At 49.2% G+C, this 105,990-nt stretch carries 79 protein-coding genes and 1 tRNA gene; 45 read left to right on the forward strand and 35 right to left on the reverse strand.

Annotated features, from left to right (window positions below; translation table 11 throughout):
• From AAC022_RS21100 to AAC022_RS21140, 9 genes are all read left to right on the forward strand, one after another.
• Positions 1-1,280, forward strand: a 1,280-nt coding sequence (locus tag AAC022_RS21100) for a prepilin-type N-terminal cleavage/methylation domain-containing protein (RefSeq protein WP_339734145.1), incomplete at its 5' end; no start/stop codon positions are given.
• Positions 1,277-2,608, forward strand: coding sequence for a hypothetical protein (locus tag AAC022_RS21105; RefSeq protein ID WP_339734147.1), 1,332 nt, complete (start codon positions 1,277-1,279; stop codon positions 2,606-2,608). The genes AAC022_RS21100 and AAC022_RS21105, both read left to right, overlap by 4 nt.
• A gap of 59 nt (positions 2,609-2,667) precedes the next feature.
• Positions 2,668-4,128, forward strand: coding sequence for a prepilin-type N-terminal cleavage/methylation domain-containing protein (locus AAC022_RS21110; protein ID WP_339734149.1), 1,461 nt, complete (start codon positions 2,668-2,670; stop codon positions 4,126-4,128).
• Positions 4,129-4,210: 82 nt separating this feature from the next.
• Complete coding sequence (locus AAC022_RS21115) at positions 4,211-8,929, forward strand: hypothetical protein (protein ID WP_339734151.1); 4,719 nt, start codon at positions 4,211-4,213, stop codon at positions 8,927-8,929.
• Positions 8,930-9,224: 295 nt separating this feature from the next.
• Positions 9,225-10,298 (forward strand): DUF1559 domain-containing protein, encoded by a 1,074-nt coding sequence (locus tag AAC022_RS21120; protein ID WP_339734153.1) that lies wholly within the window; start codon positions 9,225-9,227, stop codon positions 10,296-10,298.
• A gap of 228 nt (positions 10,299-10,526) precedes the next feature.
• Positions 10,527-11,582 (forward strand): DUF1559 domain-containing protein, encoded by a 1,056-nt coding sequence (locus AAC022_RS21125; RefSeq protein ID WP_339734155.1) that lies wholly within the window; start codon positions 10,527-10,529, stop codon positions 11,580-11,582.
• Between the two features lie 479 nt (positions 11,583-12,061).
• Positions 12,062-12,706 (forward strand): ATP-dependent Clp protease proteolytic subunit, encoded by a 645-nt coding sequence (locus tag AAC022_RS21130; protein ID WP_339734157.1) that lies wholly within the window; start codon positions 12,062-12,064, stop codon positions 12,704-12,706.
• Positions 12,707-12,780: 74 nt separating this feature from the next.
• Entirely contained in the window at positions 12,781-13,392 is a 612-nt protein-coding gene (gene clpP / locus AAC022_RS21135) for an ATP-dependent Clp endopeptidase proteolytic subunit ClpP (protein ID WP_339734159.1), read from the forward strand.
• Positions 13,393-13,443: 51 nt separating this feature from the next.
• Complete coding sequence (locus tag AAC022_RS21140) at positions 13,444-14,268, forward strand: hypothetical protein (protein WP_339734161.1); 825 nt, start codon at positions 13,444-13,446, stop codon at positions 14,266-14,268.
• Between the two features lie 227 nt (positions 14,269-14,495).
• On the opposite strand, the gene AAC022_RS21145 is transcribed toward AAC022_RS21140, so the two are convergent.
• Positions 14,496-14,804, reverse strand: coding sequence for a hypothetical protein (locus AAC022_RS21145; protein ID WP_339734163.1), 309 nt, complete (start codon positions 14,802-14,804; stop codon positions 14,496-14,498).
• A gap of 281 nt (positions 14,805-15,085) precedes the next feature.
• Between AAC022_RS21145 and AAC022_RS21150 the strand changes: the two genes are divergently transcribed.
• Together AAC022_RS21150 and AAC022_RS21155 are read left to right on the forward strand one after the other, a co-directional pair.
• Positions 15,086-16,915, forward strand: a complete 1,830-nt coding sequence (locus AAC022_RS21150; RefSeq protein WP_339734165.1) for a glycosyltransferase family 39 protein — start codon at positions 15,086-15,088, stop codon at positions 16,913-16,915.
• A gap of 259 nt (positions 16,916-17,174) precedes the next feature.
• Positions 17,175-18,158 carry a ParB/RepB/Spo0J family partition protein gene (locus AAC022_RS21155; RefSeq protein WP_339734167.1) on the forward strand — a complete coding sequence of 328 codons (984 nt, stop codon included), beginning with the start codon at positions 17,175-17,177 and terminating at the stop codon, positions 18,156-18,158.
• Positions 18,159-18,206: 48 nt separating this feature from the next.
• Here the strand turns inward: AAC022_RS21155 and AAC022_RS21160 are convergent, their stop codons facing one another.
• From AAC022_RS21160 to AAC022_RS21180, 5 genes are all read right to left on the reverse strand, one after another.
• Complete coding sequence (locus AAC022_RS21160) at positions 18,207-20,393, reverse strand: tetratricopeptide repeat protein (RefSeq protein WP_339734169.1); 2,187 nt, start codon at positions 20,391-20,393, stop codon at positions 18,207-18,209.
• A 226-nt stretch (positions 20,394-20,619) separates the two neighbouring features.
• Complete coding sequence (gene hflX / locus AAC022_RS21165) at positions 20,620-21,972, reverse strand: GTPase HflX (RefSeq protein WP_339734171.1); 1,353 nt, start codon at positions 21,970-21,972, stop codon at positions 20,620-20,622.
• A 214-nt stretch (positions 21,973-22,186) separates the two neighbouring features.
• Complete coding sequence (locus AAC022_RS21170; RefSeq protein ID WP_339734173.1) at positions 22,187-24,094, reverse strand: DUF3857 domain-containing protein; 1,908 nt, start codon at positions 24,092-24,094, stop codon at positions 22,187-22,189.
• 241 nt (positions 24,095-24,335) lie between these two features.
• A complete protein-coding gene (locus AAC022_RS21175; protein WP_339734299.1) occupies positions 24,336-24,593 on the reverse strand; it encodes a hypothetical protein in 258 nt (85 codons plus the stop codon).
• 556 nt (positions 24,594-25,149) lie between these two features.
• On the reverse strand, positions 25,150-25,971 hold the full coding sequence (locus AAC022_RS21180) for a sugar phosphate isomerase/epimerase family protein (RefSeq protein WP_339734174.1): 822 nt from the start codon (positions 25,969-25,971) through the stop codon (positions 25,150-25,152).
• A gap of 434 nt (positions 25,972-26,405) precedes the next feature.
• On the opposite strand from AAC022_RS21180, the gene AAC022_RS21185 reads away from it, so the two are divergent.
• Entirely contained in the window at positions 26,406-27,728 is a 1,323-nt protein-coding gene (locus AAC022_RS21185) for a hypothetical protein (protein ID WP_339734297.1), read from the forward strand.
• Between the two features lie 525 nt (positions 27,729-28,253).
• On the opposite strand, the gene AAC022_RS21190 is transcribed toward AAC022_RS21185, so the two are convergent.
• From AAC022_RS21190 to AAC022_RS21200, 3 genes are all read right to left on the reverse strand, one after another.
• Positions 28,254-29,291: a DUF1559 domain-containing protein gene (locus AAC022_RS21190; protein ID WP_339734176.1), complete on the reverse strand. Its 1,038-nt coding sequence runs from the start codon at positions 29,289-29,291 to the stop codon at positions 28,254-28,256.
• Positions 29,292-29,415: 124 nt separating this feature from the next.
• Entirely contained in the window at positions 29,416-30,783 is a 1,368-nt protein-coding gene (locus AAC022_RS21195) for a FecR family protein (RefSeq protein WP_339734178.1), read from the reverse strand.
• Positions 30,783-31,310 (reverse strand): sigma-70 family RNA polymerase sigma factor, encoded by a 528-nt coding sequence (locus tag AAC022_RS21200; RefSeq protein ID WP_339734180.1) that lies wholly within the window; start codon positions 31,308-31,310, stop codon positions 30,783-30,785. Before AAC022_RS21200 ends, AAC022_RS21195 begins: the two co-directional genes overlap by 1 nt.
• Before the next feature lie 452 nt (positions 31,311-31,762).
• Between AAC022_RS21200 and AAC022_RS21205 the strand changes: the two genes are divergently transcribed.
• On the forward strand, positions 31,763-32,578 hold the full coding sequence (locus tag AAC022_RS21205) for a methyltransferase domain-containing protein (protein WP_339734182.1): 816 nt from the start codon (positions 31,763-31,765) through the stop codon (positions 32,576-32,578).
• 25 nt (positions 32,579-32,603) lie between these two features.
• Here AAC022_RS21205 and AAC022_RS21210 read toward each other — a convergent pair whose 3' ends face one another.
• The 4 genes from AAC022_RS21210 to AAC022_RS21225 all read right to left on the reverse strand — a co-directional run bounded on the left by AAC022_RS21210 (position 32,604) and on the right by AAC022_RS21225 (position 37,110).
• Positions 32,604-33,665 carry a hypothetical protein gene (locus AAC022_RS21210; protein ID WP_339734184.1) on the reverse strand — a complete coding sequence of 354 codons (1,062 nt, stop codon included), beginning with the start codon at positions 33,663-33,665 and terminating at the stop codon, positions 32,604-32,606.
• A gap of 231 nt (positions 33,666-33,896) precedes the next feature.
• Positions 33,897-35,387 carry a hypothetical protein gene (locus AAC022_RS21215; protein WP_339734186.1) on the reverse strand — a complete coding sequence of 497 codons (1,491 nt, stop codon included), beginning with the start codon at positions 35,385-35,387 and terminating at the stop codon, positions 33,897-33,899.
• Between the two features lie 449 nt (positions 35,388-35,836).
• The gene (locus tag AAC022_RS21220; RefSeq protein WP_339734188.1) at positions 35,837-36,391 is read right to left on the reverse strand and encodes a PspA/IM30 family protein; all 555 of its coding nucleotides are present in this window, start codon (positions 36,389-36,391) and stop codon (positions 35,837-35,839) included.
• Positions 36,392-36,522: 131 nt separating this feature from the next.
• Entirely contained in the window at positions 36,523-37,110 is a 588-nt protein-coding gene (locus AAC022_RS21225) for a sigma-70 family RNA polymerase sigma factor (protein WP_339734190.1), read from the reverse strand.
• A 293-nt stretch (positions 37,111-37,403) separates the two neighbouring features.
• Here AAC022_RS21225 and AAC022_RS21230 point away from each other — a divergent pair, with 293 nt between their 5' ends.
• Positions 37,404-38,645 carry a lactate racemase domain-containing protein gene (locus tag AAC022_RS21230; RefSeq protein ID WP_339734192.1) on the forward strand — a complete coding sequence of 414 codons (1,242 nt, stop codon included), beginning with the start codon at positions 37,404-37,406 and terminating at the stop codon, positions 38,643-38,645.
• Positions 38,646-38,669: 24 nt separating this feature from the next.
• On the opposite strand, the gene AAC022_RS21235 is transcribed toward AAC022_RS21230, so the two are convergent.
• Together AAC022_RS21235 and AAC022_RS21240 are read right to left on the reverse strand one after the other, a co-directional pair.
• Positions 38,670-39,653 (reverse strand): Gfo/Idh/MocA family oxidoreductase, encoded by a 984-nt coding sequence (locus AAC022_RS21235; RefSeq protein WP_339734194.1) that lies wholly within the window; start codon positions 39,651-39,653, stop codon positions 38,670-38,672.
• 30 nt (positions 39,654-39,683) lie between these two features.
• On the reverse strand, positions 39,684-41,147 hold the full coding sequence (locus AAC022_RS21240) for a neutral/alkaline non-lysosomal ceramidase N-terminal domain-containing protein (RefSeq protein ID WP_339734196.1): 1,464 nt from the start codon (positions 41,145-41,147) through the stop codon (positions 39,684-39,686).
• Positions 41,148-41,262: 115 nt separating this feature from the next.
• Here AAC022_RS21240 and AAC022_RS21245 point away from each other — a divergent pair, with 115 nt between their 5' ends.
• Genes AAC022_RS21245 through AAC022_RS21255 form a run of 3 tightly spaced genes read left to right on the forward strand, consistent with a single transcriptional unit; the run spans position 41,263 to position 44,932 of the window.
• Entirely contained in the window at positions 41,263-42,666 is a 1,404-nt protein-coding gene (locus tag AAC022_RS21245) for a sulfatase (RefSeq protein WP_339734198.1), read from the forward strand.
• 21 nt (positions 42,667-42,687) lie between these two features.
• Entirely contained in the window at positions 42,688-43,311 is a 624-nt protein-coding gene (locus AAC022_RS21250) for a MarC family protein (protein ID WP_339734200.1), read from the forward strand.
• 58 nt (positions 43,312-43,369) lie between these two features.
• Positions 43,370-44,932: a hypothetical protein gene (locus tag AAC022_RS21255; protein WP_339734202.1), complete on the forward strand. Its 1,563-nt coding sequence runs from the start codon at positions 43,370-43,372 to the stop codon at positions 44,930-44,932.
• A gap of 12 nt (positions 44,933-44,944) precedes the next feature.
• On the opposite strand, the gene AAC022_RS21260 is transcribed toward AAC022_RS21255, so the two are convergent.
• Together AAC022_RS21260 and AAC022_RS21265 are read right to left on the reverse strand one after the other, a co-directional pair.
• Positions 44,945-45,781: an OmpA family protein gene (locus AAC022_RS21260; RefSeq protein WP_339734204.1), complete on the reverse strand. Its 837-nt coding sequence runs from the start codon at positions 45,779-45,781 to the stop codon at positions 44,945-44,947.
• Between the two features lie 494 nt (positions 45,782-46,275).
• A complete protein-coding gene (locus AAC022_RS21265; RefSeq protein ID WP_339734206.1) occupies positions 46,276-46,833 on the reverse strand; it encodes a type II secretion system protein in 558 nt (185 codons plus the stop codon).
• A gap of 546 nt (positions 46,834-47,379) precedes the next feature.
• Between AAC022_RS21265 and AAC022_RS21270 the strand changes: the two genes are divergently transcribed.
• The 6 genes from AAC022_RS21270 to AAC022_RS21295 all read left to right on the forward strand — a co-directional run bounded on the left by AAC022_RS21270 (position 47,380) and on the right by AAC022_RS21295 (position 53,795).
• Positions 47,380-48,546 (forward strand): HlyD family efflux transporter periplasmic adaptor subunit, encoded by a 1,167-nt coding sequence (locus tag AAC022_RS21270; RefSeq protein ID WP_339734208.1) that lies wholly within the window; start codon positions 47,380-47,382, stop codon positions 48,544-48,546.
• Entirely contained in the window at positions 48,543-50,783 is a 2,241-nt protein-coding gene (locus AAC022_RS21275; RefSeq protein ID WP_339734210.1) for an ABC transporter permease, read from the forward strand. The genes AAC022_RS21270 and AAC022_RS21275 overlap by 4 nt, the downstream gene beginning before the upstream one ends.
• A gap of 155 nt (positions 50,784-50,938) precedes the next feature.
• Positions 50,939-51,871 (forward strand): fumarylacetoacetate hydrolase family protein, encoded by a 933-nt coding sequence (locus tag AAC022_RS21280; protein ID WP_339734212.1) that lies wholly within the window; start codon positions 50,939-50,941, stop codon positions 51,869-51,871.
• 322 nt (positions 51,872-52,193) lie between these two features.
• Positions 52,194-52,484 (forward strand): hypothetical protein, encoded by a 291-nt coding sequence (locus AAC022_RS21285; protein ID WP_339734213.1) that lies wholly within the window; start codon positions 52,194-52,196, stop codon positions 52,482-52,484.
• Positions 52,485-52,972: 488 nt separating this feature from the next.
• Positions 52,973-53,413, forward strand: a complete 441-nt coding sequence (locus AAC022_RS21290) for a hypothetical protein (RefSeq protein WP_339734215.1) — start codon at positions 52,973-52,975, stop codon at positions 53,411-53,413.
• 308 nt (positions 53,414-53,721) lie between these two features.
• Positions 53,722-53,795, forward strand: a tRNA-Arg gene (locus AAC022_RS21295).
• 521 nt (positions 53,796-54,316) lie between these two features.
• Here AAC022_RS21295 and AAC022_RS21300 read toward each other — a convergent pair.
• Complete coding sequence (locus AAC022_RS21300) at positions 54,317-55,939, reverse strand: sialidase family protein (protein WP_339734217.1); 1,623 nt, start codon at positions 55,937-55,939, stop codon at positions 54,317-54,319.
• A gap of 754 nt (positions 55,940-56,693) precedes the next feature.
• Between AAC022_RS21300 and AAC022_RS21305 the strand changes: the two genes are divergently transcribed.
• The 6 genes from AAC022_RS21305 to AAC022_RS21330 all read left to right on the forward strand — a co-directional run bounded on the left by AAC022_RS21305 (position 56,694) and on the right by AAC022_RS21330 (position 61,710).
• Entirely contained in the window at positions 56,694-57,395 is a 702-nt protein-coding gene (locus AAC022_RS21305) for a GntR family transcriptional regulator (RefSeq protein ID WP_339734219.1), read from the forward strand.
• A 35-nt stretch (positions 57,396-57,430) separates the two neighbouring features.
• Positions 57,431-58,630, forward strand: coding sequence for a XylR family transcriptional regulator (locus AAC022_RS21310; protein WP_339734221.1), 1,200 nt, complete (start codon positions 57,431-57,433; stop codon positions 58,628-58,630).
• 98 nt (positions 58,631-58,728) lie between these two features.
• A complete protein-coding gene (locus AAC022_RS21315) occupies positions 58,729-59,664 on the forward strand; it encodes a DUF1559 domain-containing protein (protein ID WP_339734223.1) in 936 nt (311 codons plus the stop codon).
• A 31-nt stretch (positions 59,665-59,695) separates the two neighbouring features.
• On the forward strand, positions 59,696-60,166 hold the full coding sequence (locus AAC022_RS21320) for a hypothetical protein (protein ID WP_339734225.1): 471 nt from the start codon (positions 59,696-59,698) through the stop codon (positions 60,164-60,166).
• Positions 60,167-60,217: 51 nt separating this feature from the next.
• Positions 60,218-61,156 (forward strand): DUF1559 domain-containing protein, encoded by a 939-nt coding sequence (locus AAC022_RS21325; protein WP_339734227.1) that lies wholly within the window; start codon positions 60,218-60,220, stop codon positions 61,154-61,156.
• Between the two features lie 113 nt (positions 61,157-61,269).
• Positions 61,270-61,710: a hypothetical protein gene (locus AAC022_RS21330; protein WP_339734229.1), complete on the forward strand. Its 441-nt coding sequence runs from the start codon at positions 61,270-61,272 to the stop codon at positions 61,708-61,710.
• 17 nt (positions 61,711-61,727) lie between these two features.
• On the opposite strand, the gene AAC022_RS21335 is transcribed toward AAC022_RS21330, so the two are convergent.
• The 6 genes from AAC022_RS21335 to AAC022_RS21360 all read right to left on the reverse strand — a co-directional run bounded on the left by AAC022_RS21335 (position 61,728) and on the right by AAC022_RS21360 (position 71,071).
• A complete protein-coding gene (locus tag AAC022_RS21335) occupies positions 61,728-62,897 on the reverse strand; it encodes an AGE family epimerase/isomerase (RefSeq protein WP_339734231.1) in 1,170 nt (389 codons plus the stop codon).
• Positions 62,875-65,511, reverse strand: a complete 2,637-nt coding sequence (locus tag AAC022_RS21340; protein ID WP_339734233.1) for a sodium/solute symporter — start codon at positions 65,509-65,511, stop codon at positions 62,875-62,877. The genes AAC022_RS21335 and AAC022_RS21340 overlap by 23 nt, the downstream gene beginning before the upstream one ends.
• 159 nt (positions 65,512-65,670) lie before the next feature.
• Positions 65,671-66,435: a phytanoyl-CoA dioxygenase family protein gene (locus AAC022_RS21345; protein WP_339734235.1), complete on the reverse strand. Its 765-nt coding sequence runs from the start codon at positions 66,433-66,435 to the stop codon at positions 65,671-65,673.
• Positions 66,436-66,588: 153 nt separating this feature from the next.
• Entirely contained in the window at positions 66,589-67,524 is a 936-nt protein-coding gene (locus tag AAC022_RS21350) for a dihydrodipicolinate synthase family protein (protein ID WP_339734237.1), read from the reverse strand.
• A gap of 731 nt (positions 67,525-68,255) precedes the next feature.
• Complete coding sequence (locus AAC022_RS21355; RefSeq protein WP_339734239.1) at positions 68,256-69,227, reverse strand: patatin-like phospholipase family protein; 972 nt, start codon at positions 69,225-69,227, stop codon at positions 68,256-68,258.
• 71 nt (positions 69,228-69,298) lie between these two features.
• Positions 69,299-71,071: a hypothetical protein gene (locus AAC022_RS21360; protein ID WP_339734241.1), complete on the reverse strand. Its 1,773-nt coding sequence runs from the start codon at positions 71,069-71,071 to the stop codon at positions 69,299-69,301.
• Positions 71,072-71,824: 753 nt separating this feature from the next.
• Between AAC022_RS21360 and AAC022_RS21365 the strand changes: the two genes are divergently transcribed.
• The 4 genes from AAC022_RS21365 to AAC022_RS21380 all read left to right on the forward strand — a co-directional run bounded on the left by AAC022_RS21365 (position 71,825) and on the right by AAC022_RS21380 (position 76,024).
• A complete protein-coding gene (locus AAC022_RS21365) occupies positions 71,825-72,646 on the forward strand; it encodes a phosphatidylinositol-specific phospholipase C/glycerophosphodiester phosphodiesterase family protein (protein WP_339734243.1) in 822 nt (273 codons plus the stop codon).
• On the forward strand, positions 72,633-72,758 hold the full coding sequence (locus tag AAC022_RS21370) for a hypothetical protein (RefSeq protein WP_339734245.1): 126 nt from the start codon (positions 72,633-72,635) through the stop codon (positions 72,756-72,758). Before AAC022_RS21365 ends, AAC022_RS21370 begins: the two co-directional genes overlap by 14 nt.
• A 102-nt stretch (positions 72,759-72,860) precedes the next feature.
• On the forward strand, positions 72,861-74,297 hold the full coding sequence (locus AAC022_RS21375; RefSeq protein WP_339734247.1) for a sulfatase-like hydrolase/transferase: 1,437 nt from the start codon (positions 72,861-72,863) through the stop codon (positions 74,295-74,297).
• Between the two features lie 32 nt (positions 74,298-74,329).
• A complete protein-coding gene (locus tag AAC022_RS21380) occupies positions 74,330-76,024 on the forward strand; it encodes an arylsulfatase (protein ID WP_339734249.1) in 1,695 nt (564 codons plus the stop codon).
• Positions 76,025-76,068: 44 nt separating this feature from the next.
• Here AAC022_RS21380 and AAC022_RS21385 read toward each other — a convergent pair whose 3' ends face one another.
• Both AAC022_RS21385 and AAC022_RS21390 read right to left on the reverse strand, forming a co-directional pair.
• Positions 76,069-80,310 (reverse strand): M56 family metallopeptidase, encoded by a 4,242-nt coding sequence (locus AAC022_RS21385; RefSeq protein WP_339734251.1) that lies wholly within the window; start codon positions 80,308-80,310, stop codon positions 76,069-76,071.
• Positions 80,307-80,705 carry a BlaI/MecI/CopY family transcriptional regulator gene (locus AAC022_RS21390; RefSeq protein ID WP_339734253.1) on the reverse strand — a complete coding sequence of 133 codons (399 nt, stop codon included), beginning with the start codon at positions 80,703-80,705 and terminating at the stop codon, positions 80,307-80,309. The genes AAC022_RS21385 and AAC022_RS21390 overlap by 4 nt, the downstream gene beginning before the upstream one ends.
• 444 nt (positions 80,706-81,149) lie before the next feature.
• Here AAC022_RS21390 and AAC022_RS21395 point away from each other — a divergent pair, with 444 nt between their 5' ends.
• The gene (locus AAC022_RS21395; protein ID WP_339734255.1) at positions 81,150-82,451 is read left to right on the forward strand and encodes a VCBS repeat-containing protein; all 1,302 of its coding nucleotides are present in this window, start codon (positions 81,150-81,152) and stop codon (positions 82,449-82,451) included.
• Entirely contained in the window at positions 82,448-83,845 is a 1,398-nt protein-coding gene (locus AAC022_RS21400; protein WP_339734257.1) for a tetratricopeptide repeat protein, read from the forward strand. The genes AAC022_RS21395 and AAC022_RS21400 overlap by 4 nt, the downstream gene beginning before the upstream one ends.
• Positions 83,846-83,936: 91 nt before the next feature.
• On the opposite strand, the gene AAC022_RS21405 is transcribed toward AAC022_RS21400, so the two are convergent.
• From AAC022_RS21405 to AAC022_RS21420, 4 genes are all read right to left on the reverse strand, one after another.
• Entirely contained in the window at positions 83,937-84,347 is a 411-nt protein-coding gene (locus AAC022_RS21405; protein WP_339734259.1) for a carboxypeptidase-like regulatory domain-containing protein, read from the reverse strand.
• 70 nt (positions 84,348-84,417) lie between these two features.
• Positions 84,418-85,392 carry a DUF1559 domain-containing protein gene (locus tag AAC022_RS21410; RefSeq protein ID WP_339734261.1) on the reverse strand — a complete coding sequence of 325 codons (975 nt, stop codon included), beginning with the start codon at positions 85,390-85,392 and terminating at the stop codon, positions 84,418-84,420.
• Positions 85,393-85,862: 470 nt separating this feature from the next.
• Entirely contained in the window at positions 85,863-86,843 is a 981-nt protein-coding gene (locus tag AAC022_RS21415; RefSeq protein WP_339734263.1) for a DUF1559 domain-containing protein, read from the reverse strand.
• A gap of 312 nt (positions 86,844-87,155) precedes the next feature.
• Positions 87,156-87,578, reverse strand: a complete 423-nt coding sequence (locus AAC022_RS21420; RefSeq protein WP_339734265.1) for a carboxypeptidase-like regulatory domain-containing protein — start codon at positions 87,576-87,578, stop codon at positions 87,156-87,158.
• A 218-nt stretch (positions 87,579-87,796) separates the two neighbouring features.
• Between AAC022_RS21420 and AAC022_RS21425 the strand changes: the two genes are divergently transcribed.
• Positions 87,797-88,246, forward strand: coding sequence for a YaiI/YqxD family protein (locus AAC022_RS21425; RefSeq protein ID WP_339734267.1), 450 nt, complete (start codon positions 87,797-87,799; stop codon positions 88,244-88,246).
• A gap of 121 nt (positions 88,247-88,367) precedes the next feature.
• Here AAC022_RS21425 and AAC022_RS21430 read toward each other — a convergent pair whose 3' ends face one another.
• Positions 88,368-90,095 carry a SulP family inorganic anion transporter gene (locus AAC022_RS21430; protein WP_339734269.1) on the reverse strand — a complete coding sequence of 576 codons (1,728 nt, stop codon included), beginning with the start codon at positions 90,093-90,095 and terminating at the stop codon, positions 88,368-88,370.
• Positions 90,096-90,701: 606 nt separating this feature from the next.
• Here AAC022_RS21430 and AAC022_RS21435 point away from each other — a divergent pair.
• From AAC022_RS21435 to AAC022_RS21445, 3 genes are all read left to right on the forward strand, one after another.
• Positions 90,702-90,908 (forward strand): hypothetical protein, encoded by a 207-nt coding sequence (locus AAC022_RS21435; RefSeq protein WP_339734271.1) that lies wholly within the window; start codon positions 90,702-90,704, stop codon positions 90,906-90,908.
• Positions 90,909-91,062: 154 nt separating this feature from the next.
• A complete protein-coding gene (locus AAC022_RS21440) occupies positions 91,063-91,434 on the forward strand; it encodes a BlaI/MecI/CopY family transcriptional regulator (RefSeq protein ID WP_339734273.1) in 372 nt (123 codons plus the stop codon).
• Between the two features lie 2 nt (positions 91,435-91,436).
• Complete coding sequence (locus tag AAC022_RS21445) at positions 91,437-93,773, forward strand: M56 family metallopeptidase (protein ID WP_339734275.1); 2,337 nt, start codon at positions 91,437-91,439, stop codon at positions 93,771-93,773.
• Between the two features lie 69 nt (positions 93,774-93,842).
• On the opposite strand, the gene AAC022_RS21450 is transcribed toward AAC022_RS21445, so the two are convergent.
• Positions 93,843-94,157: a hypothetical protein gene (locus AAC022_RS21450; protein ID WP_339734277.1), complete on the reverse strand. Its 315-nt coding sequence runs from the start codon at positions 94,155-94,157 to the stop codon at positions 93,843-93,845.
• Position 94,158: 1 nt separating this feature from the next.
• A complete protein-coding gene (locus AAC022_RS21455; protein WP_339734279.1) occupies positions 94,159-95,241 on the reverse strand; it encodes a DUF1559 domain-containing protein in 1,083 nt (360 codons plus the stop codon).
• Between the two features lie 1,512 nt (positions 95,242-96,753).
• Between AAC022_RS21455 and AAC022_RS21460 the strand changes: the two genes are divergently transcribed.
• The gene (locus AAC022_RS21460; RefSeq protein ID WP_339734281.1) at positions 96,754-97,869 is read left to right on the forward strand and encodes a dienelactone hydrolase family protein; all 1,116 of its coding nucleotides are present in this window, start codon (positions 96,754-96,756) and stop codon (positions 97,867-97,869) included.
• A 63-nt stretch (positions 97,870-97,932) separates the two neighbouring features.
• Here AAC022_RS21460 and AAC022_RS21465 read toward each other — a convergent pair whose 3' ends face one another.
• On the reverse strand, positions 97,933-98,574 hold the full coding sequence (locus tag AAC022_RS21465) for an HAD hydrolase-like protein (RefSeq protein ID WP_339734283.1): 642 nt from the start codon (positions 98,572-98,574) through the stop codon (positions 97,933-97,935).
• Between the two features lie 126 nt (positions 98,575-98,700).
• A complete protein-coding gene (locus AAC022_RS21470) occupies positions 98,701-99,486 on the reverse strand; it encodes an SdiA-regulated domain-containing protein (protein WP_339734285.1) in 786 nt (261 codons plus the stop codon).
• Between the two features lie 281 nt (positions 99,487-99,767).
• Between AAC022_RS21470 and AAC022_RS21475 the strand changes: the two genes are divergently transcribed.
• The 5 genes from AAC022_RS21475 (at position 99,768) to AAC022_RS21495 (ending at position 105,795) form a co-directional block, all read left to right on the forward strand.
• Complete coding sequence (locus tag AAC022_RS21475; RefSeq protein ID WP_339734287.1) at positions 99,768-102,035, forward strand: sigma-70 family RNA polymerase sigma factor; 2,268 nt, start codon at positions 99,768-99,770, stop codon at positions 102,033-102,035.
• 276 nt (positions 102,036-102,311) lie between these two features.
• The gene (locus AAC022_RS21480; protein WP_339734289.1) at positions 102,312-102,704 is read left to right on the forward strand and encodes a hypothetical protein; all 393 of its coding nucleotides are present in this window, start codon (positions 102,312-102,314) and stop codon (positions 102,702-102,704) included.
• Between the two features lie 334 nt (positions 102,705-103,038).
• Positions 103,039-103,833, forward strand: a complete 795-nt coding sequence (locus AAC022_RS21485; protein ID WP_339734291.1) for a hypothetical protein — start codon at positions 103,039-103,041, stop codon at positions 103,831-103,833.
• A gap of 44 nt (positions 103,834-103,877) precedes the next feature.
• Positions 103,878-105,098 (forward strand): FtsX-like permease family protein, encoded by a 1,221-nt coding sequence (locus AAC022_RS21490; RefSeq protein ID WP_339734293.1) that lies wholly within the window; start codon positions 103,878-103,880, stop codon positions 105,096-105,098.
• Positions 105,099-105,102: 4 nt separating this feature from the next.
• Entirely contained in the window at positions 105,103-105,795 is a 693-nt protein-coding gene (locus AAC022_RS21495; RefSeq protein WP_339734295.1) for an ABC transporter ATP-binding protein, read from the forward strand.
• Positions 105,796-105,990: the final 195 nt, after the last annotated feature.

Here is a 105,990-nt window from a genome sequence, read left to right on the forward strand (position 1 = left end):
CACGAGCCGGTTTTACGCTCGTGGAGTTGCTGGTCGTGATTTCCATCCTGGCGATCCTGGTTGTGATGACAGTTACTTCGATCAACTTTGCGCTTTCCACCGATCTGACCCGCAGTGCCTCCCGTCAGGTACAGTCATATCTTGCAGGAGCCCGTGATCGGGCCATCTATGCCAAGGCACCTCGCGGTGTCCGCTTTATGCTTGATCCCAACAACCCGACTGCTGTCACCAGCATGGTCTATATTGCGCCCAGTCCTGACTGGGAACAGGGGATTATTCGGATGGAACGGACAGACGGTGATTCAAATGGCATCGCCGACTCTCCGGGGATCTTTTATGTGCGTGGCGATGGAACTGACTGGGCCACCCTGTTTACTCGTGGGATGATTAAAGATAATACGCGCATCAAGATTCCCGGTGATGACAGCGGGACCTGGTATGTGATTGACGTGAATGGTTCGGGAGTTTCCGGCGGAACAGAACTCTTCCGGCTGACGACAGCTTATCGTGATGCGGGAACCTCGGAACCGGATGAAGTCGTCGCTTTCTCGCCCGGCAGTGGTCCGTCTACTTATCTGTTAGAGCTGCCTCCGGTCGTGCTCTCAGGTGTCGAACCGACACTGTTACCGAACAACACAGGGATTGACCTGGATCGTTCGTTTCTGCCTAGCAGTTGGCTCCCCCCAATTGATGCAATCCACGTTGACTTAGGCGATGATAACCAACCCGGTAAAGCGGGCATCGATGACAACTCCAGTGGTGGCGTTGATGACAACGGGGAACTGCTCTGGCCGGGAACCGATGACTTTCGTCGCTATTCCAGTCAGCTGGATCTGATGTTTTCACCCCGTGGGTCGGTCCTGGGTAGTGAAGCCAGCAACGGAAAAATTCATTTCGTGATTGATACTCTTGCAAACATTCAGTCTTCCTGGCAGAGGAATACTGACTATGCCGAAGGAGCAATCGTGCAGCTTCCCGCACGAGACACATATGAATATACGCCTTACGACAGAACATATCTTTGCACTACTGGAGGGACCAGTGGTACCAATCACTTAGTATTTACAGACACATTAATGGACGGCTCCCGCGATACGGGTAAAAAGTTTACGACCGATGGTTCAGTTGAGTGGGAAGTCCTTTTAAATACGACTCCTTCCCTGCTGACGATCTTTACTCGCACCGGCAGTGTTAACGCATATCCGATGTATTTTGACCATTATTCGATTGTTCCACCTGACGTATTTAGATATGCGGAAACCGGGGAGGCAGCCAAATGAGATCGCTTTATCGAACAACCGGTCAGAGCACTATCAGGGCTGTTTTCAGCAGCAGCCGCCGTGGTGCAACTTTGATGGAAGTCCTGATGTCAGTGATGATCATGGGACTGGGAGTTATTCCCTTGGCAACACTGTTCCCGATCTCCGTAAAGCGGAGTGCGCAGGCCACCCAGCTGACGAACGCGACAATTTTACGCTATAACGCCGAAGCCATGTTGGATGCGTTTCCAGGTCCACTGTTACATGATCCAGACAGCGACGGAGACCGCAACGAACACCGTTATACCAACCGGAAATATGTGGTCGATCCCATCGGCTATCTGCTTGCAGATGATCCTGCTTACCAGGGACGTTTCGGGAACGATGGTCAGGGAGCCGCCTATGGGAATGTGCTCCGGTTTGATGCCGGTTTTAGTGCGATGGGAACAGGTCCGAATTTCTTCGCACAGCAGGACAGCTGGCGGCTCCAGTTTGAAGGGATCCCAAAGTCGAATACGCTGACTGAGCTCGAATTTTATGCGGCAGACCTTTCAACCGAACTGATGACAGATATTAGCAATAACGCGATCGCCGGTTCTACGCAGGGGATCTGGTCTCGCATTGTGATCTTTGATGAAAATGGCAAGCAGGCCCAGGTGCGCCCGCTGACCTCGATTTCCCCCGTTGATATCACCAACCATACTTTAACCGGTTTTACCAGTCTGCCTGACAATTATCGTTACGTCGATACAGGTGGATTCGGGATTGTCTCCAAGGTGCGGATTGAAATTCAGGAACAGCGTTATACCTATCTGCTTTCTGTAAGACATCAGCCTACGCGGGTGGCCGCCGTCGATGTGGTTGTATTTTTCAAGCGAGATTTTTCCCCGCTCAACGAAGTTGTACATAGTGTCAGCGATTTTGTCAGATACAAACCCGGTCCTGATGGTTCGCCTGGAGTTCACGATGAGGATGATAACCAGGATGGAACCAAAGATGACCGCGGTGAACTAGGCTGGAAAGGTTCGGATGACGAGCCAAACTATGCGTTTACGCTACATTACAACAACAATATTACAGGACCTCCCCTGAATATGTCAGCCGACGATGTCAAGCCTCCACTCAAGAAGGGAGGGCATATTTTTGATGTCAGAAATGCGCGCTGGTATCGCATTCAGAATTATGTTGAGAACACCGCAGGGACGGAGGCGCTCGTGACATTGGATCAGCCAATTACACAGGATATTCGTACTTCAAGTGGAGGGACGGCGAATGCGGATGGCGTTATTGTCCGGCCAGATGTCGTTCAGGTTTATGCCCTGGGAAACAAACTGGACCCCTCAAACTGATCCACAAAAAAACACCAGTCAGAAGAAATTATTTATTGATTTGGAATTGAGAATTCAATATGAACTACTCAGCAGGTAACAGAAAGATCACTGCCCAGCGGCAGAGCAGGCCATGCCTGGCGAAAACTCAGGGCGGATTCACGCTTGTTGAGTTGCTGGTGTCTGTTGCGCTGGTTCTGCTGATGATGGTAATGTTTACAGAGATCTTCCAGATTGCCTCTAGCTCGATTACGACTCAGCGCGGTCTCTCTGAAAATGATCAGCGGGCTCGGATGCTGACCACACTGATTCAATCCGACCTCAACAAGCGAACGTTTCAAAATATTATTCCCTTTGCCCCTTCTGAAAAAGCAACCGCATTCAAGCTCAGCGATTTTACTGATCGCCGTGGGTACCTGGTTATTTCGGAGAACGATCCGAACAACGATAGTGACGACCTGATTCAGTTCACAACTGATGCCAATATTACGTCCAAACTTCTGGATACGACCCCGTACTACGGGAAAGCAACGGTACTGGGTGGAGATATTTTCGCGCATCCCAATCAGCCTGAAACGGATGATGCCAAGATCAGTCCTGATCGAACATCCGTTTCTCCGTATGCGGAAATCTGTTATTTCATGCGGGGCGGAAATCTGTATCGACGGACACTATTAATCCGCAAACCATTAGATCTGGAGACCACCAATTCTACCCAGCCGCAAACGGCCGGAGGGGCAGAATTTTTTGATCCGGCCAATTCATTTTATTCTGGGAACTTCTGGAATGACTTTGACTTTTCCGTCTACCGTTTCGGTTCGCCAACCCCCTATGCTAATTTTCATGATGTGAAATCTCTGGACAATACACTTCTAGAGCAGCCGCGATTTTCGCTGGGCCGCACCAATTACCGGTTTGGTTATAACCATGCCACGGGCTTACCGCGCGAGTATGTGGATGATATCGATGGAGCCGCTCAGTTTATCGGTCGGTTTACACATCAGGAAACATCTCATCCAGATTTCCTGTATCCACAGGCCCCCTCTAACGTCAGCGGTAATACGAATCCGATGAGCCCCTCCAGTTCAGATCTGACTTTGGACCGCAATACCAATGTGGTCAACCAGTATGCCGCTACCGCCGGTTCACGGCGTTCAGAAGATCTGGTGCTTTCGAACGTGATTGCTTTTGACATCAAACTGTTCGATGAGGCGTTAGGTCAGTTTACCGATATCGGCAGTTCCATCGCAGTGGATTATGCAAGCAGTGCAACCACTGCTTACCAGAACAATAACTCGGACAGCGCATTTGCTACCAATATCTATGATACCTGGCATATCGAATATGACATCGACAATGCTGACGGGGATGGCGATCATGCCACAGGTCAGGACGTGCCTCCTTTCAGACCCGTTGATGGTTCCGGGAATCCCAGAGCCTTAAAAGCAATTCAGATTACCATTCGATATATTGATATCTCATCTCAACAGCTACGACAAATGACAATCATTCACCCGTTGCGCAATCTGCTGACGGATTGATACCTGATATTTTGAAACTTAAACAACGTTTTCCCAGTGCCGGTCCGGGTCACGGTCATCAGACACTTCGGGAGGTATGGAAATGAAATCCATTTCAATGAAACAAACAGGAAGCAACTTGAATCAGGTCTCCTCACGACGTCGCGGGTCGACGCTGCTGGTCGTGATCGCGCTGTTGGCCATCCTGGCTTTGATGGCGGTGGTGTTCTACACCTTTTCCGCGCAGGAACATACCAGCGCTGAAAACTTTGCCGATGCCGCCATCAACGAATCCGACCCCGGCCTGCAGGCAGATGTCCTGTTTAACTGGGGCCTCGAACAACTGATCAAAGGACCGGACAAGTACCGGATGAATAGCGCCCTTTGGGGAGGCGACTACCCCCCTCACTCGCTGATCTACAGCATGCTAGGCAAAGATGGGGCTCCCTTTAACGGTCGGGGACTTTCGGTTGTGCTCAACGGAGGGGGGCCTGACATTGATACAAACTTAGACGGGGTTGGGGAAGGTACGGCTGCTAGCCGCGACATGGTTGGCACTAATGTTTCCCCATCCGCTCGAGGAGGAGAGACTAATGCAGATAACGCTATCAACAATCTGCCTGAGATGGATGTCGATTATAGTTCGCCTGATATCAACTCCATGTTTCTGGCCTACAATGGTTATGTTCCCGGCCCCAACTGGCCCACCGATCTGACCGATGTGAAGAGGGTGATTATTCCCTCATTTCATCGCCCACAATACATGAGGACGAATAGTGGTGGAATAATTACCGACCCTTATGGCGACTCATCGGTAGAGACCCGGGTTTTCCGGCCACACAGCAATCATACATTTATCCATCGTGAAACAGGTATTGATTCTACATCGTCACGATACAGCACCACGGCCTTTGATTATTCCAGTTCTGCAACTCCGGGCGCATTGGGCATCTGGACAAACCATGGTGACGCCAATTATGAACTCGATGTTGATAATGATGGTGATGGTGACGATATCAAAGAAGGGGTCTGGCTGGATCTCGATTTTCCGCCGATCGAAGACCCTCAGAACCCGGGGGATTATATTATCCCGATGTTCTCATTCACCGTATATGACACGGACGGTCTGATCAATCTGAATACTGCCGGCAATATGCGACAACCGGGCAGCATTGATCTGAATTATGCGCCAACAGGCAGTTTCGGGAACAATACGTCAGGCATGGGCTCAAATCAATTTATCTTCCTGTCCCGCTCCCATCAGGGACTTTCTTCTCCTGGCGAAATCAATCCGCAGTGGGCAATGACGGCACGGATTCCCAGTCCCGCCACAACAGAATTTAACCAGCATTTCATGTTTTTCGGAGCGGAACCGACCAGCTGGCCGGAACTTTCCAACATGGAATATTTCTTCCTGAATTATGGTCGCCCCGATTTTACCGTCCCCTCTACAATCGCTAAAGGCACCAAATCCGATATCCGCGACCTGATTTCTGGTCGCTGGGGCGAACCAAATCGCCTGTATGCAGCGCAGCGGAACGCTTCTTCTGACAATCTGGTGACCGGTCAGTTTTCCCGACCGGGTCAAAGTGGCGTAGATGATAACGCCGACCGCTACGAAGGTAGTACTCAGAGTGGATCGTTGCAAGGCTCGCGCGCCGGTGCGATTGCATTCAAACACCCGCTCGCCCATAACGGTGCAGGCCGTTCTTGGGCATCCGGAGCCAACTATCGTCGCACGAATCTGCAGGCTCCGACCGGAGGCCCGGCAGCGTGGCCTTATTATGCGAATTATGAAATCGCTGGCCCCACCTTGTCATCTACAGATTCTATTCGTTGGCCAGACACGCTGTTTAACAACTCCGGCAGTGTGGCACATGAGAACTATTTGCTCGACGATTCGGATGAAATTGTCGTTGACATGGAAAAAGTCCAACGTCCCTATGATGAACCCTTTGGCCCGGAAGAAATGGCCCATCTGCAGCTTTCCGGAACCGATATTGTGTCATCTGGGGTGACTTCCCGGTTAAGCACTTTGATGCCACTTAACTTTGGAACCACCGGAAGCTCAGACTTTGATCGCCGAAAACGGTTCACTACCATGAGCTGGGATCGGAAACAATTCTCACGGCCACGATCAAATACGTCTACGGGACAACGTCCATTCCCCTCATTAACACTCGTCCAAAACAATGTTTATCGTCCTGAGCTGTTGACAATCTTGGGAGCCGAGTTGCCGAATAATTTACAGATCCTTGATGTACCACAGGACATTGTAAGGCAGATACTTGATAATCCACATCAACTCAAATTGAATCTGAATCAGTTATTGGTTTTTGAGAATACCGGAACAGGTCGTACAGTTTCCTACCGCCCATTGACACCTCACCCAGGCGAAGATCTGAACGATAACGGCTCGTTAGATTCAGGTGAAGATCTAAACGGCAATGGTGTGCTGGATTCACTGTCCGCAACGCGCATCAATACTGGTTGGGACCGCAATACTCCAGCCGCTTACCCGCCAGCAACGGTCCAACAACAGGAATTCTGGGCGCGCTACGACCGTCAACGCATGGCACGCGACATTTATACGTTGCTCTACACTCTGGATGATGCGACATATGGTGTGCCAACACATACTGATGCAGAGAAATTACAAATGGCGCAATTTGCCGTCAACCTGGTTGATGCGCTGGACCCTGATGATGTCTTAACCCGCTTTGAATACGATAATGATTTAAATCTTGATTCTGATGGAGATGGCACTGGAAATTGGGATCTGGATGATAACCCTTACACTGACGATAGTAATGCTGATCGCAAAGTAGTCTGGGGTGTGGAAACCCAACAATTAACACTGAGCGAATTTCTGCTGGTCCAGTGCAACGACCAGATGAGCGATCACACTGTCACACAGTTCCCGGACGACAAAGTCGACGGCGCTGATCGCCCCCGTTTTTTCACCTCAATCGAGCTACGAAATAATTCTCCTTATGAGGTCTCATTTGGAACGCGTGGAAAATGGATGATTGGTCTGGAAGTCGACGGCGCGATGGTCACCTATGCCGTTCCCAAGAACAAAAAAATCAATGCTGGGGAACTCTTTACAATATTAAGCACGAGCGCTTCAGACACACTGGAGTCGGGAGGCGGGGACCCTTATAGCGAATTGCGTGTGGACCTTGACGGCAGTGGTGATTTCACAGCTGCCGGCGAGCGGATCATCCCCTCTGGTACTATCGCGACTGCTGACAAAATCGATATGGTCAATGATCAGGCAACAACCAATTCGCTGATTACCGTTTTTAATGACAGCTTTACGGACCGCACCAGCAGCGCAGGAAGCTTCCTCAGTGATGCCTATTCTCTACTTGAAAGCACCAGCAGCGATGTCAAAATCAAGCTGTTCCGTAAAGCACACCTGGGTCGAGATACCTATCTGACATCGGGACAACCAGTACCAGACATTGATAATCCCTGGGTTCTGGTGGACGAAATGTCGGTCCGAAAAAGTGAATTCAATCTCACGAATGACACGGCGATGGCCGTTCAAGCGCAGCTCGACCGTGACGAAATGCGGAGCCAGGAACGTTCGCAACCACTGAATAAAAGAAATGGTGAGGGCTTCAGTACTGCTGCGGCTAATATCCGAAATACGATGGGGCTGCAAAACTCATCAACTTCAGGAAATTTCACTTTATGGCAACCTCATTTTGACCGTGATTTTTCTTCACCCGTTGAGTTATTCTCCATACCGATTGTCGGACCTAATCAGGAGATCTATGCTCCACAAACCTTGCCGATTTCAAGTACAGGTCCTTATGGGGGTGCTCTAGATAGTTCGTCAAATGCAACCACCACAAGAAACCGGCTGATGACATATGCTCTTACGGATGCAAGCGGTCAACAGGCAGGCAGTGAAGTGCAGGTGGCAGGCACTCAGAAATTTTTAAACCATACCGATGTATCCACTACTGCTCCCGGTTCGAATTACAGTTACTGGTATCGTTTATTCGAATTTGTTGAACTGCCCACACGCATTCATCGCCAGCTCGCCAACCCACTGGAAGACTTTCGAGTTCCCGGAAAAATCAATCTCAACACAGTTAGACATCCCTCAGTATTAGCAGCTCTGATTGATGATATGGGAACCACGAACAATGTTCTCGACTCTTCGTTCTACAACACAGACGTGACGAACGCCTATAAAATCCATCGTCTTAATGACACTAATGAAGGGGCCACTCGTAACTGGTGGGCAGAGTTTATTAAATCACGCGATGCAGTTGATCCTATTGCAAATCAAGAATTGCCCGGGACACCGGGTTCACGACCGTTCCGCAGTTTTGATTTCTTTGCTTCACATCCCGATTCAGATCGTACCAATTTTCGAGACCCACGAGACAATACTCTCCTGAGGTCACTGCCTCTAGACAGAGGCTCAGATCCTGATGATCCCCGACAGTTATTTGAAGTTGCAAACAGAACAGAACACGAAGGCGGGAATGTCGACTTCCACACGCGAAATCGCATTTTATCTAAGATCATGGGGAACACGACCACCCGTAGTAATACGTTTACCGTTTTCATGTCGGTGGCTTACTTTGAAGCTTCCGGAGCTGGCCTGACGACCCATGACGGTCTTGTGCAGATCGGCGATCGGGCACATGGTAAGACGGTGGATCAGCCAGACTATCGTGGATTCTTTGTCATCGATCGCTCACGCATTGAAGAAGCATATGAACCAACGACGAAAAAATTTGACAACTGGAAGCGACTGGTTCGCCATCGGCACCTGATTCAGTCTATTCAGGAAGACTAACAAAACTGCCCAAAAGTACACAAAGTCGGCAGAAAACGAAAATTGAGTATAATCGTGATACATGTTACAGGAGAAAGGGGAATGCCATGTTGCCTTGGTTTTGAACTCTGGTTGCGGGCCGTGCAGCGGAGATTGTGGGACATGGATGTTTGAAACGTCTATTACTATAGATGGGATTAAAGCGGGATTCCTCTGGTTTCCTGATAACTGAGACTGTTTTTGAGTTTGTTTTTGATACTTGTCACCAAGTACGATATAATCTGTTTGAACCGCATTTTAAGTGAGGAGAAGGACCATGAAAACGCTAAGAATTAAACAAAAGCTGCTACGGCGTAAAGGGTTTACGCTGATCGAATTACTGGTGGTGATCACCATCATCGGCATCCTGGTTTCGCTGACTCTGCCAGCGATCCAAAGTGCCCGTGCCGCAGCACGAAAACTGGCCTGCCTGAACAACATGAGAAACGTCGGATTAGCCGTCGTCAACTTCTCCTCCGGAGCCAACTCGAAGTTACCACTGCTGGTCGATCCAAACATTGAAAGTGGACATACAAATTCTGGCAATGACAACCTTTCCTGGTGCACGACCATTCTACCATTCATGGATGCCGTCGGTTTCCGTCAACGCTGGGATCAAAAAGCCAGTCTTGCATCACAAACTGGTTCCACACCTGCTCAAATTCAAGAGCTCATTGATTTGAACGAAACCCGTTTTCCTGTTTTAAGTTGTCCTGATGACCAGTTCAGCAATGATTTGGGTGCACTTTCCTACGTCGTTAACATTGGTTATGTCACAGATAATTATAATACAACAAGCGTTGGTTATACCCCTAACGCGACTATGCCAACACAAGGTGTCGGCCATCATCCTTATGGAGACACGGCTCTGGATGGGGGTGTGACAAGTGCAGCAAATGGACCAATCAAGTTTGCTACTGGCGTTTTCTGGCGTCCTTATGCTTCTCGCATGTCATTGGACTTCATTTCCGCTGCCGATGGAATGACCCAGACCCTGATGCTGAGTGAAAATCTTCAGGCAGGAGAATGGGCTTCTCAGGATACAGCGATGCTAGGATTCGGTGTTGATATGGAGGGAATTACTCTGGCTACCGATTCTCTACAGTTGCCAAGTGGATTTAATTTACAGACTGCAACAACTGATTCGCGTATCGGATCCAACCTGACCGCAGCGAAAGGACAGGCTTGGCGGCCCAGTTCGAATCATCCGAGTGGTGCCGTGAATGTCATTTTCTGCGATGGTAGCGGAAGATCATTGACACCTCAGATGGATTCTGGCGTCTATGCCCGTCTGCTGACACCTGGCGGTCTGCGATATAATCAGGCTGTTGTTGACTCCACATCCTTCTAATCGGATGTAGCGGACTACAACCATGGTTTTGAGTCTTTCTCAAAACGGTTCAAACTTACTGACACCAGGGCCTCTGAGGCTCTGGTGTTTTTTTACGCTGATTTCGAATCATACAGAAGTCTTTTTTCTGGCATTGCATCACGCCTGGATTCTGATCACCCTGACGAGAGCGTGATCGGATGGAAAAATAGCCCCTGTGTGAATCCTATTTCCATTAGGGAGAATGACATGCACCAACAACAAATCAAACGCAGGCTGCAGAATCGAAACGGGTTTTCGCTAATCGAACTGGTGGTCGTGATCATCGTCATCGGCATTCTGGTTTCACTGACCCTGCCAGCCATTAATGGTACTAGACGTCCAGCAAGAAGACTGGCCTGCCTGAACAACATGCGAAATGTCGGATTGGCCGTCGTTCACTTTTCGTCCGGAGCCAACTCCGAGCTGCCACTGCTGGTTAATCCAAATCTCGAAACGGACCCGGCAAATGCAAATGCTGGGAATGATAACCTCTCCTGGTGCACGACAGTCCTGCCGTTTATGGATGCGGTCGGGTTTCGTCAACGCTGGGACGCGACTGCCCACCTTGCTTCTAAAGACGGTGCCACAGCGGAACAAATTCAAGCACTCACAGCTTTGAATAACACGCGGTTTCCTGTGTTTAATTGCCCCGGCGATCAGTTTAATACCGATCGAGGAGCGCTGTCATACGCCGTGAATGTGGGGTATGTCACAGCCAATTACAATGCCGCAAGTGACGTGGCCCATCATCCTGACAGTATCGATGGTGGTCTGGATGGAGACATCGGGACAACAGCTGACATCCCGATTAAATTCGCTTCCGGCGTCTTTTGGCGTCCTCATGAATCACGGATGTCGCTGGACTTCATTTCTGAGGCTGATGGTATGACACAGACTCTGATGTTGTCTGAGAATCTGCAGGCGGGCGAGTGGGCTGATCAGGATACCGGCAGCCTGGGCTTCGGCGTGGACATGCAAGGTGTCTACTCAAATGGAACCGCCACGCTCGCTTTACCTGCAGAATTTCATCTGCAGAATTCGATTTCTGGAACCGACTCACGCATTGGTTCAAACCTGACGGCAGCGAAAGGACGAGCCTGGCGGCCCAGTTCCAACCATCCGAGTGGTGCCGTGAACGTGATCTTCTGCGATGGCAGTGGAAGATCTCTCACACCACAGATCGATCCCGGAATCTATGCCCGCCTGTTGACGCCCGCTGGCCAGCGGTATGAACAGGCTCCCGTTGATGGAACATCCTTCTAATCAGAAGCAGCGCCGGCGACCATAGTTTTGAGTCATTGTCCTCAATTCGGTTCAATTTGACTGACATCAGAGATCGAAAGATCTCTGGTGTTTTTTTGTGGCTGCGAATAGAATGTGTCTAGCTGTACACTTTTTGCTGCGGTTCAGAGATCCTAAGCTTACTTTTGAAGTAGAGAGAAAACCGTTCCCAGAGAGAGAGGAGACACAACTCTGTATAACGTCTCTTGACGAAACACCGGCAAATCGGATAAGGAACGTTATAAATTTAGCAAATCAAATGAAGAGTCGCTTTGCGCCCCGGCAAGGAGCCTGGGACAGAGTTCTTTTCCCGCCTTTCAGGCACAGAGAAATCAGCGAGCTTCAACTTGACTGTCAATCAGATTGCAGCCATAGTTGTGGTTCAATAGAAGTGAAATTGTAATCAGACTTAACCTCGTGATGAGTCACTTAATATAACCATTACATCTCAGGATCTTATCATGTTCGACCCCTTATCAGGGCAGATGCCAACTCAGGCGAATCAACGTGCCAGAAATTATTCACAACAGCGTCAGATGGGGATTGGTGATCTCCTGTTGGACAACCGGATCATTTTTCTGGATAGTGTGATTAACGATGCGAGTGCGAATCTCATCGTGATGAAGCTGCTCTATCTACAGTCCGAAAATCGTCACCAGGATATTCATCTTTACGTCAATTCTCCCGGCGGTTCCGTGACAGCGACGATGGCCATCTATGACACCATGCAATTTGTCGAATGCGACGTCGCCACATACTGTGTCGGCCTGGCAGCAAGTGGCGGTGCAATTCTGGTTGCCGGCGGTGAGAAGAAGAAGCGCTATATTTTACCTCACGCCAAAATGATGATCCATCAGCCTTACGGCGAAGTTGGCGGACAGGTTTCTGATATCGAAATCCAAGCCAAAGATATCTTGGACACACGCGAAGTTTTGAATCAAATCCTGGCGAATCACACCGGGCAATCGATTGAAACAATTGCTGAGGATACGTCCCGTGACCGCTTCCTGACCGCTCCGGAATCTGTGGAATATGGTCTGGTCGACGAATTGCTGGTCCGTGACAAAAGTGACAAAGACAAAGATAAAAACAAAGAGAAGAAGTAATAAACTGAGTCGACAGAGACGCTGTCGAATGATTTTCAACCATCAAATTTATCATCAATTGAAGTGAGTGTTATATGACGGTCCTTACTCCCTATGTGATCGAAAAGAGTGGTCGCGATGAACGCGCCATGGATATTTATAGTCGTCTGCTACAGGATCGCATCGTGATGATGGGATCGCAGGTCAATGATCAGGTAGCACAAAGCCTGGTCGCGCAACTTTTGTTTCTGCAGTTTGATGACCCAGAAGCAGACATCCATTTTTACATCAATTCGCCCGGTGGATCTGTCACCGCGGGAATGGCCATTTACGATACGATGCAGTACATCTCGTGTGATGTTGCCACGTATTGTATCGGACAGGCTGCCAGCATGGGCGCCCTGTTGCTAACTGCTGGAGCAGCAGGCAAACGCAACGCGCTGCCCAACAGTCGCATTATGATCCACCAGCCGTTAGCGGGCATGCAGGGTACGGCGACTGACCTGGAAATTCATGCCAAAGAAGTCTTGAAAATGAAGCGGCGGCTGAACGAAATTCTGTTGCATCACACCGGTCAGACTCTCGAAAAGATTGAGCAGGACACCGACCGTGACAACTTTATGGATGCCGAAGAAGCCAAATCCTACGGACTGATTGACAACGTTTTGGATCACTTCGAAGTACCCACAACCAAAGACCAATCGTAATTTAAAAAGCAGGATAGCAGAAGAGGACTCTTCTGCTGTGATGGATTTTCGATGAAGCAAACTCTTTCGACATGGATGTCGTTATTGTTGATTCTCACTCTTTGCGGGTGTGGAGGTCGGGGGAATTCCGATTTACTGGAAGCCCGACTGCGGCAACAGGAAGACAGCATTTTTGCATTGCAACGCAATTTGCAAGAATCGCATCAGGCGCTGGCGACGGCCCAGCATCAGAGCGAAGTAATGCAGAAGCAGCTTGCGAAAGCATCCAATGGAACCTTGTTACCAGAGCAGACGAAAGCGCTGTATCAAGTGACCGGCGTCAAAGTCAACAGCCTGTTGACCGGCGGTGTCGACCTCGATAACCAACAAGGCGACGAGCTCTGGACCACTTTGATCACACCGCATGATGCCGACGGCGAGACGGTCAAGCTTCCCGCCGACATGGAACTGGAGCTGATTGACTTGAGTCAGTCGGGAGAAAATCGCCGCGTTGGGATCTGGAATTTTAACAGCAAGGAAGTCCGCTCACACTGGTACTCTGGATTTGCCGGTTCCGGTTTTCGCTTTGAACTTCCCTGGCAACGACAGCCAACAAGCGAAGATCTGACGCTGGTGGTTCGAATGAAATCACAAGATGGCCGGACCTTCAACACTCAGTCGCCTCTGAAAATCAGTCAGGTTGATCTGCCCCAGAAGCCGCCGGTAGCTCAGGTTTCTCGAGAACAGTTAACACCAGTGGAACCCGCTCGCATCTCGTTTGAAGCGCAACCGGAAATGGTCACCGAAGAAAATGAGAATCCGTTTGAGCTCATTCCCGGGAATGTGGATCAAGAGGAAACAGAGGATGCATCCCCGTTTCGCGTGATCAACGAATAGCGTCGATTCCAAGAAACCAGTCTACAAAAAAGCTCTCATCGGGGTAAACCTGATGAGAGCTTAATTTGTTTTTGGGGCTCGAATTTTGAAACGAGGCGTGATCGATTCTGGTGGGCAGCTCACTTCCTGATGCGAGCTAGAGCGAATCACATTTTTTCATCGCGTCTCTCGTACTATTGATACACGGGCAAATGCCCCTGGAGACGCTACCATAAACCTGCCCATGGCTAGCTCATGGAATTTGATTTCGCCAGTGCATCTTCTGCTTCGGCAATCCGACCACATCGCTGGCAGATGACCGAGAGCTGAAGAAATGAGAATTTGTCGTCTGGCTCGAGTTCGGTGACCTTGGTTGCATGAGCGATGGCTTCATCGAAGCGACCCAGTTTCTGGTTGTAGACGGCAGAAGCCGAAAGTGCCAGCACATAGGTTTCATCAAGCGCCAGTGCTTCTTTCAGTTTCTCAAGTGCTTGTTCGGTTTCTCCACTCTCGTGGATTTTGACTGCTTCATCATACAGGCTTGCGGGAGTACTCATCCTCGAAATCTCTCTTTTCTCTCTCAAAATGTCCAGTTGAAGTTTGAGGATATTATTCAGACAACACTGTCATCCTGACAGAAATTCTATAACATCACTACTGGAATTATAGTCGCACGAGACAAATTCCAAACTGCCGTTTTCAGCGAAAACGCTGATTTATGCCAAGCCCCCATGATAGTAGATGAATCAGACGAAATCATAGGCATTTGAGTTCGGTTCCTGTAGAATTCGTAAACTTCGATTGTACCCCAGAATACATCATTTGATGAAAGCGGAATGTGCCTCCTATCAATCTGACAGCCAAAAATAGTACGCCGGTGACACGTCACGAAATCATAGCGATTGCCGCCGTCATCCTGGTCGGGTGCCTGCTGCGATGCCTGTTTCTATCGGGCACCGCGATCGAGCATTTCGACGAAGGCGTCTATGCTTCGAATTTGTGGTTCGGCACAGAGCAGGGGGCTGAGTATCCGGGACGCCATTATTACGCCCCGCCGTTGTTTCCATTTATGATTGAATGGTCGATGATTTTTCTGGGCAGTGATACCTGGGGTACGTTCCTGCCTTCCCTGTTGTTGGGTATGTTGACCGTACCTTTGATCTGGTGGGCGGCGCGAAACTGGTTTGGTCCTGCTGCTGGATTGGTAGCTGCGACCCTGGCCAGCTTCAGCGATCTGCATCTGATCTACAGTCGGGCTGCGTTGACCGATGTGGGGTTGGGCTTCTGTCTTCTACTGGGAGTCTATCTGATCTGGAAGAGTTATGTGCTGCCTGACTGGAAGTGGCCCGTCCTGGCTGGAGTCACCATTGGTGCAGGCTGGGCGATCAAATACAACGGCTGGCTTCCGTTGGCCGTGGGACTCTCCGGTCTCATCCCCTGGCTTCTGATCTACCGACGCCAGCTGAGCCATACGCTACCATTCATTTTACGCTGGGCTGTGATCGCTGCCATCTCGTTTCTGGTCTGGTTACCAGTTTTAATCGGACTTCAAAAGTGGGGCGGCTATTCGGTGGTCGCTGCGAATCATAGTCGGTATGTGGTTGGGTTCTCTGGCTGGTTCGATTCCTTCACCAGACAGATACAGAACCATGGTCTGCTGGAAGGGACGCCGAGCCTTGCTGGTGTCGGCCTGCTGAGTCTGGCGTTCTGCCTGTTGTTCGTTCGCTGGTTCACATCAAGTGAACCAACTTCTGACTCTTCAGAATCTGGATCACGAGAAGGACGTTCCACGTGGAATGCGATTCTGGGGGGAGTACTGTCTGCGCTGCCGCTGTTGGGAGCCGCACTGTTTGGTGTCAGTCCGGTACTTGGCTTCCTGGCGGCTGTCGGAATTCTCTTGCAGTTATTTTTTGCCAGTGGTTCATTTCGTCTGGGGCAGGGAGGGGAAGACCAACCACAAAGGAATGCCGGTACCCCGATGCTGCAGCAGTCTCTGGCAGCCTGGTTACTGGCAGCCTGGTTTTGTGGATTGCTGTTGGCGACTCCACTTTACTATCCGTACCCACGTCTGACGATTCCCTGGACGATCTCAGCCTGGCTGGGTGCCGCCGCTTTCGCAGGCTGGTTGGAGCAGCGTTGTGTCTGTACTCTCTTCTCATCTTCGGAGCAGAAACCTGAGACCACACAGAGCCTGACTCGTGTTGTTCCAGGGTTTGCCGTTGTTATTCTTGGCCTGGTTCTGGTAGTGAGTCTCACCCCCTGGACGGTGGCTGCCTGGAAACCGCGCGACGGTTTAGCCGACGTCTCCCGGAACATGCTCGCTGATCTCAAGGCAGAATCTGGCTCCGCAGCCTCGGATTCGATTCTCTACATCTACGCCGAGCCAGGACTGTTTTTTAATCTGAAGGCACAAGGTCATCAGCTTACCGGCCCCGTGGCTGATTTTCGCTTTCTGGATTCACTCCCCACGAATGCCTCCGTCTATCTGATCGCTGGACCGCATGCTGCCACAGATCCCGAATTCCAAAAGAAGTTCACCCCAGTCCGCGATCGATTCGAATTGGTCAAGTCGTACGATTACCAGCCCAGCCTTCTGGTGAGATTGAACCAGTCTCATCCAGGGACGGAAAACGAAAGTGAACCAGTGATGCTGTACCGTGCGAAGTAAGTTCGGCAAAGTGGGTGTTCCACGTGAAACACCCATTGGAGTCAAATCAGGCTGGTCCGTTTTTAGACCAGATCCTGCTTTCACCTAGCAGTACCAGAAGGACTCTAACGGTGTCATCTTGACAGAATGATTCCCTCACAAATTAAGAGACGCGCTCAATAAAGCTCTCTTGCTTCAAATGGCAAATCGAAATAGAATCCCCGCGCCTTGTGCCATACTCTATTTTTGTCAGGCAGTTTCATTGTGAGAAGAGAACGTTATGGAAGATCAAAATCAAAACCCAGCCGACAATCCTGCTGAGCAGTCAGAAACCCCAGGTGCCCCTCGTCGCAGATTGGGTCGCGGCTTAAATGCACTGTTAGGTCGTGGTGCGGATTCGGAATCAGATAATCAAGATGAAGGCGCGAACGGCGAATCTGCGGACGTTTTCGTGCCAGCCGAACAAGACCAGATCGACATCGATCTGATCGAACGAAACCCTTATCAACCTCGTCAGGAATTCGCGGCGGATTCACTGAAGGAACTGGAAGGCAGTATTCGTCAGCATGGAGTTCTGCAACCGTTGCTGGTGCGTCCCTTTGATGGAGCCTATCAGTTGATCGCCGGAGAACGGCGATTGAAGGCGGCCCGTGATGCCGGTTTGAAAACGGTTCCCTGCCGTGTGATGAATCTGGAAGAGCGACAGGTTTGTGAAGTTGCGATCGAGGAGAACCTCAAACGTAAGGACCTGAATGTTCTTGAAAAAGCCCAGGCTTTCAAAAACTACCTGAGTCAGTTTGACAGTACCATTGAGCAACTGGCCCAACGGCTCAGCCTCGACCGATCTACCGTCAACAATATGATTCGTCTGCTCGATCTGGCCGAACCAGTCAAGCAGGCACTGCATGCGGAAAAGATTTCAGCCGGTCACGCCCGGACGTTATTGAGCCTGGACGAGCAACGTCAGATCTCCATGTGCGAGCAGATCCAGGCGGAGTCGCTCTCCGTCCGCAAGACCGAAGCGGAAGTCCGTAAGATCTTGAAAGGGGAAGCAGACACCGTCCCCTTTGAGAAGACCAAGAAGACAACGGAGGCACCGCAGATGACCAATCATCTGGTTGACTTGCAGCAGCAGCTCCGCGAGATTCTGGGAGCCCAGGTCGAGATCAAACTCAAGACCGATCATTCGGGACAGATTCTAATTCCCTTCGATTCCAATGAAACGTTCGAGCGAATCACCGGAGTCCTACGAAAGTCTGCCTGAAGCGAATACCGAAGTCAGCATACAAATCAGTCGCAAACCCGAACGGCATCACTGGCCTTTCGGGTTTGCTTTTTGTTGCAAGTTCAATTTTATCTGCCGGAACGTCGGGTTCGCTGGCTGCAAATGAAGCAGCGTATCGACCGACTCCAAAGCCAGCTTCCAGTTCTGCTGCTTTTCATAAAGCAGTGTCAGCATCAAGCGGAAGTCGGCAGATTGCGGTTCCAGCTCACAAGCTTTCTTGAGCGTGGTCACCGCTTCGTCTTCTCGTCCCAGCAGATAATAGAGCAGTCCCAGGCGGTACTGCAGCAGGGCATTGTCGGGCAGTAGCTTGGCATCGCGGGCCAGGAGCTCAGCTTCTTTGCTGCGTAACTCACTGGCTTCTTCTGTTCGTCCCTGCTGTTCCAGAAGCTGCGCCAAGTTCGATCGCGGACCAGCGACCGCTGGTGCGAGCTTAATCGCGATCCGGAATTCCTGCTCTGCTTTTTTGAGGTCCCCCTGATTCGCATACAGAATTCCCAGGCTCATGTGAGAGCCAGTCTGGTCACCGTCCGCCAGTAAGCCTGCCTTGTATTCTTCCAGCCCGTGTTTCAAGGCCCGCTGATTTTGGTTCGTGTCTGGCAGAATTGGGAGCGATGACAGAATGCGGGCGACTTCACTTCTGACTCCCCGCGAGGAGTCGGTCAGCCCTTTGGCCAGCAGTTTGCCAATATCATCGGCTTCCTCTCTAGAACCGGGAGACCAGCCGTCAAACCCACGCAGGGCCGCCAGACGAACGAGTTCTTCTTTTGACTTCAATGACCGCTCGACAACCTTCCGGCTTTCGGCTGTATTATATCGGGTGGCCAATAACGATACTGCGGTAGCACGTACAATCGGTCCCACTTCTTTTTCGCGCGTCAGTTTGATGAGAGCAGATTCGGCTTCTGGTTTTCCTGCACGGCCGGCTGCCAGGATTTCGCCATAATGCGGATCGTCACGTCGCTTGGTTCCGTACCACTCATCCACTTTCTTTGCCGCCCATGCGGGAGTTTCAGCGGCCTTGGTATGGCATTGATTGCAGGCATTGGGGGTCCCCAGTTTGACAGTCAAGTCAGGACGTGGAATTCGCAAGCTGTGATCCCGCCGGGGGTCGACCACCATGTAGGTCTTGGTTGGCATATGGCACTCGACACACGATGCGCCCGTGCTACCCACTTTATGGTGATGGTGACTGGGCACATCAAACTTCGCTTCGAGATGACACTGAGTACAAAGTTTGTTGCCCGGGAATTTGAGTTTCAGAGAATGCGGGTCATGGCAGTCGGTGCAGCGGACCCCTTTGCGATACATCTTACTTTGGGTGAAAGACCCGAAGACATACACTTCCTCGTTGATCTGCCCGTCCGGATGGTATAGATGGTCTTCCAGCAGCGAGAGCGCATAGTGATCGTGAAATCGATCCAGGGGAGTATGCCCGGGAGCGACGTGTCTGCGATGCGAATGACAGGGGGCACAACTCTCTAGTTGCGCGGTCGCATCTTTGCCTTTCAATTTGGCCAGACCATATCCATAGTGGCGATCCCAAAACAGGGAGTGTGAGTTGGCCAGTTTCACATGAATTGAACCCGGACCATGGCAGGCTTCACAACTGACGCGCATTTCAGAAAATGAGAAGTGGTGCGAGTCGGAAGCAACGTCATAATTTTTGGACCAGTTCGTGGTGTGACATTCAGCACACATGTGATTCCAGTTCTGAGCAGAGCCGGACCAGTGTAACGGATCATCGGGGCCAAACGGTTCATCGGGGCTGGCATAGTACCAGCGTTTCTGTTCAGTATCCCAGGTGACCGGTAAGACCTGGATCTTGCCCCGATCCAGCTCCGCCAGATATTGCTGCAGCGGTCTGACGCCGATCACATACTTGACTTCAAATCGCGACCGCTTGCCATCAGGGCCTTGCGTGGTGACATAATATTTGTCGCCTTCATGGGTCATGGTGGAAGTGATGCCGAAGTGCTCCAGTTCGGTATCATTGAAATCCCCCAGTACAAATTCGGGAGTCGCCAGGTTCATGGCCAGATCGTGATCCGATTTTTTCCAGAGCGCAGATTGTTTCTGATGGCATTCAAAGCAGGTTTGACGACCAACGTAGGTTGCCTGCTCACCTTCAGGCAGTCCAGACAGCCAGTCTATGGCCAGACCAATTGATGTGATGCTCAGGAATATGATGACGCCGTAAATCCATCGTTTCTTCATCGCGCTTATGCTTTGTCTGTCTATCTCAGGATGTCTGTCTGGTTGATTTCGAATGGTCTCGTTTCGCGTATCGCAGGCAAGTCCCGCCTGTCGAATTCAATGTCGCTGCAGGATTGAGCCTTGCGAAAGTACAAACACTTCGTTCAATCGGGAGAATGCGTATCACGTTACTTATGTCATACACAATTTACGGGAAGTGTGAAAGCAACCGGACCAGGAAATAGAATTAGACTTCATGAGTGGTTTCTTCAGCTACAAAACCATCGGGCACCGGTTGCGCTTCGCCTTTAATTTTCAACTCTGTCTCTTCGCTCAGTTTCAGAAGTGGCAGGAACCGTCGCGCGATACGCGCCTCGAGCGTGACGCGAGAGTCATCGTTGGAATATTCACGTGATAAGATCAGGCTGTGATCTTCCAGTTGCGAAAGCAGCTTGCCGTTTCCGACTGGCGTTTCTATTTCTGCGACAACATACCCGGAGGCCAGGCGATCAATCACGGCTTGAGAGAGACGGTCCAGACCCTCGCCGGAAACCGCACTCACACTGACGGCGTTTTCATATTTCAGACGCAGGACATCGAGCTTTGATCTGTCTTCGACTTTGTCTGTTTTGTTGAAAACCAGAATGGCGTTCTTGTAGTCGATCCCGATGGTATCCAGAACTTTGTTGACCGTTTTGATATGGTGTTCGACTTCTGGATTACTGGAGTCGACCACGTGTAATAACAGGTCTGCCTGTCGGGCTTCTTCAAGTGTCGATTTGAATGAAGCGACGAGATGGTGCGGAAGATCTCGGACGAATCCGACCGTATCGCTGAGCAAGATTTCTCCCCAATGAGGAAGTTGCCAGCGGCGGGTGCGGGTATCCAGAGTGGCAAATAATTTGTCTGCGATATAGACGTCGGCTCCCGTGAGTGCATTCATCAGCGTGCTCTTACCCGCGTTGGTGTAGCCCACGAGAGAAACGGTCAAATGCTGAAATCGATGGGAGACCGTTCGTTCCCGGCGGCGTTCAACTTCTGAGAGTTTCCGCTTCAGTTCAGCCACGCGTTTGTCTAACAGTCGACGGTCTGTTTCAAGCTGCTTTTCACCAGGGCCACGGCCTGCACCAACGCCCCCTTCGATTCGTTCCAAGTGGGTCCACAGCCGCTTCAACCGGGGACGAAAATAAAGCAGTTGTGCCAACTCCACTTGCAACTTGGCTTCGTATGTTTTTGCATGCGTGGCAAAGATATCGAGAATCAATTCACTGCGATCTACAATGACTGACCCGGTTTCTTCTTCGATATTTCTCCCTTGAGAAGGAGAGAGATTATTATCAAACACGACCAACTCAGCATCGACGTGCTTCACCATTTGCTTGAGCTCGTCCAGCTTCCCTTTCCCCAGACAAGTGGCCGGGTGAGGATGCTCTCGACTTTGGACCAGGGTGCCAACAACTTTAACGCCCGCTGTCTCAACAAGCCCTTTTAATTCATCAAGGGCCTGATCTTTTTCTATGTGGCTGGAAGGGGAAATCACCGAGACCAAGATGGCTCGTTTTGCTTTCACTTGCAGTTCTTCTCGTTTTGGATCCGCCAAGGAGGTTCAACCTTATCTATATAAAATGGGGAGAGTAATAAGAGGACCTGTTTCGTGCCCCCGCTCCTACTCTCCATTTTAACAGGTTATCCAGGGGAGAATAGGCTATTTATCTCTTCAGACACCAATTCGTGGCGGTAAGTTCAGGTTGCACTGTGTCTTGCCCAAAAAAGTGCGTTACCGGGATGTGTGAAAACAAAGAAAAGACAAATGTTTAACCGGGTGTTTTCATTAACATTAAGACGACATCCAGCGCGTCCGCGCGCGTACAAGCTTCCCAGTATTTTTTAAATTCCGGGTACTGATCTTCAAAGACGATTCCTCCCAGATGGTCGACTTCGCGTTTGCAAATCAGGTGTGAATTTTCCACAAAGACCGTCGCCTGATAGCGGCCCCACTGGCACTCGAGTTTGTGCTCGTAAGGTAACCCATACCCCTGGTAGCCGGCGGGGATTTTAATTTTGTGGTTGTCGGAGTAGCGGATCGGGTTGGGTGTTTGTAATGCGGATGTTCTTTTTTGAACATTCACAATGCCCACAGTATGCATCGATCCAATCCAGGGAATGCGAAATAAAATGATCTCATCAATCTGTCGCGACCATTGATCAAGTGTGGTCTGATATTGGTAGCTGACTTCCCGCGAAATATCTTTCAGATTGATGAACTGCGGCGAATCAATCCTGGCACCAGTCAAGTGTGAGGCCAATTCTTTTTCCAGCGTCATCACCGTCGACTCTTGATTGCGGTACATATACTTTAAACGGAACTCCATTGCTGTATCACCGGAGGTCGTCACTTCTGCCGTGAATTGATAGCTGCAGTCCTCTGATAATACGCCCTCACAAGTACGACTGAATTGCTGACTTTGAGGCCCCCCTTCGGGAATTGTTGTCAGCGCGCCTGCTTCAGAATTCAGGAGCAGTGCCTGTATCCCCTGATCATTAAAGGGGAGATCTTTAAATGTGACGGGCCCACCTGCTGGATCCAACCAGAGCCGGTTTCCATTTTCTAAAGTCACGCACACGATCGCGTGGTCGAAGCGTGCCCCTGGCAGAAACGCGACAGTGCCATTCATCCGGGTCAATAGAATCGCAATCGATGCTTCGATTTCCAGATGCCTGAGCATCGAAACCATCAAAGAAGATTTGTCTTTGCAGTCCCCGCGCATATCCTCCAGCATCAATCCCATTTCACGGGTTTTCTCGAGATTCAATTCGTTAGGGTGTCTGCCATAACGTACGTCTTCTGAACTGTATTTGTAAATTGAATAGATTTTGTCTTCCGTGGATTGATCATCACTGGTGAGTTCTTCCGCCAGTTTTTGAATTTGGGGAGGTGTTCTGGCAGGAGGCTCCAGGTCCTTCATATAAAATTTCGTGATGGGCTTCCAGGAAGAAAGCGTGGTGATATCAACCCAGGGAAGTACATCGCGCGGGTGCGGTGTGCCATCATCGGTTTCATAACCGGGGATGTCGTGCAGGTCCCACTGATAGACCTGATAGCTTCCCTGTTTCCATGTTCGCGGTTCTTTATCCGATCGGTGTAATTTGTATTCCAACGAAAATGGTTCGGCAACAGCGACCGTATATCGCAGACGGCGGCAGGGAATCGCGAACTGGAAATACTCCTGTCCCCACATGCAGGCGGCAATTCGATCGAGAACAAAAAAGTCCTGTTGTTCCTCGAGTTCGACCGTCACGCCAGGGCGAAGCGGATAAAAATTGAGAGAAATCTGCCCGTATGGTTGAACGACTTTCTGGGCTTTCTTCATACTGCCATCAGGCAGATAAACTTTCGCGGTCTGGATTTTATGCATCGATGTGTTTCGATCATAAAAGCGATAAACTTCATCCCACTGCGCCAGCGATTCGTTCGCGTAAAGTTTTGTGAAATTATGCGCGCGTCTGGTAATTGTTCCATCGCGATGCAGAACAGACGTTGCATCAGACAGCAGGATGTATTCGCCCCAGTGTTGTAATTCGTCGTCAGAGATTTCTGGCACACAAACTTCATCAGCTGAAATACGCGACGCAAAAGGTAATGTCTTCCGCGCCATTTTAAACCGGGTTCGCCAAAGTTTTCGTTTGGGTTTCACGGTTCCCTCTTTGCTGGTTTGATTCAATGCAGGAGCTCTTTTAAGTCAATTGAAAGTCGACAGGGAGTCTGAGTTTTATTGTAGCGTTAAATCAAGACGGGGTGCCAGCATAAGCGGCCACACGGTATCCATTAGAACACTGGTCTTGAATCGATATAAAACTGGCAGTTAATCAAATTAGTGAGAAGTAGAAATAGAAGAAGCGATCGAAATGACGATCGCTTCTTACTCGTTATGGCTTGTTGATTCCAGCAACTAAAAAGAGAGACTATTTCTTCTTTTTAGCGGCTTTTTTCTTAGCAGCTTTTTTCTTTGGTGCTGCTTTTTTCTTTACTGTCTTCTTAGCTGCCTTTTTCTTTGGGGCGGCTTTTTTCTTAGCAGCTTTCTTCTTTGGAGCAGCTTTCTTTTTAGGAGCAGCTTTCTTCTTCACTGCTTTTTTCTTTGGAGCTGCCTTCTTCTTTGGAGCAGCTTTCTTTACTGCTTTTTTCTTTGGTGCTGCTTTTTTCTTTGCCTTTTTCTTTGCCACCGCAAATCCTCCTTTGAGAGTTAAACGAGGGCTGCCTTGCCGCTGGCTCCGGGCTATAAGTCGGCAAAGGTCTGCCACAACGAATAAGAATTGAGCTTGTCAACCTTGACAAACCCCGATGTTCGCCCTCGTTGAAAACGAATGTTTTTTCAATCAAATGAATTCTTTAATTGACACTCATTACGCAATAAGGACTTACATCTATTTGTTGGCCATCATCGTAAATATTTCCAAAAATTCTGCAAGCCATTTATTCATGTTTTGCGAGTTTTAGGCTTGCTGTAAAGCTCCGCGTACTTTGCGTTTAAAAGTAAAAGTGCGCAGAAAACAAATTGACTTTCGTTGTGTGTTGCTGATTCGTTAAAAAACAAGAGGTCGTTTTAACTCTACTATAGTAGAACAAAAACGACCTCTGTTATTTTGTTTGAATCAATTTGTCTGTTCGTATTACTCTTTAAACAAGAGCCGGTTCGTTTTTAAAATGAAGCGAAAAAGGGGGAAGATTTTTTTTGACCTTTTCGAAAATATTTTTGCTTCATCGCTTGATTTGAGGGTTTTAGACGCTTTCCCAAACCTCTTTCATGTAACGAAAACTTTCGCGCGCGATAAATTCACACCCCGGTTCGTAGTCAAAAACCTCGACTGAGATCCATCCTTGGTAACCACTTTCCTTCAGCGCTTTGAAGATCGGATGGTAATCGGTGTCCCCCATTCCCGGTCCCAGGAGATTGAGATCGTTCACATGGAAATGACCCGTCTGAGCGGCATGCTTATGAATGAGATCCGGAATTGATTCTGTTTCTGCTCCCAGCATGGCTTTCACATCCTGGTGCAACACAAAATTATCTGCTCCCACCATGTCGATCAGCTCTATTGCTTCCGAACAGGTGTTTACAAAGTCGGTCTCTTTGGTAGTTAAAGGTTCCATGCAGATCCGAACGCCTCGTTCTGCAATCGCAGGCAGACAGTTTCGGAAAACTTCAGCTGCGTTTTCATAAGCCTGAGTTCGAGACATTCCTGCTTCAATATTGCGCTGAAACGGCGAGCCAAAAACCATTAAATCGCCGCCAAGATCCGCACACAGATCTCCCAGTTCGACCAGATAATCGGCTGTCTTCTGGCGGACGGCCACGTCGGACGTGGTCAAATGCAAGCCTTCCGTTTTTGCCAGAAGCCAATGCAGGCCAATGATTTGCAGCCCCCGGCTTTCCGCCGTTTCTTTGAGCGATATTCGCTGGTCTGCTGAAATTGCTGAAGGCCGATCAGCAAAGGCAAACGGGGCCAGCTCGATTCCTTTGTAGCCAATCTCCGCGATCAGGTCACATTGTTTTTCCCAGTCCCAGTCAACGAACAATTCCTGACAAATGGCAAACTTCATGTAAGTGTCTCACTTTAACGAAAGAAAAAAATACAAAAGGCATCCCAGCTTTTGAGAATAGCAGGCACTTAGGCATTCATCGAGCCTTAGCCGCCATTCTTCCAGCAGCTTTTGTGGATTACTGGCATTGGATTTAAGACGTGATTCATGAACCCAAAACAGTGCGAAAACGGTCTGAATTCAAATACTGTACCAACATCGTTCACCGAACAGGTATCGATTATATCGATGGAACGGTTTGTGGTGTCCAACAGGAAAAGGATGAGTGATTAGGCATGGATAAATGGGCCTCGGAGTCAAGCAGCGTCAAGTTTAGTGACGAAGTAGATTCTAACTGTTTCCAGTTTTCAATTTTGTTTGCTGAAATAATCATGTAGAGGAATAGACCAATGAAAAATGCAACCTGGATTCCCCTTCTGGCGGCCGCTCTGATAATGGCCTGCTTCGGGGAGCAAGCCCAGGCAGGATACCTGGGAGCAGGTAGTTATAATTGTTGCCCCACAGAAGCATGTACTTCTTGTGGCGATTACAGTGCTGCCAAAGAATGCTCAAGTACCTGCTACAAAACTGTCGTTGAAACTGTATGGGAAAAGCAGAACTATACCTGTCAAAAAACAGTGTATGATACGGTCTGCGAAAAAGTTCCCGTGCAATACAGCAAGAACGTATACAAGACCTGCTACCGTGATGAATGCTATACGGTTTGCAAGCCGGTGTACCAGACCTGTTATCGTGACGTCTGCTACAAAGTCTGCCGTCCCGTTTACAAAACCTGCTACCGAACTGTGACCTGCAAACGCCGACGGCCCGTGTATAACACCTGCTATCGTGATGTCTGCTACACAGTCTGCAAGCCGGTTTACAACACCTGCTACCGAGATGTGTGCTACAACGTGAGACGTCCGATTTGTGAAACCCACTATCGCGATGTTTGCTGCACCATTTACAAAACGAATTACAAAACCTGTTACCGGGATGTATGTCGTACTGTTTGCAAGCCCGTTCATACATGGCAAGACGTTGAAGTCTGCTGTGGCGAATGGAAAACTACAACCGAGCATTGCCCCGGTCCAGTTGTAGATAAATGTGTCTGTGAGCCTGGAACCTGGGAATACGATTGCAGCTCATGCTGCCCGATCTACAAGCCTGGTTGCTGCAAAACAGTCAAAGTACAGTGCCCCGGCACAACAATCTGCCGACGAATCTGGTGCCCCAAGACGGTCACTCGAAAAGTCTGCTGCACAACTTATCAACGCGAGTGTAAACACGAGCGGGTTCCTTACACAGTATGTGAGCGAGTTCCCTGCACGATTACCAAGAGGGTTCCATACACCTGCGTTCGTTATGAGTGTGAAACGCGAACCAAGAAGGTTCCTTACACCACCTGCAGGATGGAACGTGAGTGCCGCACCCGCAAGGTTCCTTACACCACTTGCTGCTGGAAAGAAGAATGCGTAACCAAACAGGTTCCTTACACCACTTGCACCATGGTTTCAGAATGCCGGAGCCGCAAGGTTCCCTACACCACCTGCAGCTATGAGCAAAAAACCTGTACCCGTAAAGTTCCTTACACCACCTGTGAGCAAGTATGCTGCACACGGTATGTAACCCGAAGGAAGTGCGTACCACGAACGGTTTGTGTTACGAAGACACGATGTGTGCCGAGACAAGTTTGTCGCAAAGTACCAGTTACTGTCTGCTGCCCCGCGCCGAAGACATGTACTGCTCCTGCTCCCAAGACTTGTATCAGCAACTAGTCAAAGTGAAGCCAGAAGAGTTTTCAGCAATTGAAAATTGAAACTGCGAGAAGGCGGTTGATCTCAGATCAGCCGCCTTTTTTCTATTCTGACAGTCAGGAATTCATTTCCTTTCAGGCATACTGTGTTACTTCAGAAAGCCTTCCCTTCCAGATTGCTGCAAGGAGCTTCTTTGTAATTAAACATCGTTCTCTCCGCATGTCTTACCCAACAATACCAATCTTTCCTCTTCTATGTGTGCAGAGAATTCCTCAGTTAAAGCTTTTACTCCACAGGAACTCTGTCTGCAGACAGATTCAGTTACTTGCCTGGTTCCAGTACGTGACACCTTCGACCAGGATGAAGTCGTCAGCGGATTGTAGACTGGTTAAAAAAAACACCGGTCTTTACTTCAAAGACAGGCGTTTTAGATTGGCAGGTTCGAATTTCAGCAATAGTCATTCGAGCGCCAGAGATGCAGTGAGGTTGTATCATCTGGCTCCGGAGTGGTCTCTTTGGGCATGTCCTTAGGACCGGAGTCATCTACTAAAACTCGCCGATGGTTTCGCCGCCCATCATGCTTCCCAAAGCACCCCAGACCCCATAAGGGCTTTGACCGGTCGTCACCTGGGCTGCGCTCGAATTGCCGGAATCAATATTTTCACTGACGAATCGGACCGCACCGTCACCCATCAAAACATGGCAACCGCCTGTATGCATGCTGCTGGCAGAATAGATGCCCCACCCCTGATGTCCTCCTGAAGAACAGGAAGGACTATTCGGAGGAAGTACTGTAGTAACCCCGGAATAGAAGGGATAACCAATGGCCCAGCGCTGGCCCATACGATGGCTGTCCATCGTCACGTTGTAAGAATTCCCTGTGACTGTCGCCAGACAGGCTGCCGGATTCGTATCTAAGTTAGAAACAGTGGCGGCGGCGCGCCCCAGATAAGTCCCGGTCCCTCCCAGTTCCCGTTCTGCCATGAGAATGGTATTACTGCTGCCATCTATAAAGTCACGCATTCGCGTATCGGATAACCAACCGAAAGCGCCACGTGGATTTTTCGAGGAAATATTGTCGTTAATCGTATCACCGACGCTGAGACAGTAACTGCGCGGTGCCAGTCCGCCTTCTGCACGAGGAGGAACGGGTGAAGACGGGCAGAGCATAATAGCCAGATGTGGCTGAGGAAAAGTGGTCGCGCTATTGGGACGGCCTCCCTGGCTCGGTAGTGCTGAAATCTCATTCCAGAGAGGCGCCTGATCGAGGAAGGGGAGTAAAAAAACGATCCCGCTCATCCAGCTGCGATTTCCCGTGCCGGTATCCAGTAAACCGGCTCCCGTCACATCGCCACCCGCGCCTCCTTTCAGGCATGGCAGCATACGGTAGGTCTCTGAGTAATTATGCATCGCCAGTCCGAACTGCTTCAGATTATTCTTGCATTGAGAGCGACGGGCTGCTTCACGCGCCTGCTGGACTGCTGGCAGTAATAAGGCAATCAAGATGGCAATGATGGCAATCACGACGAGTAACTCAATCAGAGTAAACCCACGAATCTGTTTTCTCAGTGGGGGTTGTTGCATGATTCTCTCCTTCTATTTCAATAAATAATGACGTTGGTCGATTTTGGCTCAGATGAGTATTTGAGAACGCAATTGACAATTTCGAACCTTCAAATAATGGGAGAACGCTTTCTGATGAAACTTTTCAAGGGGACGCCACCAGCACTCGAAATTCGTCGACGAAAGACGTCCCTGTGAATAACTGGAATGACAATTTTTTTCGGTCTGGTGAAAGCACGATGACATCCTGCCTGGTACCATCCTTGGAGAGTCTGATCTCAATTTCCTGATGCTTGATTTTCTGTCCCGGAAATTGATGAAACACTGGATTCAGAAACTTGTCAGAAGCTCCCAGCATTTTATTGGTCGTAATGATGCCCAGTATGGGTTGATCAAATTCAATTTCGCCGGCAGCCGGCATCATATCGTCCTGGTTACTGGCAGGATCGTAGTAAACACGATAACAGTCCACTTTCATGCCGCGCGAAATGACATCCGATTCTTTTTCGATCTGGTCTTGAGACCAATATTTTCCTGGTTGAGAGATCGAGACCTTGAGATCAGAGATAAGTTGCACATCACGTTTTTCCGGAAACAGAAAAACAGTTTCATCACGTTCCAGGACCTGAAAAGTTCCCCGGGCAATGGCAGCCGGCATGTGTTCCTGAAAGACGACCGATTCCGAGAAGCGGAGAACCGGATAATCTCGTGAGATCAGAGGAATGAAATCGCTGCTGGAATAGTTCTGTGTTTGTATTTTTCTGGTGACCGAATCAATCTGTACTGCTTCATTCGCCCGGATTTCATGCGACGGTCCATCGGCAGTACTGTTTCCTACCTGCACCTTGCCGCGATACACCTTAATCTCGGCATTTCGTTCTGCACCGACATTGACCGAAAACGAAGTTCCCAGATCAACAATGCGGCCAGCGTGTGTGTCTACAGTAAAACCGTGTCCCGATTCAGGCACGTCGGCCACGACCTTTCCCTCTTCGAGATAGAACTCATTTGATCCGTTGGTCGTAAACAAAGCCGGCGCTTTCAGATTAACCACAGACCCCGATTCGAATCGAATTTCAATTTCGCCCCGTAGCAGGTGCCGATGAGAGCCAGATAGCAACGGCTCATGATCATTGATGGGCCCCGTTTTCCAGTAGCTACCTTTCACCGGGAAAACGTGTGCAACTGGTGTTGTCAGATGCACAAACAACAGTCCGCCTAAGACGAGGCAAATACAGGTGAACGCATAGAGAATCTGGCTCCAGTTTCGTTTTGCAACCTGGAAAGATACTGGCAGATGCGTCTGTTTCTGTGAGTCAGGACTGTCTGTGTAGACCCATTCCAACTGTGCTTGTAACGCTGAGAACTGTGCAAAAAACACTCTGGCTTCCGGGTCTGATTTCAAACGTTCCTGCAGCAGCCTGAGTTTTGATTCATCCAACTGGTTGTCAAAATAGAGTGCTACCAGTTTCGGGAGCGGATCTTCCCATTGGGCTGAACGTTCCGTAATCATCAGATGCGAGACCTTGCTGCGATTGTTTTTTGAATGCAATCTTGAAGTCGTAGCCTGATCCGTAATAGCATCACGCCAATGGCTTTTTCTGACTTGCCCCAATATCCCGCAATATTTTTGAGGGGCATGAATTGGCCATACCGTTGCTGCATCATTTTCTGTTTGTCATTCGGCAGCATCGTGATACAGGAACGCAAGGCTTCGATCTGATCATTAAAAAGATCAGGCATGCCCTCAATCGTTTCAGACATACTGTTGAGTAACTCATCATCAAACAATAACCGACTTCGTTTTTTGTCGCGCCAGTACGATTGGATTTTGTAAAACGCAACTTTGCGTGACCAGGCGAGAAAGTTGGTACCGGGAGTGAAACTATCCCGCTTTTCCAGCAAACATTGATTGATGTCCTGCAGCAGATCCCGAGCGTCTGTCGTATTTCCAATCAGGGAAAGCACATAGGCGTGAAGCGGCCCCTGATGTTGCAACAGTTGCTGAAAAAATACGTTGTTAACAACGACTTCGTTCATCGGATCGTATTTAATTTCTAATCAGTGTCAGGTTAATAGTGTCAGGTTAATATTTGATGAATCGGCGAGATCCCTGCTTACACCATTCCAGCCAGGGGGGGTGAAACTACAGTGAAAATCTGATTTTCCAATATTTTTTGCAATTTTGATTTATCGCAAACGATTTAACTCGAATTATCTTTTCATACTACTCGGTAATCGACGTAAGCAATTAATAAACAACACCACTTCGCCTGCGGGTTTTTACTGACAAACAGGGTCTACAGAGAGTGAGTCACATCACCAATGCAGCAGAAACCCCTGTTTTGAGAAGGTATTTTTTTTCTGAATCACATTTTTCACTGGAGATGGACTCGATAAGCTGTGATATTCAACTGTTTAATACGTTATTTCCCCCATACATCAGTCATTCAGATGCCGGAAACGGATCGATTTATAATTTTCAGGAGACAATGATGGGAGATTCGAAGCACTATGTGATTCGAGGCGGTATTGAAGGACGGGAACGCTTGCGGATACTGGCCCGTGTGATGCATGAGAGTACGGGGACCCTGCTCAATCGGCTGGAGCTGTCTGATGGGCAGCTATGTCTGGACGTCGGTTGTGGCGGCGGTGATGTCACGCGTGAGCTTGCCAACCACGTGGCGCCAGCAGGGAAAGCTGTGGGAACCGATATCGATGCAACGAAACTCGAAATCGCTCGGGAGGAATCAGAGGAAGCGCGAATCGAAAATATCGAATTCCGATTATCCAATATTTGTGAAGCGCTGGGCGCTCCTGAATTTGACGTCGTCTATTCGCGGTTTCTGCTGACCCATCTCAGCGATCCGGCGGGCGCAGTCAAGTCATTCTTGCGACAACTTCGGCCCGGCGGCATTCTTGCTCTGGAAGACATCGACTTCAGTGGCTCCTTTACTTACCCTGACTCTGGAGCCTTTCGTAAGTTTTACGATCTCTTCTGTACGGTTGTGCGAAACAGAGGCGGCGACCCAAATATGGGGCAACGACTGCCGCTGATTATGAAAGAGTGCGGCCTCCAAGCGATCCAGGTCTCCTTAGTCCAGCCAACGGGACTCGTCGGCGATGTGAAGCGGCTCAATGCTCTGACCATGGAAAACATCGCCGACACGGTATTGGCAGATCAGCTTGCGACGAACGAAGAGATCGATCAAATTGTCAGAGAGCTTTATGAGTACGCCGCCGACGAACGAACTCTGGCAGGAGTCCCCCGCGTCGTACAGGTCTGGGGACGATTACCTTTTGCTTGAGTGTTATTTCCATCAACGACTAGAACTAACTATCGCGTTGATTCTTATTGCACCCCGGATCCAGGGGAACTGGTTTGCCTGTTTTCTCGATCGGTTGAGTGAAGAGGTACTTCCAGACATCTTCGTGAATGTATTTGCCTTTCGCATTCTTACCCGCGTTACCGCCGGGGACCACCGAGGAATGGGCGCGGCGGATATTCTTCTTCACATCAAAGTCAGTGATCAGCCGGCGTGTATTCCCATAAGGGGGTTTTGCTTGATCCACGTTGACAATCGGACCATATTCATGCAGACCAATTAGTTCCCAGGAACGACAGTAATGATCTGCGGTCCAGCCACCATCCAGAACGTGTGAAAAGCCGAAGTAGCGATTATTGGGCGTCGCGGAAGAAAGCGACTGCCAGTTCTGCAACTGATCCCGCGGACCACAAAACATAACGACGCGGCCGACCTTTTGATGCTTGGCAAAACGGGCGGCCGTGGTCGAGCCGTGCGAACTGCCCGCCATGATCACGTCTTCCCAGCGAAGGTCTTTCCCATCTGGAGTCAGATAATAATCCCATTTGCCTTGCGGGTTCTTTTTCGCCAGCCATTTCACAAACTGCAGCGCGCGTTCTTTCATGCCATCCGGTTTGGGAATTTCCACTTGATTGCTGAAATTTTCTCCGGTGGCCGCTTCCAGCCGCACGTTTCCGCGGCAGGTTTCTCCCACAGGTTGTTCACGGCAAACTTTGGAAAACCAGCGGTTGGCGTAATGTACCTGAATCGCATGCAGGCCGTAGCTGGAGAGGCGATCGAACAGCTGACTGTTATATCCCATCAGCCAGATCACCAGTTTCCCCCGAGGCTTGACGCGGGTATCAACGACGGCATGTTCCAGATCTTGAACCTTGCCTTTCGCTTCGAAAACGAAGTCTATCTCCGGATGTTCTTTGGTTCTCGGATCAATTTCACTGGCACGAGCCGTTAGCTTGTATTCCTGTCGCTTGGGGCCTGAATAGCGAAGCTGCCGTTTTTCCTCAGCCTTGAGCGGACTGATTGAAAGCAGAGACAATAACACGAGGAAACAGAACGATTTCAAATGCATGATCTTTCACCAGAATTAAAAGCGGAGCAGAGGAAGGTGACATCTTGTGAGGACTCTATTATATAGTCGCAGGCCCCACGAATCCTCACTCTGATCTCTTCATCTGGCGAGAACTTGAAAAAAGTCTGCAGACCGCTGAGCGAAAGACGATTGTATGTACAAAAAATCGTGACACACATTAATGAAATGTGTGCCACGATCGAAATTACTTGTTTTAAGTTTTGGTATTTTCTAGAACAACCCGCCGAAGGTATCCAGGAACATCGAGCTGACGCTGGAGGGATCATCGTAATGCCACATCGTGCGGATCAGGTCATACATCATGATGGAGCAAACCAGCATTAACAGCGTGGAAATCCCCAGTGCGGCAAAGGTGCCTGCACCCCATTCTGGTTCCGGTGCTGCCATAGCTGCTGCACCGCGGCCACCAAAGGCGGCGGGGGCGACAAATTCCGCATGGCTTTCACCACTCTGGAACGAGTCATCGAAATCATCATCATCGGCATCATAAATGTCATCGAAGTCATCATCTTCGTCATCAAAGACATCCGAGATGGCATCGTCGCTGGCGAATTCATCGTCATCTTCAAACATGGCAGACTCGCTGTCATCGTCGTCGGAATCCAGTATAACTGAACCCGAAGAGCCTCCCATGTCGTCGTCTTCATTCAGCATCAGCACGCTGGTGTCTGCACTCGAATCAGACAGATCAAAACTACTGTCTGCATCGTCATCCAAAGAGGGGATTTCCAGAGTGGCATCTTTATCAGCGGACATCATTGGAACCGTCTTATCGACGTCTTCCACATCAAACGGTTCGAGAGAAATCCCACTGTCGGCGGTGATGGAAATGTCACTGCCGGTGTCGTCATCCAGCGAAATCCCGCTCTCATCATCAGCCACCAGGGAGATTCCACTTTCGTCGGCTGCTTCCAGCGAAATACCACTGTCCAGCGGACCGGCCAGTGAAATACCACTGTCCGATGCCAAAGAGATGCCACTGTCTTCTGCCAGAATGGAAGAATCATTCCCTTCATCGGAAACCAAAGCGACGTCACTGTCGCTACCGAGATCAAAGTCTTCATCGCTGATCAGAGCCACGTCGCTTTCACTGCCGGCGATGTTTGAATCATCGGCGACCAGCTTTACATCGCTGTCACTGCCGGAATCCAGATCGAGCATATCAAATTCTGGTTCTGAATCGGAATCAACCAGTTTCACGTCGCTGTCACTACTAAGATCGATGCTCGAATCGTCTGTCAAACTCACATCGCTATCAGAATCTTCTCCCACGACGACCAGTTCCGGTTCGCTATCCAGCAGCAGGTCATCACCATCATCAACGACGAGACGCACATCACTGTCGGAACTACTCAATTCAACAGGCTCATCATCATCGTCATGGACACTCCCTCGAATCACAGTGGCCTGCTCGCCAACTTCATCCTCATCGATGACACTTTCAGTCAGCTCGTCCCCTTCCAGGATTGCGGAACCGAATAAATCGTCGTCATCATCGTCTTCAGAAAACAAAGGAATGGCTGGATCGGAATCAGCCTGGCGGGAACGGCCTAATTCCTCGATATCTTCCATGCGAAATTTCCATGCACCCCGATCTGCAAATCCACGAATGTCACCCGCTTCTCTTATGCGGTTTAATTCGTCTTTATCCATTCCCAGCTCTGCTGCTGCTTCTTCGAGGTTCAGATATTTTTTGGCCATTGTGGCACGACTCCGACATCAATGATGTAAATTGAGAATTGAGGATCTATTAATCGTCATCGGACGCTCGTCTGTGAAATTTCAGTCGTATCAACCCTGAAAATAGTAGACGAACGCCTTTGCGAAGAAAGTATGGGTTCTTTTAATAATGCCAGTGACATCAAGAACTTCTTTTCGCATCCTGGCGAGAACCAGAATTTATGGTCAAGAAGTTAACCGAACCCCTTTACTTATCTATTTTTATTCTAAATTAGAACTGGTCTGTTGCAAGTACCTTCTTGCCGAATCGATCGTACTTATGCAACAATTCTTCCCCGAACCATATGTCCACTTCCGCCCAGTACTGATTCCCTAAGACAGATCGGTTAAACAGGTTATACGGAATGTGGCTCTATCCCCTGATCGGAGAGGACCAAACCTGCCACATCAGTCCATGATTAACAGGGCATTTATTGGCCCAGTTCCCGCTTCAATGCGGCTAACTCGGATTCAATTTGTTCGCAACGGGAGGGAGTCAGTATGGGGTCTTCGCTAGACGTTTCCGGGGTGGCTTGTACGGAAGTTTCTGTCAGTCCTGCTTTTTCCGTTAATTCCAGTTGCTTGCGCTTTGCTTCGGCTAATCGTGCCTGCAGCGCATGCAATGTGGTTGTCAAATGTTCGCAAGTTGCCACAGCAGCCTGATGTTGCTGCTCCATCCCGGCCATCAGATCCTCGATTTCCTGTTTGCGAACCAGCGAATTTCGTGCTTCGGCTTCATCCCCTGTCGCCAAGGCATTTTTGGCTGCTTCTTTCCAATGAAAGATCTGCTGTTGATGCTCCTGCAGTTCTTTCTTAATTGACTGTTCATTGGTAGTTGCTGTTTTTACACTTCGATTAGCACCGGCAAGGCCCTCTTTCATCTCCGCAATAATCTGCTCGATCTCTTTAACAGGATCAGCGGCATTATCAAGTAAATGGGTCAGATTACAGGTAACAATGTCAGTGAGCCGACTGAAATAGCTCATTCCCCTCTTCTCCGTACTGTAGTAAATGGTTCATGAAAAGAACGCAAATTCGAAGGCCCTGGTTAAGTCAACGCAATTCACGAATGTCGGGTTCATTTATTTCTTGAGATCTCAATAATTAAGGTCATTGATTAATTCTGCTGCGGCCCCGTCACTCCCACCAGCTTCAATTTCTCTCGTAATTTCTCTCGGGCCAGCCGCAAACGACTCTTCGCTGTCGCCAGATTAGTCTCCATCACTTCCGCGACTTCGTTCAGGGTCAGTTCAGAGTAATGATGCAAGGTAAAAGTTAAACGTTGATCTTCTGGAATGGTTCCCAGCAGTTCGTCCACAATCAATGCCAGTTCTTTGATATTGGCTTTCTCTTCCGGTGACACCACTTCACTGGCCAGTCGATTCAGCGAATCATCATCATCCGCCATTTTACCAGTATAAGCCTTCACCAACGCGTCGTGAGATTGACGGCGAATACTGTCGATCATCAGGTTACGTGCCACCCGGTACATCCAGCCACGAAATCGACCTTGAGGCAAATAGTCCCACGATTGATTATAAACCCGTAGCAGTGTTTCCTGCGAAAGATCTTCCGACAGCTGGGAATCCCGGGTATTGCGGAAAAAAAAACCGATCAAAGGTCCCTGATATTTTTCTACGAGCTCATCAAAGGCGCGCAGCTCACCACTTTGAATTCGAATCATCAATTGATCGTCTTCGTTCATGGTGTTCTTTCCAGAGAGAAGCATTCGGATTCAAGACATCCGCTCAGGTTCTGAATCTGAATGCTGACAAGCCTGCCCCCAATGTCACGCACTTCTGAAAACGCAGACCGGCGCAGAAATGCTTTCTATTATGATATTCTAATATTGTGATCAGAAATCCTATAGAATTCACCTCCAAACCGCTAACATTTCAGTGTTGAATTACTTTTCACTCAAATCAGTAGCAAAATCAGCAAAACTTCTACACGTCACGGACTATTGTGAGCAGCTATTGAGTACCGCGGGATATTGTTGTGTCGATCACGGAAACTGTCAAAATTGAATTGAACTACGGCTTTACCGGAAAGTTTCGTTGCGAAATTCCCTCAGAGCGACTGATCTGCTACCACCAGGCACCAGCGCCACTGGAAAACGTATTACAGTCAACCGAGCAGGTGTTGAATAATCCGCTGGAACTTCCCCCACTGGATTTAGCCGTCGTTCCGGGAGACAAACTCACCATCACCGTTGATTTTCAGGTTCCCGCAGCCAGTGAAATCATTAATGCCGTCTGGGAGTTTCTGTCCGATTGTGGAATTGAAGCCGGCGATGTGACGATTCTGCAAACACAATCCGGCGATCCGGAACTGAATCAAAAATTAAAAGACGCCATCTCGAAAGAACTCCAGGAAGGGGCGCAATGGGTCATTCACGATCCCCAAGATCAGGATTCACTTGGCTATCTGGGGACCTCAGCGGGGGGAGAGCGGATTTACCTCTCGAAACATTTACTCGAAGCCGACTTCATTCTGCCGATTGAGCTGGTGAGCTTTGATCCACTGATTGGCTATGCTGGCGGCGGCAGTTCGATCTATCCCGGCTTTTCTTCGCAGGAGGCGGTTATTAAAAGTCGAGGTCAGTCGCACCGGGAACTGACTCCCGCAGAGAGTCGCCCCTTGCGTCAACTCATTGACGAAGTCGCCTGGATTCTGGGATTGCAGTATAGCCTGCAGGTCATTCCTGCTGGCGGGTTGCAGGTTTCGGAGATCATTTTTGGCAGCCTGGAAGCCTCGTTCCGAAAAGCAAAGACGCTTCTGGATCAATATTGGAAGTTGGAGCCGGAATACAAATCGGAAATGGTCATCATTGCTGTCGAATGTGGTCCGGCAGGTCACCAGTGGAATCAGTTAGGCCGAGTTCTGGAGACAGCCCGAAACCTAGTGACGCAGGATGGGCGCATTGTTCTGCTGACTCAAATCGAAGCGGATTTCGGTGAAGGCATGCAGATACTATCCAGCTGCCATGAACCCCTGGATGCGATCAAGCCACTGCGAGATAAACAGCCCGGCGATCTCGTAGCTGCAACCCAAATGGCGCTGACCGGAGACTGGGCACTGATCTGTCTGTTGAGTCAAGCCAGCAGCGACGATATCGAAGATCTGTTTATCATTCCACTCGAAAACGAAGCTGAAGTGCAACGCCTGCTGCAGACAGACGAAACGGTTTCCTTCATCGCCTCAGCTCAACACGTTTACGGGCAACTCAAACAGGAATAGTGTGATACAAGCAGACGCTCTGTTTTAACCGACGGGTAACCCTGCCGCCTTGAGGACTGTTTCCTGAACGTGATAGTCGTGCTCGTAGGAAAAATCAATATCCTTTTCGCGGCGGATGATTCGTGCCATATCAGCCACGTCATCAGCATAGCGCGTGTAGCCAGCAAATTTGATTTCCTGCTTTCCTTTGCGAAATTTCCCCTTCGCATTCGCAAGCGTTAAACTGGCAGCCGGCCTGCCAAACGGCTGCAGATGAAACGTACCTTCTGATCCACATACGACAATATGCCTGCGATCAAAGCCATTGACTTCATTACAACTGGTTTTGACCGACGCCAGCGCTTTCGGATAGCTAAAAACCGACAACATATTGTCCTGCAACGTGTCATCAATATCAGAAGCATGCTGTGAGAACGCGGTGACCTTTTCCGGTCTTCCCAGAATTTCGACCACCAGATCAACCACGTGGCAGCCGAGTTCGAACATCATGCCGCCTGGCTGAGATTCCATTTTGGTGCGACTGTTGGCGTCCATTTTTTTGCTGATCACTGTGTGCACTTCAAAGGGTTCACCGAGCCAGCCTTTTTTAAGCAGGTCCCGCAGCAGTACGATTCCGGGGTTGTAACGATACATATATCCCATCTGCAGCAGCAGATGTTTTTGAGCCGCCTGATCCAGAATCCGTTTGAAGTGTGGCAAAGAGAGCCCCGCCGGTTTATCCAGGTGAATGTGCTTGCCCGCGGCGATGCACGTTTCGGCCGTGGGTAACAGATCAGGCACCAGCGTCTCAACCGCCACCGCCTGCAGACCTTCGATATTCAGCAGTTGTTCTTGTGTCAGAAAAGGGAGTCCCTGATAAATGCCCGTCGATTCGGCGTACTTGCGCAGCTTTGGATCGGGCTCGACGACACCCACGACTTCGTATTCGTCCGACTTGCGAAAGGCCTGCATTTTTCCGCCGGCATGTGGATGGCCGACTCCAATCTGACCGAATTTGATTTTCTTCACGATACGATTCCCTATAGGGCTTACCCCGGATTATTTGGATTTCACTTCTCGCAGTAACCGAATTGTTTCTGCCACCATTTCTTCGCCACCTCCCGGTCGAATGACCGAATTCATCGGCTCGTATCCGCCCCCCTGATACGAGAGTCGGGTGGGAATGTAAACCGGGTCATTGCTGTTGGATAATTCGATGACGATTGTTTGACGATAAGGGGAAAGGCGTTTAATCGTCAGCCCCAGGTCGACAAAAACCTCGCCTGGCAATCCGACGATGGCGGTATCTTCACCAATCTGAAAGACCTGAATTTCAATCGGAATCGTCTTACCCGTTCCCGCCAGCCCCACAGAAGGTTTCCGCTGAGGATCTTTGAACAGTGTTTCCGGCGATCCCTGTTGAAGCAGATCCAGATAAATAATTTTGAACGCTTTCACTTTTTCCAACGTGGGAATCTTCTCATTGTTTTCAATGCGTTTAATCGTGGCCCGTGCATCCGCTAAATCTTCGCTGGTATAAGACTGCATGGGAATCTGAAGTACAGACCGCCCGAAGGCCAGATTGGGTTTGACCGGCTGCAAGTCTTTCATCGCTGTCAGAAACGCTTTGCCCAACTGGCTGCCGATAAAGTCCGGTCGGTTGCGTTCTTTGACGCGTGGATTGGCGTGGTTGATATCACCACAGGTTCCCGCACCGAAGGCCGAAAAAAATTTGGGATTCAATTCCGATTTCAACATGCGTTCCAGATAGGCAGGAAAGTCAGCGCTGCATTTGTCTCCGCCCGTTGTATCGAGGTGCAGTGCGTAGACACTCAAGGCACCGACCGGTGTTCCTGTCGGAGAACGAAACATCAGAATATCTAATTCGGGATCAATGGGACCTGCAGAACGCACCACGTTCTTGTTACGAAAATTCGCCCAGGTACTGATGGTCCCGTCTTTCATGACAAACCGACGGTTAAACGCCACGTTCGTTTCTTCACCAGAACCGGTCTGCATTTCAAGCGGCTGTAGATTTTTACTTGCATCAACGGCCGACTGGGCAATCGCTTCTACCAGCGCCGCCGGATAAGAGGTCGGCTTTGTCTCTGGAGTTATTCCTGACTGAGAAAGAATATGGCGGCAGAGGTCTTTGGCATAATCGGGGCCGGTATGTGTGTGCGTGCCACAAATCAAAACCTGTTCGCCGGGAATTCCTGTTTGAGCTTCAATCTGGTCCCGTACCAGTCCAGCCAGATCCGCAGAGATGCCGAGAATGTCGCAGGCAATCACAACCAGCTTAGTATTGCCTTGCGAGAAGACCATCGCCTTGGCATGCAACGAGTCGAGCGCGCCCGTATTTTTCCGTTCGTGATAATAGCCGCTGAGGGGATAACCGACGGGCGGCGTAATTTCCACCGAGGCCAGACCGACCTTAAATTCATTCGTCTCAGCGGCCGGCGCGGTGCGAGAGATCACAACAGAAAGAAGTACGACAGATAGAATATAGACAATTCTGAACATCAATTAACTCACTGGAATGACAGGGGGCGGGTGGAAGTCTAGAATAAACGCTGAAATTCATCGTAAACAATCGTCTTAAGAAAAACCACTCAATTTCTTTGTGGAAGGGAATAAGATGCGCCGTTTCCTGGTTGTCGGCTTACTGTTCTGCTGGAATTTGACTCCCGCTATCGCATCCACCGATCGTCCGAACATTGTGCTGTTCTTTATCGATGATCTGGGCTGGAGAGACGTCGGCTTTATGGGCAGTGATTTCTTTGAAACACCCCACATTGATCATCTGGCGCAAGAATCAATGCAGTTTTCCTCTGCGTATTCAGCGGCTCCCAATTGTGCGCCCAGTCGTGCCTGCTTGATGTCAGGACAGTATACGCCCCGACATGGAGTCTACACGGTAGGCGATCCGGCACGCGGCAATAACCGGTATCGGCGGCTGATCCCTGCCGAAAACAAGACTGTGCTCAATGACAAGTTTGTGACGATCGCCGACACGCTTTCCAAGGCCGGCTATCGTTGTGCCAGCGTCGGCAAATGGCATCTGGGACAAACGCCTCTCTCTCAAGGGTTCCAGGTCAATATCGCCGGCAATCCTTCGGGCAGTCCTCGTGGCGGTTACTTCAGTCCTTATCGCAATCCGCAACTCGCCGATGGGAAGCAGGGAGAGTTTCTCACCGATCGCCTGACTGATGAAGCCTGCGCTTTCATCAAAGCCAACACGAAATCACCATTTTTTCTGTATCTGACACATTACGCCGTCCATACTCCACTGCAGGCCAAGCAGGACGATATCGAATATTTCCAATCCAAGCCGGCCGGAAAACTGCATCAGCATGCAACGTACGCCGCCATGATCAAGAGCATGGATCAAAGCATCGGGCGCGTTTTGAAAACGTTAAAAACGCAGCAGCTAGAGCAAAACACCATTATCATTTTCACTTCTGATAACGGCGGCTATGGCCCCGCTACCAGTATGCAACCGTTACGCGGTTCCAAAGGAATGTTATATGAAGGGGGCATTCGCGTCCCCCTGCTAGTGAAGTGGCCCGGCGTGACGAAAGCGGGCAGCGCCAGCGAGGAACCGGTGATTAACATCGATCTTTATCCAACTCTGCTGGAGATGACGGAGACTTCCCAACCGGAAAACTACCCGTTGGATGGGGAAAGCCTCGTCCCCATACTGAAAGATCCCCAAAGTCAATTAAAATCACGTTCGCTGTTCTGGCACTTTCCCGCCTATCTGCAAAAATACAAAGGCATGCAACAACGATTTCGGACAACGCCGGTGTCTGTGATCCGGCAAGGAGACTGGAAGTTACTGGAGTTCTTTGAAGACGGACATCTGGAACTATATAATACGCGGCTTGATATCGGCGAATCGATGAATCTGGCAGACAGTCATCCCAAGAAAGCAAAGGAATTAGCAACAGCACTACGGGAATGGCAGAAACAGGTTCGAGCGGCAATCCCTTCTGAACCCAATCCTCAGTATCGTTCGGGGAATGATTCCAACGAAAAATAGAAATGGAAGTCGAGACAAAGCATGGTGTGGGAAAATATTCTCAAGGATTTCATTTACCTCTGGGCCGTCATCGATCCGATAGGATCCATCCCAGTGTTTATCGCAGTCACTTCCGGAACCAGTGCTGCGGTGCAGCGACAGATTGCTTTTCGTGCAATTCTGACTGCGGCAATCGTATTGATCGTTTTTATTCTGGGGGGGCAGATATTACTTGATGCATTGGAGATCCCACTGGCTGCCTTTCAAATCGCTGGTGGGCTGGTGCTGTTTCTGTTTGCATTAACCATGATCTTTGGTGAAAGCAAACCGGAAGTGGAAATCGAAGAATCACACAAAGTGGATGTCCATCAAAGTAAAGCCATCTTCCCACTGGCAATTCCTTCGATCGCCTCTCCCGGCGCAATGATGGCAGTAGTCTTAATCACGGACAACCATCGCTTTGACTTCAGCCAACAACTGATTTCATCGCTGACAATGTTGACTGTGCTTCTGATTACGCTGGCCTTCTTGTTGTTAGCCGGGCCGATTCAGAGAGTAATTGGCGATTCCGGTGCCAGTGTGGTCAGTCGAATTGGGGGCCTGATTCTGGCTTCCGTAGCCGTCGACAGTGTGCTGAGTGGAATTAGAACCTACTTCGATATCTAAAATTCAGGTTGAATCAGGAAGCAAAGGACCGCTCATTCGAAATTCGCAACATGTGAGTATGATTCTACTGCCTGCTCTGGCCATGTCGGTTGGATGGGGATTCCGTGGTGATTACGGTCACGAAGCCGGCGCCATGGTTCCCGGCGCCTTAGTCGCGTTAGCAGTCTGCCTCACCTCCCGACGCCCGGACTGGTGGAACCGGGCTACGATCATGGCGTTTCTCGGCGCGATCGGCTGGGCGTTCGGCGGTCAAATGAGCTATGGCCGCGTGATTGGATACACGGCCGGTTCGCAGTGGATTGATGTGACTTATGGCTATGCCAGCCTGTTTCTGATTGGTGCGCTCTGGGGCGGCATCGGAGCCGGCGTTCTTTCGTTAGCGCTCACGATGAAACGCTCGGAGCTGGAGCGATTTGTATTTCCTCTCGCTTTTCTCTGGGCCTTCTGGCTGGCCATGGATTTGAGTGGACTGACAGAATACTCGCATGAACTGTGGAGTTCTTATGATGTCGACTGGGTTGCTGCAGTTTCTGCGGCACTGGTATTCTCCATGCTGTATCGTGCCCGGCCGGACTTTCACCGTCCCTGTAGATTCCTGTTATTGCTTTCAATCGGCTGGTGTGCCGGCTTTTTCATTCTGACCCCGGTTCTGGGATTAAGAATGACGCCCCCGCGCGGTGACAACTGGGCGGGATGCGTCGGTCTCTATCTCGCACTCGTTTTCTATCTGAAGCGAGCACAGAACAGCGTCGCGCTGCGTTTATCCGCGTATGGATTTCTGTTTGGCGGAGTCGGCTTTCTGCTGGGAGACTTGATCAACATGCTCGGACGCAGCCAGTGGTCGATCATCGGAAGCTGGCCGATGCTGCAAGGTCTTGACTACTGGAAATGGATGGAACAGTTTTTCGGTCTGGTCATGGGCGCTGGCATCGGCTGGGGAGCGAAGAGCCTGCTCTGCCAGACGGAAGATCAGGACCGAAAATTGAGCGAAATTGATTCGAATGAATTTTGCTCTCGAGTACTCGCTGCTCCTGAAGAAGATACCACCGCGCGCGGCTTCAATTTCATCGGCCTGGTTTTTCTGCTGGTGATTCTGCCGTGGAAAAATCTCCACAAAAATGTCATTCAGTGGCAGAAAGAAAAATGGATTCCCGAAGAGTTCTGGAATATGCCCGCAGGTTTCTGGTTCCTGGTCGTCGGCTTATTGCTCTCACTGGCAATCATCGTCGCGATCTGGGAAACCCGACGACAGCGGCTGGCATTAATCCCCGACTCGAATCTAGGCCGCGCTCAGTGGCTGTTTTTATTAATCCTCTGGATGTCCCTCGCGGGTGATTTCAGTAAAGCGCTGCCTCGCCTGGCAGAGAAATCCGTGTTTCTGGTGCAGCTCTCCTTTTGGATCACTGGCGCCCTGTGCACGCTGTTGGTTGTCAGGCTGAAGGAAGACGATCAACGGCTGCCCCAAGAAGGGCTCACCTGGTCGGATCGACGCTGGTCACTCAGCCTGTTCACAAAGCTGATTTCGGTCATCTTGACCGCGGCTTTGATTGGTTCGGTCGGCTGGCTCACCATTCAGACACATGATGAGCCATTGCCGGGAAGCCATTTGCGTTTTGAATAACCTGAGCACCCCCTAGTGCAGAAGAGTCGGGTTAGGATCCCAACCTGCTACGACGGCATCGGGAGCGAGCACGAAGATTTCAACGCGACGATTTTTCTGCCGAGCGGAATTATTAGCGTTAGGTACAACAGGTTGGAACATACTGTAACCCGCTGAACCCATCCGCCCCTGCTTCACCCCAAATTTGGAAAGTGACAGGACCACGGAGTTCGCTCGGTTCGTTGATAAATGCCAGTTCGTAGGATGACGACGCTGCGTATTTGATTTCGAAATTGGCTTGTCATCAGTATGCCCCACAACCAGAACATTCAGGCGGGATGCATTGCCATCATTCATAATCGCAGCAAACTGATTCAGGATTTCTCTGGCTGATGGCTTAAGCGAATCACTGCCGGAATCAAACAGAATATCTGAGTGAAATTTGCTGACGCCCGTATGCGGGTCGAATTCAAAGTCAGGATATTTGTTTGCGAGTTCCTGGAAGCGGCGGGTTGCTTCGCCATCCAGCGGGCTCGGCTGACCTTTTGCTGTTTTCATCAAACTCACATAACGTTGCTGCATTTTAGAACGTTCAGAATTCAAGTTGTCGAGCCGTTTATTGGCAATACTCAAATTGGATTCCAGCGACTGCGCGTGCATTGCCATTTGATCACGTTCGTGCTGCAGTGCGTTCGCCGACTGCTGAAACTGATCACGCTGCATCGACAGTTCCATATTCTGATCGTAAAGCTGCTGTGAACGATACATACTCTGTCGCATTTGCGCATTCGGTCCGCGTTTGCAGGCCGTCTGAGTCATAGTAAATAAACACACTGCGCTAAGCAGGCATACCCGTACGATGATGGGCATCTTTGGTGCTCCTTTATCTAACTCTGAATAGAATCACGATTCCAGTTGCGCAAGTCTTCACGAAAATGCCATCACCGATTAAGTGCAGACATTCCATGAAAATTCACACAGTCTTGAAAAGCCACGCTGATTCAAGGAAAGATGAATGGATAAAAAATCAATTTTAATGGATTGGTAGGTTTTTGAGATGTGACATGCGATTGCATATCCTGCCGGGCAATTGAATTCGTAGTGTGAAGTGAGAGAGGTTTACTCATTCAAAAGCCAACAGAAACGGATTTATAACGCGTCTGTTTTTTTGTGCCAAGAGCAACATGATCAAAAAAAGGTGGATTTTAAGAGTTTGAAATATCTACAAATAAATAGCAGATTCAGGCTGCGTTTGTTGCACAAACAGGCGTAAAAAAACAGGTGGTTCCTGACAACGTGTCAAACACCACCTGTTTTGTTGGAGAGTCATATTCAATTTCAGAAACGAAAATCGTCACTGCATATTAAAGCTCTGATTGAAGCCGTTTTAAATCTTGTTCCAGAAGTTGGATTGCTTCTACCACATTTCTTCGAGCAACGAGAGAAGCCTTATCCTGGGATAAATCGTGTTTAAAGTTGTTAATCGCCCGTTTTGCCTTACGGATTTTTTCCTCTTTCGTTAACTCTGGAACATCCACTTCATCAGTGTAGCTTGCCTCGCAGTCTGGGGCTTCCAGAATGGCACGTCCTACTGGAGTAGACGATGCATCGGACTCAGTTGGTGAATCTAAATCGGAATTTGACTGCCACTCCAAAGCGTTTTGTTTCTGTTGTTTTTTCAGATTGATCGCATACATATCCAGAATTTCCTGGAGTGAATGCTTGTAGGTTCCTGACATTTCGGAGATGACCGGGCCACCCGCATACTCATATTCACGGTAGACCCAATAGGGACCATCTTGCTGTTTGTGCTTCAGTGAGGCGTCCTGTGCCTTCTGAATCTCAGGTAACAACAGTGCGACGAGAACGGCTATTGTTGCAATAGCCACCATTAATTCGATTAGTGTGAAGCCTCTTTTCATTCCTCGCTTCTTAGATGGGAAGTTATTCACCATCTCTCCTTATTAAACAGATTGACAACATGCTCATCAAACAGTTTCGAGCACATACTTTGAACGCCCGGAGTTATAAGGGCACATGTTTAAGAGAATGTTTCTGTTTGATGATTATTGTGATTTGTTTTAATGCGAATCACGTGCCAAACCGGAAACCTACCTGTCAGCGGTATTCATATTTAACTCGTATCTTGTGAATGCATAATGAGATAAGACCATGGATTTACCCGTCGGTTAACCATAATTTATTTTTTGATTCATCAAACAAACACAGGGACAGTTTGGAGTTGCCCGATTCTTGAGCACCCTGATTTCCTAAAGAATCAAATACCGATTCTTGACAGGTGTAAGGTTGATCCCGACTTCACTGTCATAACCATTTCAAACGGGACTTGGCTGCAGCCAGAGATTTTCGAGCATAAAAGTGAAGACACCATGGGGGGCTTACTACTGTATTGTTTCTGGTTCCGGTAAGATAAATGGTTTTCAGATGAATCAATAAAAACCGGGATCATGGATCGGTTAGGGAACGAAGAGGAGACACACTTGAAACGAATTCTGGGACTGGTAGTCTTATCCGCAGTGCTAATCGCAGCCCTAATACTGAGTCAAAATCGACATGTACCTTTGAAGGTTTCTGGTTTTTTGGAAGCGGATGACATCCGCCCCGGTTCTCGTGTCGGAGGACGTGTGAAACAGGTCCTGATCGAAGAAGGTCAGTCCGTGTCGAAAGGAGACCTGCTGTTTGAACTGGAGCCTTATGACTTACTGGAACGACGTGCCGAAGCAGTCGCCGGATTGGCTGAGGCCAAAGCCAACTATGACAAGCTGGTTGCCGGTTACCGAATAGAAGAAATCGCGCAAGCGCAGGCACAGGTAGACCAACTCAAAGCAAGATTGACATTACTAGTCAACGGCCCCCGGCAACAGGAGATTGATTCTGCCATCGCAGAGTTACATTTAGCAGACGCAGAGTACCGGCTGGCAAAAGCAAAACAGACGAGGATCGAAACATTATTCGCCAAACAATCGGTCTCGGAAGATGAGATGGATACGGCGAATACCGAGTTGCAGGCAACCGCTGCCAAAAAAGAAGTCAAACAAAAGACCCTGGATTTACTGAAAGAGGGAACGCGGAAAGAAGAAATTGACGAAGCCCGAGCTCACTTAAAGCAGGCCGAAGAGGCCTTGCGATTATTGAAAAATGGGAATCGACGCGAAGACATCGCACAGGCAGAAGCAGCGATGAAAAAAGCCGAAGCGGTTTTACAGATCATCGGCGATCAGATTCAGGAATTGAAAGTTTTTGCCCCCCTCGATGGAACAATCGAAGCGGTCACCTTACAGCCGGGGGATCTGGTGGGCAGTAATGTTCCCGTGATTTCGATTCTGGACTGGAAGCATTTATGGGTACGTTGTTACGTTCCCGAGAATCATCTGGATATTCATATCGACCAGGATGTGGATGTCACGATCGACAGTTACCCTGATAAAATCTTTAAAGGACGTGTCACCTTTGTTTCACGTCAGGCAGAGTTTGTGCCCCGCAATGTACAGACTCCCGAAGAACGCTCGAAGCAGGTATTTCGCATTAAAGTCAGAATCGAGGCTCAGGATAAATTGCTCAGGCCGGGAATGTCGGCCGATGTCTGGTTGGACAAAAAGGATGCCAGACCATGAATCCTGTGATCCAACTCAATCAACTGACACGCGATTTTGGTTCACTCCGCGCCGTCGATCAGGTTAGCTTTGACGTGCAACGAGGCGCCATTTTTGGTTTACTCGGCCCAAACGGGAGCGGAAAATCAACCATCATTCGGATGCTGTGCGGCGTTCTGCAACCCACGGGAGGGTCGGCGCGCGTACTGGGTTTTGATGTCGCACACGATGCAGAACAGATCAAACGCCATATCGGTTATATGTCGCAGAGCTTCAGTCTGTATTCCGATTTGAGCGTGCGGGAAAATATTGAGTTCTATGGTCGCATCTATGGGCTCAGTCCCGAGAAACTGGAACAGCGACTTCATGAAGTTATCGAATTAACATCGCTGGGAAATCGACTGGATCAATTGGCCGGTAGCTTATCAGGAGGCTGGAAGCAACGCCTGGCGTTGGGTTGTGCTCTGATCCATGAACCGCAGGTTCTGTTTTTGGATGAGCCAACGGCGGGCATCGATCCCGTCGCGCGGCGGGATTTATGGGACCTGCTGTTTGATCTGGCCGGGCAGGGGGTCACGCTGTTTGTGACCACACACTATATGGATGAAGCCGAACGCTGCAGTGATGTCGGATATATTTACGACTCGCGGCTGATCGTTTGTGGAAAACCGGATGAGTTAAAGCATCTGCCCAGCGTCACGCCCACAGGTACTGCCCGCTGGGAAATCGAAACAATCGACCCCGCCACAAAACTGGCTACCTTTCGCGAATTAGAAGGCGTGCGGGATGCAACACTCTTCGGACAAACCATTCATGTGCTGGCTGACCAGCGTTTATCGGAAACCGACCTGATCCGGCATCTTCAGGAAGAGCAGGAATCAGCCCAGATCAGGCCGATTACTCCTTCCCTGGAAGATGTATTCGTCACGTTGAGCCGGGCAGAGGGGCTGAATCATAGCGACGTGGACCAGACCAAACAGACACCAGTGGAACAGAAATCGGAACCGAACTGCCCCGAGCCAACAGAACAGAAAACTCACATAGAAGAACCGGATTTCGTTCCCAAAGAACGTCCGGTCAAGAGTAATCCGTCTCTTATGCGAACGGGTTTAATGGCAGGATTCTGGGCAATTCTGATGAAAGAGTTCTCACATGTCCGGCGAGAGCCTTCGACATTGCTCTTCGTGTTTGCCGTTCCGGTGTTACAGACGATCATTTTTGGATTTGCCATTGATACACAAATCGAAAACATTCCCACCGTCATCTACGACTTGGACGGTCGCTCCAGTGCGCGCGAATTAAGAGACGCGTTTGCCAATACGCGCACATTTCAGATTATCGAACGCGTGTTTAATGAGGACGCCTTTCACGACGCGATCCAGTCGGGCAGAGCGAAAGTCGGGGTGATCATCCCCCCCGATTATTCGGATCGTCTGCTACGGGGAGAGCAGGTCTCAGTCCAGGTGCTGATTGATGGCAGCGATTCTCAGGTCGCGACGACCGCCCTCAACGCTTCGAATCTTCTGGGGCTCAATCTTTCGATGAACATGGCGAAACAGTTTGCGGAGACCCTCCCCATGGTTCTGGCCCGCGATGCACAAGGTGCGGCAGCACTGCCCATCGAGATCAGGCCGCGGCTACTATACAATCCGGATCTGGAAAGCTCGCACTTTTTTGTCCCTGGGCTGGTGGGGATCATTTTACAGTTAGTGACGCTGTTTTTGACCTCATTTGCGATTGTCCGAGAACGGGAACTGGGAACGCTGGAGCAACTATTTGTCACTCCGGTCAGTAAATCCGGATTGATGTTGGGGAAACTCGTCCCATATGCTCTGATTGGTTTTGTCGAAACGCTGATCGTGTTAACCGTAATGGTCTTCTTTTTTGGCGTTCCAATTCACGGTAATCTGTGGGAATTATTAGTGCTGTCCCTGTTGTTTCTGGTCTGTGGACTGGGACTGGGAATGCTGGTCTCTACTGTTTCCCGCACACAATTGCAGGCCGTTCAGTTCGCGTTTCTGATTATGCTGCCTTCTGTTTTGTTATCGGGATTCATGTTTCCACGTTCACAGATGCCGCTACCCATTTATCTATTCACGTTTCTGATCCCCGTCACCTATTTCCTGGAAATTCTGAGGGGGATCGTTTTACGGGGCGCGGATATCACCGATTTACTGCCGCATATCGCAGGGCTCAGCCTGTGTTGTCTCGCCATTATTGGCATCAGTTTAAAGAGATTCCAAAAGCAGCTATCATAAAGGGACCTGGGAATTGGTCTGCCGCAAAAGAATCGGTAGGATAAACATGAAACGATGCTTGAGGCTTTAATCCCCGGGCGTCGCCGCAGCAAACACAATTTTCTCACACTACATTCACACCCTCTTCGACTTCCCCCTGAAGGAGCCTGCAAATAATGAGATTATGTCGATACCAGTTTGAAAATCATATTTCTTGTGGGTTTTACTCGGAAGATACAATCATCCCACTGAGTGCTGCTGCAGAAATGGCAGGAGTTGTGGTGGATGAAGAGGCAGGCCTCATTCCATTTCTCCCGGGAGGCGCACAGCACGAGACGATATTGGGCATCGAACAACACTTGAAACAGTCGATGGATGAAGAGCTGTTTCCCATGTCTATCCCGGTAGAAGATGTGCAACTACTGGTGCCCGTTCCCAATCCTTCCAAACTACTGCTGCTGGCCGGCAACTACTCTAAACATATCGAAGAAGGGGGCGGCAAAGCCGAGGAACGGCAAAAAACATTCCCCTATGTATTTATGAAACCTCCCACAACCACGCTGACGCATCCCGGACAGCCAGTCAAAATTCCCGAAGTCTCTCCTGATTATATTGACTGGGAACTGGAACTGGGAATCATTATCGGCAAAGCGTGCAAAAACGTCTCGGAAGCAGACGCACTCGGCTACGTCGCCGGCTACACCGTCATCAATGATATCTCCGATCGAAAATTTCGACCGAACCCGGAACGCACGCAGCGCGAGAAAGATGGCTTCTTTGACTGGCTGCACGGTAAATGGCACGATACATTTTGTCCGATGGGGCCCTGTGTGACTTCCTCGAACGAGATCAAAGATCCACAGACGCTCAAAATGAAGCTTTCGGTCAATGGAAACGTAGAACAGGATTCGTCGACATCGGAAATGATTTTCCCGGTTGCCGCCATCATCGAATTCATTTCCAGCTTTGTGCATCTTGAGCCAGGCGACGTGATTTCCACCGGGACCCCCAGTGGTGTCGGAGCATCGAAGAATAAGTTCCTCAAGAATGGCGATGAAATGCACGCCGAGATCGAACAGATCGGCGTCTTGAAAAATCCAGTCGTCTGAATATCGTTTCTACATCACGACATAAATCAACGAGTGTGAAGAGAGTTGCTGGTAGCTGAGCGATTTGGTTGTTCTCGTTTCGACCACAGTTTTTTCATTTCTACAACAGGTTCTGCACCTTGCGTTTGAAGACATGAGAAAAAATCGCTTTTTAAACCTAAACTGAAGCATGGTTTATGTCATTTCGCCTTAAATGCTGCGCAATTGGCACATCTGTTGCAGTTTTCCTGAGATAAGACAATCGAAAAAACATTCAGGTTGCTGGCTGCATTCAATCGGGGATGCAGCCAGACAACACGGTTCTTATCAAGGAGACAAGACCATGAAACGTGCACTGACGATCGCCACGCTGGCGTGTAGTGTTTTATTTGTAGGCGCGATGAATACCAGTGAAGCCAGACCGCCTGCCTGGAAACAGGTACGCAGACAGTCTCGCAATATCCAACGCGATTACCGCCAAAGTGTGAATCGCTTCGATCGACACTACAGAAATGACCTCAATCGATATTCCCGCGGATACAACAACTACAATCGGCGATATCACAACAACCATTACCGAGGCCGGGGTGCCGGAATTTATGCACCCGGTTTCGGGTTCTATTATGGATGGTAATCCATATTTTTAATAATTCCGCCTCGGTCAGGTTTTAGCTGATCTTGTCGGGCCGGTTCCTGTTCCCGGGAACAAATTTGGCACGTTTTCTCAAGTCTCTCATTCATTTGGTTCGGCCCGATCATTTGAGTGAGGGGCTTGTTTTTTTAGTTCTCTCCCCTCGGCAATTCCTGCCAGACATCTCATTTTTCTGTACTCAGTTTGATATCGGTTGACGCGATTTTAGGACGGTTTTCAGCCTACCCTTGAGGGCTCTGAAAAAGCTTCGTGTCTTAAGCTTCTACCCCTTAATGAGTTAAGTGAATGTCTGTCAAAAGAAACCATTCTGGCACGCTTATCGCGTTTCTTCTGATTACGGCAGACGGATAAGTAGGTGATGAGCGATGGAATCTCAACCGTACTGCAATCGAGTGCCTGACAATGAGCGAGGACGCTTTTCATAAATATGCAGCACTCAAGTTTGATTCATTTTTCCAAGGAGAGAAACGATGCAAAGCAAAACAGATGCGGTTGACCAGGCTCAGTCAACAACGAAGAGAAAATCAAAGACCTTGAAACTGGTTCTGAGTATGGGACTGGTGATGGGGGGGGCTCTGTTGCTGATGCCGACTCAGCAGGCCGAGGCAGGGGGCTGTTATTCTGGCTATGGTGGAGGTTATGGTGGCGGCTACGGTTATTCGTCCCCGAGTTACGGCGGCTATTATAATTCCTCTCCCTCGTATGGATCCGGAGGCCTCTATTATAGTAGCCCCTCATTCGGGATCGGCATCTATAGTGGCGGCGGCCGCAGTTACGGTGGCAGCTCCTATGGCGGATACCGCAGTGGCTACAGAAGCGGTTATCGAGGTGGCTATGGTGGATCTCGTAGTGGACATCACGGTGGTCATCATGGAGGCCATCGCGGTCATGGTCACCGCGGCCATCACTAAATTCGGGTTCCACTCCGATTTAAAAGTTGTTTGAAAGTGCTCAGGCTCTGTTCTTCGTGAACAGAGCTTTTTTTATTCTGCTGCCGGGAACCAGAGCGACAAAGCGGGTGTCTCAAAGTAGCAGAGTCTCCCTTTGTGCTTCTGAAAAGGGCAGATAAGCCAGCCAGAACCGGCTTTCAGAGGATGCAGAACCCTGTTTGAAACCAAAAATCTGGCCCGGAGCTGCTAAAAAGATTCAAATCCTGCTTCCGAAAGGCTTTAAAAGCGAGAACCGCCTCGCTAGAATACCCTTTCCCCATCGGGGATAGGCACCCCTAGCTCAATTGGATAGAGCATCGGTTTACGAAACCGAAGGTTGCTGGTTCGAATCCAGCGGGGTGCACTACTTATCTCAAACTGAGACAATCAATTACCACCAAAAGGCCTTCGTCACTCCGACGAAGGCCTTTTGCATTCCCCTTACTGATGTCAAGTTTTTGCACTATGGTTAACCTTAATCGTTCCTTCTTAGCTGAAAGAGCGAAATCCAATCTGTAAGGTTGCTCGGTGCAGGGGCATCTTCTTCGGCAGGAATCCCTGTGGCAGGGCAAATGATCTGGGAATTCAAAAAAAGCGGTTTGTCAGCCAATCAGAAGTCACTTCTCAGTCGGTGGCAGACCTTTCTAATATAAGGATTCGTCACCAGATTCAGTCTCATGTTGATTCATCCGAGCGTCTACCTAATTTAGATGATTCCGAGGAAGTTGCCACACTCTTTGAAGCCGTCTTTCCAGCAAAGTCAGATCGACGCGCATGTAATGATTCGAAGAGATTCTACGAATGCACTTGAAGAGATAAGGTTCGGGTATCGCTTGTTATGTTTTGCCCTCTCAGCCAGACTCGTATTTATTTTTGGCATTACGATCAGGGGCCAGCAGTCGGATGTGGTACATATGGTTTGTTCAACTTCTCACCTGTCAGTGCAGAAAGCGTGAAGCGGACGAAGCGCACTTCCTTGTATCCAGGCTCGTAAAGCACACCAATACTGCCATCTTTCAGAATAGTCATCGATGAGTAGGCAGACGGGCCATTGTCAATTACCTTTCCAGCACTCCAGGTCAAACCGCCGTCGTAGCTAATCCGCACTGCCAAATTCTTCCGACCGTTGTTTGACGCAGCGTTACAGAAGAGAAGGCGGTCTTTTGCATACCCATCTCGCTGGGCTGTGTACTGAATGATGCAGGCGTTACAGTTTGGATCTGGCAGACTGAAATCTGCGTTACTTTCCCAAGTCTTTCCACCATCAGACGACCGATGAATAAACCGCTTGCCGGGCGAGATCCGAGAATTGACCATCAGCGATCCACTGGGCAACTGCACTACTTTTGATTCATCCCCAGGACTGACCTCACCCATCTTTTCCCAGGTCTTACCATGGTCACGACTACCGAATACTATAACTCCCTTGCCAATATGTACATAGTCGTGCATTAGAAGTCCCTCACGAGTTTGAATGCCTCGCCCCGAGGTAATAAACTTGAAGGCATTCTTCAACTCCGGACCAGCCACTTGATCTGTGAAATCGACTGGCTCTCCCCAGGTCTTCCCGTGATCAGAACTTTTCTGAACCATGAAACGATACTCTTTTTTCGACCTATCTGCGGTAATGTAGTTATAGAAACAAAAGATATCACCTGTGACTTGGTCAACAATCAGAGAAGCATCACTGCAACCTCCATCTTGGATGTTTTCAATTACTTCCATGGGAGTCCAGGTCTTGCCGTTATCTATACTTCTCCGACAGACGATATCGATTGTGCGTTGATATCCCAGGTCTCCAGAACTTTTTCTCCTCGCATCACAGACCGCTAGAAGATCGCCGTTGGTGGCAGTCACAATGGCCGGAATGCGAAATGTATGCGTGCCTTGCGTACCGGACGTAAAAAGTGGCTGGCTGTCAACGAGTTCAAGCGGCTCGCTGGGCATAACACTGGTCGGAATGGGGGTTGGTCGTTTGGGAGCAGTCTCATGGAACGACAGATCGTCGATCAGTACACCGGACTTCGAGGCAGCAGTCACCTGAAAACGAATCGCCTGTGTCTCACCATCGCCTGTGATGGGAAGCTGGACATGGGAACGAAATCGGGCTCCCGTTATGACAATGTAGTCGAGCTGGGCGACTTCGCGCCAAGTGTCATCCTGTTGGACCTCGACCCGAAATGAAAAAGGGGCTCTGCGCGTCCAGCGTTCCGCATGAAAGCTGATTCCTTTTACGGATCGTAGATCCTCGGGGAGGATAAACGTGATTGTGTTATTTTCGTCGCCAAGCAGGTGTAGACACTGCTTCCCGGTGTGTGCGTATTTCGGTGTGATTGCTGCCGTACCGGTCGCTCGAACCTGGACCGTTCCGTCCTGGAGACTTTGGAATGATCCGACTTTTCCGTCTTCAAACGACGTACTAAAGAGGATATCGTCGGTAGACTCATCGGCGCAAACAAAACTCTGAGAAACCACTAAGGTCATGGCAAGAAGGATCATTCGTATCATTTTAAGTAGCCTGTTCTAAAATATGATTTGGTATTGGGGCTAAGATTGCTCACCAAGACCGGGTTAATTCACTTCGGTGCAACGTGACCGTCTTTGTCGTAATTGGCTTCATAGAAAGGACGCTTATTCAGGCATCCAGATGGATCATCGCTCAGTTGTCAAATAAACATCAACCACTTCCCGCGTATTTGACCTGACCATAGCCCCCCTATATACACTTGCATATTCGCAGAAATATCTTCGCTTAAAATATTCTGAAAATGTCATAACCTCGGGATGTTTGTCATGAAAGTGTGAGTGGAAACCACTCACACCAATCGAATCCCTGTTACCAGGCTCGTTCGCGAAGAATTACAGACGCCTGCTGACAATAAGCTCATTCAAACAGGCGACCCAATTTTGCGAATGCATCAAGTTTTGGACTAATTATATTTGGACTCTTCTTCTCTGCATGACCATAATAACTTAATTCAGAACTGAGATCCTCGACAGCAAGTAGTAGCACCTTTGGAAGACCATCCCCCCACCCACAGCTACTCCTCACCCCACAGATTCTCTGCAGTATCAAACAGGTATATAAAATGAAGTTCGGCATGATGACAGCAGCATCGAATACGCCAATTAGAGAGTTTCCGTTTAACTGTTGCCATCATGTTATAACACTGTATAATGCATGATGACACTAAACAACCCCAATGAAAAATAAAATCGGGGTTATTGATTACTCCATATTTATTACTGGCTAGATACACAAATGAACCTTGCCGAAAAATCATATCGCCATATTCGTCGTCAATTAACGAGCGGGAACCTACAACCTGGATCGCGACTGGTGAATCGCACCCTGGCTGACGAAATAGGTGTTAGTGTGATTCCGGTGCGCGAAGCACTCAATCGACTCGCTAGTGAGGGTCTCGTCGAACAATTTCCCGGGGTGGGTATTTTCGTCCGAAACCTTGACCGTGATGAGCTCGACCACATGTATGTGTTGCGTGATGCACTTGAAAGCTGTGCTGCTGCTGAAGCGGCAAGACATATCACCGAGATTCAACTCGAAGAGCTGGAAGCCATTCTGAGCGAAGCGGATATCGTAGCTAAAAAAATTGCAGCTTCGACGAAAGGACGTGCAACCAACAAGCAGTTCAATGTATGGCTCGATCTTGAGGAACAATTTCACTTATTGTTAATTGAAGCTTCTCGGAACCCATTGTTGATCAAGGTAATCAATGAGCATCGTGCGATTCGTGAAGTCTTTGAAGCACAACGTAATAAACCTGAATTACTGACAACAGAAACCGCTCAGCAAACTTGTCATGGAAAAGCGGAGTTGATCAAAGCATTGAAAGACCGCAATGCTGAGCTAGCCCGTAAGCTTATCAGTGATCAAATCCAAAGCGGTCGTCGCAGTGTTCTCAGCTACTTCCGTAAACACGGAACGGGATCGCCAAACGCCTGAGTCCTTCGAGATAGGGAACAGAACATTTGATTTCTATGCAGCGTAAGATTGCCCTTTTGATCGTGCCTAGTTCGGATAACCAGATTCGAATGATTCGTGGCGTGATGGATTATGCCAAAGAATTCCCACATTTTCGGATCACAAAAAATGCGGCGATCCCCTATATCCCTTGGTCAATGGTTAACCAAATTAACTGTGATGGCATCATTGCGTATGCTGAAACGGAAGAACAAATCGATCAACTTGCCAGCTTGAATATCCCGGCTGTCAATCTCACCCTGCATACCCAGCCCGTCGAGAACATTCCTGTCGTCCACTCAGATAATGCATTGATCGGCCAGCTGGCTGCGGAACATTTAATGAGCGCTGGTTTGCGTCGTTTTGTCTTCATTGGCCATTCACCCTGGCATCACAACCAATTAAGGCGTGATGGATTTACCAATAGCCTAGCACAACATGGATTTGACACACATCAAATCGATGTTGAATTTGAATCGGTAATCAGGGAAGACCTGAGCACCAGGAGGATTAATCAAGCCGATTTGTTAAAGGCAATTGCTGCCATCCCAACACCTTTTGGTGTCTTCGCTGCGCATGATGAGTTTTCCTACGAGGTCGTAGAAGCTTGCAAGGCATTGAATAGAGTTGTTCCATACGATGTCGCTGTCATCGGTGTGAATGACTATAAACTCATTTGCGAGTCGACCGAACCACCGCTGTCGAGCATCGCTCAAAACTCTGAACGAATTGGTTACCTCGCTGCTGAATTGGTCGATCAGCTCATCAACGGTGCTGAACCGACTGCTTCACCCGTTTATGTGACCCCGGATAAATTGATCGTTCGTCGCTCTTCAGATTTTTTGGCCCTTGAAGATTCGGATTTAATCCCGATCGTTCAATATATACGTGAAGAATGCCATCGCCCCATCACCGTAACTGACCTGGCAGAGCGATTCAATCTTGGTCGAAAAACACTGGACGAACGATTCAAGGCATCGCTGGGGCATACCGTCAGTAAAGAAATTCGTCTGTCCCGCATTCGTACTGCCAGAGAATTGCTGACAACAACACAAATGCGAATTATTGATGTCGGCTTCAGCTGCGGTTTTGATAGCACAAGCGGCTTTGTGCGCGCCTTTCGGGAAAGCACCGGGTATACACCAGGACAGATACGTCTTGGTGAAAATCAACCAAGAGTTGAGATTGAGACCTCTCCAAATGCGCACATTAAATGATATTTATTCGGTCGCCAGCGCTTTCGCATTAGTAAATAATTATGAATTGATAAGTTCCGTTTTTTATAACTCTACATACCTCCATTAGGAGCGAATTAATGTCACGACGTCGAGGATTTACACTCATTGAACTCTTGGTAGTGATTGCAATCATTGCCATTCTAATCGCTCTCTTACTGCCTGCTGTCCAGCAAGCTAGAGAAGCGGCACGCCGTTCCCAGTGCAAAAATAATTTAAAGCAACTTGCGATAGCACTTCACAACTACCACGACACCCATAGTGTTTTGCCTTCTGGATTAGTTGACGACCCAAACGACACAAGCGGTGTTGATGGCTATGGTTGGTCATGGGGAACGATGATCCTACCTTATATCGAACAGGCACCGCTCTACAACAACATCACTCCTGGTCCTAACACAGTAACAGACGTTTTAGCGAACGACTTACAATCCTTGCAGACACCACTCGCCGCATTCAAGTGCCCGAGTGCAGTTGATCCAGAATTGAATTCACATTGGATTTTCAATGATGGATCAAACGACCAGAATTTAGCAGTTTCTAACTACGCAGGAAACACCGGGTGGGCATACACCAACGGTACCAGCGTAGATCGCGGTGGTGTCTTCTTCAAAAACAGTGCCATCACTCTGACTGAAATTTATGATGGAACAAGCAATACCCTTCTTCTTGGTGAAAAGACCTTGCTTCACCCCCACAGCAAGAATGTGTTAGGAGGGTCTGTGTGGGCTGCTTCCAACCGAACTGACCTAATGGGAACAACAGGGCAATATACAGATCATGTTGGTTGTGTTTTTGGTGGTGTTCATCAAAGCCATGCACTTAACGGTGATCCAGTAGCCGCTGGAGTCGACCCTGCATATACCCCCTTGTGTTTTGTTAGTCAACATACGGGTGGAGTCCATTTTGCACTGTGTGACGGTTCCGTTCGTTTTATCAGCGAAAATGTGGATCAGGTCAACCTAATGAGATGGTTGGGCCAACGCGACGACAAGCAAGTTGTCGGTGAATTTTAATTTTTCCTTTTGCTCGCAAATGAATACTCGAATGTTTACTTCATATTATCAAAATCAACGCGTTTTGCTGTTCTTTTTCCTGTTATTGATTGGGCAGGGCTGTGGCGGAGGACCAGGAAATCTAGACGTCGCAAAAGTGTCAGGAAAAGTCACTTGTGAAGGAAAACCTGTGACACAGGGATCGATTGCATTTACCCCCATCACAGACGGGGATCGAACAATGCCCGGAAAACCCGCATTAAGTAAAATCAACAGCGATGGGACATTTCAGTTAACGACTTACGAACAGCATGATGGTGCCGTCGTAGGTAAGCATAAAGTGAGTGTCACTTTTCCCGGTCAAGAACTGGGAGGGTTGCCTGGAGAAAACTTTGGTGATGACAGCCCCCCTGTTAAACGAGTGAAGGGGCTTCCCTCTTGCGCTTACTTTCCAAGAGCAATTGAAATCGAAGTGAAGGCGGGTGAAGAGAACACGTTTAACATCGAGCTCTCTGATGATTAACGGAATTATTTTTTAATTTTTATGACATTCCCTTGAATAAGAGGTTCCACTATGAAAACGAAGAAAGGGTTCACACTGATCGAGTTGTTGGTGGTGATTGCCATCATCGCAATTTTGATTGCCCTGCTGTTGCCAGCGGTTCAACAAGCTCGTGAGGCAGCGCGCCGTACTCAGTGCAAGAACAATTTGAAGCAGCTTGGACTGGCACTACACAACTATTACGACGTCAATAAGACGTTTCCTCCCGGATGGATTTACCATTCTGGTGGTGGCTTAGGCCAGAATGCATGGGGATGGGGAACGTTTATCCTGCCTTATATGGATCAAGCTCCACTTTATAACAATATGGCCCCTGGAACGAATACGATGGCTGCTATCAGCGCAATCGATACCACGGGTACACTCCTGCCCATGTGGCGTTGCCCCACTGATGCGCAGCCTAAACGAGTGACATCTGGAGGAATCCTCTTAGGGACAGCAAATTACAACGGAGTCATGGGGCGTTACGATACGGCCCTGGCGGGAACAAGTTACTCTCCCAATGCTGGTGCGAATGCACATCCATTTGCAAACCGCCCCGCCTCTGATATCAGAAATTATAAGGGGGAAGGCATTTTTGGTCCTAACAGTACTACGAAAAACCGTGACATCACAGACGGTACCAGCAACACCCTGATGGTTGGTGAAAAAAGTTCGTTGCATGGAACAAATCGACTTGGAATCGTCTGGGCTGGTACTCGCCTCGACCAATGTGCGCACTGCTCAGTAGCTAGTATTTTTGGCATCGTTGGTGTTACTGATGTGAACATCAATGAAGATGGAGGCGGTGACGGATATGCCGAAGAAAAAGTTTTTACCAGCCGCCACGTGGGAGGAGCCCATTTTTTACTTGGTGACGGAGCCGTCCGTTTTCTCAGCGAAAATATCGACACCACCACATTCCAGAACCTTGGTAATAAGAGTGACGGCAATGTAATCGGTGAATTCTGATTTGCATCTTGAAATCAATACTGAGAAACAGGCCAGAACATCATTAATTCTGGCCTGTCTTTTTTCATTCATTTCAAGTTTTACTACATCCGTTTAGTCGAAAAGGAAATACTGTGTTGCGTTTTATTCTAACAACCTGTGTGTTATCTCTGGTCTGCTGTATTGGATGTTCAGGAGGCAGTGAAGATCACCCCGATCTGGGAACAGTGACTGGTTCTATTCGTGTTGATGGTACTGGAATGCCTGGTCTTCGCGTGTTGTTCCAACCTGATTCAGGACGCCGCTCAATCGGCGTAACGGATGAATCCGGGAATTATTCCCTCAACTATACAAAAGACGTACAGGGAGCCAGGATTGGTAAGCATAAGGTGTCAATCACATGGACTGGAGAATCACACCTGGAAGGCGAAGACACTGAAGTTGAGGCTGCCGATGCGGAAGCTGGAGTAGACGTCGAGGTCGTCAAAATCCCAGCAAATTACAATACCGAGACCACTCTGACTGCAAACGTGAAGGCAGGCAGTAACGTGGTGGATTTTGACATACAAAAATAAAGATTGAGACCCCGATTCTATTGAGACTCAAGCATCTTCCAGCATGTCAGTTGCATGCGGGGCATGTGGAAAGGGCCTTTCCAGAGATTTCCCTTGAGCTGTGAACTAAGGCTTCCGTCGCGGTGGAGGTAGCCGAACCATTCACCATGCTCCAGGTCAGGGAATTTCTGATAGGTCCAGTCATGGATCATCTGATGCCACTGGGCGTATTTAGGGTCTTTCGTAAGCTGATAGGCTAGTAGAGTGGCGATGATCGCTTCGTTCTGAGGCCACCAGAATTTCATGTCATGCCAGTATTCCTGAACTGGTAAACCGTTGACATCGACGAAATACAACACGCCACCATATTCTTTGTCCCAACCACGTTCCCACATCCAGTCGAGCATCTCACAACCCATGCGGACCAAACTTTCATCGCCTCGCAGCTTCCCCTCATGCATGATAAACCAGGCCCCCTCAATCGCATGTCCGGGGTTGAGTGTGCGACCATCGAAATGATCGATCATCTCGCCATCGTGACCGACCGTTTCCATGACACATTGAATCTCGCTTTTTAAGTGGTAGTTACGAATCGTATCAATACTCTGGTCAATCCATTTGTTTGCGTCTGGCAAATTGATCGATTCGCGGAGTTCCTGGGCTGTCGCGATTGTGATCATGGGAAAACCGAGGCCACGCATCCGGCGGGTATCGGTAAACTTTGGCTCAACGCACTGTGGGTTTAAATTGTGATCGATGAAACTCTGAAATGTCTGTTTCGCTTTCTCTGCGTATTCCTCTTCTCCTGTTGCTTTGGCTAGTTCCCCGTAGGCAATGGAAGCAAAACTTTCGGAAAAAGCGTAACGACGTTTGCGGATCGGTTCCCCTTTACGAGTGACCTGAAACCACATCCGACCATCCGCAGGATCGAAACAGTGATCGTCAATAAACTTTGCCCCATGTTTGGCAAGCTCTAACCATTCATCCCGCGGTTCGACATTGTTATAGAGTTCACCAAGCAACCAGGTAAAACGCCCCTGTTGCCAGACTCCTTTATCACTATCAATAACACTTCCATCGCGATTGAGCGCCATCATGAAGCCGCCATGTTCATGATCAACACAATGCTTCGTCCAGAACGGTAACGTGTCGTTCAACAAGCCATCACGGTAGGTTGTGATGAGTTCATCTATACGGCTGGCATCCATTTATTTTGCTTTCTGAGACTGTTTGACTTTCAGCAGTGAGCTGATCTTTCTCGATCGTGTAAACCGTCAGCCCGGCAAGATCCTTCGCTTGGCCACCGCTCACGAAACTGGCGAGATAACCAACAAAGACACAAGTGAAGACACCCGCCGCCACATACAAGTAACCATTAATTCGTGTGAATCGCCACATGCAGAACATGACTGCCGCTCCTATGATGGCACCGATAAATGCTCCTGGTCCGTTTGCACGTCGAGTGAGCGCGCCGAGAATAAACAAGCCTCCCAGAACCCCCATGAACAAACCAATCACTTTGATGAACTGATCGAACAGTGACTTAATACTCGGATCGACAAACAACAGTCCAAGACACGTCCCCATAGCTCCCAAGACGAATGTACTGATGCGTGCGGCCCGTAGGTAGCCTGCGTCGGTCTGGCAAACATTAAATGGCTCGAGAAAATCAGTCACGATCGTCGTGGCTGTCGAATTCATACTAGTCGAAACGGTTGATTGAGCAGCGGCAAATACTCCAGCCACCAGTAAACCGGCTATTCCAATCGGCATCTCTCTGGCAATGAATAGTGGAAAGACCTGGTCGGTCGTAATCGTGGGATCAATTCGTTCGGGGTTAGATTGATAGAATGCAAACAGAGCTGTGCCAAGTCCAAAAAACAGCAGTGTCGCTGGAATTGCCAGAAAAGCATTCGTCCAGATCGAACGTGCAGCCAGTTTGACATTGGGGGTCGTCATATATCGTTGGACGACCGCTTGATCTGCTGTGTAAGAAGAGAGGTTCTGCGCGATTCCACCAGCGATAATTACCCACAATGCAATCTGAGTACTCGTTGCGTCCCAGTGCAGATTCGCGATATTGAATTTATTGGACTGCGTCGCTGTAGATATCATACCGCCAAAGCCACCATCGACTCCGATGATCAACACAATTAAGGCGACCACCGCGCCGCCCAGCAGTACGAAGGTTTGAATTGTATCTGTCCAGATCACTGCTTCAATCCCTCCAGCCGTGCAGTACAGGATACTAAGAGCTCCCATCAACAGCACACTTTGACTCGGTGTGAGTGGTGTTGCCACTGCAAGAGCGAGCCCGGTCAAAGACATCACAACCGCCATCCGAAAGATGTGAAACAAAGTAAAACTTGCGCTGCCAAACAGTCTGACTGAACGATTGAAGCGTTTCTCTAGATATTCGTATGCACTGGTCGCATCAATGCGACGAAAAAATGGCATCGCGACAAAGACAGCCACAACAGCCACCAGTGGAATCATCAAGTTACCTACCGAATAAACCCAGTCTTGTGCATAGGCTTTGGAAGGAACGCCGGTAAAAGTGAGTGAACTGAGCATCGTTGCAAAGATACTACAACCGGCAGCCCACCAGGGAATGCTTTGACCACCGCGAAAGAACTGGTCGGTGTTTTTGTTTTTTCTAGCAAAGTACAACCCCACCAGTACCATTGCTGCCAGATAACCAAACAGTACAGTGTAATTGACCATACCGAAATTACGATTGGGAACGACAGGTGTCACGCTCCAGATTTTTGGGGAACGGACACGTGGTCGCACTTCACCGCTGGGGACGATGATCGCATCGCCCCACTTGACAGCAACCGTAGTTACATGATTGCGAGGAATTTTTCCGGCTGATGTCCAAGTGTTTGTAATCGTATGGTAGGCCAACGCCTCCTTGGGAAAGCCGGGGTGCGCATCCTTCAGAATATTTCCTTGTGTGAACAGTGAGCCATCTGCCCCTCCAAGTACGAAGATGTGACTCTGCCCGAATTCAATTCCGGTACCTGCCATCACGCTGCGCGGTGCATCCTGCCTCTGCCGCCACTGATCGGTAAGGGGCGTATATTCCCAGACATCTTTCAGAAACTGAACATCTTCCTTTTCCTGGCGGCGACCGCTGATTACATAAATGCAATCGTTGTATCCGTTATGTTGATGGACCGTGAGATTGAAGGCCCGTGAAGGTCCGGGACAGGGTGTGCGTTGTTTCCACACAAAGTCAGGAGTTCCTTTTTTGGAAAGATCAAGCGACCAGAAATTCGACATTGCGGAATCAAGTGTTTGCCCACTTTGTCCTCCAGCCAGGTAGACCACGTCTCCAATTAAAGCAGCCGCACCGAATGCACATGGTTTGGGAAGTGAAGGGTACTCGGTGATCTCAACACGTTCATTTTTGCCGTCCCACTGAAGCAGAAAGACTTCCGCGAATGTACCCGTGGCATCATTACCACCAATACAAACGATGCCATCTGGTGTAGAGACCGCAGCTCCGTAAGCGATGGGGCGAGGAAGTTTTCCCCCATCCCTCCAAATGAAACTCTCGCCCTGTTTAACCAGTACATGTATGCGATCATGCCAGACTTTATCGGTTTCCCAAACAGGCTTCGGGAAATTCGCCCCACCAGCCACGACCAAGGCATCGCTGTGAACCCCAGCAAAGGGTCCGGCAACTCCCAGTTCGTCTGGCAGCCCAGGCAACTCTTTCCAGGACAGTAAGTTCACTTCTTCTGCATTCACTCTTGAAGGAGTTGCCAGCAGCAGCATGACTAATAATACAGCGTTCAATTTACTTGCGATACTCATCAGTCTGTTCCTTCGTATTCCGCGTTCCGCTGCATCTCTTCGGCTCCGAGATCTGACGACAAGCTTTCGATCTGGCATGTGTACCAAGATGATCTTGAGTAAATCGTGTGAACGGGATTCAGTGATATTGCGAAAGAACAATGAAATGAATGCAGTATTTCATACTTTCCCACTGCTTTTCATTTCCTCAACCAGGGTAGCATGCCGGAGTTTCTTCTCTTCACTTTCCTGGGCAGCTGTGGAGTAATAGATGAAACCAAGCGCTTTTCGCGTTCGGTCTTTGGAAGTGTTTCCATCGGCCCGGTGGACTGTTAAAGCATGATGCACCAGCAAGTCGCCAGGTTGGGCTGGAAAGGCAATTTCGTTTTGTATGTCTTCTTCGGTACCAAAGTCGGTCATCCCCTGTGAAAAGCCTAAGGTCTGCGTTTTCCCGTGTGGCCGAAGACCCTGCAAATGCGAATGACGCACGTAACGCACACACCCGTTCTCGGCGTCCACGTCTTCCAGTGCCAACCACATTGTGACCGCTTCGTTGGGCTCCAACATAAAATAATAACCATCCTGATGCGGAGGCGTCGGCAAGCCGACCTGTGGTGGCTTATTGAAATACTGCATGTTAACGCCATGCACTTCATGGCCTAGTAATTTCGCTGCCAGTTCCTCAAACTTACTACCAAACATCAAATTGTTGAAGTAGTCGTCGTATTGAAACATCTGCTGCAACTGCTTGAGAGTTGTCTTGGTAGTTTTGTCTTCATAGAAAACTTCCTCTGAAGGCATTGTCGGTGCAACATCAACGATGAATCTCTCAACGTTCTCTCGCAACTCGCCAACTTCCTGTGGATTCAGAAAGCCCGGCAAGGCGACATAACCATCTTCGAGGAATTGCTTGCGCAAATTTTGATTTGATTGTTCTTGATCCATTTAACACACCCTTTTAAGTTTCGCTGAAGATACGAACCAGATAGGCCGTCTCCGATCATCAATTGGCTAATCAGCAGGTTGGTAACGCGAATCAAACGCAACCCGAAATTATGATGTTGTGCAGTCGGATCCGGATCTAACGATGATTGCTTGTTATGTGGTTAATGATGGGGTTGCTGGCAGCGACCAGGTAAAAAAGCCAATTGCTTCCAGCTCGCTTCTTAGCCTGCTGATTTCTTCATCAGTTAAACGACCTTGAGGCAGCCGGCAATCCCCCATATCGAAACCCTGCATTTCCAAAACTGCTTTCATCGCTGGGTGAAAAGGGTATTGTTTCACAGTGCTAATCATGCTGATTGCTTGTGCTTGTTCTCGTCTGGCTTCGGCCATGTCGCCAATTTCAAAGGCATCAATAATTCGCTGGTACAGCGGAGCAGCAATGTTATATGTGCTTCCAATTGCCGCACGAGAGCCAGTGGCTAACGCCCCCAGCAACATTTCATCACAGCCCCATACAACATCGAATCGCTCGTTTTCAAGTTCGAGGCATTCTTGAAATTCAAACAGTTTGGTGTCGGTGTATTTCAAGCCAGCAAGGTTCCCGATTCGTTCTCCGCCTAGTTTAAGAAATTCGACCATATTCAAATTTGAACCAGTCAATGAAGGGATGTGGTAATAGTAGAATGGAAGATTAGCCGCACTGCTGGCAATTTCCTCCATGCACTCTACGAGTGTGTGCACGTCACCAACATTGAAGTAAGAAGGACAGGTCGCCGACGTGATATCTGCTCCGATGTCTTGAGCGTGCCTGGCCAGATCTTTGGCTTCAGCAAGGCTGTTATGCCCCACTTGAATAATGACCGGAACTCGACCTTTCACCGCCTGCACATAAGCTTCGGCAACAATTTTCCGCTCATCGGTGGTCAAGGACATCCCCTCACCAGTGCTACCACAGACATACAACCCGCTGACTCCCCGTTCAATCAATGACTCCACAATGGGCGCCACATGATCGACATTGACACATCCTGAAGCACTCAGAGGTGTGTATGTAGCAGCTATCAAACCCTGTAATCGAAATTTTGGCATGGCTGATCCTCAGTAAATTTTTTAAAACGTGAAAGGTGAATCTCGCATAGGGTAGTCCAGCTGGATTCCATTGATTTTTCCGCTACACCTACCTCTAACCACATCTGAGCAACTGCCAATTAGATTTCCAAGGAAAAGTAGAAGTCACCCCAGAACTAACCTGCTGGAGAATGCTTGCATTGGAACCATCCTCACTCTTGAGCGAATACATTACCAAGGAGTATGTGGGAATTAAGGCGAGAAACGTACTTGCAGACATGTTAGTGTCCTGAATCTAATCACGAAGTCACTTGTTATCTGATGTTATAACACTTTTGAGTGAGAGTCAATGGACGGAATTGCTCACTTAGATACAAACAGAAATAACTTCCCCTAACTCCACCCGGTCTGACGCTCCGACACGCGTTTCGAAAGTGGCAGAATGAGGTGAATCGGCCGCATCAAGAGTACAAAAACAACACTGATCGGAGCGCGGGGGCCCCCCATTAAGCCCCTAACAAAACAGGGGTTTTGTGAAGTGTCATCAAAGCGTGGTATGGGGCCTGGGCGTTTACGAAACCGAAGGTTGCTGGTTCGAGCCCAGCGGGGTGCATTTTCTTATCTCACACTGAGAAAACCACTTACAACCCAAAGGCCTTCGTCACCCCGACGAAGGCCTTTTGTATTCCCCCCCACTAATGGGTGCCTGTCACAAGAGTATCGCAAAGCAGTCTCACTCGATGACATCCGATTCAATTCCCTGTGAGCTTTGCTACTAAATTATCTAGTTTTTTCTTCTCCTCGTTACTGTCAATATACTGAACCGCTAATCGTTGCAAAGCCTTGAGATTTGTCTCATCTGCATTGTCCAAGTCATCATAGGCATCAGACAAATGGGTTTGGAATCGAAAATATCTATCAGGATGGATAAGCTGAGTAGCAATGTAATTTACTGAATCAGCGGAGCCATCAAACAGCACATTAATGATGGGGATTGCCCACTCTGCTGCTCCCCACTCGTCCGCCTCTTCTGCGGTAATTCTGCGTATCGATTCCCCAGTACCAAAACTTGCAACAAGAAGATTATCAGTGCTTGGATTCTTGTTCGACTGAGTGTTGATTTTAACTGCCTCTGCAATAGCACATGCGGTTGGATTATTTGCCACTACACCACCATCTATCAGAGGCATTTCTACTCCTTTTATTTCCATCATATGAGCAGGAAAGTAAGTCGGTGCAGAAGCAGAAGCTTTGCAAATCTCCCATACTTTGAGAGAACGATACTCTGATTGATTATTCTTTAATACAATCGCTTCTCTACCGAATACATCATAAGCTGTGATTAAGGTTGGTTTGATTTTTAATGAACCAAATATTGTGGTCTTGAAAGTGTCCTTCAAAACTTTCTCAAGTCCCTCCCCATCATACTTTGGAGCACTCACGCCATCTGAAAAGAGTCGGGTAGCACGACTCCAAAGGCGAGAAGCAGTAGAGGGAAATATTTCTTTTCCTCGTTTCAGGTAAAGCTCAATGATTTTATCTATACTTATCCCCTTTGAGATCCCAGATACTGTTAATGCTCCTGCAGAAGTTCCCGCTATTAAGTCAAAATATTTATAAAGTGGTTTGTCGAGTTTCGCTTGAAGTCTTTTTAGCCAGATAGCTGTTATCAGTCCTCTGATCCCACCCCCATCTAAGGATAGAATTCGATATGGTTTTGACATAGTAGGCCTACTTTCTTGTATTGGTATTTATGAATTCAATGATCATTTAGACTGAAAAGAAGACTACACAATTACTCATTAGCCATGCGATGTAGTTCCTTGATGTCTTGAACAGTTAAGTTTGGGTAAGCACTGTAGAAAGGTTCTACGGCTCTTAAATCATGCTTTTTCACAAACTTTAAAAACTGCTCTGTATGAGATTGGACATTTACTTTTCCATCATCATTTTTCATGTCATCTGTTCCTTTAACATGCTCAAGGATCAGATTGAAAACATCTCCAATGTGGTCTACAAATCGGTTTATATAAACATCAAATTCACCGTCATAAGCGGTGATTACTGCTACCTGTTTTGACTCTTCAAGAAACACAAAACGAGCATAATGTACAATACCAATTGAATCTAACGCTTTGTTGATCGAATTGTCATCTCTTGCGAGGAGAACTTTAATTTTAGCTTTGAGCTGATTGTAAGACTGCTCATCCTTACATGTCATTATTAGTGTGAGTGGATTGGAAACGCCATGCTTTGTAGTAGATAGTTTCAAATAGGTTTTGTTGATAAAATCGACTGATTCCGCTGCCTCATTTGCAGTACGCATTGTTACAGTTGGAGCCATCTTATTTATATTTTCAAATCCCCATCCAAAGTTTCTGATATTCCAATTTTTAAAGGTCCTATTTTTAGGCAATACATTTGGATCAATCGCTGATATATTTTCAGGCAGATTATATGAGAACTGAGTCGTCACACCTGACAACTTGGAATCTCTGATACTGCTTTCAGTATGGCAGCTGATACAGTCTGTCGTAAGAAAATGAGATCTTTCTGGATTTGCAATAATATCTGAAATATCCCTTACCTGGATTGTTGAGAGAAGTGGGTCCGTTGAGTTTGGAAATACTCGACGATCTATTCTTCCAATTTGCAATAGAGGAAGGATACTAACGCCTTCTGCCCCAAATTGACGATTGTTTGGAATTGGAAATACCCTGGATTGAGTTACAAAACTCAATACCTGTCCCTTGGATGGCCTAAGGCTTGGAATTTTTTCAATGATCTTATGACGATCACTGGCAGGATCTTTCGAAACAGCAAAAAATATCCAAGGTTCAAAACCATCTTGGATACCCATAAATGCTGCAGACTTTATCCTGTTTGAATGCAAGTGATTCTTTAAAAATTTCTTGAGGCGTTCTGTTAAATGAAAGCCTGAGGATGAGAACCCCGGATGAACTCCAAGCAAAGTGCCTGAAGTGTCAATGCCGCTGCTTTTCAATTCTTTCTTTATTGACAGCAATTCATCAATGATCTCTTTAAAGGCAACTGAATCGGCTTCAAACGGCGGATTAGAATTCTTCACATAGTCATAAATGAGATGAATAGCGAAATCATGTGCAATAGAATTCCCGTTAGAAGTTGTTACTGGTTGGCAGATAATTCGAACCTGTGGCCTAGAACCAAACTTGTCTCTAATTTTCTGACTGCATCCGGGAGCCGATGGATCAATTCTTATGCCTGCTATTTTCCAATTAGTAATCTCTTTTAACTCTTCATTAAGAAACTCAATTTGTACTGGTTGGTTGGAAATGGGATCATTTAATACCAGTGTTTCCGCATTTTGAATAAGATCATTAAACAAAGATTGACGACAAACTGATTTCCCATCTTTTGTCAATTTACTATCGATTGAAATCAAACTATTTGCTTCTTCAACTGTCGTTGGTACATTCCATAAAAATGATATGTCGCAAACATCTAATTTCATTTGATGGTCTTGGGACAACGCTGTTCCATGTAAATAAGTCAGCGTAAAAACAATTGAGAGAAGATATGATCGCATGAATTGAACTCCTTCAACGAAACGAATTTGTATGGACACGACTAAGCCCTATATCTTTAAACCGCAATCCTTCTCAATTATCTTCGATAATAATTTTGTATTTGTATCTCCCGATACAACACGACAAGAACAAAGCCTTAACTTGATGACACCAGCTATGGAATTTTCTGGCCGAGCCCATTGGCTGTGGCCATTAGTCCATGTCCGTTGGAATATTTTCTTCTTGTTAAATAGGTCTTTGTCACAAATCAGGGATGAAGCATTTTTCGCTATAGCGTGCAGCAAGATGCACGCTAATCTCTGCAATAATTGGCAGCAGATTGCTATGACAACGGAATTTATCGCTTGTGAAAAGCCCTTGAATTAACATTACGAAACCGAAGGTTGCTGGTTCGAACCCAGCGGGGTGCACTTCTTATCTCCTACTGAGATAACCACTTACAACCAAAAGTCCTTCGTCACCCCGACGAAGGACTTTGGCATTCCCCCCACTAATACAAGTGGTCGAGCATTTCTCGATGTGAAGCTTGCTTTCATTCCCAGTAAACCAAATTGCCAACTTTCACTTTACTGATATCGGATATCAGGTGCTTGTGAAGAATTGATGAATCCAACGGGAACGACTGGATACTCAGTTCGATGACCGCTAGGATTTTCGAGTTCGGGGGCACACGTGTGACTTATGAACACTCCAGAGCCAACGTGCCTGGGAAGTTGGGTTCCGGAAAATATCATTTCATAAGGGTTTGGTGAATGTTCCACTCGAAGTTTTTATCTGTCATTCTGCTGGCACTTGCCTGCTACCAGTCGGTTTGCCTCGCAGAGCAAGGGAAGCAGGCACCTCAATTTCAAGCCCATGCCCATAATGACTACCGCCATCGCCGACCACTGTGGGACGCTTTGAAAAATGGCTTCTGGTCTGTGGAAGCGGACATTTTTCTCGTCGACGGAGAATTACTCGTTGGCCATAGTCGTTCCGAGTTATCCCGAGAACGCACGCTGCGTACGTTATACCTCAAACCTCTGAAAGAATACTTCAAGAAACATCCCCTGAAGACAGACGAGAAGTCCCCGCCATTCACATTACTGATCGACATCAAAACAGATGGAGAAGACGTTTACCCAGTGCTGCGGAATCAACTTCGGGAATACGAAGGTCTGCTCTGCACTTATCAAGACGGGAAAATGATTCGTGGTCCGGTGCAAGTTGTGATCTCGGGGGATCGCCCCAAAGAAATGATCGAAGCCGACAATCCACGATACGCCGGGATCGATGGTCGCCTGAGTGACCTGAATTCTGATCAACCGTCAGACCTGATGCCGCTGATTAGTGACCGCTGGACGTCACATTTTGAATACCGTGGAAAAGGTAAGATGCCCGAAGCAGAGAAAGTCAAACTGAGAGAGATTGTCAAGCAGGCCCATGCGGCAGGTCGACGCGTTCGATTCTGGGCAACTCCAGAGTCAGAGGAACTGTGGCAGGAACTGGTCAATGCGGAAGTGGACCACATCAATACAGATGAACTTGAAAAGCTAAGTGCATTCTTGATGCGTCAAACGAATGAAAGGCGCTAAAGGAATCGAATTCCCGTTCATTCCAACCAAAATGGCGTTGCGAATTCATGCATCACTGGATGAAAGTCGTTCCCGTGTTGTGCCCGCAATGCTGGTCGTGGCGTTAGGCTGATGACAATATATCTAATAACGTGGATGGAAATTCTCATTGTAGTACGGAACTCCTGTGATAGACTGGATCATTTCACCTGTGCTCTGGCGGGAAAATTCATCCATGAAGTCATCTGCAGTAAAACGACTGCTCTTTCTGTTATTGATCTGTCTGGTACAGCCTCTATCGGCGGCCGAACATCCCAACATCGTTCTGGTGTTCATTGATGATATGGGCTGGGGCGACTTTTCCTGCTTTGGCAATACAAAAGCAAGCACTCCGCACATTGATAGCCTCGCCAAAGAAGGCATTCGCTTCGAGCAGTTTTATGTCAATTCGCCGATTTGCTCTCCTTCGCGCGTAGCCATCTCCACAGGACAGTATCCACACCGTCACCGGATCACTTCTTATCTTGCCAGCCGCAAGGCCAACAAGAGCAGGGGAATCGCAAACTGGCTTGATCCCGAGGCTCCGATGCTGGCTCGTTTTCTGAAACAAGCCGGCTATGCTACCGCGCATTGCGGGAAGTGGCATATGGGCGGTCAGCGCGATGTAGATAATGCACCACCAATTACAGATTATGGCTTTGATGTTTCACTGACGAACTTCGAAGGCATGGGAGCGAAGTTGCTGCCTTTGACGGAAGTCCCGCTCAAAAATGGGGGCGTGAAAAAAGGACGCATCTGGCAGGATGCCGCACGTCTGGGAGAACCGGTCGAGTGGATTCTGCGTTCCAAAATTACCGGTGGTTTCGCCGACAAAGCGGTCGCGTTTATTGATCAGTCTCAGAAGAACAAACGGCCGTTTTATATTAACGTCTGGCCCGATGACGTGCATACGCCGCTGTTTCCCTCTCCCACAAACTGGGCCGACTCACAACGCGGCCTGTATCAATCTGTCCTGGAAGAGATGGACCAGCAGTTGGCGCGGCTCTTTGATCGAATTTGTAACGATGATGCGCTGCGTGAAAACACACTGATCCTCGTCTGCTCAGATAATGGGCCAGAGAAAAACGCAGGATCGGCGGGGCCCTTTCGGGGACTGAAAGCAACTCTGTTTGAAGGCGGTGTCCGTTCGCCGCTAATTGTCTGGGGGCCCGGTTTCATCGCCCCGCCACAGCAAGGCACAGTTAACAAAACGTCTGTTTTCGCCGCCATCGATCTCGTTCCCTCACTACTGGATCTGGCCGGTGTGTCCGTGCCAAAAGAAGTGCACTTCGATGGCGAAGATCTCGCGAAGACGCTCATCGGCAAGTCTCACCAATCCCGATCGGCTCCGCTATTTTTCCGGCGTCCTCCCGACCGTAAAGAGTTCCGACATTTGAAAAACCTGCCCGACCTGGCTGTGAGAGAGGGGAAATGGAAGCTGCTGTGTGATTATGACGGCACACGTCCTCGACTCTTTAATCTGGAAACTGATCCCGGTGAAGCGATGAACCTCACTGACCAGCATCCCGAACTGACCGAGCGGCTGATCAAAGAGGTTCTCGCGTGGAATGCAACCATGCCCGTTGACGCCGGCGACCCGAAGTTCAACACAACACAAAAAGAAACAAAATAGAACGAGCCTAAGTCACTATTTTTGAAAGCAACATGAACGTGATGCGCACCACAACCATGATTAAAACTGTCGTCTGCCTGCTCTGTGTGATCACAGTCGCAGAGCGGTCCTCTTCTGCATCTGCAGCCGAGCGTCCCAATATCATTCTGATTCTGGCCGATGACCTCGGCTATTCAGATTTAGGCTGTTATGGCGGTGAGATCAAAACGCCTCACATCGACGCGCTCGCGTCCGGCGGTGTTCGTTTTACTCAGCTCTACAACTCGGCGCGCTGTTGTCCCACGCGTGCGTCGTTGATGACGGGCCTCTATCCCTCACAGGCAGGCATTGGTGATTTCACTACACCGAAACCCAATAGAAAACGCGGGCCGGGATACCTGGGACGCTTGAACGACCGTTGTGCCACCATGGCGGAAGTGTTGAAACCAGCCGGCTATGGCTGCTACTACGTCGGCAAATGGCACATGCATCCAGAAACTGGGCCGATCAAACGCGGCTTCGACGAGTTCTACGGTTACACGAAAGGCCACTCGCACGATCAATATGATGCAGACTATTACATTCGCCTGCCTCAGGGGCGAAAAAAGGAAATCGACCCGCCCGCCAGCGACTACTATGCCACCGATGTCTTCAACCAGTACGCGATGGAATTCATTCGACAAGGACAGAAAACAGACAAACCCTGGTTTCTGTTTCTCGGCCATTCCTCCCCTCACTTTCCCGTGCAGGCACCCGCTGCGCGTGCAGACAAGTATGTAGCCACCTATCAACGTGGCTGGGACGAGCTTCGCGCAGAACGTTATGCGCGCATGCAGCAACTTGGTTTAATTGACGGCAAACACTGGAAACTAACTCCCCGTTCGATTGTTCCCGTTGATCGTGATGACATTGCGAACGGGTTTTCCGGCAAGCCGAATCCTGCCTGGGACTCATTGGATGAATCGCGTCAACACGATCTGGCACGACGCATGGCTGTCTTTGCTGCGATGGTGGAAGGGGTGGACCAGGGCGTCGGTCAGATTGTTGATCATTTGAAAAAAACAGATGAGCTTAAGAATACATTGATTCTCTTTTTGAGCGATAACGGCGCCTGTTATGAATGGGGGCCGTTCGGCTTTGATGGCGTCTCGCGAAAAGGGACCACCATCCTGAGAACAGGCGCTGACCTGCGAAAAACGGGAGGCCGGGGAACCCATCAGTCCTACGGCAGCGCGTGGGCCAATCTGGGAAATACTCCCTTCCGGCTTTACAAACATTTCACGCACGAAGGCGGCATCAGTAGTCCGTTCATCGCACATTGGCCTCAAGGGATCGGCAAGCCGGACCGCTGGGTTCGAGATCCAGCGCACGTAATGGATCTGCTACCCACACTGATCGAGGTCGCGGGTGCAACCTATCCACAGAAACAAAAGGGTAACATGATGACTCCCCTTGAAGGGACGAGCCTGCTACCTGCCATGCGTGGTAAAGGACTTACTGAAAGAACGATCGGTTTTGATCATCAGGCCGCACATGCGTTACGGAAAGGAGACTGGAAAATCGTCTGGTCAAAACGGATGCCGGCGGAAATCAAGTGGGAACTCTATAACCTTGCGGAAGATCGCTGCGAACTGCACGACCTTGCAGACAAATATCCCGATCGAGTGCAAGCGATGGCTGCCGAATGGGAAGCCTGGGCGCGGCATGTCGGCGTGACCTGGGAAGATGGAAAAAAGAATGCTCCCTAGAAACCACGCTCTTGATTTCGTTCATGACTACCTTGTCCCGAGCGTTAATTCTTTGCTTTATTCTTCCGTTGCTCTTCAAATTTGCGCTGGCGTTCCCGGGAACGGTTTCGCATTGATTCCAATAGCGCTCGTTGCTGCTCGGACAGGGGACCTAAATCCAGCTCGCGCTTTTCGCCGGGAAACAGACTGACCGAGGCACCGGGTACAGAAATACCGCCCCCATCTGGCTCTGGAAAACTGCGATTGATGTTCGCCTGATAAATGGGAGGAATCTGGTTATAAATAAAACCTTTTTCTTTTACTTCTTGAGGTAGATCGTCCCAATACTGGTTGAACATCATCTCAGGCCAACCCTCGTGAGCTTCGATGTGGTTGGAGAGATCCACTGTCTGTTTTTCATTGGGAACGTTACCCAGTTCGGTTTTAAGACCCGCCCAGGGTAACAGCTTGATATTTTGATCGGCCTGTAATCGATCACTTCTGACGAGTGCAAAACCTGCCTCCGGGTGCATTGCCAGAATATAATACTTCTGGTCTTGAGGCGGATAGAGATCGAACTGACCGGATGCGTTAGATAGGGTCATCACATGTTCGAGTCGATTTCGAATTCGTCCCAGCACGAGGGCCACATGATACGTTTTGTAGCCGATCGACTCATCAACGGGCAGAATCAAAGCCACTTCCGCTCCTTCAATTGGCGTCCCTTTCTGGTCCACAATCGTCCCCGTCATTTTGCTTTGAGGATCGGGTTTTAAATCGGTGGCCGTTTTGATCTGGTCATAACGAAAGTCGGTCCGCGGCCATAAGCTGCCTTCACTGTGTCCAGCAAACTTATACTTACGCGTCAGTTCCCACATCTTTGCTTTCGCCGGTTGATACCCATCAGAAAGCATCGTCCCGCGAGTAAAATAAAACGCGGGGCTGATCAGGGACGTGTCGGGAAGTGTTTTAAATAAGTCGTCGATTTCTTCCCAGGTGATGATCTCTTTGCCTTCCAGCAGGATCACGTGTTTGGCAATCACAAACGACAACTTGGCTGTAGGAGGCTGCTTTACAGGGATCGAAGCGTCTGCGTTTGTTTTACCTTTGATCTGCGCGTCGGGTTTTCTTGTCGTCTGTTGAATTTTAGAAGCTGGGGATTTCCCCTTGTTTTCGCTGTCTGGCAGTTGAGTCAAATCAAATTGCACACGTGTCTCTTGATTGGGATCAATGTCGACGATCTTTTTGGGACCGTTAGGATAATTCAAAGAAACTCCCACCTGCTGTTTTTCGTTACCTGCTTTGAGGTCGACGGCCAGTCCTCGAAATATGGCTGTAGCGCCATCGTCAGTCACTTCGACGGGGGTATCCGCACCGATCTGTTCACCAAAGCGACTGTCTGGAATCGGGTGAAAGTCGACTCCTTGTCGCACACTGACAAAAGGTTTTCCTCTGCGCTGAGGCAATTTGCTCAAATCGCCACTAATATTGACGATCAGGTCACGGCGCTCAGACACAACGATGGACGTGTGCTGTCCTGCCTGGAGATCGTGAATGATCGCACGGGCTCCATTTTCCGCTTCGACAATACACAGGTAGTGTGAGTCTTTAGTAAGCTGATCCAGACCAAAGCGGCCTTGCTCATCAGTGGTGGCAATGAGCTCTCCCCAAAAACCATTTTTCGATCCAGCATAGACTAAGGAGCGTCCCTCGTTCGTAATTTCATGCTTGAGAAATAGTCTGGCATTCGCCAATGGTTTTCCGGCCGTGTCCTGTACAACACCGGTGGTCTTCTGGCTGGGAGTCAGCGTCAGTGTCGTCTTTTTTTGCGAACGTAAATCCTGAGACCTGGCATGGAATGGTTCGTATCCTGGTGCTGTCACCTTGATGGAATAGTTCGTGTCCGCCAGATGTTCCAGTAGTAGTTCCCCTTTCGCGTTGACCATCTGTTTCTGAACGGGGCCCTGCACGTTTCCGTTCCATGCAGGATGTACCACCACAGTGGCTCCTGAAATGAGTTCTTCTTTCTGATTTTGCATCCGCAATAAATGAGAGAAACCCGGTTTGAGTACAATCCTGATATCATCACGCTGTTCCCCCAGTTTTATTTTCAAAGGGCCAACAAGCACGGGGGAATATCCTTCAGGGAAATAGCGTAACCAAATGGTCCCGGGAGGGGATTTTGTTGAAAACTGATCAACAAATTGGCCCACAGTGCTTTGTCTGCTTTTGCTTTTGTAATACAGATATCCTGTTGTGGTTGCCGGTGAACCGTCTTCAAGAACAATGCGACCTGAGACCACGGCATTTTCAACAGACGCCGGAGAGTCGGTTGCGGTGGTATTGTTTTCTGCTGTCTTCTGTTTCGCCTGCGGATTCAATGGCAGATTCTTGATCTCAATATACTCAATCGGTCTGGTCTGGAATTCGAAGCGATCCAGCTCTTTCAGCTTCAGGTCTTTGAAGCTTGCCTTATATTGAACGAAAGTCGCTGACCTTATGGAATTAGTTGCGGCAGTGTGCGGACGAAGCAGTTCACCTTGTCTGTCAATAGCAACGATCCGAATCTCGCGATCTTGTATATCATGAGAGCCGATGACAACGATATCTTCGTTCTGGCTAAAAGGGCCCGAGATCATCGCGTGATATACACCCTGCTTGGAACGTGTGTGATCCACTAGTGTGAAACCTGTGATACTATCCGCGTCCATTTTGAGTTTCGTAGTCCACTTACCGCTGGCAACCCCCAGCCTCAAATCAACCGACTTCAAATCTTGATTCGCTGAGAAGACCTGTGAGTAATACTCTTTGGCTCTTTCTTCCCCATTCAAAGCGACAGAGGCAGTCGCACCTGATCCTTTACTTGAAACAGTCCAACTGAGCGTTGCATCCTGAGGTAAGTGATTCACGCGAAATACGAGCTGCCGACCAATTTGCTTTTCATTAACGGGAATGGATGCACCATGCACCCGATACGGACTTGATGACTGCAAGGTACCTTGCACATCCCACCAGCGCTGTGGTGTTTCTTCATATGTTCCGATCGATAGAACTTCTACGTTGCCATCAAGGGAATACGGTTTCGTTGATTCAGCGTCAGTTGGTGCTTCATTTTCCTGCTGAACGGTCTTCGCTGGCGATTGATTCTCAGCATACGTTGACCAGGCTGCAGGCCCGCCGATCAACAGGAGTGCGAGCACCGCATAGGTCATGCCGCGCGTCAGTCGTAGCGGCTCGCGCAGTGGTTCATCAAACAATCGCGCCACGCGGCGGCGGACTTCAGAAGGGGAGTGGCCGTTGGCAGCCAGTGATGTCAGTTCCGGGTTCGCCGCAAGATTCGGTTTGGAAAGTTCCACCACCCGCAGCAATGCTGTGGCATAACGTACTTTGCGTTCGAAGTCAGACGCCGCTTCTGCATGGCAGGTCAGATCATCGCAACAGAATTCGCGCAATCCACTGATCTGTCGACTCAGATACCAGAGGGCGGGATTAAAAAACAGCACCGCTTCGGCCAGTCGCTGCAGCAGATTGACCCACATATCATAGCGCCGCACATGCGCCAATTCGTGTGCCAGGATCAGCTCCAGTTCATCGGGTGTCAGTCCGCTGACCACAGAAGCCGGCAACAGGATGAGTGGCCGAATCAATCCCACCACTGTGGGGACGACGATGTGTTCGGCTTCTGCCAGTACGGGAACCATCTTCATCGACCATTGCTTCGCCAGTGAACGCAGCGATTCGACGAGCGGCCCCTCTTTGATCACTGTTGCCTGAGCACTCAGCCGATTGACTTTGATCATCGATACGATCAACCGCGCCAGCATAAAACCCACACCGAGAACGTAAATGGCCATAATCCACGGTGTGATCTGCAACCATCCGCGAAATGTCGCTCCTGGTGCGTCCGCGTCCAACGAAGTGTGATTCGCGGTATTATTTTCTGCGCTCTCAATGGGTGGTTCGACAGTTTGGATTTCTACTGGTACGACAGAGGTCGGCTGATCGGGAGTTGTCATACGCGGTTCAGATGGGGAATTGACGGCTGTTGCCGTTGATTGTGCTTGGATGACTGGTTTACCACTGTCTTCAGTAGACTTGATTACCAGAAAAGTAACGGGCAATGCTGCAATCGCCAGCAGCAATGCGAACACATTCACGGTATAACGTCGTTCAACGGTTTGGTTTTTCCAGATCAATTTCAGACACCATACGACAATAGCCAGCACGGCGAATTGCCAGACTGAGTGCAATAACGTCAGGCAAAGTCGGGTACTGAAAGTGGGGTCAATGAAAGTCTGCCAGATCATTTGGACTGCTCCTTTGCCTTGCGGGTGATGAGCTTTCGAAGTTCAGCGAGTTCACTGGAATTGATGTCCGTTGTTTCCAGCAGGTTGAGCATCATGGCTGACGGGGAACCATCGAATAACCGCGACAATAAATCTCCCATAATGCCGCCAGCAATCTGATCTTTCTCTACTTTGGGTGAGAACAAGAACGATTTGCCTTCCTTTCGCCGCCGTAATAACCCTTTGTCATACATGATATTCAAAGTCGTGATCACCGAGCTGTGGGCCAGCGCGCGATCTGCTTCTGTTTCCAGCTTCGCGCGAACATCTCGAACTGGTAACGGCGATTCATCCCATAATATCTTCAGGATTTCCAGTTCCAGTTTTGTCGGGTGATCTGATCCGGGACGAGCCATTGGCGAGTTCCTGCTCCACAAAGAAATGCGAATGATACGAACAAAGTACTTCTAATTAATTAGATGATCATACCGCCAAAGCCCCAGCAGTCAATATTATCTTCTATCTAATTAGAAGATAATATTGCAGGGTGCTTCTACAGGCGATGAAACACATCCTTTTTTAGAGTAAAAAACAATGCATTTCATAACGCGTGTTAACCAGTTTTGGAGCGAGATTTTTTGTACTAAATGCTGTAATTGATTCATTTTACTCTGAATGTTTCGGTCCTGACTGCGTAGTGAAGGCGAGGCTGGAAAAAAACCGCTTTCTGCTCTGCTTTTGGCCTGCTCCATGATTGTCTCCGGTTCGGTCGCTTCGATATGATTGAAGCAGGAAGGCATTGCGGCCTTTGTACTTAGATTGGCAGTTGCCTGTATTCCCTGATTCTTGTTGGACAGTTTATGTCTCTGAAAACCCGCGTCCTGCTCCTCATCTGTTCGGTCATTCTGATCCCTGTGGGTACCTGGCTTCTGTTGCCCGGCTTACCTTCGCTGGGTCAGGTACCAGAGATCTTTTCGGGGGGAACTTCATATCCTGCATCGGAGATTCCGTTTCAACGGGTCAATATCGGTCCTGATCCCGTTGGCTTGCCACTCATTACGAATGTGCAAATCGTCGATTTCGACGGTGACGGAACAAATGAGATTCTCGGTTGTGATTCCGGTCGTGGCATCGTTTCGCTGTTTACCAAGCAGGGGGCGGAGACCTGGCAGGAAAAGGTTGTGCTAAGCGATCTGGCAGCACCGGGGCATGCAACAGTCGTCGATATTGATGGAGATGGAGATCAGGATCTGATTGTTTCCATCTTAGGAAACCTGCTACCCGACGACCGGGTAATTGGCCGCGTCGAATTATACGAACGACAAGGCGACGAGTTTATTCGTCACGTGATTCTGGATGATGTCAGACGCGTCGCCGACGTCCAGCCGGGAGATTTTGACGGGGACGGCGATCTGGACCTGGCAGTCGCCGTTTTTGGTTACAGCCGCGGTTCAGTTCTTTGGTTGGAAAATCGAGGTGACTTGAAATTCAGGGACCACGAACTGCTCAACGCACCAGGCACGATTCATGTGCCTGTCGCTGATTACGATGGCGACGGCGATCTGGACATTGCAGCGATTGTCACACAGGATGAAGAAGAACTCTGGGGTTTTGAAAATCTCGGTCAAGGCAAATTCAAAAAACGTCGATTGTGGATGACAGTCAATCTGGATCTGGGGGGCGCAGGCCTGATTCATGCCGACCTCGATCAAGATGGTGATCAGGATCTGATTTTACCAGCCGGCGATAACCTGGAAGACTTGGATGCCTACCCCCAGCCATATCATGGTTGCCTGTGGTTCGAGAACAAAGGGAATTGGGAATTTGAAATGCGTCGAATTTCTAATCTGGGAGGTACTTATGCGGCGGATGTCGGAGACCTGGATGGAGACGGTGATCTGGATGTGGTGTTGGTCAGCATGACCAATGACTGGTATGATCCGAAAACCGCCAGCGTCGTCTGGCTGGAGAATGACGGAAAACAAAATTTCCAGACCTGGCAGATCGATAACAATCCGATCCATCTGGTCACCGTCGCTGTCGGTGATCTGACGGGAGAGGGCCGTGATGATATTGTGGCCGGAGGGTTGAATCTGCGAAAGCCATACCAGCGAATCGGCAGAATTTCCGCCTGGCTGAATCAGGGAGGAGCAACACCATGAAACAATTCATTCGCTTTTTACTTTTGTTGCTCGTGATGGAATTAGGATACTGCGGATTTCTCGTAGTACAGCGACTCTCTCGGCCGCTCCCCGTACTGCCCGATGCGGAATTCGTAGACCCTTTGATGATGGAGGATTATCGCGAACTATCGCGACAGGCAGAAACGGGTTCCAGTTTAGAGTGGATCAAGTTAGGGCAGGCGTTATTAGGTCAGGGGTTTTACAGCTATGCAGAAAACTGTTTTCGACAGGCGGCTGATCTGGATCCATCCAATCTCGTTGCGCAAGCCAGTTATGCATTTTGCCTGGAACGTACCGGACGCATGCAAGCGAGTACTCTGGAATATGAAAAACTGGTTCCATTAAAAACAAAACGTGCAGTTCCTTTCGCAAGTCGGCAGCATTTTTTGTATGACATTGGCAAAAATTATTTGCGTGAAGAAAATGCAGAGCAGGCTGAAGCAGCATTTCGAAAAAACAAGGGTTTCCAACCGGCCGAATACCAACTGGCCAAACTGCTGGTCAGATCAGGGAGGGCCGAGGAAGCATTGCCCATCATCAACAGCAACTTATCGAAAATCTCCAACTCCTTAAAATTTCTTTTACTACAGTCACAGGCCCTGGAAGAACTGGGACGCAACGAAGAAGCCCTCCAGGCTGCAGAAAAAGTGGAACGTGCTTTTGATATTGTCCCCCTGAATTTCAACACGCAGTTTCTCAAGCCATTAAGTGTCCGGCATGGGATTGAAAAAGAGCTGGAAACTTACAATCACTTAATCCAACAAAATGACATGGACTCACTCGCTAAAAAACTGGACGAGATCTTTCAACTGATCAATGACCGCCCGATGCCACAACACAAGTCGGCACTCATCAGCATGGTCGAAGTCGAATTCCAGCGGAAGAATCCGGAGCGGATGCTGCTCTTGATTGATCAATTAAATAAATTCGGGATTGAAAATGCTGACTTGCTTCAGTTCAGAGCAGGGGCTCACATGCTGAAGGGAGAGATGGAACAGGCAGTGCCGTTTTTACAACGCGTCGCGCAGATGTCGCCTACGATTGAAGTCCATCAGACTCTCGCCAATTATTATCACCAGCAGAAACAGACAGACAAACGAGATCTCCATTTGGCTAAAATGGCATTGCTGCAAACGATGATTGCCTTCCGGAATAATCAACTTCCTTCAGCAGAAGAAACGATTCAACGTTCGGTAGAGTTGAATCCACGCGACCCGCAGGCCTGGTTCTACTATGCAGAGACAAAACGCTTTCTGGGAGACTTGCAAAGTGCAGAGACGGCATACAAACGCTGCCTGGAACTCAACCCCAATCATGGCCGCGCTGTTCGCGAACTGTCGCGATTGACGACAGAGAAAAACACAGAGCAGTAACATCTTATGTGAATTAATAAAAACCCGGCTCCTTTATTGAAAAGGGACCGGGCTTTCGTTGTTTATGACAATGATCAGAGAAAAGCGAAACTCACTTCGAAGTCAGTTCGAGGTTTATTTCATTCGTTCCTTCTTTCACTTCTTTTTTCAGAGTCGACTTTGTGTTGAACTTGGCAGGAATCGGATCTTTGCCGATGTCTTCAGGTCCTTCGGTCGGAGTCGTCACACGCACGGTGTGTTGACCAATCTTGGCTCCCTGTTCATTTTTGCTGTAGACCAACTCGTAATGACCTGACTCATCAGTGCCTCCAAACGAAGGCTTTCCTGCTTCAGGTTCAAATGTCACAGTCACATTCGCTAAGGGGCTCCCATCCATGGTGACCACCCCGGTAACACGTCCCAGATCGGGAGTATCACTGGGGGTACCTTCCCCACAGCCTGCACAACACAAGCAGAGCAAAAAGGCGCTGAAAAACTTGACAAATAACAGATTTCCCGGCATCTGCACAGCGCCTCCTTTGTCTCTTCGAAAACTCAGTTGATAAATTAAATCGTACATTGAAATCTTAGCTTTAAAATTCACCGAGAACCTCACCGCCATCGCGTGTCACGAGTTGATGATAAGTCGTACTGCTGCCACCACTGCTGATATTTTCGCTGATGAAGCGAACCTGACCATCACCTAGCAGGAAGTGGGCGCCCCCAACATGAGCGCTGGATGCACACCAGTCTTCACCCCAGGTAGCTCCCGAGCTGTTGATCAGATAAGTGGCATTCCCACCACCAAAATTGGTTACGTCGAAGTGATACAATCCTGGATGCCAGGTCGAGGCCGAAGAAGTATAACGTGGTCCAATCCACAAACCACCGGTCCAGGCGCAGTCTGTAGTCCCGCCACAGTTATTCGTACCCGAACCATCGTTCTTGGTTGTTCTTTCCGAGACCATAATCGTATTGCTGGTGCCGTCTGTAACATCTCGTATTCGGGTGCTGGAATTTCCATAGAAAAGACCATTGTTTGTGGTTGCTGCAGAAGTACCATGACTGGCCAGATAGTTGGACTTTCCAAAGCTGCTTTTATCGGTATTGATGCCACCCATTGGATCGGAAGGACAGTTAAATGCAGGCAGAATAGTTCTCGCCAGGGTGGAAGCGTTAACGCTCCAGTGCTGTCCGAATGATCCTGTCGTCGAGCCAATCTGGTTATAGAGTGGCGCCTGATCCATAAACGGCAGAATCATCGTTCCCCAGCCCAGACCATTGCTGTTTGAAGTGGGAGCGCCTGTCTTTGAAGCCGAGAAATCAAGCTCGTTGTCAATGAATCCCGGAGGAAAGACACGGTGCGTTTCGTGGTAGTTGTGTAACGCCAGACCGAGTTGCTTCAAATTGTTTTTACAGGTACTGCGGCGGGCTGCTTCACGCGCCTGTTGAACAGCAGGTAATAACAGTGCAATTAAAATCGCAATGATCGCGATTACGACTAGTAGCTCGATCAGTGTGAAACCGAAGCTCCACCGGGAGCGACCTTGTCTAGAAACTCGTTTCATAATTTGTGCCTTTTATAAAAACGATAAAGAGAAAATGATCCTTAATCGCCGTACCGGGGGCGAAAGGAGAATACTTAAATGGGAATGATGCTATTGATACTTGTGGAGAAACTCTTTTTAACTCGGGGCAAGTGGAGAGGACATCTATCACTAAGCGTATCACTTAAAGATACATATCAATTATAGATAAGAGCAGGTGCATTTCACTAGTGTTGTTTGATGATAATAATATTAACCGATCGATGAATTCCGTATATTCGGTACGATTAATATCAGGTGAACCCAGACCGACTTTGGCCAGTGCAACCATGGCCACCACTGCAACTGCATGTGCAGTGTTCTTGTGAATATAGTTGCAATGGATTCCGATTGCTCTGCCAAAATCCCACTGATCTAAAACAAAAAACCCGGTTACTTTAAAAGTAACCGGGTAATAAAATGAACTGAGTGAAACTTCCAGTCGATCGGGATTAAAATTCTCCGATGACTTCACCACCTTTAATTGTATAAAGAGAACGATAGGTCCCCAGATCGATATTTTCGGAAAGAAAACGAACCTGACCATCGCCTAACAGGAAGTGAGCGCCACCAACGTGTGTACTGGATGCAGTCCAGGCAGGTCCCCAGTTAATGCTGGAACCATTGATCATATAAATGGTGCTCTGACCGCCATTGATGGCAACATCCAGACCTCTTAAGCTGGTGTGCCATCCAGCAGGAGATGTGTAATTACGGGGACCAATCCACAGACCGCCGGCCCAGTTGCAGGGAGAACCACCACAGGCGGTTGATGAGCTCGGGTCCCCATTCGTTGTCCGTTCACCGACAAACAACGTATTACTGCTGCCGTCAAGAATCGATTTCATTTGTGTTCGCGAATTAACATAGAATGCGCCATTTTTATTATTGGCCTGAGTCGCTGCACAAGCCAGGTAATTCGATTTACCAAAACTATCACAATCTATGTTGATCCCTCCCATTGGATCAGATGGACAATTAAAGACAGGCAAAATAACTTTGGCCGAAGGGATCGCATCAGAGTTGGTCATTGAACCATCATGATTTCCATCCAGCCAGTTGTAGGTGAAACCATTTGTTTCTGAACCTATTTTGTTGTAGAGGGGGGCCTGATCCATGAAAGGGAGAATCATACTTCCCCATCCCAGTCCATTCTTGTTCTCGGCTTCTGAAGCGCCCGAGTTCAGGGTCGGCACACTGTCAATGTAGCCGGGAGGAAAAACGCGATGCGTTTCATGGTAGTTGTGTAATGCCAGTCCAATTTGTTTCAGACTGTTTTTACATGTGCTGCGTCGGGCTGCCTCACGGGCTTGTTGGACAGCCGGCAAAAGCAGGGCAATTAAAATCGCGATGATAGCGATTACAACCAGAAGTTCGATCAGCGTAAAACCGAACTTCCGATAAAAGAGACTTCTGCGCTGAAGTAGTTTCATAGCGACAATTTTCTCCAGAATAAAAATGAAATGTGATGAAATCACGATGGAAAACTGAAACTGAGAATTTGATAGAATAATGGCGGTAGTAATGGGGAAAGGTTAAGAGAGAGTGAGGAGATTCTCTTACGGTTTTGTGGACTACAACACTGCACCAATTATAATGGAGGATTCTGATCGATTCGACGAGCTAAGCAAAAATACCCTGTTTTACTGTGGGATTTATGTACATATCCACATTTGCTTATGTATATAGTGCTATGGTCTCTTGAACAGAATTTGTTCACAAATACAGTGCTCTCACGTATTGTATCACTTGCTACTCAGGTCGAAATTGATCGTGTTGGCACCAGCTTTGACCTCTTCCTTCAGCGTAGTTTTCGAATTGTATTTGGCGGGAATCGGATCTTTATAGGTTTCGCCGGGAGGCGTTGGGGCCTCTTGAGGTGTCGAGATACTGACGGTATGGTTGCCAATTACAGCACCAGCGGCATCACTTAAATAGGCCAGTTCATAGTTTCCTGATGCATCTGTTTTGCCATTAGACGCGCGCCCTTTTTCAGGTTCAAAAGTGATGATCACACCAGCAAGAGGCTGGCTATCCAGTGTGACGATTCCAGAGACCGTACCTAACTCAGGCTGGTCACTTCCACCACTATCACCACAGCCAACACAGAAAATCAGAGGAACAACTAACAGTAGTGTAAGTAAGAATAACTTTGAGAACTTCATCATGACTCCTGGCGCTTTTGAGATTTGATGCAATACAAAATTTAAGATTGCAGAGAGCAATATTATCAGATTAGGTTCCACTAATATAATAGATTGGCGCCTATGTCAAACAGGTGACAAACGGTTCTTTTGCATCACTAAGAGGACTTTTGTATAAATGAGCCTCTGGCCAACGCGAGTCTGGTGGCGGCAAACGGGGACTATCAATTGAGGAACATAAAATGCAAATCTGGGTAGACGCGGATGCCTGTCCCGGCGAAATCAAAGAGTTGTTGTTTCGCGCCGCGAAACGCACGAAAACGAAAATCACACTCGTCGCGAATCAACCTCTGCACAAGCCTCGCTCCGAGTTCATCGACAGCCTGCTTGTCCCTCCAGGGTTAAACGTCGCCGATCAACGTATCGTAGAGCTGGTTCAGCCCGGCGATCTCGTAATCACGGCTGATATCCCCCTGGCCGCGGATGTGGTGGCCAAAGGCGGGCAGGCACTGAATCCCCGGGGCAAGCTGTATTCCGCTGCCAATATCGGCGCAATCCTTGCTTCGCGAGACCTAATGGATGATCTCCGCGGGGAAGGAATGATCACCGGCGGACCGGCTAACTTCAACGCCAAGGATCGTCAGGCATTCGCCAATCAACTTGATCGCTGGCTTACTGCATCGAAGAAATAACCAGGCGCTGACCGGGCTCTCATTCCATGCCAGAATTTTCATGATCTCTGGCTGGGAGATATACGAAAAAAGCCCGAATGCAATCACATTCGGGCTTTCAATATTTAGGTCAAACCAACGCTCACAGCATCTTTGTAATGTGATAGTGTCGGTCTTCGGAAATTTCGACTTCTGCCAGATTGCCGGCCCGTTCAATCATGCGTTTGCAGTCAGCATTCAAGTTCCGCAGGTGCAGACATTTTCCTTCCTGACGATAGCGTTCGGCAATTTTATTGATGGCCTCAATCGCCGACTGATCGTAAACACGCGAGAAGTAAAAATCGATCGCCACAATCGGCGGATCATTCACCGGATCGAGCAGTTCGCGAAAACTGCTGACCGAAGCGAAGAACAGAGGTCCGTGTAACTGATAGATTTTTTTGTCGTCTTCAAAATGGATATCGGCCATCATATGCGTCGCATGATGCCAGGCAAATATCAACGCTTGCATGATGATTCCCAGCAACACCGCGACGGCCAGATTATGGAACAGCACCGTGTAACCGGCCACCAGCACCATCACCAGCACATCGCTCATCGGAACTTTATTCCAGGTATGCAGCGTGCTCCATTCAAATGTGCCGATCACCACCATAAACATCACACCGACCAGCGCCGCCATCGGCACCATTGAGATTACCGGTTTCAACAAAACTACCAGTGTCATTAAGCCGACGGCTCCCACAACCCCAGATAGACGTCCACGTCCCCCGGAATTCACATTGATCAGTGACTGTCCGATCATCGCACAACCACCCATGCCGCCAAACAGACCACATACAATATTCGCAGCACCCTGGCCGATACACTCGCGGTTACCACTGCCTCGGGTTTCTGTAATTTCATCAATCAGTGTCAACGTCATCAATGATTCAATCAAACCGACGCCCGCCAGAATCAACGCGAACGGGAAAATAATCATCAACGTTTCCCACGTGAAGGGAGCGAGAACATAACGCGAATCGAGAAAGAACAGCATCGGCAACGGCTCTTCTGTCGCTTTCACCGAAGCCACTGCTGATGCAACTTGTGCCTCACTTAAAACGGAAATATCAACAACTTGATTCTCATCAACCTGATTCGTGGCACCGTCCTGAACTTCCATTGCGACAGCGGCATCCTTGACGGCGTTGGCTTTCAGGTTGTTCATCATCAGGTCGTCGACGGTCTGCACGACGTTAGTCTGACCGACGGGAGTCCAGCTCTCAGGAGCAAATTTATTGATGCTCACGGCAATCACAGACACCATGATAATCGCAGCCAGCGAACTCGGAACCGCTTTTGTCAGTTTGGGAAGTAATACGATCACAGCCATCGTCAACGCGACCAGCGCCACCATCATCGTCATCGAAGCACCGGGCAGGAACGTCATCGTTCCACCGATTCCCAGCGTCTTGAAGCTACCTATTTGTGCCAGACCAATCACGATCGCCAGACCGTTCACAAATCCCAGCATCACCGAGTGAGGCACCAGGCGAATCAGTTTTCCCAGCCGCAGCACACCCACAGTAATTTGCAGCAGGCCACACAAAATAACAGCGGGGAATAAATATTGAATCCCATGCATGGCGACCAGTGACACAATCACCACCGCCATCGCACCGGTGGCACCGGAAATCATTCCCGGGCGACCGCCGGCTAAGGCACTCACAAATCCGATAAAGAAGGCAGAATAGAGTCCGACTGTCGGAGGGACTCCGGCAACAAACGCAAACGCGACCGCTTCCGGCACCAGAGCCAGCGCAACAGTCAAACCCGACAACACATCATCCTTGACGGAAGCAGTATGCTTCGAAAAATACTCTAACATCAAAACTCCAATTACCATTCTCAAAATCGGTCTGCACGGTCCGCCTGGAAGGCGAACGCATTCGCCTGCAGACTCTCCATGCTAACGCTGGAAAAGGGGCGCACATTGAACAAACCGCTCGAGTGCAAAAGCAGACTTGTGTTCCAGACAAAGTTTGGAACAACAAGGGTTAGCAACACAATCTGTTAACTGTTTTGATTCAAACAGAACCTTTCGACGATACGCAGGACCATCTCAGGGAGCGCGTTGCAGGAAACCAGGTGGGACGTTGAAGGGATCAACTGATCGAATTGAGGTGCGTAACGATCCTCAGTTCAATATCCATGCACTACTTTTAGTCGATCTCTACAGCCTTCACAAGCGCGATTTTCGAAGATCTGCCGATTTTATGGCACTTTCACGCGTTATTCATACGAATCCTGCGGCAATTCCGATCACGAAAGTCAGAAAACGCATGACTGTTACCAACAACCCCTTTCGCGACAGGTGAAGAGTGATGTAGAATTGGTTTGACTGTACGTCTGATTTGGCCTCTCGATATTCACTACGCGTGAGGACGGGGGTAAAATCAATAGCGACATAATCTAATTGAGGTGTCTCATGAAAATGAAAAAACGAATTTTACATCTCTGCATCATCTTCGTCACATTTCTCACCTGCCTGTATCTGACGGGATTGGCGTTGATCCAATTCATGGAAGTGATTAACCCTTTCAGTTCTGCTCCCGACCCCGGATTTTATATGCTGCTGTATCTGACTCTCGCCGTCGCATCTCCAATCGTCATTTCCATTGCCCTGAAAAGGGAAGGTTGAGCAGCGCATGTTTCAACCGATTCTTTACCTTTCTAAACAGATCAGTTCGCGTTCGCTACACACCTTTTCTAACCGCTTTCCGTCAGTCTCCTCTTGACACCGTTTACATTTGTAGTTATTTACATTTGTAATCACTCAAGAAGGAACTTTCAAAATGAAACAGATTTCTATTTCCGACGCCGAATGGCAGGTCATGAATACCGTCTGGGACGGCCAGCCGCTCACGTCACAAGAGATCGTCGCCCGTCTGTCCGACCAGACCGACTGGGCCACCCCCACGATCAAAACCATGCTGCATCGCCTTGTCAAAAAAGAGGTGCTCACGTTTGAAGAGCAGGGCAACCGATACGTGTATCGCTCCCGCGTCAAACGTTCTGCCTGTATCAAGCAGGCCAGCCGCGCGTTTTTAGATCGCGTGTTCGACAGCGAACCGGCTCCCTTACTCGCGCACTTCATGCAAACCACAAAACTCTCTGCAGAGGAAATTGCAGATCTCCGCCGCATTCTCGATGACAAGGAACGTTGATCATGAATGAATTCCTATTCGCTTCGAATTATTATAATGAACTCTCAGAGTATATTTCATTCCTGTTGATCTCTACCACAATCGCCGCCGCGATACTGGCGGCCCCTGTTCTGCTGGTGAACCTCTTCGCGCGCAGATGGCTAACGGCGGGACAAATGGGTTTGCTCTGGTGCCTTGTTCTCATCAGACTTACCATGCCCTACGGTTTTAGTTTAGAAAGTTCCTATAGCCTGCAAAACTTATTCGTTGCAGTAGTGCAGGAGTCTACCTCGGAAGAGCCCCCCGTTGATACATTGACTGAACCATTGCAGCCCGTCGGTTTTAGCTCAAGAAACGCGGCTCTGCAGAACGTTTCAAACACAGATTTCATCAAAGCCCCCCTGGCAATCACACCCCAGACAACAGCACCCGAAGTCAGCATCACCGATACACTGCTGGAATACCTCATATTCTTTCTCGAGTGGTTCTTTCTATTCCTACCCCCAATCTGGTTTACTGGTGCCATGCTGATCCTGGGACGCATGCTGTTCACGCATTGGCGATTCACTCGAAAAGTTAATCGGGTTCCCACTTCCACAGATCAACGACTGTTACAGCTCTGGAAAAACTGTTGCCAGCAGATTCATGTTCGCCGACACATTCCGATCATTGTCTTTGACGATATTTCACAACCCTCTGTCATGGGAGCCGTTCGCCCCAAACTGTTACTGCCCACTGATGTGACGGACCTGGATGACGATCAACTCCGGCTCATCATGCTTCACGAGTTAGCGCATATTACCCGTCGGGACCTCGGCGTCAACTGGATTTTATTCGGCTTGCGACTGTTTCACTGGTGGAACCCCCTCTACTGGCTGGCCGCTACACGCTTTCACAGTCTGCGCGAACAATCACGCGATGCGATGGTCCTCCGTTGGCGGGAACAGCAGGATGAAAATAGCACACAAAGTGATTATCCCCGTGAATACAGCGAGCTGTTACTCACCCTTGCCCTGCGGCCTGATACTGGTTCCCGTTGGCGCGTGACGTTACCAGTTTCCCTGCTGGGATTCCTGACTTCCCCGCTGCGCAAGCGGTCTCTCGCTAATCGGCTCAAGGCACTCCGTTCTGCGACCGTTAAAATTCACCCGCTGCAAACGACAGCCGTCATCACAGTCATTGCCATTTTTACTGCAACTGGGTTGGCCGATATTAAAGATCAACCAGAGCAGCAAAACATGCAGAGTCAGGAAGATAACCAAGATCAATGGTCTTCTGGATTGGACTGTGGAAGACAACCCCCGGCTTCGAGTTTCGAACCTTTGTACGTTCGTATTTTTGAAGTCACGGAGCCAATCAAGAATATCTCCGAGGAAAGAAAAATTCCTGAAAGTCAGACACGCCAGTATCTTTTAGGGTTGGTCAACTTTCAACTGGATGGATTGTATCGAACATATCAGCCTTTGGATGGACAAGCAGGGGGACTGGATCGAAAAGATCAACCCTTTGGTGTACTACCACCACAGGCCGCTGCGAAATATGATCAGGATAACCGTCTCGTTGTTCGAGCCCCTGAATCGTTTCACGAGGAACTCGACATTCTCCTCAACGCCTGGGCAAAGAGTGGCTGTGGTCAGGTCTCCATTCAAACCATCGAGATCGCGACATCTGCTGATATCGCTGCTCAAGCAGGTATTGAATGGACCGCACTGGAAGGTTTTATTTCGGCGAAACATGATACCAAACTGAAACGTCTCCCCGAGGCGGCTCAGCAGCCGATAGTTCAAGCGAGCATTGCCATGGAAGAATATTTTCCCGTCCGCGTTGCCGTACTGAATGAACAACAGGAGCTTCGGTTAATCAAAGTCGCACAGAGTGCCAAGCAAAGCAATCTTGCTTTTGGTCCTAAAGCAACGGTTTTTAACGGCCAACGAATCTTCTTCAATAATCTGGTTTATCGCCCCTTTGTGATCGACGTGCAAAAAGATGAAGCAGGACAACTGAAACCGAAATTGCAAATCATTGAAGAGGGAAGGAGAAGCTCACTCAGACCAACCTTAACGGAAGATCACTCAGCAGTGCGCCTTGAAGGATTTTTTCAACAAAGTGAAATCTCCCACGTCCAGACAATAGAGACTTTGACTTCTGGCAAAACTGTGACTACACAACATCCTAGCGTGGAACAGAAACGTATCAGGATGGCTGCCAACCTGAAAGAGAAACAATCGCTGCTGATTTCACTTCCTGCCACACTGAGTACAAAACCAAAACTCTTTCAGTACCTGCTCGTAAAAACGAACATGCTTGGCGATCCTGAGGCGCCGGCTGATCCCGTAGAATCAATCACACCAATAAAGTAAAGAAAACAAGTTCGAGAATCAGAGGCGCAGAAATAACTGTTTCGTGCACTGTTTTTTGTAGCCTCTTAATCATCGATCCGCCTGGTCCTCCATCAGCCGACGGCTTTCCTGCATCGCTGATTTCCAGTTCCCTTCCTGCGCCTGCTTTATAATTCCGTTCAACCAGTCCGCCTCATTCTCACTGATCTCTTTGTTCTCCAGCGAGCCCTCAATCAATTCCTGAACAACAACAAGACGCTCTTCGCTCTTCTGATTACACACCGAATATAGGGCTTTCGAAATCTCATACGTCTGCGGCGAGACTTCTGGATAACCGCAACCAGTGAGTGGAAGCAAAGCCATCACGACAAAAACAACTTGTAACTTGAACCATCGCTGTCCCATCTTAAAATTCTCCAATCACTTCGCCTTCGCCGATACTTGACAACTCAGACCACAAGAGGAGATCGATATTTTCGGAAACAAATCGTACTGAACCATCTCCCATACAGATATGCCCGCCGCCCACATGTTCGGAATACATCTGCCCGACATGATACGTAGGAAAGTTAGCAGGGTGAATGATTGGAAAACCGGTGATATCCAACTCCCCCCCCGATGGTCCCGCATGAATCAACGTCAGCGTCGCCGCCGCATCAGGACCATTTTCCGGCGTGGAAAACCGAGGATGGGTAAACGCACCAGGGACCACACCGACCCATGTTTTATCACTCAATTTGGATGAATGTTCTCCCAAAAAGATCGAATTGGATGTGCCATCGGTCACGTCCCGCATCCGTGTTCGTGAGTTCCGATAAAACGGCCCGTCTGCGACCTTAGAGGCATCGCCGTTAATCGTAACGACCTTTGTCGCTTTTGTATAAATGTCGGTAAAAACAGTACCCGTTGTATTTGACCCACATTCACCCCAACACGATTCCTGACCATGGCTGGCGACATAATGCGAACGACCAAACAGAATTTGGGCACCTCCCATTAACAGCGGACTCCCCGCCGCATCCTGAATTAAAAAAGGCTCATCACCGCCCGATGACGTCGGGCAGAGAAAGACCGACAGTTTCGTCTGAGCGGCACTCGCATTCGCCAGATCCCAGCAGGGACGATTCACATCCAGCGCGTTATACACCGGCGCCTGATCCAAATACGGCAGCAGCATCGCCGCCCACGTCCAACCGGGAGCCGCATCCCACGTATCCGGGTCTATGTTCGCCCAAGCAGGCCCCGATCCATTACTGGTGCCATACGAAAAGTAACCTGCAGGGAACGCAGAGTGCGTTTCGTGATAATTGTGTAGCGCGATCCCAAATTGCTTCAAATTGTTCTTACACTGACTCCGACGTGCGGCTTCCCGCGCCTGTTGCACCGCTGGCAGGAGTAATGCAATCAACGTGGCAATAATCGCAATCACAACCAGTAATTCAATCAGCGTGAATCCCCGAGGGGCAGCGTTGCGTTTCCTTATCAACATCCTGATCCACTTTCAAAAAAAGGAACAAGGGGCGAGCGAATCATTTGTAGCTTGTGCTACATTTCGTGACATTGTAGCCGATGCTACATTCATGTCAATCCAAAACCAGAAACATTCTGAGCACCGCATCTCCACCATCACCACTGCAGTTTTAACACGCGACTGGCTCTCCAGAGCACAAACCGAACTTGACACACAGATTGCGCCGACGAAGATGCGTTACCTGAGTCGCGCGCACGAGTGAAGACGTTTTTTACTGCTGCTCTCATCCGCATCTACCCGTGGTTCACTATGAAAACCCCTTGTTTCAGAGCGATATCCGAGTGTGCCCTGCCAACAACTGCCGCCTGAGCAGTACCATGTTTTGACAGGCTTAAACCAGCTTGCGACATGGTCCTGACAAGCCTAAACCAACTTCTGCCAGGCTCAGACCAATTCTCCGCATCACTCAACTTGACCCCCACACGCCCTTCGCGAAGATGCACCTTCAGTGAAAACAATTCGGTCCCCATAACAAAGACAATGTGAAACACAAAGACAAAAACCAGGACCATCACCTGCAGACAAAACAAATTCATATCAAGTCTCACTCTGAATACGGTAAAGCGGAATCCACGTGCAACCCACCATCCGGGCTAGCTCGCAGCACAATCAAGTCCCCCCATTATCGCCAAAGGCACGAACGGCGAGAGCTGAAAATCTGGCACTGCTGACGCCTGATTAAACCCCGGATGAAACCGAACTGAGCACATCGATGCGGCTGACACCTTTTATCTAATCCAGTATTGATTTCCACTTCGAAAATGGGTGGGCTCGGTTGCAATCCGGGACGAACGAAGCGAGCAGGAAACTGTTCCACTTCCTCAGCAACCTGGGATCTTTTAGAGAAAGTGTTTGTGCCAGGTAGTTGCAAACTCAAGTGTTCGCGCGCGGGATCGACATTGTTTGCGTTATGATGAACGGAGTTGATCTCCGGTTCCGTTCCATTATTATGAAACTGCTCGTATCTTCTTACACTTCGTGTTGTCTGCACCAACCTCGAATCACATTCGAGGCCACTCTAACTAAAACTTTTCGTGTAATTTCGTGCTTTTCGTGGTAGGAAATCACCGTACAATATCACAGACCTGGGTGCCACTGATCGGCTGGCCCCAAGACCGTTCGGCCACAGAAACGTAGGGGCGGTGCCTGCGTGCCCGCCCGCCTTGTGATGCTCAACTCTTTTTACTCTGTCGATGGGACCAGTGGTAGCATTCGCGCGCTGGTAAGCATACCACCCTGTCACTGCGGGCGGCCACATAGGGCCGCACCCTACACGCCAGATCAAATTTATTTCCCCCTCCGTGTGCCACTGATCGGCTTGTCCGACAGTGCCGAATACACCTTGAAACAAAGTGTTTTCTCTCACCCCAACAACTCGTAATTCGTCTCCCAATAGGCGCCGCCGATTCTCCCGGTTAGAATCGCAACCTGAAATAATTCCACTATGAACGACATCGAAAGGACACAGGCATGAAGGCGGCTCAGGTATTGGCGTTGATCTGGATCGTAATTCCCACACTGGCGCAGGCACAATCCGAGCCTGCGAAACCAGAGTACTTCAATCAAAAGGTGGCCGATTCAAATCCGCTGCGCAACGAACAGGCGCGCGAGCTGGATGAATATGTTAAAACCATCGCCGCTGACCGCAGCCGATTTCAGAAATTGTTTCAACCCGATTATGCTTCTCCGGAGGCGTTTGCGAAATCGGCAGAACCTCTGCGTGCCGCGTTCTGTGAGAGCATCGGCTACCCGCCTCCCGGCAAGCGGCCTGTCAAGCCAGCGTCCTATACACAAATTGGTGAAGACACCATCGGCGTGTATTACCGAGCGATCTTCCCGATTCTGCCCGGCGTGCATTCCGAAGGAATATTCATCGTGCCCAAATCCGCCAAAGGGAAAACGCCTTTGATCATTTCCATGCATGGGGGCGGCGGTTCGCCTGAAGTGGCGTTGTTCAACGGCGGTGCCAACTATCGCGACATGGTCCGCGGTGCGGTGAAGCGGGGTTACATTGTTTACGCACCGCAGCACCTGTTCCGCGCGGATGAATTTCCGAAAGACATTCGACGGCAGATTGATGACCGGATGCGACTTATCGGCACCAGCATCACCGCCGTTGAAATCGCCAAGATTACGTATGCCATCGATGAACTGATCAAACGCCCCGACGTTGATGCCAGCCGGATCGGCATGGTGGGCCTTTCGTACGGTGGGTACTACGCGCAGGTCACGTCGGCCGTCGATCCCCGGATCAAAGTCTCGGTTTCCAGTTGTTACTTCGGCGTGCAGGAAGGCCGCTATGCGAAAGACGAACTCTCCGTTCCCAGCGACTTCCGGTTCATGAATCGAATGACGCTATTTAACGACGCCGACCTTGTCGCGCTGATCTGCCCACGAGCGCATCAAATTCAGGCCGGTTCTCGCGACAACGCCTCGCACAGAGAAACCGGCAAACAGATAGCCCCCCGCGCTGCCGCGTTCTATGAAAAACTCAATCTCAACGATCGCTTTGAGCACGTCATCTTCGAAGGGGGCCACGAATTCAACGATGCAGCCGCCTGGGCGTTTGTGGAAAAACATCTGTGAGAATAGAGCCGTATCGGTCGTTCGTCTTGAACTCAATCAAGTACAAAGCAGTGACGGGGTTTACTAGATAACGATCCCAGGAAGTTCATCTACTTTTTCAAGAATACAAGCAGGAGATGCTTGGGATAACTCCTCATAATCTCCAAAACCCCATAAAACGCCAATAGATCGTAGACCATTCTCTTGTGCTGATGTGATGTCCGTAGCTCTGTCACCTACCATAATTGCCTGTTCATCGATTATTTTGGATTTCATCAGGCCTGCTAATTGGGAGCCCTTGGTTACACCAATATCACCTCCATCAACAAAGGCAAAATATTCGAGTAAGCCAAATAGAGACAAAATTTTTTCTGCAAAATCTTTACGCTTTGCAGTACAAACACCAAGAGTGATCTTGGCATGTCTCAGTTGGTCAAGCACAGAAGGAATCCCTGGGTATAATAAGTTTTCAGAATACCCGATCTCGGAATATCGTTCTCGATAGGTGGAGACAAGCTTGCTTACTTCGGATGGCGTTATACCCGGTGACAAGTTGAGAAACGTTTCATTCAGGGGAGGACCAATCTCCTGTTTGATTAAATCGTCATATGCAGTAGGCAATCCGTGTGTTTTTAGAGCATGATTAATGCAATTGATAATCCCTGAACTAGAGTCACTGATTGTTCCATCCAAGTCTAGAATAAGAGTCTTACATTCGAGTTTCATTGTTGATTCTTGTATTCTGAGTTGTAATTCGGTTGCAAGCTATTGTATTGACCTGATTCCATGAGGGCTAAAGATGTTGTCAATGATAGATAATTTGAGTATGACTGAAAACCGGAATTCAGACAATCACTCTGACACGATTCGAAACACATACAGTTCGGCTTCGGTATCGCTGACCACGTAGAGCCGCTGCGCCTCCACGTCGACGGCAATCCCTTCCGCATCATGAATGGCATCGCCCGTCTGTGTGTTCTTCAATGCGAGGCTCTGAATCACCGTGCCGCGGCGGCGATCAAAGGTGAAAACGCGTTCTGCTTTGTCGCTTACGATCCAGAACAGATCGCGGGCCGCATCATAGCACATGCCTGAAAAATGGAGTTTTTTTGCATCGACGTTGTCGGCGGTAAATCCACTTCGTTCGTCCAGGCGATCGATGGCAGTGATCCGGTCCATTTGGGTGGTAATCGCAATCAGCAAGCCGGGGCTCGCCTGCTTCAACAGCAATATTTCAGATCGCAGCGGGTCAAAGGTCATCCCCTCGAGGCCTTTGTTTTTATTGCCTTTAAAATCCGCGGCGACCGCGCAATATCCGTCGAGGTCTTTCAGCTTGCAGGCAGCGATTTGATTTCCGGTCTGCGGGTCATAAACAATAATCTTCGCGGCATCTTCATCAACGGCCCAGACGCGCCCTTCCGCATCGAAGGTGATGCCTTCCAGCCCTTCATTGTCGATGTCCAGTGTCGATAAAATCTGCCCCCGTGGGTCGATGCAAAAGAGTTTGCGGCTCTCATCGCAAACCGTCCAGAGGCGACCATCGGGTGCCAGCGCCAGCCCCGATGGTTCAGAAAGTCCTTTCGCTTTGTGTTTGATCGGGAACACGGATTCAAATTCCAGCTCCAGTGTATTTGACATCCAGAAAACCTTTCTGTGATTGCGAAGTGTTAAACAGGTACTCGCATTTCTGTCAGGCGAAATAGAAACAGATCGCTCTGGTAAGAACAGAAAAATGACTCCCTGTTCAACACATTGTACCGTCATTCCATGCATTTTGGGAGCGCCGCTCTTTGGGCCATTTCGGTGGCAATTCGTCTCTTTTTCTGTCATTGTAACAGTCTTACCGCATATTTTCGTAGTCGGTGGTGTCATCAATTAAGTGAGGTTTAATACAGACACACTACCCGAGGAAACACGAAATGACGACGGACGAAGTGCTACTGCATCGATACTGCCAAGACGGCGATCCAGCCGCGTTCCGAGAACTCATTGATCGGTATGCGGGAATGGTATACAGCATCGGTCTGCGCGTGACCGGCGATAAGCACACGGCGGAAGATCTATGTCAGGAGTGTTTCCTGGAGCTCGCCCGCAAAGCGTACACGGTGCGAGAAAATATTGCGGGATGGCTGCACGCATTGGCGACAAGTCGTTCGTTGAACATTGTTCGGTCACGCAAGCGGAGAACAAGTCGGGAACAGGCCGTTGCAAATTCCCCGGTCATCATTACGGAATCGTCCGAGTGGAACGAAATGCAGCCACTCATCGACCGGGCTCTCAACGGGCTCAGCGACGATCTGCGGTTGCCCCTTGTCCTGCACTATCTGCAAGGTAAGACGCAGCAGCAGGTGGCAGATCAACTGGGGGTGAATCAGGCGACGATGTCGCGCCGACTGCAACGCGGTGTGGAACAGCTCCGAAAGCGACTCCAAAGTTTTGGTGTGATGACGACCATCGCGGCTGTGACATCGTTCTTCGGAGAAAATTCGGCACAGGCCGCGTCGACTTCACTCACCGCATCCCTGGCGAAGATCGGCATTGGTGGGGTGGGCGTGACTGTCGCCAAGTCCACAACAGGGGGCCTGCTTCCATTTATCGTGACGCTCGGAGCAATTGCCGGTAACGTATTGTTGTTTCTGTTACTGAAAGGCTGGGTTCTGCTTTTGTTTGTGGTCATCATGTTCGCGCTGTTAATACGACCGCCGGCCTGGGTCCGTGAATTCTTTCGAGCGCAGGCCTTCGGCCGCGATTATGCCGCTCATCCAACGTATCCCTTCCGACGCTGGACCTGGACGATTCCTCCAGCCGACTGGAAACAGCGACTGTTTGTGTTGTCGTATGTCGGGATTATGTACGGTCTTGTGGCTTTAAAAGATTCCGCAAAATTCTCGACAATGCCCGGTTCTGTTGTGGCATTTGGATTGATGGCCACATTGTTTCTGACGCTTGCGGTGCAGCTTGCCTGGCGCATCTGGACGCTGCGCAACCAACCGCTGACTGCCGCGGATCAGTTGTCCGAACAGCGGCCTCCGTCGGCCTTATGGGAGATTCTGCTCGGAGCCTCTTTTTTCATCGTCATTGCCGTAAGCTGGCTGTCGAGTGTGCCGCGCGAAGAACCCTTCAGTTTCTCGAAGGGAGCAGTTCCGTTCTGGTTCTGGTTCGTCGCCAGCTCCGGACTGGTTGTCTGGGATCTCATTGAACGCTGGCGAAAACGGAACAATCGTGATGTTTCATTCAGTAACGTTGTTTCCAGCGAGGACAGTGTCGACATCAAGCCGGTCGCACGGCGCTATCACGTCATCTTGATTGGCGGTCTGGTGTCGGGGGTTGTCGCATTTTTGTCATTGGCCATGCTGCAGTCAGTGATTTTACCCGAGCGACCGGTACAGAGTGAGCCGGTTGTTTATCGTTACACGCAGGACGGCACGCGTGTCAGAGTCGAGGTGCCGGCTGCCTTCAAACCACCAGTGCCGCCGAAAGGCCTGCCCTCGCAACTTGTGATGACAGCCGGCCTGGGATTCCTCTTCAGTCTCCTGTTGCTGCGACGCGTGATCAAGGTACGGCTCGTATTACCACGATCCGCCTGGCTGCCGCTCCTGGCGGTTAGTAGTCTGGCAGTTGCACTGGGGGCAGGTCTGACGGCAAACGCAATCTGGGCAACGGAAACCAAACAGAAAGTCGACACAACAGACGCTCTACAGGGAGTCTCTCCACCTTATAAGCCACTATTCAAGCCGAATCCGTCGCAACTGGCGCTCGTTCGAAAATACAAAGCCGAGGCAGCCATCATTACGATGCCCGACGAACTGATTCCTGACAACTGGTTTCTCCAGCGGCTCGACAATGGCTTTGCCTATCCCTTGCCTCAAGAAATATTGCATGAGAAAACTGTAATCCAGCTTGGATTAGCTGATGTTCCAGAACTGAAATTTGTCGACGCGACTCTCATACGATTCTATGACAACCCATTTGCTTCGGGCAACCTCGACAGCTTCTGCGCTGTTTACGCATTCTGCTGCAGTAACGCAGACGAGGCACGCCGACTCAACAGTGCATGGAAAAATAGAGGCATGTGTAAGGGGCGTTTAGTGATCTTCGTCTACGGACGCAAAGGACTGCGGGCCCCCAGTGCTACCGATCAGGTACCCATACCTACGTTGCTGAAACAGATTCAGCAATCTCCCTAAACAGAACGCTTACCGTTCCCTCACACTCCGGCGACTGGGTGGTATGGGGGGGAATGGTTCGTTGTATGACGATCAAAACCGTGCGATTTGTCCTCTAACGAAGGCAAAATGAACACGTCAAACAGCAAGTTGCTGTAAAGGTGTTGAAGTCTGCGGGACGATAAAAAGGAAAACATTCCGATTCATTTTGTGGTCACTATGATCACACTTTCCGGTAAATGATCCACGGAAATAAATGAAAACATACTGTCGTCACGATTTGAGTTTGAGATTCAGATGAAGCTGATCCGCCTGTTTTTGATCGCCTTGCTGCTGCAACCATGCCCTGTCTGCTGGGGCCACGGATTCGCCGACACGGGGGATGCTGCACACTGCGAATCGGAAATGACGGTTTCGGCTCCCGCCTGTTGTTCACACTGCTCTCATTCCCGACCAATTCTCAAAAATGAGCTGACACAGAGCCATGACGAACATCATGATTGCCCCTGTTTCTGTCATCTTTCCGAGATCGTGTTTGCACAAACCACGCCTGCGGTTCATCTGCGGGGCATCACGGTGCCTTTGAATGTGGTCGTTGATCCCTATTGTCTCTCAGCGTTCACAGCCGCCTCGAAAAACAGCGACGTAGATTCTTCCAGGCTGCCCATTTCGGTACCGTTGCGCTTATAGATTTTTCTTCTGGGTCGCGCTGGCCCGCGTGTCTGACAGGCTCACGTCAGAACCCTTTTTCCCTCTTGCTTTTCTGTGTTGGTATGCAGATTGCATTAAAGAAACAGGTGCCACAGATTCGCCTGATGTGGACACGAAGCCTGGGGGTATTTTCTGATTTTAACGTTGTTGCAACCCAGGTAAACATGGCAGTTTCACGCAAAAACGCCACAGAGCTGGACAACAACAATCTGGGGGAACGTGCTCTGCCACGCTCCTCTAAGCGGCCTGGTGTCAGAATCACATTTTGAAATAAATACAAATCAATCATACAAAAGTTAAGGAGTCAAGTTATATGTTAATGAATTCAATTACACGTTCCAGCCATCGAAATGGATTTGCACTTTTAGTGGCTTGTGGCATCGTTGTCATCTTCACCACAGTCGCCTCTGCGCAGAAAATACAGCGGGTTGCTTCACTCAGTAAGGTGGAAACATCCCGCGCTGCTGCGTCGAAGCAGAATAAATACACGTTCATCATGTTCTGGAAAAACCAGGATGATACGACCAAGGCAATGTGGAACAGTTTACAGCAGAATTTGTCGAGCAAGACAGACACGACCACCTTCGCAGCCGTCAACACCAATGATCCTGCTGAAGCGAATCTCGTCAAAGAGTACGGCGTGTCCCGAGCTCCGATGCCGTTGACACTTGCGATTGCACCGAACGGGGCGATCACCGGCTCGTTCGTGAAACAAATCAACGCCGACTATATTCAGCAGTCGTTTGTCTCACCGGCCAAGTCGCGTTGCATGCTGACCTTACAGAACCGCAAGATGGTTCTGTTGTGTGTGAATCCTGGCGGGAACTCGGCACTGCCCAAAGGCGTGCAGAATTTCAAAGCGATCCCCTGCTATAAGGATGTCGTCGAAGTGGTCTTGGTCTCTGCAGGAGAGTCGGTCGAGTCTTCGTTTCTACAGGAACTGGAAGTACCACAGCAAAACAATAATAGCACCGTCGTTTTTATGGCGCCTCCCGGAGTCATGGTCGGCAAATTCAATGAAAATGTGACGCACGAACAATTGATCGCAGAATTGAAGAAGGCAGGCAAAAGCTGCGGCGTTGAGGGATGTAAACACTGTAAGGAATAAACCACCGTCAATCGCATTTCACATCAGACAAGGAGGATTCTCTCATGACAATGAGATCAATCATATGGAAGGAACTGCGCGAGCGTCCGACCGCGATGATTGCCAGCCTGCTGGCGATCGTGTTGAGTGTGACCGCTTTGGTGGCCATCCGCAACGTAACCATTTTCTCGGAAAAAGAAGTCGCCGGCAAGCTGGATAAGCTCGGCGCGAATGTGCTCATTCTACCGAAGGGCGTCACGCTGCAAGACTATTACGCCGCAGACATGCATGCAGAAACGATACCTGAAGAACACGTCGCCGAACTCGCGCTGGCGGGTCTAACAGGCGTCGAAGCCATTACGCCTAAACTCTGCGTACCGACGGAACTGAATGGTCGCAAGGTAATTCTGACAGGGATTCTGCCTCAGTCAGAAATTCAGAAGATGAATGCCTGGTCGGGGGGCGGCATGCTCTTCAAAAAGCATGAAGGCTGTAAAGCCAAGATCAATGTCGCTGACGAAAACCAAGATGCGCCCGAAGCACTGGCCGAACGGCGGTCCCTGCAGCATTTGAATAAATCGGAAGTCATTCTGGGTTCCGACTTCGCTTCCGCCAACAATCTGAAAGCCGGAGACTCGCTCGCGCTGCTGGGAGAAAAATTCGGTGTACTGACTGTGCTCCCATCGACGGGCACCGTTGATGACAGCCGTGTGTTCGCGCACCTGCACACGGTTCAGAGGCTCTCTGAATCAGGACAGGTCGTTAACATCATCGAAGTCATGGGCTGCTGTGAAGATGTGGCAAACGGATTGGTCGGCGATCTGCAGGCACTGCTGCCGGGCACCAAGGTCGTCACAATCGCCAATGTGGTCGAGACACAGGTTTCGATCAACCGGATGATGACCAATCTGTCGTATTTATTCCTGGCAATTCTGGTCGCTATTGGTGGTGCCAGCATGGCCAGCGCCAGCTTTGCAAATGTCATCGAACGTCGTCGGGAAATCGGCACGCTGATGGCACTGGGCGCGACGCCCCGTTTCGTCACACAGCTGTTCCTGGCAAAAGCCGTATTGCTCGGTCTGGCCGGTGGGTTGACAGGTTACATTGTGGGCAGTGTGCTTGCCGTGTTCCTGGGGCCCGCTTTTGCTGACGTTTCGGTTCTGCCGATTCCCAGCCTGGCGATAGTGGCTGCGGGAACTGCGGTTCTGGTCACATTAGTTGCCAGTTATTTCCCAGCGCGTCAAGCCGCCAATCTCGATCCCTGTACTTGCTTTAAGGAGGTTTGATTCGATGTTACAGTTAGAATCTGTTCGAAAAATTTATCGCAAGAAGCAGGATGAAGTGATCGCGTTGAATACCACGAACCTGGAAATTCCGAGTGGTGATTATGTCGCCATCATCGGCCCCAGCGGCAGTGGCAAAACGACACTACTTTCCATCTTAGGAGCCATGTCGGCTCCATCGGAAGGTCGTATTTTACTCGACGGAGAATCGGTTTACGATTTGCCGATCGAGTCACGAGCGGAGTTGCGACAGAATAAAATCGGGTTTGTGTTTCAGACATTCAACCTGATTCCTTATCTGACGGCGGTGGAAAATGTGCAGGTCCCAATGCTGCTGGCCCGGAAGAATCTTGCGCATCAGCAGCAAAGGGCAGAAGAGTTGCTCCACAAAGTTGGTCTGCAGGATCGCCTGCATCACAAACCGGCCGAGTTGAGCGTTGGTCAGCAACAGCGCGTTGCGTTGGCACGCATGCTAGCCAATGATCCGGCGATGATCCTGGCGGATGAACCCACGGGGAATCTTGATCCTGCGACCAAAGAGCAGGTCATGGAGTTTCTGGCGCAATTCAACGAAGAAGGCCGGACGATCGTGATGGTGACACACGATTTATCAGCCGCCAAATGTGCGAAACGAACCCTGACTTTAACAGACGGGACAATTCATTCCGCACAGAAAGAGGACTTACTGAAATCAGCGTAAGTCTGTTTTGCATTTTACAATCAAACCTCGGACACGCTCACAATGTTGAGTGTGTCCGAGGTTTTTTGTTATAATTTCTGAGCGGCACGGCGCCAGCCGCCGTTAGTAAACGACGTTCACGGAACACAACGGCGGCTGGTGCCTAATGGTACTTACTTTACTTTTTTTATGTTGGATCGGCGTTTTTTTTTCGGT

The organism is uncultured Gimesia sp. (assembly GCF_963976445.1).
Classification (GTDB): domain Bacteria; phylum Planctomycetota; class Planctomycetia; order Planctomycetales; family Planctomycetaceae; genus Gimesia.

Coding starts and splice junctions, on each gene's coding strand:
- AAC022_RS21105 (WP_339734147.1), top strand. CDS start 1,277: ATGAGATCGCTTTATCGAACAACCGGTCAGAGCACTATCAGGGCTGTT.
- AAC022_RS21110 (WP_339734149.1), top strand. CDS start 2,668: ATGAACTACTCAGCAGGTAACAGAAAGATCACTGCCCAGCGGCAGAGC.
- AAC022_RS21115 (WP_339734151.1), top strand. CDS start 4,211: ATGAAATCCATTTCAATGAAACAAACAGGAAGCAACTTGAATCAGGTC.
- AAC022_RS21120 (WP_339734153.1), top strand. CDS start 9,225: ATGAAAACGCTAAGAATTAAACAAAAGCTGCTACGGCGTAAAGGGTTT.
- AAC022_RS21125 (WP_339734155.1), top strand. CDS start 10,527: ATGCACCAACAACAAATCAAACGCAGGCTGCAGAATCGAAACGGGTTT.
- AAC022_RS21130 (WP_339734157.1), top strand. CDS start 12,062: ATGTTCGACCCCTTATCAGGGCAGATGCCAACTCAGGCGAATCAACGT.
- clpP (WP_339734159.1), top strand. CDS start 12,781: ATGACGGTCCTTACTCCCTATGTGATCGAAAAGAGTGGTCGCGATGAA.
- AAC022_RS21140 (WP_339734161.1), top strand. CDS start 13,444: ATGAAGCAAACTCTTTCGACATGGATGTCGTTATTGTTGATTCTCACT.
- AAC022_RS21145 (WP_339734163.1), bottom strand. CDS start 14,804: ATGAGTACTCCCGCAAGCCTGTATGATGAAGCAGTCAAAATCCACGAG.
- AAC022_RS21155 (WP_339734167.1), top strand. CDS start 17,175: ATGGAAGATCAAAATCAAAACCCAGCCGACAATCCTGCTGAGCAGTCA.
- AAC022_RS21160 (WP_339734169.1), bottom strand. CDS start 20,393: ATGAAGAAACGATGGATTTACGGCGTCATCATATTCCTGAGCATCACA.
- AAC022_RS21180 (WP_339734174.1), bottom strand. CDS start 25,971: ATGAAGTTTGCCATTTGTCAGGAATTGTTCGTTGACTGGGACTGGGAA.
- AAC022_RS21185 (WP_339734297.1), top strand. CDS start 26,406: ATGGCCTGCTTCGGGGAGCAAGCCCAGGCAGGATACCTGGGAGCAGGT.
- AAC022_RS21190 (WP_339734176.1), bottom strand. CDS start 29,291: ATGCAACAACCCCCACTGAGAAAACAGATTCGTGGGTTTACTCTGATT.
- AAC022_RS21195 (WP_339734178.1), bottom strand. CDS start 30,783: ATGATTACGGAACGTTCAGCCCAATGGGAAGATCCGCTCCCGAAACTG.
- AAC022_RS21200 (WP_339734180.1), bottom strand. CDS start 31,310: ATGAACGAAGTCGTTGTTAACAACGTATTTTTTCAGCAACTGTTGCAA.
- AAC022_RS21205 (WP_339734182.1), top strand. CDS start 31,763: ATGATGGGAGATTCGAAGCACTATGTGATTCGAGGCGGTATTGAAGGA.
- AAC022_RS21210 (WP_339734184.1), bottom strand. CDS start 33,665: ATGCATTTGAAATCGTTCTGTTTCCTCGTGTTATTGTCTCTGCTTTCA.
- AAC022_RS21215 (WP_339734186.1), bottom strand. CDS start 35,387: ATGGCCAAAAAATATCTGAACCTCGAAGAAGCAGCAGCAGAGCTGGGA.
- AAC022_RS21220 (WP_339734188.1), bottom strand. CDS start 36,391: ATGAGCTATTTCAGTCGGCTCACTGACATTGTTACCTGTAATCTGACC.
- AAC022_RS21225 (WP_339734190.1), bottom strand. CDS start 37,110: ATGAACGAAGACGATCAATTGATGATTCGAATTCAAAGTGGTGAGCTG.
- AAC022_RS21240 (WP_339734196.1), bottom strand. CDS start 41,147: ATGTTCAGAATTGTCTATATTCTATCTGTCGTACTTCTTTCTGTTGTG.
- AAC022_RS21245 (WP_339734198.1), top strand. CDS start 41,263: ATGCGCCGTTTCCTGGTTGTCGGCTTACTGTTCTGCTGGAATTTGACT.
- AAC022_RS21250 (WP_339734200.1), top strand. CDS start 42,688: ATGGTGTGGGAAAATATTCTCAAGGATTTCATTTACCTCTGGGCCGTC.
- AAC022_RS21255 (WP_339734202.1), top strand. CDS start 43,370: ATGATTCTACTGCCTGCTCTGGCCATGTCGGTTGGATGGGGATTCCGT.
- AAC022_RS21260 (WP_339734204.1), bottom strand. CDS start 45,781: ATGCCCATCATCGTACGGGTATGCCTGCTTAGCGCAGTGTGTTTATTT.
- AAC022_RS21265 (WP_339734206.1), bottom strand. CDS start 46,833: ATGAAAAGAGGCTTCACACTAATCGAATTAATGGTGGCTATTGCAACA.
- AAC022_RS21270 (WP_339734208.1), top strand. CDS start 47,380: ATGGATCGGTTAGGGAACGAAGAGGAGACACACTTGAAACGAATTCTG.
- AAC022_RS21275 (WP_339734210.1), top strand. CDS start 48,543: ATGAATCCTGTGATCCAACTCAATCAACTGACACGCGATTTTGGTTCA.
- AAC022_RS21280 (WP_339734212.1), top strand. CDS start 50,939: ATGAGATTATGTCGATACCAGTTTGAAAATCATATTTCTTGTGGGTTT.
- AAC022_RS21285 (WP_339734213.1), top strand. CDS start 52,194: ATGAAACGTGCACTGACGATCGCCACGCTGGCGTGTAGTGTTTTATTT.
- AAC022_RS21290 (WP_339734215.1), top strand. CDS start 52,973: ATGCAAAGCAAAACAGATGCGGTTGACCAGGCTCAGTCAACAACGAAG.
- AAC022_RS21300 (WP_339734217.1), bottom strand. CDS start 55,939: ATGATACGAATGATCCTTCTTGCCATGACCTTAGTGGTTTCTCAGAGT.
- AAC022_RS21305 (WP_339734219.1), top strand. CDS start 56,694: ATGAACCTTGCCGAAAAATCATATCGCCATATTCGTCGTCAATTAACG.
- AAC022_RS21310 (WP_339734221.1), top strand. CDS start 57,431: ATGCAGCGTAAGATTGCCCTTTTGATCGTGCCTAGTTCGGATAACCAG.
- AAC022_RS21315 (WP_339734223.1), top strand. CDS start 58,729: ATGTCACGACGTCGAGGATTTACACTCATTGAACTCTTGGTAGTGATT.
- AAC022_RS21320 (WP_339734225.1), top strand. CDS start 59,696: ATGTTTACTTCATATTATCAAAATCAACGCGTTTTGCTGTTCTTTTTC.
- AAC022_RS21325 (WP_339734227.1), top strand. CDS start 60,218: ATGAAAACGAAGAAAGGGTTCACACTGATCGAGTTGTTGGTGGTGATT.
- AAC022_RS21335 (WP_339734231.1), bottom strand. CDS start 62,897: ATGGATGCCAGCCGTATAGATGAACTCATCACAACCTACCGTGATGGC.
- AAC022_RS21340 (WP_339734233.1), bottom strand. CDS start 65,511: ATGAGTATCGCAAGTAAATTGAACGCTGTATTATTAGTCATGCTGCTG.
- AAC022_RS21345 (WP_339734235.1), bottom strand. CDS start 66,435: ATGGATCAAGAACAATCAAATCAAAATTTGCGCAAGCAATTCCTCGAA.
- AAC022_RS21350 (WP_339734237.1), bottom strand. CDS start 67,524: ATGCCAAAATTTCGATTACAGGGTTTGATAGCTGCTACATACACACCT.
- AAC022_RS21355 (WP_339734239.1), bottom strand. CDS start 69,227: ATGTCAAAACCATATCGAATTCTATCCTTAGATGGGGGTGGGATCAGA.
- AAC022_RS21360 (WP_339734241.1), bottom strand. CDS start 71,071: ATGCGATCATATCTTCTCTCAATTGTTTTTACGCTGACTTATTTACAT.
- AAC022_RS21365 (WP_339734243.1), top strand. CDS start 71,825: ATGTTCCACTCGAAGTTTTTATCTGTCATTCTGCTGGCACTTGCCTGC.
- AAC022_RS21370 (WP_339734245.1), top strand. CDS start 72,633: ATGAAAGGCGCTAAAGGAATCGAATTCCCGTTCATTCCAACCAAAATG.
- AAC022_RS21375 (WP_339734247.1), top strand. CDS start 72,861: ATGAAGTCATCTGCAGTAAAACGACTGCTCTTTCTGTTATTGATCTGT.
- AAC022_RS21380 (WP_339734249.1), top strand. CDS start 74,330: ATGAACGTGATGCGCACCACAACCATGATTAAAACTGTCGTCTGCCTG.
- AAC022_RS21385 (WP_339734251.1), bottom strand. CDS start 80,310: ATGATCTGGCAGACTTTCATTGACCCCACTTTCAGTACCCGACTTTGC.
- AAC022_RS21390 (WP_339734253.1), bottom strand. CDS start 80,705: ATGGCTCGTCCCGGATCAGATCACCCGACAAAACTGGAACTGGAAATC.
- AAC022_RS21395 (WP_339734255.1), top strand. CDS start 81,150: ATGTCTCTGAAAACCCGCGTCCTGCTCCTCATCTGTTCGGTCATTCTG.
- AAC022_RS21400 (WP_339734257.1), top strand. CDS start 82,448: ATGAAACAATTCATTCGCTTTTTACTTTTGTTGCTCGTGATGGAATTA.
- AAC022_RS21405 (WP_339734259.1), bottom strand. CDS start 84,347: ATGCCGGGAAATCTGTTATTTGTCAAGTTTTTCAGCGCCTTTTTGCTC.
- AAC022_RS21410 (WP_339734261.1), bottom strand. CDS start 85,392: ATGAAACGAGTTTCTAGACAAGGTCGCTCCCGGTGGAGCTTCGGTTTC.
- AAC022_RS21415 (WP_339734263.1), bottom strand. CDS start 86,843: ATGAAACTACTTCAGCGCAGAAGTCTCTTTTATCGGAAGTTCGGTTTT.
- AAC022_RS21420 (WP_339734265.1), bottom strand. CDS start 87,578: ATGATGAAGTTCTCAAAGTTATTCTTACTTACACTACTGTTAGTTGTT.
- AAC022_RS21425 (WP_339734267.1), top strand. CDS start 87,797: ATGCAAATCTGGGTAGACGCGGATGCCTGTCCCGGCGAAATCAAAGAG.
- AAC022_RS21430 (WP_339734269.1), bottom strand. CDS start 90,095: ATGTTAGAGTATTTTTCGAAGCATACTGCTTCCGTCAAGGATGATGTG.
- AAC022_RS21435 (WP_339734271.1), top strand. CDS start 90,702: ATGAAAAAACGAATTTTACATCTCTGCATCATCTTCGTCACATTTCTC.
- AAC022_RS21440 (WP_339734273.1), top strand. CDS start 91,063: ATGAAACAGATTTCTATTTCCGACGCCGAATGGCAGGTCATGAATACC.
- AAC022_RS21445 (WP_339734275.1), top strand. CDS start 91,437: ATGAATGAATTCCTATTCGCTTCGAATTATTATAATGAACTCTCAGAG.
- AAC022_RS21450 (WP_339734277.1), bottom strand. CDS start 94,157: ATGGGACAGCGATGGTTCAAGTTACAAGTTGTTTTTGTCGTGATGGCT.
- AAC022_RS21455 (WP_339734279.1), bottom strand. CDS start 95,241: ATGTTGATAAGGAAACGCAACGCTGCCCCTCGGGGATTCACGCTGATT.
- AAC022_RS21460 (WP_339734281.1), top strand. CDS start 96,754: ATGAAGGCGGCTCAGGTATTGGCGTTGATCTGGATCGTAATTCCCACA.
- AAC022_RS21465 (WP_339734283.1), bottom strand. CDS start 98,574: ATGAAACTCGAATGTAAGACTCTTATTCTAGACTTGGATGGAACAATC.
- AAC022_RS21470 (WP_339734285.1), bottom strand. CDS start 99,486: ATGTCAAATACACTGGAGCTGGAATTTGAATCCGTGTTCCCGATCAAA.
- AAC022_RS21475 (WP_339734287.1), top strand. CDS start 99,768: ATGACGACGGACGAAGTGCTACTGCATCGATACTGCCAAGACGGCGAT.
- AAC022_RS21480 (WP_339734289.1), top strand. CDS start 102,312: ATGAAGCTGATCCGCCTGTTTTTGATCGCCTTGCTGCTGCAACCATGC.
- AAC022_RS21485 (WP_339734291.1), top strand. CDS start 103,039: ATGTTAATGAATTCAATTACACGTTCCAGCCATCGAAATGGATTTGCA.
- AAC022_RS21490 (WP_339734293.1), top strand. CDS start 103,878: ATGACAATGAGATCAATCATATGGAAGGAACTGCGCGAGCGTCCGACC.
- AAC022_RS21495 (WP_339734295.1), top strand. CDS start 105,103: ATGTTACAGTTAGAATCTGTTCGAAAAATTTATCGCAAGAAGCAGGAT.